This is a genomic window from Sphingomonas sp. S-NIH.Pt3_0716 (genome assembly GCF_003950715.1).
Taxonomy (GTDB): Bacteria; Pseudomonadota; Alphaproteobacteria; order Sphingomonadales; family Sphingomonadaceae; genus Sphingobium; species Sphingobium yanoikuyae_A.
The window spans coordinates 1-115343 of record NZ_QLJK01000005.1 but is presented as its reverse complement, the minus strand read 5'-3'; the positions used below and the strand labels follow the sequence as shown (position 1 = coordinate 115343).

Below are 115343 nucleotides of genomic sequence, written 5' to 3'. Positions count from 1 at the left end.
GCAATCAATATCCGCGTCAATGGCTTGCTCATCCCTTACCTCTGTCCACTCCCGATGGCGCCCATGATGAGCCCGCCTATCTTTGCGGCCCGTCCGCCTGAAACAATGGGGGTTTTCCCCCGCATCGGCCAATATTGCCCCGACAGCGCGCAAAGCCGCCAATATCCGCCTTTCCGTCGTGGCAAGCACGGGGCCTGGCAGCGGAAAATCTGCCATGTCCCGCTTTGCTTGGCGAGAGGAAAGCATGGTTATCGTGCATTTTCCTGACCTTAGCATCGATCACAGGGTTTTCTGCGATGCGAGCGTCCCCCAACCGGGTCGGGGATTATCCCGATGGCCCCACCCGCCGCGCCGATGGATGATGGCACCGGGCTTCATGGCCTTCAGGGAAAATGGGGACAGATGATGCGCAATGTGAAGACCTGCCTGCTGGGCGCTATCCTGCCGCTGGCGGGTGCGATCAACACCCCGGCGAAGGCCGTCGAGGGCGCCGCCAGCCTCTATGTTCCCGGCACCGGCGGCCCCGCGACCGCCGTGATGCCGCCGCTGGAGGGTGTCTATTTCGACGACACCATCTACATCTACAATGGCAGTGCGAACGCCAGCAAGGAATTCGTCGTCGGCGGCAATGTCGTCGCCGGCCTCGATGCAACGATCGTCGCCGACTTCCTGACCACGCTGGTCGTTCCCTCCACCAACATCCTGGGCGGCACCCTGTCCATGGGCGTGACCGTGCCGGTCGGTGCGCCAATGATCGATGCCAATGCCGTCGTCACCGGCCCGTTTGGCAATCTGCGCAGCCTCAACGTCCATGATTCCGCGCTGGTGGTCGGCGATCCGGTGTTCAACACCATGCTCGGCTGGAAGGCGGGCAAGCTCCACATCCAGGCCAGTAGCATGGTCAACATCCCGGTCGGCCATTATCGCGAGGACCAACTGGCCAATCTGGCGCTGCATCGCTGGGCGGTCGACACCTCGCTCGCGCTCAGCCTGCATGATGATGAAAGCGGCTGGGATCTGACCGGCAAGGCCGGCGTCACCTTCAACGGCAAGAATGACTATACGGAATATGACAGCGGCAACGAGTTCCACCTCGAAGGATCGGTGGAAAAGGCGCTGTCGAAGAAATTCTCCATCGGTGCCCAGGGCTATTGGCTGAAGCAGATCAGCGATGACAAGAGCAGCGGCGCCCTGCTCGGCGCCTTCCGGGGCGAGGTGGTCGGCGTCGGCGGCACCGCCGCGCTCAATGTCACCATGGGCCGCTCGCCCGCAACCTTCCGCCTGCGCGCCTTCAAGGAACTCGACGCCACCAACCGGCTGAAGGGCGAGGCCTTCTTCCTCAGCCTCAGCCTGCCGCTCTACATGAAGATGCCCCCGCAATAGCGCCGGGGCATCCCCTCTATAGCTGCCGCAGCGCCCTTGCGGGCCGCACCGACATCAGCGGGATCGATCCGGCAAGGCCAATCCCCAGCGTCAGCACCGCCCCGCCCGCCAGCGTCGCCAGCACCACGCCCCAGTCCGGCGCCCAGCCGAAACTGAACAGCTGCACCACAACATACCAGGCGGCCGCCCCGCCCAGCAGCAGCGCGACCAGCGCCAACAGGCCGGCCAAAACGCCATATTCCAGCGCCTGCGCACCCAATATCTGGCCACGCGTCGCGCCCAGCAGTTTCAGCACGACACTGTCATAGCTGCGGCTCTGCCGCCCGGCCGCGATCGCGCCGATCAGCACAGCGACACCCGCCAGCACCGTCACCGATGCCGCCGCCAGGATCGCGCCGGACATCTGATCCAGCAGGCCCGACACCTGGCTGATCACCTGGCCCACCTCGATCACCAACGCGCCGGGAAAACTCGCCAGCAGCGCGCTCGTCACCGCCTGCTCCTGGCGCTTGTCGGGCAGGCTGATCGTCGCGGTCAGGCTGTGCGGCGCCGACGCCAGCGTGCTCGGCGAAAAGACCATCACATAGTTGAAGCCCATCGTGTCCCAGTTGATCTTGCGCAGCGACGCGACCCGCGCCTCGATCTCGCGGCCCAGGATCGACACGGTGATGCGATCGCCGACCCAGATGCCGAGCGCCCTGGCCTGGTCGGCATCGAGCGACACCAATGGCGGCCCGACATAATCGCGCGACCACCAGCGTCCCTCCACGATCTCGCTCCCCTCCGGCAGGGTCGCGCTATAGGTGACGCCGCGCTCGCCGCGCAGGATCCACGCCCCTTCCGGTTTTTCCTTCAGGTCCGCGACGCGCTTGCCCGAATAGCCGGTCACCGTGCCACGCAGGATCGGCACGACATTCAGCTTCGCCGCCGGCACGCGCCTGGCCATCAGCGCACGAAACTGCGCCTCCGCCCCGGCCGGCATGTCGAGTATGAACAGGTTTGGCGCCTGTTTCGGCACGGTCCGGCCGATCTCCGCCTGGATGCTGGTCTGGATCGCCGCCAGCGTGACGAACAGGGTCAGCGCCAGCCCCAATGCCACGGTCAGCGCCGCGGTCTGCGCGCCGGGCCGATGCAGGTTGGCGAGTGCCAGCCGCAGCAGCGGCCGCCGCGCATGGGGCATGCGCCGCGCCAGCCATCGTATCCCCTGCCCCATCGCCAGCAGCAGCAACAGGGTCGCTATGATCGCGCCCAGCATGGCCGCGGCGAACATCGGCGTGCGCGCCGTCAGCAGCACGACCGCGACCAGCAGCGCGATCGCCCCGCCGACCAGTGCCAGCGTCCGTCGGTCGATCCGCCGCCGCCCGTCGACCAGGGTGCGCAGGATCGCCGCCACCGGCTCGGTGCGCGCGCGGGCCAGCGGCGGCAGGGTGAAGATCAGCGCGATCAGCAGGCCATAGGCGGCGCTCGTCACCAGCGGCAGCGGATAGAGGTGGAAGCCCGGCGCCACCGGCAGCATGTCGCCCGCCGCCCAGACCAGCAAGGGCGGCGACAGCGCGCCCGCCACCAGCCCGGCCAATATGGCCAGCCCCGCAACCACCCCGATCTGCAGCAGATAGATGCGCTGGATATCGGCCGATGTCGCCCCCAGCACCTTGAAGGTCGCCAGCGCACCGCGCTTGATCGCCAGATAGGACGCGACGCCATTGCTGACGCCGATGCCGGCGATCACCAGTGCAGCCAGGCCGATCAGCGACAGGAACTGGCCCATATTCTCGATGAAGCGGTTGGTGCCCGGCGCCGCCCGCTCGCGATCCTTATACTCCCAGCCCTGCTCGACATAGCGCTTCTCCAGCCGCTCGCGCAGCGCCTGCGCATCCGCCCCGACGGGCAGGCGCAGCCGATATTTGGCGCGGTAGAGGCTGCCCGGCTGGATCAGCCCGGTGCGGTCCAGCCCGTCCATCGACACGATCGCCACCGGCCCCAGGGTAAAGCCCTCGCCCACCCGGTCCGGCTCGTCGGCGATGATCGCCGCCACAGTAAAATCGGCCGTGCCGTAGCGCAGCCTGCCACCGACGCCGATCGCCATCCGCTCCGCCAGGGCCGGGCTGATCAGGATGTGGTCGGCGGCCAGCGGCACATAGCGTCCATGCCGCAACGCCAGCGTGCCATAGAGCGGATAGGCATCGTCCACGCCTTTCAGCTCGGTCAGCAACGGCGCCGCCGCGCCCCCACCGCCCTTATGGACCATGGCGCGCAGCCGCACCGTCTCGCTCATCCGGCCCAGCCGTGCGATCGCCTGCTGGTCGCGCGCGTCCATCACCCGCTGGGTCATGGCGATCTCGACATCGCCGCCCAGGATCATCTGCCCCCGCGCCGAAATCTCGCCGGTGATCGCGCTGGTCAGGCTGCCGATCGCCGCCAGCGTCATCACGCCCAGAAACAGGCAGACGAACAGCAGCCGCAAACCGCGGAATCCGGCATGCAGGTCGCGCCGCGCGATCCGCCAGCTTGCCCCCCATCCCAATGTCGTCACGCGGCGACCTCGCCGCTCAACTGGCCGTCCCGCATCTCGACGGTCCGGTCGCACCGCGCCGCCAGCGCCGGATCATGGGTGATGATCAGCAGGGTCGCGCCGCTCGCCTGTTGCCGGGCGAACAGCAGGTCGATGATCGCCGTGCCGGTCGCCTGATCCAGATTGCCGGTGGGTTCGTCCGCGAACAATATCGCCGGATCGGGCGCCATGGCCCGCGCGATCGCCACGCGCTGCTGCTCGCCGCCCGACAGCTGGGCGGGATAATGGGACAGGCGATGGCCCAGGCCCACCGCCTTCAATTCCTGCGCCGCCCGCGCGAACGGATCGGCCAGCCCCGCCAGTTCCAGCGGCACGGCGACATTTTCCAGCGCCGTCATCGTCGGCAACAGATGGAAGGATTGCAGGATGATGCCGATCCGCCCGCGCCGCGCCCGCGCCAGCCCATCCTCGTCGAGCGCGCGATAATTGACGCCGGCCACGCTGACCGTGCCGCCGCTCGCCTGTTCCAGCCCCGACAGGATCGCCATCAGCGATGACTTGCCCGATCCCGATGCGCCCAATATCGCCAGGCTCTCGCCCCGGCGAATATCCAGGTCGATGCCCTTCAATATCTGCGTATTGCCGAGCGAGAGGGTGACATTGCGCGCCTGGATCGCGATATGGGGGGCATCGATGGTCGCATGCATGAAGAAGGAAGGCTCCTTGGCGAACGGTTTCCGGCTATATGGGTTCTCGCTGCTGCTTGTCCAACTGCTCGCCGCCTGTTCCCCAACGAAGCAAGAGGCGCTTCCCGCCGCTGACGATGGCGCCTCGAACATGACAGCGAAGGCGACACAGCCAATCGCCGATGGCAAGCTGGTCGTCGTGTTCGGCGACAGCCTCTATGCCGGCTATAATCTTCAGCAGGATCAGGGCTTTGCACCCATTCTTGAACAAACCCTGTCAAAACAGGGGATCAAGGCCCATGTCGTCAATGCCGGCGTGTCGGGCGACACCAGCGCCGACGGCCTCGCCCGCCTCGCCTTTGGTCTCGACGGCCTGCCGCGCAAGCCCGATCTGGTCCTCGTGGGCCTGGGCGGCAACGACATGCTGCGTGGCCTCAGTCCGCAGGCGACACGGACCAATATCGACGCCATCCTGACCGAGCTCGCCAAGCGCGGCATTCCCGCGATGCTGACCGGCATGATGGCTTCGCCCAATATGGGACCGGACTATGCCGCCGCCTTCAACCCCATCTACCCCGATCTGGCGAAGAAGCATGGCGTGCCGCTCTACCCCTTCTTCCTCGACGGCGTGATCGGCCAGCGCAGCCTGCTGCTGCCCGACGGCATCCACCCCAACCCGCAAGGCGTCCAGCGCATCACCGCCAAGGTCGCGCCATTGGTGGCCGGGCAGTTGGGGGACTAGGCGGCGGGAGAAAATCGGGTGTCCGTCAAAATGGCTAAAATGGGTGTGAACAAGACATTCCTCCCCGGCACGGGGAGGGGGACCGCTCGCGTAGCGAGTGGTGGAGGGGCACAGGCCGGATAGCGCAGCGCTAAGAGGCACCTGCCCCTCCGTCAGCGCTTCGCGCTGCCACCTCCCCGTTCCGGGGAGGAATGTCCACTTCTGGTCGCTTCCTGCCCGCCCAAATTTGCGCTCGCAGTCCAGACACGCTCGTCACCCGCTAGATCAACCCCCGCACGATCCAGCCCGGCAGCGTCGCAATCGCCAGCAAAGTCCCCAATGGCACCCGGCTCTGCCCCTGCACCGCCCGGCCCAGCGCCAGCGCGACCAGCGCCCCCGCCAGCCCCAGCGAGGCGGCGATCAGCAGGATGAAGGGCAGCGCCTGCCAGCCCAGCCAGGCGCCGATCGCGCCGAGCAGCTTGGCGTCGCCCAGCCCCAGCCCTTCGCGTCCACGCAGCGCGCGATAGCCGAGCGCAATCGCCAGCAGCCCCAGATAGCCCGCCGCCGCGCCGATCACCCGGTCGACCAGCGCGACGTCGGTGGTCCAAAGCCCCAGGGTGAAGCCCAGAAAGGCCAGCGGCAGGGTCAGCGCATCAGGCAGCCAGAAATGGCGCCAGTCCAGTAGCGCCAGGGTCAGCAGCAGCCAGCCGAGCAGCGCCCAGCCGATCCCGCCCAGATCCGGCACGAAACCCAGCGCCAGCGCGCCGATGATGGCGCAGCCCGCCTCCACCCGGCCATGGAGCGGATCGATCGCCGCGCCGCAGGTCCGGCACCGGCCGCGCTGCACCAGCGCGCTCAGCATCGGCACCAGGTCGATCGGCCCCAGTAGCCGGCCACAGCCATCGCAGGCCGATCGGCCGTGCATCACGCCGCGGCCCTGCGGCCAGCGCAGGATCAGGGTGGCGAGGAAGCTGCCCGCGATCGCACCCGCGACCGCGCCGACCAGGGCCGCCCAGGGATGGATCACAACGTCCCTTCGACCTTCAGAACATAGGCGTTACCGACCGTGGCGAAGCCCGCCTGCCCCAGCGTCCCGGCCAGCGCCGGGTCGGCCGTTTCCACCCGCATTTCGGCGATATAGCGGCCCGATCGCCAGATGCGCAGGTTGATCTTTTCCATTCCCGACTGGCTGACCAGCGGCAGCAGCAGTGCATCACCATCGCAGGAGACCGTGCCCGACAGCCCCTGCGACAGGTTCAGCCCGGCAATCTGCGTCGCCATCCGCGCCCGCACCCGGCCTTCGGCATGGCCACAGACATCACCGCGATAATAGCCGCTGACATCCTCCATCATCAGCCCGCTGACCGGCAGCGGCGCGAAGGTGCGGCCCAGCGGCACCGAACCGGTCACGTCATCTATGCCGATCCGGTCGAACCCGACGGTCAGCGCCCCTTGGACGTCGTCGGGCTGGCCGCGATGCCGGGCGATGTCGAACCGCGCCCGGCCGACCAGCAACGATAGCGGCGACAGGCCGGCGCGCACCGACCCCATCGGCATTTCACCCAGCATCAACTGGTCGATCCGCCCGCTCCACACGCTGCCGCGTATCTCGCGCGCGGCCAGGCCCAGCCCGTCAAGCTGCGCCAGCCCCAACGCCACCCGCATCGGAATGAAGAGGATCAGGCCGAATATGAACAGCGCGATCAGGATGATGCGCATCCGGCGCGACAGGATCAGCCCCTTCATTGGCCGCCTCCCCGCACCAGCACCGCCTGCACCGACACGCTGCCCGCCGTCGGCGAGGGCCGCGCGCTTATCGTCTCGACGCGCAGCCCCTGCGCCTCCAGCCCCGCGATCCAGCTCATCATCGCCACCGGTCGGACCGAGGCGATGGCGATTTCCATCCGGTCATTGCCCTGCGGCTGCGCCCGTTCCAGCGTCAGCCCGGCCTCGCCCGCGCTCTGGCCGACAAATTGTTCGATCGGAATGGCCGGGCCGGTCGGCGCGGGCCTGCGCGGCAGATGCTTCAGCAGCTTCACCTTGGCGCGGATCGCCGCGTTGCGATCGGTTGCTTCGCGCAGGGCTTCGCGGGCGGAACGCTGCGCGTGGGTCAGCGGCCGGGCCACGCCCAGCCACAATATCACCACCGCCAGCAGCGCGAACATCACGCCCAGCATCCATTGCTCGCGCGGCGACCGCTCGATCCAATAGGCTTTCATCCTGTCCATCATGACCGCACCGTAATATCTGCCAGCGTGCGCCCGCCCGGATCCTGGGACGGGGTCGCCGTGATCGTGTAACCGGCCGCCTGCAGCGCCAGCAGCACGATGTTGATGTCATCCGCCTTGGCGGCGGCCAGCGTCGCGCGCAGCATGCCGTCGGGATCGCGCGACAGCGACGTCAGCGACACGCCCGGTGCATCCTGCATCGCGCTCATCAGGCCCGCGACCGGCGCGGTGAAGGCATAGGCGCCGGCTCCGCGCGCGGCGAGTTGCCGGTCCATCTCCGCCTCGACCTGCATCACGTCGCTCGCCTCGGGCAACACCTGCCGCGCCAGCGCCAGGCTCTCGCCATCAACCTGGCTGGCGGCGACATTCTGCCGCACCAGGGTCACCAGGCTGATGAGCAGGCTCGCCAGCAGGATCAGGCCGCACCAGATCGCGATCCGGCCCAGCGCCCGCGTATCGATCTGCCGCCGCACCCGCTTGGCGAAATCACCCTGGCGCAGGTCGATCGGCGGCGCATCGAGTGCGGCAACCAGCCGCGCTTCGATCTCGTCCGCCCCAACCTCCCGCACCGGCGCATCGCTGATCAGTTCAGGCAGCGCCATATCGGCGGTCAGCGCCATGTCAGGGCCGCGCAATACGGACACCCCACAAATCATTCCGGATACGAAACTATCATCACTTTCCGGCAACAGCAGCGCCGCCGGCACGATGATGTCGGGGTCCAGCCCATGATGCTGCGCCCAGAGCAGCCAATGCTGCATGTCACTGCGCGCCGCGACCGCCACGATATGCGGGCGGGCGGGATCGTCATTCTCGTCCGCGGCGGCAAACAGCTGGTCGGACGGCAAGATGGCGCCGGCCAGCGCGCCCAGCCGCGCCGCCGCCCGCCCCTGCCGCGCTGGCAGGTCGGGATGCGACACCCAGTGCAGCGCCACCAGCGCGGCCGGCGGCACCAGCATCACCCGCGCCTTGTCGGGCAGCGCGACAAGACCACAGGCGGCCAGCCAGTTGGCGCCTGCGCCGGTCTGGACGATCGCGCCATCCACCACCCGCATCCAGGTCGGCGCGTCCTCCGCCCCCTCGGGCAGCGCAATGATCAGGGCATCGGCCGAACTCATGCGCCCACCCCCCAATCGCGCCGCACCAGCCGGATCGGCGGTTGCCGGGCATCGATCAGCCCGCGCTCCACCACTTGCGTTCCCCCTACATTCACCGACACGTCCACTCTGAAAAATCCCGTCGTCAACTTGACCTGCTCGGCCACCTCGGTGAGCGGACTGAGCCCGACCAGAGAGGGTGCCTGCCAGAATTGCGGTATGCTGCCGTAGCCTTCCGCCGGCCGTTGCGCCAGCAATTGCCGTGCCTGCGCCACGCTCAACTGCCCCGGCAGCAGCATCGCGAACAAGGGCGCCTGATCGGGCAGCAAGGTATTGATATTGATCGGCGACATGTCCGACACCGGCAGCGCGCAGACCCAGGGCCGGACCAGATCATAGACCGCCGGCGTGATGCCGTTTACCGCCCGCAATTCGCTGGCGTCGACCATGAAGCGGTTGGCAGTGCGATAGGGCCGCGCCGCACGGGCATAGGTCTCGTCCTCGGCGCCGCCCGGCTGGGGCACGCTGTCGGTATCGATCCAGTCGGCGAGCGAGGCGGCCGCGACCTGCGCCTGGCGCACATCGACGCCCAGCGCCTGCAACAGCGCCTGGAATTGCGAAACCGCCACCGGGCGCACCTTCAGGCTGTTCTCGTTGTTGCCGGCGACCACGCTGTTGAGGTTGAAGCAGTTGCTGCCATCGGTCACCCGCGCCGTCGCCATGCCGCCGGGCACCGGGATCGCCTGCGGCGTGCCCATCCAGTTGCCCGCCAGCGTCGTCTTGCCGGGGCTGGCCGCGACCAGATCGCCGATCTTGAGGCGCGCGATCACCATGCCGGCATCGGCAAAGGCCCGCCCCTGATCGACCGCGCCGCCATTGCCGGTCATCCGCGTCGCCAGCGCCACCCGCTCCAGCGCCGTGGCCGCCACCACCGCCATCACCGCGACCAGCAGCAAGACGGTCAGCAGCGCGGCGCCGCGCTCCTCAGGACGGTTGGGATCAGGCCGCCGCATTGGCCGCCTCCTGATCGTCAAGCGGCGCTTCCTTGGGACCGGGCGCCACCAGGAAGCGCAGCGTGACCGGCGGCTCGCCGTTGCGTTTGACCACCATTTCCACCGCGCGCGGCATCAGGTCGGGCTGGCCCGGCGTCCACTCCTCGCGCCACTCGCCCTCCCCATCGCGGAAGCGCAGCGTCACCTCCTCGACATGGTCGAGCAGCGCCGCCGGCTCGTCGCCCGCCGCCCCGTCGATCTGGGCATAGCCGCGCCGTTCCAACCGGCCCTGCCGCACCCAATATTCGACCTTCTGCAAGGACGGCCGGGGCAGGTCGCCCAGATTATCCCATCCGCCGCGCACGAACTGCATCACCGGCTGTTCTTCGCCATCGCGATGCGCCCAGAAGGCCGGGGCCAGCGTCCCCGCCTCGGTGCGGCTGATGCGCGGCACCGCTTGGCCAAGATCGGCCGACAGCGCGCCCGCCGCCCGCTGGATCGCCGCCATGTCGTCCAGCCGCGCCTTGACCTGCGCCTGCGCCGACACGCTGTTGCCCAGCAGCAGCACGCCCGCCGCCGCCAGCATCGCAAAAATCATCAGCGCGACGAGCAGCTCGATCAGCGTGAAGCCGTGTTCGGCGGAACGCCTCAAAGACGTGAAGCCTTGTTCACCCTGTGGCTTCTCCGGCCTCATCACTCCACCTCCCGCAGGAAGCTGAGCACCACAGGCGAGGCGCCCGGCTGGCCATCGACCACCAGATCGACCTGCAACAGGCGCTTGTCCTCGGTCGCCTTGACGGTGCGGGTCCAGTGCCAGCGGCGACCGCCATTCTCGACCTCGCCATCCTCCTCGCCGACCGAGGGCGGGGCGACATCGCTCTGCACCTCGACCATCAGGTTGCGAGCGACGATCTGGCCCAGCGCCTTGCTGTCGAGATCCGCGGCGGTGCGCAGCGTCACCCCCTGCAACCGCACCAGCGCCAAAGCCGCCAGGCTGAACACCGCCAGCGCAACCAGCATTTCGAGCAGCGTGAAGCCGTGTTCGGCGGAACGCCTCAAAGACGTGAAGCCCTGTTGGGCGGAACGGCTCCCCCTCTCACTGCCGTCATCCCGGACTTGATCCGGGATCCATTCGGCGTTCTCTCGCCCGGCGTGGAGCCCTGTTGGGCGGAACGCTTCAAAGCGCAGCGCCGAATGGATCCTGACTTTCGTCAGAATGACGGAAGAAAAGGACCGCCGATCAGCCACCGACCGCGACCTTTCCGGCCATGTCGACGCTCACCTGCACCCGCTCCGCCTCGCGCGCCAGGGTGATGGTCAGCGGATCGGTGGGCAGGCCGGTGCCGTCGAAGGCGATCTGCTGGCGGCCGTCCTGGCCAACCAGCGCCCGCGTACCGGTCTTCCAATTGGCGCTGACGAAGGGCTTTTCCTCCATCGGCACCCATTGGCCGCCCTCGCGACGCTGGAACCCATAGCCGGAGGCGGAGACCCACACGCCCATTGGGCGCGCGGTGACGACCGCTTCGTCGCGCGCGGCGGCAACGCGCGCGGCAAAGCGATCGGCATCATCGACGATCCGGCCGCGCGGATCGGGAATGGCGATCACCACCGCAGCCGAAATGAAGCCGATGATCGTCAGCACGACCATCAGCTCTATGAGGGTAAAGCCGTTGCGTGGCGGAACCGATCCCCCATCGCCGTTCGGGCTGAGCCTGTCGAAGCCCGCTGCCGAGCGGAGCGAGGCAGCTCGCTCCGCTCGACGTGCGGCATCACATTTCGCTGGAATAGATGTCCGCATTCTCATTCTCGCCGCCCGGCTGGCCATCAGCGCCCAGCGAGCTGATGTCGAACGCGCCCTTCTTGCCCGGCACGGTGTAGATATAGGCGCGGCCCCACGGGTCCTGCGGCAGCTTCTTGATATAGCCGCCACGGCGGTAGCGCTGCGGCTGCGCCAGCGACGCGGGCGGATTGAGCAGCGCCTGCAGCCCGTCCGACGCGGCCGGATAGGTCAGGTTGTCGAGGCGATATTGCTCCAGCGCCTGCTCGATGGTCGAGATATCGGCCTTGGCCTTTTCGACGCGGGCGGTGTCGGTCGCGGGAATGACGTTGATCGCCACGATCGTCGCCAGCAGGCCGATGATGACGATCACGACCATCAGCTCGACCAGCGTGAAACCGTGTTCGGCGGAACGCCCCACTTCCTTTTCGTCATCCCCGCGCAGGCGGGGATCCATCTCCCCAGCTTGCGCTTTCGGCTCGACGTTGAGAGATGGATTCCCGCCTTCGCGGGAATGACGGAGGGAGAGGATCTTTCGCATATTCTACTCCTTCAAGCCCCGGTCAGGCTTTGCAGCTGCAGGATCGGCAGCAGGATGGACAGGATGATGACGGCGACGATGCCGCCCATCAATATGATGATGATCGGCTCCAGCATGGCGAGCGCGGCCGAGGTGAAGGCGTCGAACTCGCGCTCCAGATAATCGGCCGCGCGCTCCAGCATCGTGTCGAGCCGCCCGGCACTCTCGCCGCTCGCCGCCAGATAGACCAGCAGCGGGGGAAACACCCCTGCCCGCTTCAACGCCGCCGACAGGCTGCCACCGCCCCGGATCGCCTCGACAATCTCGTCCGACGCCTTGCGCAGCACCCGATTATGCACCGTGTTGGCGGTCAGCGACAGCCCCTCCATCAGCGGCAGCCGGCTCGCCACCATGGTCGAGAGCGTGCGCGCCATCCGCGCGGCGTGCAGGTCGCGGATCAGCCGGCCGAGCACCGGCAGCCCCAGCAGCATCGCATCGAAGCGATAACGGAAACTGTCGATCTTGAGCGCGCGCCAGAAGCCGAAGGCGCCAAGCCCGATCAGGATCAGCAACAACCACCAATAGCCCGCGAGGAAGGCGGAAATGCCCATCACCATCCGCGTGAGCAGCGGCAATTGCTGGCCCACCGTGTCGAACTGCTCGACCACCTTGGGCACGACGAAGATCATCAGCGCCGCGACCACGAACACGGCGAAGGTCGCCAGCACCGAGGGATAGGCGATCGCGGTCAGCACCTTGGACCGCATCACCGCCTGCCGCTCCATCAGTTCGGACAGACGCTCCATGATGGTCGGCAGGCTGCCGGAGCTTTCGCCGGCCGAGATCATCGCACGGTAGAGGGCGGGAAAGCTTTTCGGCTCCGCGCCCAGCGCATCCGCCAGCCGCCGTCCCTCCAGCACGCCCGAATGGACCTTGCCGACGATCGCGCGGACATGATCCTGCTCACTCTGCCGGCTGATCGTGCGCAGCGACTCCTCCAGCGGGCTCACCTGGATCAGGGTCGACAATTGCCGGGTAAAGAGCGTCAGTTCCTTGGCCGACAGCTTGGGCGCGCGCAGCGACAGGCCGGCCCGCTTGCGCGCGACCGATACGGCGCCCGGCTCCAGCCGGACGACGAACAGCTTGCGCGCATCCAGCTTTACCCGCGCCTCGTCCAGGCTGTCCGCCTTGACGCTGCCCTTGCGTTCCTTGCCCGCCGGGTCGATCGCGACATAGTCGAAATCAGCCATCGGCAATGGTTTCCACCTCGGTCGCGTCGCGGCGCGACACGCGGATCGCTTCCTCGGCCGTGGTCTGGCCGTCGCGCACCAGCGCGCGCGCGGCCGATCCCAGGTTCGGCGCGTTCAGGAAGGCATGGCGGGCGATCAGCGACTCGTCGCCGCCATCGTTGATCAGGCGGCGGATCGTGTCGTCGACGCGGATCGCCTCGAACACGCCGATCCGGCCCTTGTAGCCGGTGCCGTTGCATTCGTCGCACCCGCGCGCCCGGTAGATGATGGTGCCGGGGTCAAAGCCCAGCAGCGCGCTTGCCGACTTGTCGGCCTGCACCGGCTCGCGGCAATGCTGGCACAGCCGCCGCACCAGCCGCTGAGCGACGACGGCGCGCAGCGTGGAGGCGAGCAGGAAGGGTTCGACCCGCATGTCGCGCATACGGGTGATCGCGCCGACCGCGTCATTGGTATGGACGGTCGACAGCACGAGATGGCCGGTCAGCGACGCCTGCACCGCAATCTCGGCGGTCTCGCGGTCGCGGATTTCGCCGACCATCACGACATCGGGGTCCTGGCGCAGGATCGCGCGCAGCCCGGCGGCAAAGGTCAGGCCGACCTTGGCATTGACCTGGGTCTGGCCGACGCCCTCCATCGCATATTCGACCGGGTCTTCGACCGTCAGGATATTGCGGCTGCCATCGTTCAGGTTGCGCAGGCCGGCATAGAGCGTGGTGGTCTTGCCCGAACCGGTCGGCCCGGTGACCAGGATGATGCCGTTGGGCTCGCTCAGCCCCTCGCGGAAGATGCGGTCGGGTGCCCCGGTCATGCCCAGCAGGTCGAGCGTGATGCCGGCATTTTCCTTGTCCAGGATACGAAGCACCACCCGTTCGCCCGCCCGGCTCGGCAGGGTCGACACGCGCACGTCGAGCAGCTTGCCGCCCAGGGTCAGGCCGATACGGCCATCCTGCGGCACGCGCCGTTCGGCAATGTCGAGCCGCGCCATCACCTTGATGCGACTGACCACCACCGGCGCGACATGCGGCGGCATGCGCAGCGTCTCGCGCAGCACGCCATCCACGCGCATCCGCACGATCAGGCCCGTCTCATAGGGTTCGATATGAATGTCCGACACGCCCTGGCGCGCGGCCTCGGCAATGATGCCGTTGATCAGGCGGATCGCCGGCGCATCGTCCGCGCTGTCGAGCAGGTCGTCGGCGGTCGGGATATCGGCGGCCAATATGTCCAGCTCGTCCGCGCCGACGTCGATCGACCCGGCCATGGCGGCGGCGCTGCCCTCCATCGCATAATGATCGGACAGATGCCGGTCGAACTGCGGCGCCTCGACAAAGCGCACATCAAAGCTGCGCGCGAGATGACGGCGCACCTCCAACAGCACGCGCGGATCGCTGCCCTCGCGCACCGCGATCGACAATCGCTCGCCATCCTGCGGCAACATCACCACGCCATGCTTGCGGGCAAAGCCATAGGGAATGTCGACGGGCCGTGGCGGAAGAACCGACGGCATTACCGTCACATGCTCCTGTTCGCTCACTTCTGCTCTCCGCTTGGCGGCAGGTCGACCGGGCGGACGACGCCGCTCGACTGCCGCACCGTGGGTTCGATGCCCTGCACCTGTCCCGGTACCGGCGACGTTGCCGGCGCGGCGGCACCGGCCTGTGGCTCGACCAGCATGTCGCCGGGCTGCGGCGCGATCGGCGGCTGCGCGCCCATATAGTCGCGCACCAGCTCGTCGATGGTCGGCTCGCTGTCGGGGCTGCGCTGCAACTGCATGCCGCGCACATAGCCATAGCGCTGCTGGGTCAGGCGCTGCGCATCTTCCTTGGTGCGCAGGATGGTCGGCCGGATGAAGACCATGAGGTTGGTCTTCGTCCGGCTCTTGCTGCGCGACTTGAACAGCTCGCCAATGCCCGGAATGTCGGACAGCAGCGGGATGCGCTCGATCGTCTTGCGCTCATTATCGTCCAGCAGGCCGCCCAGCGCCAGGATTTCGCCGTCATCGACCGTGACCGTGGTCTCGATCTCGCGCTTGTTGATGATCAGGTCGCTGCTTGAATTGCTGACCGGCCCCGCCACGCTCGACACTTCCTGCTTCAGGAACAGCTTGATCGCGCCGCCGGTGTTGATCTGCGGCTTCACCTCCAGCTTGATGCCGACATCCTGGCGCTGGACGGTGCGGAACTGGTTGTCGAAATTCTGGCTCAGCGCCTCGCCGGTGGTCACCGGCACCTGCTGGCCGACCAGGATCGACGCCTTCTGATTGTCCAGCGTCATCACCGACGGCGTGGACAGCAGGTTGCTCTCGGTATCCGACTTCACCGCATTGATGATCGCCCCGAAAATGCCGTTCTTGCCGATCTGCGTGCCCAGGCCGCCGACGATGCCGGTCGCGCTGGCCAGGCTGTCGACCGCCGCCTGGGTCAGGCTGCTGGCCAGGTCGCTGTTGGTCTGCGTCTCGGTCGTCGTGGTCGTCCCGTCGGCCGCCACCACCGTCGTCTTGGTGGTGCCCAGCTTGGTCGCGCCATAGGCACCGGCAATGGTGATCAGGCTGGGCGACGCATTGCTGTAATTGGTCGCGGCAAAGCCGGTCGATGTGCTGCCCAGCAGGAACTGCACGCCCAGCTTCTTGGCCGCCGCATCGCTGATCTCGACGATGATCGCCTCCACCAGCACCTGCTCGCGGCGGGTGTCGATCTGGCGGATGGTCTCGCCCAGCATGCGCTGCACGTCGCTGTTGGCGGCAACGATGATCGCATTGGCGCCTTCATAGCGGGTGACGATCGCCGGGCCGCGGGTCGAAATGCCACTGCCGCTCGATCCGCTGGAGGCCGCCGCGACCGGTGCCGCCGCCGCGCTGGCCGGAGCCGCGCCGCCGCCAGCGCCGCCGCTGGCGCCCGCCGCCGGCACCGACGAGGTAACGGGCGAACTGCTCGACTGGCCGATCAACTGCTGCAACACCGGCAACAGCTTCTCCGCATCGGCATGCTCCAGCCAATAGACGCGGATTTCCGTGCCGCTCGCCGCCTGCCGGTCCAGCTCGCGCGCCATATTGGCCAGGCGGGTCACGGTATTCACATCACCGCGGATCGCGATTGCGTTGCTGCTGTCGATCGGCACCACGCTGGCGGCCGCCGGCGCGCCATTCTCGCCCCCGCCACTTTGCACCAGCGCCTGCAGCGATGTCGCGATCTCGCGCGCGCCGGCATTTTTCAGCATCACCATCTGGGTCGAGCTGGTATCGCGGTCGACCCGCGCAATCACCTGGCGGATGCGCGCGACATTGTCGGCATAGTCGGCGACGACGATGCTGTTGCCGGCGCGATTGGCGGTGACCGTGCCTTCCTTGCTGATCAGCGGGCGCAGCGTTTCCAGCACGCTTGCCGCATCGACCGACCGCAGGCGGAAGACTTCGGTGACGAAGCTGTTGCGGGTCGCCGCCCGGCCCACCGCGCTGGGCTGGCCGGCCGCGCCGTCCGCCGGCTGGATGCGATAGGCTCCACCGGGCGCCGGCACCGCGACCAGGCCATTGGCGCGCAGCGTCGACAGCACGATCTCGAAATATTCCGACTTGGACAGCGGCCGGTCGGTCACCACCGACACCTTGCCCTGCACCCGGTTGTCGATGATGAAGGTGCGGCCGGTGACGCGCGCGGCATCCTGGATGAAGGCGCGGATATCGGCATCGCGCACATTCAGCGTCTGCTGCGCATGGCCGGGGACCGGGGCAGCCAGGACCAGCGCGAGGGCGGCGGAATATTTGAGGATATGTCTGGTCATTGGCCTTGCAATATCAGGTTGATCGGCACGGTGACGGCGCCGCGCTCCACGGTCAGGGACAGGCGTGCGCCGGGCACGATCTGGTTCTGCAATGATGCCAGGTCACCGGCCGATCCGATCGGCTGGCCGTTGATCTGGGTCACGATGTCGCCGGCCTGGAAACCGGCATTCTGAAAGCCCGGCCCCTTGGGGCTCAGCACCAGCCCGGTCACCCGGCCATTCTGGGTGCGCGGGGAAAAGCCGATGTCGCGCTTCACCGCATCGGCGCTTGGCGCATCGCGGCCCGGCACCGGCGAGGGCGCGCCCTCGCCCGGCGCCATATCCCCCTCGGGCGCGCCGCCCGGCCCACCAGCCGGTCCGCCGGCCGCCGACGCCGGCTGCGACTGGTCGAGGAACACCTGCTCCTCCGCCCCGCCGCGATCGATGGTCACATGGTCGAAGAACACTGCCTTCAGCACCACGCCCGGCATGATCTCGTCGCCCACGGCATAGCTGTTCTGGATGCCGTCGGGCGTCGCCAGGATAGCCGATCCCTGCCCCGTCCCCTCGTTCAGCCGCACGCCATAGAGCGTCAGCGCCAGCGAGGTGACGACGCCATTGCCCGCCTGCGGCGCGCCGGTGCGGAAAAAAGGATCGAAACTGGCGAACAGCGCCTGCCGCGCACTGGCCGACAGCAGCTGCGCCTGGCGCCCTTCCCAGGGGCCGAAGGCGCCGACCGGCGTCAGCAACACCCATACCAGCCGGGCAAGCTGCAATGCCAGCACTGCCAGCAACAGCTTCTCGACCAGCCCCAGCCAGTCGACCGGCCGCGCATAGCGCCGCCACCCTTGCAACTTGTCGCCGAACGGCACACGCATGAGCCGGAATGTCCCCCTTGGTTCGCCCGCCTGCTATGCAACTCTTCTTACTGCCAGATGACGTTTATGTTACCATAATATGACAGGTAGCAATGGGGCCGCGACGATGCTTGCATTTCGCAGGGTCAACGATAGCTAGGGCCACGGAAACCGGCCTGTAGCGCCGTCATTCGCGGAAATGACCATGACCTTGTCCGACCCGATCCTGTCACCGCCCGCCGCACCCGACGCCGATCCGGCCTGGATCGCCAGCCATGCACGAGTCCAACGGGTGCCCAGCAAGGATCTCACCCTCTTCATCCAGCGTGATTTCTTGAGTCTTGACGAATGCGCGCAGGTGATCGCGCGGATCGATGCGGACCGTCGCCCCTCGACCATCGCCGACGCCAATGGCGACGGCTATTTCCGCACCAGCGAGACCTGCGACCTCGACCATGGCGACCCGTTCGTCGCCGCCATCAACGCCCGGCTCGACAGCTTCGCCGGCATCGCCACCCAATATGGCGAACCGATCCAGGGTCAGCGCTACGGCGTCGGCCAGGAATTCAAGGCGCATACCGATTATTTCGAGCCCAAGGGCGCGGACTATGACAGATTCTGTGCGGTCGCGGGCAACCGCACCTGGACCTTGATGGTCTATCTCAACGAACCGGCCGCCGGCGGCGCAACCCGCTTCACGAAGATCGGCAAGACGGTGCAGCCCGAAACCGGCAAGCTGCTCGCCTGGAACAACCGCATCACCCCGGATCGCTTCAACCCCGCCAGCATCCACCACGGCATGAAGGTCCGCAGCGGCGTCAAGCATGTCATCACCAAATGGTATCGCGAACGCCCCTGGGGCTGAAGGCGACGCCCCAGGCGGCGCACATATTTCAGCCGCGCTGGGTGATTTTCCGCCAGCGGGGTGTGCGTTCGCAACGTCCGCCCTGCAAGTCAACTATGACACCGCCCCGCGCCTGTATGACACCGCCCCGCGCCTGGCGCGCAGGGCGGGGCCCTTCTCCCGTCAGAAATCCACGGTGGCCGAGAGCCAGAGGCGGCGCCCTTCCTGGTTGATCGAATAGGCCGGGGTCCAGGCGGTCGTCGTGCCGGTCTGATAGGGCACATAGACCGCATAGTCGGTGTCGAGGATATTATAGAGCGTCGCCGACAGGCGGAAGGCCGGCGCGACCTGGTAGGAACCACCCAGGTGGAAGACTTCATAGCTGCGGAAGTCGCCCACGGACGTCTGCTGCGCATTGGCGCCACGATAACGGCTGGAACGGATTTCGGCGCGGGTCCAGACGCTGGCCTTGTCGCCCAGCTTCCAGCGCAGATTGCCGTTCAGCATATGCTTGGGCATGCCGATCAGCGGCAGCCCCTCTTCCGCGCCGCTGAGCTGCTCGGTCTCGGTATAGGTATAGTTGGCCGTCAGCGACAGGGTGGAGGTCAGGGCAAAACGGGTTGCCACCTCGACGCCGCGGGTGCGGGCCTTGTCGATGTTGATCGATTGGCTGAACAGGTCGACGGTCGGGAACGGGCCGACGTCCAGACAGCCGGGGCGATTGGGATTGCCCGAGAACTGGCAATTGGGGATGCCCGGACCGCTGGCGATCTTGTCGGTGAAGTCATTGTTGAACAGGGTGACATTGCCGCTGAAGAAGCCGTCACCGTCATAATAGAGGCCCGCTTCATAGCTGGTGCTGGTTTCCGGCTTCAGCCCCGGCGTACCGAGCAGCGGGATGCGCCCCTGCCCGCCAAAGCCGATGATGCCTTCGGCAATCTGTTCGACGCGCGGCGTCTTGAAACCGCGGCTGACACCGCCCTTCAATGTCAGCACATCATTGATGTTCCACACCGCATAGGCGCGCGGCGACCATTTGTCGCCGAAGGTCGAGTGATTGTCGTAGCGCGCGCCGCCGGTGATGTTGAAGCCGTCGACGACGGTCAGCGTCGCTTCGGCAAAGCCCGCCCACTGGGTGAACTTGAACGGTTCGGGGGCGACGCCCTCGACCATCCGCGCCTTCCAATATTGGCCGCCGACGGTGAAGGCCAGCGCGCCCGCCTTGCCGGCAAAGCGGGAATCGATGATGTCGTTGCGCGCCTCCAGCGTGCGCGGGCTGCCCGGCACCGCGCCCGGCGTGCCATTGGGGATCAGGCGGCCGATCGTCTCGGTCTCGTTGCGGGTCAGGGTGGTGTCGAGCTGGCCGAACCCCATGCGCCAGCTGTGCGCGATCACATAATTGCTGCGGTTGAACCGCTGTTCGGGGGCATAGCCGCCCGATCCCAGCGTGCCCAATTGGCCCCGGCTATTGTCATAGCGTTGTTCGTTGCGATCATATTCGAACCACAGGTCATGATCGGCATGGGGCGTCAGCGTCAGACGGCCGCCATAATTATAGATGTCGGATTCCACCGGGTTGCGGCCCAAGGTCAGCGCCGGATCGCCGGGGATCTCGATATCGGAGCCGGCGCGGTGGAAGACACTGCCGCGCAGGGTCAGGCCGGCCAGCCCCTTGATGATCGGCCCCTGGGCAAAGCCGTTGACCGACTGGATATTGCCGAAGCGGTCATCGCCCTGGATCGTGCTTTCGGCGCTGGCGGTGCCGACCCAGCGATCGCCGACCTTGCGGGTGATGATGTTCACGACGCCGCCCATCGCGTCCGATCCGTAGAGGGTGGACATCGGGCCACGCACGACCTCGATCCGGTCGATCGCGGAGAAGGGCGGTAGGAAGCTGGTGGAGGTTTCGCCAAAGCCGTTGGGCGTGACGCCGCCGGGCGCATTCTGGCGTCGGCCGTCGATCAGCACCAGCGTATAGTCGCTGGGCATGCCGCGGATCGAGATGTTGAGGCCGCCGGTCTTGCCCGCTTCGCCGCCGACATCGACGCCCTGCACATCCTGCAGCGCCTCGGCCAGGCTGCCGAACCGCTTTTCCTGCAACTCCTCGCGGCCCAGCACGGTGATGCTGGCCGGCGCCTCGATGATATTCTGTTCATAGCCGGCCGCGGTGACGACGATCGCGCTCGACTGCGCATCGGCGTCGGGCGCGGGTGCCTGCGCCTGGGCGGCGACGGGCAGTGCGAGCGCACCGATCAGGGCAGCGCCCCCCAGCAGATGGGCACGCGTCGACAAGATTGCAGGAAATGGCATTTCAGACCCCCATTGAAATAATAGTGCGACTTAGTCGCATTAGAATTTCACGGGCTGATGTGGAGGAAGAAGGTAGTGGTCAATCAATGATGATATGCCCGGCCGCCTGCGCAACAATTTCTCACAATCGCGACACCGGCGGAGCGCAGGCCTCTTCTTTACGGGACATGTTGGAGCCGCCTGGGCAACATAAGAAGGGTTGCAGACATCATGGTGGCACCCAATATCCGCTTCGACACTCGTCCGCCGCTACGGATCGCCGCCGCTCCCCGCGCAGCGAGCGCCGGGGCGATCCGGATCGGTGCATCCGGGCCTATCGGGCAGCTTGCAAGCCGGGCGATCTTGGCCTACGCGCGACCCGTCACCGCCCCAGGTCGGTCCATAAAGCCGTCCGGTGGTGCCACGCCCGGATTCATACACTTTATGGCATTGGATTTATAATGAGCATCTACCTGGATTATCTGGCCGAAATCGACAGCAGGAAAGTCCAGGGGCTCGCACCCAAGCCGATCGACGACGGCGCCCTTGTCGCCGAACTCATCACCCTGATCCAGGACGCCGGCAGCGAACATCGCGCCGACGCGCTCAAATTCTTCATCTATAATACTCTGCCCGGCACCACCAGCGCCGCCGGCGTGAAGGCCGACTTCCTCAAGAAGATCGTGCTGGGCGACGTCACCGTCGCGGAAATCACCCCCGCCTTCGCGCTGGAACTGCTCAGCCACATGAAGGGCGGCCCCTCGATCGCCGTGCTGCTCGACATTGCGCTCGGCGATGACGCCGCGCTGGCGGTTCAGGCGGGTGACGTCCTGAAAACCCAGGTCTTCCTCTATGACGCCGACATGTTCCGACTGCGCGACGCCTTCGCGGCCGGCAATGCCGTCGCCAAGGATGTGCTGGAAAGCTATGCCAAGGCCGAATTCTTCACCAAGCTCCCCGAGGTCGAGGACGAGATCAAGGTCGTGACCTTCATCGCCGGCGAAGGCGATATCTCGACCGACCTTCTCTCGCCGGGCAACCAGGCGCACTCGCGTTCGGACCGCGAACTGCACGGCCTGTGCATGATCTCGCCCGAAGCGCAGCAGGAAATCGTTGCCTTGAAGGCCCAGCATCCCGACGCGCGCGTCATGCTGATCGCCGAGAAGGGCACGATGGGCGTCGGCTCCTCGCGCATGTCGGGCGTCAACAATGTGGCGCTGTGGGCCGGCAAGCAGCAGAGCCCCTATGTCCCCTTCGTCAACTATGCGCCCGTCGTCGCCGGCACCAACGGCATCTCGCCGATCTTCGCGACCACCGTGGACGTCACCGGCGGCATCGGCCTCAACCTCAAGAACTGGGTCAAGATGACCGGCCCGGATGGCAAGGCGATCCTCAACAATGACGGCAATCCGGTGCTGGAGGAGGCCTTCTCGGTCGCGACCGGCACGGTGCTGAAGATCGACGTCAAGAACAAGAAGCTGACCGACGAGACCGGCAAGGAACTGGTCGACGTCGCCGCCGCCTTCACCCCCCAGAAGATGGAATTCATGAAGGCGGGCAGCAGCTACGCCATCGTCTTCGGCAAGAAGCTCCAGACCTTCGCCGCCGAAACGCTGGGCATCGAAGCACCCAAGGTGTTCGCGCCGAACAAGGAAATCACGGTCGACGACCAGGGCCTGACCGCCGTGGAGAAGATCTTCAACCGCAACGCCGTGGGCGTGACGCCGGGCAAGGTGCTGCATGCCGGTTCGGACGTGCGCGTGAAGGTCAACATCGTCGGGTCGCAGGACACGACCGGCCTGATGACCGCGCAGGAACTGGAGGCGATGGCCGCCACAGTCATCTCGCCGCTGGTCGATGGCGCCTACCAGTCGGGCTGCCACACCGCGTCGGTGTGGGACAAGAAGGCCCAGGCCAACATTCCCAAGCTCATGAGCTTCATGAACAATTTCGGCCTGATCACCGCGCGCGACCCCAAGGGCGTCTATCACGCGATGACCGACGTCATCCACAAGGTGCTGAACGACATCACCGTGGACGACTGGGCGATCATCATCGGCGGCGACAGCCACACCCGCATGTCGAAGGGCGTCGCCTTCGGCGCGGACTCGGGCACGGTTGCGCTGGCGCTGGCCACCGGTGAAGCCACCATGCCGATCCCGCAGTCGGTCAAGGTCACCTTCAAGGGCCAGATGGCGCCCTATATGGACTTCCGCGACGTCGTCCACGCCACCCAGGCGCAGATGCTCCACCAGTTCGCTGGCGAGAATGTCTTCCAGGGCCGCATCATCGAAGTCCATATCGGCACGCTGCTGGCCGACCAGGCCTTCACCTTCACCGACTGGACCGCCGAGATGAAGGCGAAGGCGTCGATCTGCATCTCGCAGGACGAAACGCTGATCGAGTCGCTGGAAATCGCCAAGTCGCGCATCCAGATCATGATCGACAAGGGCATGGAAAATACCGCCGGCACGCTCCGTGGCCTGATCGCGCTCGCCGACAAGCGCATCGCCGAGATCCGCTCGGGCGAGAAGCCCGCGCTGTCGCCCGACGCCAACGCAAAATATTATGCCGAAGTCGTCGTCGACCTCGACCAGATCGACGAACCGATGATCGCCGACCCGGACGTCAACAATGCCGATGTGTCGAAGCGCTACACCCATGACACCATCCGCCCGGTTTCCTATTATGGCGGCACCAAGAAGGTGGATCTGGGCTTCATCGGATCGTGCATGGTCCACAAGGGCGACATGAAGATCCTGGCCCAGATGCTCAAGAACATCGAAGCTGCCGAAGGCAAGGTCGAGTTCAAGGCGCCGCTGGTCGTCGCCCCGCCGACCTACAATATCGTCGACGAGCTGAAGGCCGAAGGCGACTGGGACGTGCTCAAGAAGTATGCCGGCTTCGAGTTCGACGACAGCCACCCCAAGAACGCCGCCCGCACCGAATATGAGAATACCCTCTATCTGGAGCGTCCGGGCTGCAACCTGTGCATGGGCAACCAGGAAAAGGCCGCGAAGGGCGACACCGTCCTCGCCACCTCGACCCGCCTGTTCCAGGGCCGCGTGGTGGAAGACACGGCCGAGAAGAAGGGCGAATCCCTCCTCGCCTCGACCCCGCTGGTGGTGCTCTCGACCATCCTCGGCCGCACGCCCAATATGGACGAATATAAGAAGGCCGTGGTCGGCATCGACCTCACCAAGTTCGCCCCGCCCAAGGCGGCCTGATCAAGACCGCCGCCCGATCGCAGGATCGGGAGGCGGCATCAGGACAGCGATGATCAGAAGCGGCGCGGGACAGTATCCCGCGCCGCTTTTTTCATGGTTCAGCTCGCGCCGCCCGCCGCATCGCCCATCGCGTTGATGGCGTCGTCGATGGTGAAGGTGTTGGGCTTCTGGATCGGCGGGAACTCCTTGAAGGTCGCCGCAAATTCGGCCGCCCCCGCCTGCGCGCCATAGAGCAGGAAGGTGTTCTTCAACACCCAGTCATAATAGGTGTTGGACGTGATGTCGGCGAACTCATAGGGATCGATCCGCAGGTTGAAGAGCTTGGGAATGCGCAGCCGGGTGAACGGCTCGCCCCAGACCTTCATCGTACCGGCGCAGCGCTGTTCCAGGAACACGCATTTCCAATTGTCGTAGCGCATGGCCAGGATGTCGCCATCGTCGCTGATGTAGAAGAAGGCATTGCGCGGGCTCTTCTCCTCCTTGCCGGTGATATGGCCGACCAGGCTGACGCCGTCGATATGGTTCTTGTAGGTCCGGCCGATCGCCTTGTAGCCCTTCTTCACCTTCTCGACGATGTCGGGCTCGCCCGCCATTTCCAGGAAGGTCGGCAGCCAGTCATGATGCTGGACGATGCCGTTGGAGACCGATCCGGCCGGCACCTTGCCCGGCCAGCGCACCATCATCGGAATGCGGAAGGCGCCTTCCCAATTGGTGTTCTTTTCGCTGCGGAACGGCGTGGTGCCGCAATCGGGCCAGCTGTTGCGATGCGGGCCGTTGTCGGTCGAATATTGGACCAGCGTATCCTCGGCGATGCCCAGTTCGTCCAGCAGGTCGAGCAGCTGGCCAACATTCTTGTCATGGTCGATCATGGTGTCGTGATAGTCGGACTGCCAGCGGCCGGCCTGGCCCTTGCTGCCCGGCTTGGGGTGCGTGAACATGTGCATATGGGTGGTGTTCACCCATACGAACCACGGCTTTCCATCGGCCTCCGCCTGCTTGATGAACTTTGACGCGCGTTCGACGAATTCATCGTCGCAGGTTTCCATGCGCTTGGCCGTCAGCGGGCCGGTATCCTCGATCTTCTGCTTGCCGACCTTGCCCCAGCGCGGCATTTCGGTGGCGTCGTCGACATCGGTGGCGAAGGAATGGATCACCCCGCGCGGGCCGAAGCGTTCCTTGAAATGCGGCATGTCCGGTTCGTTGAGCGGATAATTTTCCATCTCCGGCTCTTCTTCGGCGTTCAGGTGATAGAGATTGCCGAAAAATTCGTCGAAGCCGTGATTGGTCGGCAGCATATGGTTCAGGTCGCCCAGATGGTTCTTGCCGAACTGGCCGGTGGCATAGCCCTGCTCCTTCAGCAGCGCGGCGATGGTGATGATCTTGTCGCTCATACCCACCGGCGCGCCGGGAATGCCGACCTTGGACAGGCCGGTGCGCAGCACGCTCTGCCCGGTGATGAAGGAGGAACGGCCGGCGGTGCAGCTCTGCTCGCCATAGCTGTCGGTGAACTTCATCCCCTCCCTGGCGATCCGGTCGATATTGGGCGTGCGATAGCCCATCACCCCGTCGGTGTAGCAACTGAGGTTCGATATCCCGATATCGTCGCCCCAGATGACGAGGATATTGGGTTTCTTGTCGGCCATGGTGCTTTCCCTTCGCATGAACAGGAATTGGGTCGCCTTTGTCTGCATCCTGCCTGACCAGCCGGCTATCGGGGAAAACCCTGTGAAGCGTCCGCGATGATGCACGGACAACATGCCTGCCCGGTCGCACGCACCGCCAGCCTCTTTCCTTTCGCACCCGTCATGGCATGATGGAAGAAATGCGCTGGGGGGGGGGCTCGCGTGATTACAGCCTATGACAGGAGCATGGCGCCGTTCGACTGGGCGGCGATCCTCTATCTGATCTTCTTTGCCCTATTGTTCCTGGGCGCCCGCTGGTGGAAGCGATCCGGGCGACGGATGCCGCGCTATACGCCGGCCGCGATCCTGCTTGCCGGTCTGTGGTTCGGCGGCCTGCCGCTATTCGACCAGTTGCGGGTCGGCGCCATGGACATGGACCAGATGAGCGTGACCAAGGGGCGGATAAGCAAATTATGGGACATCCGCACGCGCAGCCGCAATACCGAACCGCTCTCCTTCCAGAAACATCAGACCAATGTCACCCAGGGCTTCGACATCGGCGAGGAGAGTTTTTCCTGGCACGAGGGCAGCCGCTGCCCGGTGGCGACCTTCTGCGGATTTGCCGGCGGTCCGCCCTATCTGCGCGAGGGGCAGAAATTGGAGGTAACCTGGTTCGCCGACCCGCTGCGCTTCGGCAAGCGCCGGATCGTGAAGCTGCTGATGGAGAAATGAGCCTGCGCCGCCGATCCCCCAACGCAAAAGGGCGCCCGATCGGGCGCCCTTTCCGTTTCGGCTGCGCCTGACGTCAGAACGTCGTCGACAGCGAGAAGTTGAAGGTCGTGCCATAATTATAGGCGTTGTAGATGACCTTGTTGGTGCCGTTCGACTGGCTTTCCTCATAGTCGTTGCCCAGGATGTTGCGCACCTCGAACTTGGCGTCGAACTGGCGCCCCGCGACATAGACGCCCTGGCGCGCCACGAAGTCCAGGTTGATGCCGGGATGTTCATAGACGTCCGGCTGGTCCTGGTTGGCCAGGCCACGGCTGGTCACGCGCTTGCTGGCATAGGACAGGATCAGCGTCTGCTGCGACAGCTTGTCCTGGTCTTCCAGGCCGAACTGGAAGTTGACCAGATGGTCCGACTGGCCTGTCAGCGGCGAACCGTTCCGGAAATAGTCGGTCGCCAGCGTCGACGACGCGCCGAACACGGCGGTGGTATCGCCGTCCTTCACCTTCAGCTTCGACTTGGTGTAGGTATAGTTGGCGATCGTCACCAGACGGCGGGTCGAGAAGAACGCGCTGTCCGACATGGACGACAGGTCGAAATATTTCTGCAACTCGACTTCGCCGCCATAGAGGTCGGCCTTGGGCGCGTTGGCGAAGCTGGTGACGAAATTGTCGCCGTTAAGCGTGATGAAGGTTTCGATCGGGTTGTCGATCTTCTTGAAGAAGCCCGACAGCGAGAAGCGCTGATCCCGCGCGAAATACCATTCATAGCGCGCTTCCGCGTTGAACAGCTTGCTGTCCTGCAGATAGGGGTTGCCCTGATAGCGACGGTTGGTGTCCGGGTCGAAATAGAACTGATAGATCAGCTCGCGGAACTGCGGCCGGGCAATGGTCTTCGACGCGTTCAGGCGCACCTGCATGTCGTCGCGCATCTGCCAGGTCAGCGTGCCGCTGGGCAGCCAATAGTCATTGTCGAGCTGGGTCGAGGCCGTGCTGGCGCCCGGCGTGCTGAACACCTGCAGCGGCGACACGGTCAGCTTGGCCGTTTCGTAGCGAACGCCTGCGTCGAGCGACAGATCGTCCAGTATCTGCCAGTTCAGCTTGCCATAGCCAGCATGGTTCTTGAGCGTCGCGCGGAAGGCGGGATTGCCTTCGTTGGTCTCGATCAGGCTGATGTCATAATAGTTGACGATGCCCGGTGCCAGCAGCAGGTCAGGGCGCAGCACGCCCACGCCCTCGGGCATGTCGCTCGACGCGCGGAACTGGAAGTCGCGGCGCGAGCTGGTGCGGTTGGTGTCGACATAGGCATAGCCGGCGGTCAGCGCCATGTCGGCCGACGGCTTCCAGGTCAGGTCCGCGCCGCCCGACCACAGATCCTCGTTGAGGTCGGAGAAGCTGACCGTCGCGGTCTGGCCGGTATTGCCGTTCAGACGGTTGACGAACAGATTGCCATAGGGGTCCGCCGCCGCATTGGTGCGGATATATTCGAACGACAGTTCATAGGGGGCTTCGCGCTGCGAATTGGCGAAGCCGCCGCGCACGTCCAGGCTGAACGCCGGGCTCAGCTTGAACTCGCCCACCACCTGCGTGTCGATCAGCTGGCGTTCATACCAGGCGGTATCCTGCTCCATGATGTCCGACGTCGGCTGGGTCTGGGTGTTGCCCAGGCCCATGCGAGTGTGCTTGAGCGTGTCGCGGATATAGAGGTTGGTCCAGCGGATCTTGTTATCGCCAAACTCCAGGCCCAGGCCCAGCAGGCCGTTCACGACGATGCGATTGTCGGTGGTGACGCGCTGGAAATCCGAATTGAGCGCCGACAGGTCGGGCGTGATCGAATTTTGCTGGCGCTGGTCGCGCGTGGTCCACTTGTTGCTGTAGCCAGCGGTGGCGATCAGGCCCAGGGTCGAACCGCCCAGGTCGAACGAGGTGCCGCCCGAGATGGTCGCCGAATAATTGGGGTCGATATCCTTGATGCGCTGGACGGTGCCCTTGCTGAAGCGCACCATTTCCGCCGCGATCGCGGTGGTGTCGACATTGCCCGAACTGATCCGTTCGCCGCTGGCGAAGAAGGCGGCGAGCGCCGGCGGAATGTCGCGGCTGCCATTGTCGAAGCCGGTCCAGTCGCTCTTGCTGCCATAATAGCTATAGCCCATCTGATAGGTGGTTTCGGTGTTGGCACCGATACCGCCGCTGATCGTCAGGAAGCTTTCCGCCGGCACCGCATTGGTCGTCAGGTTGATGACGCCGCCACCGAATTCGCCGGGATAATTGGCCGAATAGCTCTTCTGCACCATCGAGGACGAGACGATGTTCGTCGGGAACAGGTCCAGCGGCACGACGCGCTTGAGCGGCTCGGGGCTGGGCAGCGGCGAACCGTTCAGCAGCGCGAGCGAATAGCGATCGCCGAGGCCTCGGACATAGACATAGCCGTTGCCGACCACCGACAGGCCGGTGACGCGGCCCAGCGCGCCGGCGATGTTGCCGTCGCCCGTCCGGGCGATATCGGCCGAAGACAGGACCGAAACCACCGCCGGAATATTCTTCTGGACGTTGGCACTGCGGCGGCCGGTGACGATGATGTCGGAACCGGGGACCGAAATGTCGGGCGCCGCCTCCGGATCCTCGGCGGTCGAACGACCGGCAGCGGCAGCAGGATCGGCCGCCTGCGGGTCGGACGTGGTGGCATCGGCGGGCGCGGGCACTTCCTGGGCCAGCGCGGCCGGCGCGACCAGCGCAGTGGAAAGCAGCAGCAGGCCCGCGAACTTGAGCGGCGTCGCCATCGAATATCCCCTAGATAAGGTCATTGCACGTTTCGGGGCGGGATGCGGCCGATCATGGCCGCATCCCGCCCCGCATCAGGTCCGTCCCGTCTTAGAGCGGGATCGAGGTGCAGGCGCGGCGCGCGGTGCTGGTGCTGTCAAACGGCGCGTAGGCCGAGTTGCAGGTCCAGCCGGCGAACCAGGTGTCGTTGGCGTCCTTGACCGCGCCGACATAGGTCGTCGTGTCGAAGAAGCTGTCCAGCGTCTTGGCGTCGATCGCGGTGGCGGCGGTTTCGGCCGCACCGTTGATGAACACCGCGCTCAGCGAGGCCGTGTAGGCATCGTTGTTGTTGTTGCCGCTGAAGATGGCAGCGACATCGGCGGCGGTGTAGGCGGTCGCGCCGCTGCCCGAACCGATATACTTCGTCGCGTTGCACTGCATCAGGACCGAACGGGCGGTCAGCGTGGCGCGGGTCGAAGCGGTGCCGGTGCCATGCAGGCGGACGCACTCGTTGTTCGGCGACACGACGATGCCGTTCACCAGCGACAGATCGCTGTTGCCGCGGTTCAGGATCGAGGCCTGGTCATTGGCTTCGTTGTTGCTGCTGACCTGCGACTGGATCGCGGTGAAGTTGGCAACGATGGTGTTCTGGCGCGGGGTATCGCTTTCCAGACCATTGCTGTCGATTTCCATCAGCGCGTCGCCCTGGCCCGGACGCTGCACGATCAGTACATATTGGAAGCGACCCTGGATGCCGGTGTCGGCGTCGAGGCTGTCGTCATCCGCGCCGGTCGCGATATAATGCTTCATGCGCACGGTGCCGCCGAAGAATTCCGCGCCGTCGTCCGAGCTGTTGAAGCTCTGGATATAGTCCAGCGTGGTGCCGCTGCCGATGCTTTCGCCGGTCAGCGCCTGCAGTTCGGTGTTGGCACCCAGAACATAGCCCGAATAGCGGATCTGGACATATTTCATGGTGCCGGCATTATAGGCGTCGTCACGACCGCCAAAGGTCGCCGGATCGGCCGAACCTTCGGTCTGACGCTCGCAGGTATCGGCGCCGACCGAACCGCTGTTGCAGTCCGTGGTGCGCGCACGGCCCATCAGCACGACGCCGCCCCACTGGCCCATCGACGTTTCGGTCGAGTTGCCGTTGATATTGTCGCGGCTGGTGAAGATGATCGGCGCGCTGGCGGTGCCGACGGCATTGATCTTGTTGCCGCGGTTGACGGCCAGCCAACTCGTGCCGGTGCCGCCATAGACGATGACGCCCGGCTCGATGGTCAGGGTGACGTTGGTGTCGGCAGTCAGCTGGCCACCGGTCAGCGTGAAGCCGTTGGCCGCGGTGCAACCCACGGTCGAGCTGGTGACGGGCGCCGAGGTAGTGGGCGCAGCGAAGCCGCTGTCGCAGCCGACGTCTACACGGCCTTTCATCTGATAGACCAGGCCAGCGATCTTGGGCAGGGTGATGCTCTTGGCGATGATCGAAGGCAGCGTGCAGACGCGCCAGGCATCACCGTTCGAGCTGGAGATGGTGCCTTCGTCGGTCAGACCCTTGGGATCGGCGATCGTCGGGCAGCCCGCAGCCGGGGTAACGGCGGCCGGGGTCGGCGTGGGGGTCGGGGTCGGCGTGGGGGTCGGCGTCGGGTTGATGATCACGTCGCCGCCGGTGCCGGGCGAAGCGATATCGTCCGCGCCGCAGGCAGCCAGCGCCGCGCAGGCGCAGCCCGCCATCAGGATATTATGGATACGGTTGATCTTGGCCATGTCGTCTCCGCTCCGGCTTCTGCCGGGTTTGTTGCGATGCGGAGCGCAAGGGGGAAAAGCGAATCGGACAACGCCCCCTGTCGCCCTCGGAAGCGGCAGGTAGGCGCGGTAAATGACAGCCTCATTTTCCTTTTATGACATATCGGGGTCGATAAAATTACAGTTCAAAGACAGTGGCCCAACCGCCACAGCCAACAGAAAGGGGCGCCGTCCACCGGACGACGCCCCTGCGCGAGCCACTGAAACAGGGCGTTCAGCGCATCGCATAGCTCGTATTCAGGCGGGCCGAGGCGCGCTGCGCGATCGAGCGCGAGGATTCCTCGCTGCCATCGGCCAGCACCAGCGTCATGTCGGGCACGCGTGCCACCGCGGCATAGGCTTCGCGCGCATCACTGGTGCGGCCCATCCCCGCATAGGCATTGCCCAGGTTGATCAGGCGCGCCGGATCGTTGATGGTGTCGGGCCAGACCGCCTGCAGCTTGCGCGCAGCCTTGTCGAAATCATGGGCGAGCAGCGCCGACGCGGCCAGACCCGCATCCGGCACGACGCTGACGATCACGTCATCCGCCGCCGATGCCATGGCCGGCACTGCCGAAGCCAGAAGAAAGCCCGCAACTGCCGCTGCCTTGAACATCGATTTTCTCCGAAAAAAACTTTCCAACATAGCCGGAATTATTTCATCTTGATGACATCGGCACAAGATCAGGCGTGGGCGCCGATTCCATTTTATATAGACGCAATTTCATTGTCTTATGCGTTTTTCACATCAATGTCATAAAAGTGAAATCGAATGTGGCATGCAAATTTCGCCCGATTCGAATCGCATCATGGACGCGCAAAAAGGCCATGCACCGCAAGCGGCGTGGCCTGAAAAAACATCGCTGATGGATTGGGTCCGGAGGCTTCTGTTGCCCGGCGCCTCCGGGGGCCGCTGAATTCCCTTCTGTTGCCCGGTGGGTTCAACCGCGCTATTTTAGAGTAATGTCAGGCCGTGAGGCCCTCAATTACGCTGCAATGGCGAGTGCTTCGTTATCGTTGGCACTTGTGAGTTTTGCACAGTTTAACGGCTTACACGGGCCGGGTAAAAGCATCGCCTTTGAACACACGTCGATCCTAGTTCGGCCCCATCAGACACCCCGCCAGACCAAAGGTCATCCGGGACATGTGGTGGAACCGCCGGGTACTGCCCCCGGGTCCGCTGCGTCTATTATACGACACGATTTATCACCATAGCCGGGCAAGCCCGGCACCCCCTATATGGCGGCGGCCGCGCCATTTATCAAGCCGGTGTTGGTTGACGGAGGCAGCAAATGTGTATCGTGGCACTGGCCTGGCGGGCGCACCCGCGCTGGCAGCTTGTCCTGATCGGCAATCGCGACGAATATCATGCCCGCCCCGCCGCCGCGATGGCGCGCTGGGACGACCGGCCGGGCCTGGTCGCCGGGCGCGACCTGCAATCGGGCGGCACCTGGCTCGGCGCGGACGAGGATGGCCGGGCCGCCGTCATCACCAATTTGCGCGGCTTCGGCGACCCCCTGCCCGACCGCGCCTCACGCGGCGCGCTGGTGACCGACCTGCTCACCGGCACCGGCACCTATGCCGATCCCCATGCGGCGGCGCTCGACGATTTCAACCCGTTCAACCTGCTGCTCGCCGACCGCGACCGGCTCCTCTTCCTCACCAATCGCCCCGAACCCCAGCGCAGCCTGCTCGCACCCGGCCTCTACGGCCTTTCCAACGGCCCGCTCGACCAGCCCTGGCCCAAGACGCTCGCGCTCAAGGAAGCGATGCTGCAATGGCTGGTCGCCGGCGCGACCGATCCGGAAAGCCTGTTCGACGCCCTGCGCCGCGAGACCCTGCCCGCCACCGGCATCGCCCCGGCCACACCGTCCGACGCCCCGCTGGAGCCGCCCCTCTCCCCCATCTTCATCTGCAACCCCGTCTATGGCACACGCTGCAGCAGCGTCGTCGCCATCGCCCCGGACGGCGCCGGCCTCGCCTTGGAACGCCGCTTCGACGCGCAGGGCCACGTCACGGGCGGCAGCCGCATCGTGTTCCATTGGCCGAGTGCCTAATGACAGCGATACTTGCGACAGCCCGAAACGACCAGTTTTGGGGCGTTTAGCTGGTGGGCGAACCTTCCTACTAGCGGACGATGAGCCTGCTCGATAGAGTATCGGATGGCTCCGAAAGATTACGCTCTTCTGTCATTCTTGATACCGATACTCGTCGCTATTTCCTTAGTTAATAGCCGGATGCGATTGGCTGAGCCAAATCGGCGAATATGGATGGGGGTGGCCTTTTTCTGTATCGCACCATTGATATTCATAGCAATGATGTTGATACCGACGCCCGATAGCAGCGAGTCCGATATATCGATCAGAAACATCGTTGTGATGGGGATGGCTTCTGCATTCAGCGGCACCCTACTATTGGCTATTCTTCTTATTTCGGGCGGTCTGTTTCAGACTTTTAAGCGTTGGCGATATTATCGAAAGAAGGGCCGTTAGCGGCTTGGCCTCGCCCAAAGCCGCCCTTCCGCTAACCACCCATTTTTGTCATTCCCGCATAGGCGGGAATCCATCTCCTAACCTTGCATCGGTCCAACGCTGGAGAGATGGATCCCCGCCTCCGCGGGGATGACGTCATGAAACAGGTGGCCAGCTTCCACGCCAATTCAGCCCCCGCCTGGCTAAGCCCCCTTGTCCCCATAGACAAAGGCCCGCCGTCCCGACCGCAGCAGTACTTCGCGCCGGACATAGTCGACCTCATAGGCGTCGGCGCTCGCGACATCCGCTTCCGTCAGGCGAAACAGCAGCCCTTCCACCGCATCCTCGGGATCATCGCTCGGCTCGACCATCGGGTGCCAGCGCGTGCCACTCTTGGCGATCACGTCCGGGTCGCTGATCTCGATCATGCGCTGGCGATAGCCCGACATCGCGTCCGGCTCGCCCTGCACCAGCCGGTCGAACAGCGCCATCTGCACCTCGACCAGCCGCAGCGTGCCATAGGAAAATAGCAGTATTTCGGTCATCTGCGCGCTCCTCCGTTCAGCCCAGGGCCGCGTTGACGATGCGGATCTGGGTGAATTCCTCCACCCCGGCCAGTCCCTGGTGCCGGCCAATGCCCGATTGCTTGGCGCCGCCGATCGGCACGTCGAAGGGCAGATCGAACAGCCGGTTGACCCAGACCAGCCCGCTGTCGATCCGCGCCGCCATCGCCTGCCCGCGCGCCGCATCGGCGGTCCATACCGACGCGCCCAGCCCATAGGGACCGTCATTCACCCGGCGGACCAGTTCCGCCTCATCATCATAGGCGAGCAGCGGGATGATCGGCCCGAACTGCTCCTCGCGCACCAGCCGCGCATCGTCAGGCAGGTCGGTGACGATGGTCGGCGCAATATAATAGCCGCCCCCCTCGATCGCCACGCCGCCATGCAGCACCCGCCCCTGCGCCCGCACCTCCGCCAGCAGGTCGACCAGCCGCGCATATTGCGCCGCATTCTGCACTGGGCCGATCGTCGTGCCGACCGCCCGCCCGTCGCCGACCACCGCCCGCTGCGCACATTCGACCAGCGCCGCGCCCAGCGCCGGCATCAGCGCGCGCGGCGCATAGATGCGCTTGACACCCAGACAGACCTGCCCGGCATTGCCCATCGCCCCGTCGAACAGGATCGGCGCCACCGCCGCGACATCGGCATCGTCCAGCAGGATCGCCGGATCATTGCCGCCCAGTTCCAGCGTGAAGCGCTTCACCGTGTCGGCCGCCGCCGCCATCACTCGCCGCCCGGTCGCGGTCGATCCGGTGAAGCTGACATGGGCGATTCCCGGATGCGCCGTCAGCATCGGCCCGACATCGCCGGCATCGCCCAGCATCTGCACCACCCCGGCGGGGAAGATGTCGGCCGCCAGCGCGCCCAGCATCAATGTCGTCAGCGGCGTCGTCGGCGCGGGCTTGGCGATCACGACATTGCCCGCGATCAGCGCCGGCGCGAGCTTGAGCGCCAACAGCAGCAGCGGATAATTCCACGGCACGATCGCCGCGACAACGCCCAGCGGATGGCGCTGCTCGACCACGCGCTCGGCCGCGCTGTCCTTCAGCACCACCGGCTCCAGCCGCAGCCCGGCATGATAGCGCAGCGCCGCCACCGCCCCCTCTATCTCGCCCCGCGCCTCGGCCAGCGGCTTGCCCTGTTCCTGCGTCAGGAGCGCGGCGAAATCCGCGGCCCGGCCCTCCAGCGCATCGGCCAGCGCCGCAATCCGCGCACCACGTTCGGCAAAGTCCAGCGCGCGCCAGCCGGCAAAGGCCCGCTGCCCGGCCGCCACCGCCCGCTCCACCTGCGCCGCATCGGCACAGGGCGCGGCGGCAAAGACCTGCCCGTCCGCCGGATTGACAAGGTCGATCGCGCGCGCGCCATCGACCAGCTCACCATCGATAAGAAGCTGCATCCCGCCCCTCTACCGCAGCCATGCCATGCTGCAAGCCTGTCCTACAGTGATGCGATCCGCTAGACCCACTTCATAAGCGGCGACGTTCCGCATCGGGGGAGTATATGCACGCAAATCGCATTGGCGGCCTCGCCATCATGGCCATCCTTGCCTCGCTCACCGGGTGCCGGCAGCCAGTTCAGGACACTGCAACCCTGCAAGCGATTGAACGGGAAGCCAAAGCCTTGGCTGCGCGAACGCCCGCCAGCCAACAATTCGTGCCCAAAAGCCGTTGGCCACATCACATTGCGCAGCTCGATCCCATGAGCGTCACGGTTTCGCCTGATGGCGTCGATATTCTGACAAAGCCCTATTTTGACGGCGGCTGGGGCTATTTCATCACGCATGATAGCCGGAAAGGTCCGCCGTCAGGCCCACACTTCTCCAAGATTGGCCATGACATCTACTGGTATCAGCCCGATTGAAGGCCCGCATAGTCCTCGCTGCACGGCCCACAAAGGCGAGCAGGCCGGCGCGCAACAAGATTTCCTACATCTGTTCCAAAATATCAGAATGTGCAGGAAATATGCGAAGTTAAGCGGGGGATTTCCTATTTTTCCGCCGGCGCATCGACCCGGTCGCCATGGCTCTTGGGCGTCGAATTGACCAGGAAATCGACCGGCGCGCTGCTCCTGTTTTGCGCCCGGTGCGGCACACCCGGCGGCACTTCCAGCCCCTGGCCCGCTTTGAGCACATGGGTCACCCCGCCCGCCTCCAGCGTCAGTTCGCCCGACAGGACGTAGAAGAATTGCCGCGCTCGCTGATGATAATGGCGCACTTCCGCCCCGCCCGGCACGATCCGTTCCTGGATCACCGACATCTCGTCCCGCTTCACCAGATGCCAGCCATCATTGCTGCCGCCCCAGACATAATGTTCGGCATTGGTCCGGTCGATCGGCGCGATCGCGGTGTCGGGCGAGGCGCCGGGCGCGGCAGCGAGCAGCAGGGGCAAAAGCAATATCGTCATGCCCGTTCCAACGATCCGTCCTCGCCATCCCGCCATGCCACTGGCGCCCATGCGGCCTGCCCCCTATAGCGGAGCCATGGCATCGACCCAGAAGCAGAAGAAGGCGGCCCCGGCCCGCGCGAAAGTCCGTCCCGCCGGGTTCCCCACCCGGCAGCAGGTGATGGACTTCATCACCGAGTCCGACACCCCGGCGGGCAAGCGCGAAATCGCCAAGGCGTTCGGCCTCAAGGGGCAGGAAAAGATCGCCTTGAAGGCGCTGCTCAAGGACATGGCGGACGAGGGCCTGCTCGACATCGGCCCGGCCCGCGCCTTCCACAAGATGGGCGGCGTGCCCAAGGTGACGGTGCTGCGCATCGTCGATGTCGATGACACCACCCTGATCGCCACCCCCGAACGCTGGGAGGCCGAAGGCCAGCCCGCGCCTCGCATCCGCGTGGTCGAACGGGGCAAGCCCAAGTCTCGTTCAAGCGCGCTGACGATCGGCGACCGCATCCTCGCCCGCACCGAGGAAGCGGGCAAGGGCTGGCTCGCCCATCCGATGAAGAAGCTCGCCAAGGCGACCGAGATGCTGCTCGGCGTGGTCGAGGAAATGGCCGACGGCAAGCTGTGGCTGCGCCCGGTCGACAAGCGCATCCGCAAGGATACGCCGATCAGCGACATCGGCACCGCGAAGAAGGGCGACCTGGTCCTGGCCGAGCCGACCGGCCGCCCGCCGCGGATCAGCGCGCGCGTCACCGACATTCTCGGCGATCCCTTCGCCCCGCGCAGCTTCAGCCTGATCGCGATCCACAAGCATGGCATCCCCCATGTCTTCCCCGAAGCGGTGGAGGAGGAAGCGGTCACCGCATCGAAGCTGCCGCTGCATGAGGACAAGCGCGAGGATCTGCGCCATCTGCCGATCGTCGCGATCGACCCGGTCGATGCCCGCGACCATGACGATGCCGTCTGGGCCGCGCCGGACGAAGACCCGGCCAATGAAGGCGGCTTCAAGGCGATCGTCGCGATCGCCGATGTTAGCTATTATGTCCGCCCCGGCAGCGCACTCGACCGCGAGGCCCGCAAGCGCGGCAACAGCGTCTATTTCCCCGATCTGGTCGTGCCGATGCTGCCGCACCAGCTCTCGTCCGACATGTGCTCGCTGCGCGCCGGGCAGGACCGCGCCGCCATGGCCTGCCATCTGGTGATCGACGCGCAGGGCAAGGTGAAGAGCTTCCGCTTCTCCCGCGCCATCATCCGCGTCGCCGCCGTCCTCGCCTATGAGAATGCGCAGGCGGCGATCGATGCTCTTTCTTCCGTTCGCCCTGAGCCTGTCGAAGGGCAGGGCCGAGCCGAAGGCGAGGCTGCTTCGCCTGCGGCTCAGCAAGCGGCTTCGACTTCGCTCAGCCCGAACGGAGTGGATCTGGTGGAACATGCCCTGAAACCGCTCTGGGCCTGCTGGGCGCTGCTGCGCAAGGCCCGCGAAAAGCGCGATCCGCTTGCGCTCGACCTGCCCGAACGGCGCGTGGTCCTCGACGAATGGGGCAAGATCGTCAGCGTCGCGGTGCGCGAACGGCTCGATGCCCATATGCTGATCGAGGATTATATGATCGCCGCCAACGTCGCCGCCGCCAAGGCGCTGGAGGCGAAGAAGGCGCCGGTCATGTATCGCGTCCATGAAACGCCGGGCCGCGACAAGCTGGTCGCGCTCAAGGAATTTCTCGCCACCTTCGACATCGACTTCGCGCTCGGCCAGGTGATCCGTCCGTCCACCTTCAACCAGCTGATCAAGAAGGTCGGCGAGTCGGAGGAGAAGGAGCAGATCATGACCCAGATCCTGCGCTCCCAGACCCAGGCCTATTATGCGCCGCAGAATATGGGCCATTTCGGCCTGGCGCTCGGCAGCTACGCCCATTTCACCTCACCCATCCGCCGCTATGCCGACCTTCTGGTCCATCGCGCGCTGGTCGGCGCCTATGATCTCGAACTGCCCGCGCCCAAGGACAGGGCGATCCCCGACCGCTCCTCCCTCAGCCAGGAGGATTATGAGAATATGGGCCGGGTCGGCGAGATGATCTCGGGCCACGAACGCCGCGCGATGGAGGCAGAGCGCGAGACGATCGACCGCTATGTCGCCGCCTTCCTGTCGGCCCATGTCGGCGAAGTGGTGAAGGCGCGGATCACCGGGGTCCAGAATTTCGGCTTCTTCGCCACGGTCGAGGGGCTGGGCGGCGACGGCCTCGTGCCCGTCTCGACGCTGGGCGCCGAGCATTTCTTCTTCGACGAAGCGGGCAAGGCGCTGCAGGGCGTCGAAAGCGGCGACCGCTATACGGTGGGCCAGCGGCTTGAACTGCGCCTCGCCGAAGCCGATCCAATCAACGGCGCGCTGCGCTTCGAGCTGCCCGACAATCCGGCCCCGCGCGGCAGCCCGCTGAAACGCGACCGCACCCGCCCGAAGATCCACCGCGGCCGCCCCACCAACATCCGCCACATCGGCAGCAGCCGGGGCAAGCACAAGAAGCGCTAGGGGATGGGCGGCGGAGCGCTGCCGCCTCTGCCTACATCGTCATCCCCGCTTTTTTTTCACCGTCATTCCCGCGAAGGCGGGGATCCATCTCCCACCATAGTCCCGGCCGCGAGGTCCGGGGATGGACTACCGCTGTGCGCTCCGCGTCCCGCCTTCGCGGGAATGATCACCACAATAGATTGCGAACGATCCGGTTTCAGTTAAAGTTTCTGCATGTCGATCAGACTTCTTCGAGTTGACGTCTCCTTACGAGTGATATTCGCCTGGGGAGCGGCATTGCTGTTTCCCGGCCTATTATTTGGTTCGATTCTCATCGTACTCGCCGCCCTATCGATCCCACTATTGTTTCTTGCCGCAATCGTGGCCCTTTGGTTCGGTGGATCGATTGCCCGAAACCCCATGCTATGGTCGGCGGCAGCAATATTCGGCGCGCTAATCGTCGGCTGCGCCATCTATGGACGAGCGGGCCTCTTATCCCTCGTCATCAGTATGCCCGCTGCACTATTTTTCTGGATGTCGCTGCGCCTGTTTCCACTGCAGCAAAGTCAAGCATGAAGCCCAACACCCCGTTCACGCTTTGCGCCTGATCGAAATCCCCCACATCCCCTTCCCCCCATCGTCATCCGCGCCTATAGGCTGTGCCCCATGATCCTCGTCATCGACAATTATGACAGCTTCACCTGGAACCTGGTCCATTATCTGATGGAGCTGGGCGCCAAGGTAGAGGTCGTGCGCAACGACGCCATCTCGGCGGGCCAGGCCCTGTCGAGCGGGGCCAAGGCCTTCCTGCTGTCGCCCGGTCCCTGCACCCCCAATGAGGCGGGTGTCAGCCTGGATCTGGTCGCAGCCTGCGCCGATGCCGGCGCACCGCTGCTGGGCGTGTGCCTGGGCCATCAGGCGATCGGCCAGCATTTCGGCGGCAAGGTGGTGCGCGGCGGGCTGATGCACGGCAAGACCTCGCCTGTGCGTCATGACGGCACCGGCCTGTTCGCCGGCCTCCCCTCGCCCTTCACCGCGACCCGCTATCACTCGCTGATCGTCGAGGATATTCCGGCCGACCTGGTGGTCAACGCAACCAGCGAGGACGGTTCGGTCATGGGCTTCCGCCACGCGACCCTGCCGATCCATTCGGTCCAGTTCCACCCGGAAAGCATCGCGACCGAACATGGCCATGACATGCTGGCCAATTTCATGAAGATCGCCGGCATCCCGGTCCGCGAGCGCGAGGCCGCGTAAGCCTAGCTTCGCCGTTTCACTTCTTCCGTCATCCCGGACTTGATCCGGGATCCATTCAGCGCTCGCTCGCCAGCGTAGCGCCGAATGGATCCTGACTTCCGTCAGGATGACGAAAAGGGAAAAAGGCCGCAGCCGTGTCAGTGCGGCACCGCCCCCGTCTCCACCCCGGTCTTGTCGTGCAGGGCAAAGCGGTCGACGATGTCGGCGCTCGCCCGGTTATAGCCGACCACCTCGACCATGCGCCCTTCGCGCCGCAGCCGGGCGATGATCTTGCCGAGCGCGCCGACACCCGAAATATCCCAGAAATGCGCGCCCGACACGTCGATCAGCACATGGGTCGCGCTTTCCTCGCCGGTGAAGGCGCGGGTGAAGCGATCGACCGAGGCGAAGAAGATCTGGCCAGTGACGCGATAGGTCGCCCGACCATCGACCTCGCTGCGCTCCACCGCGAACATGCGCTGCACCTTCGCGGCAAAGAAGATGCCCGACAGCAGCACGCCGGTCAGCACGCCCAGCGACAGGTCGCGGGTCGCCACCACGACCACCACCGTCGCCAGCATGACGGCCGAGGAGGTCGGCGGATGGCGCCGCAGATTGGCGATCGAGGCCCAGCTGAAGGTGCCGATCGACACCATCACCATCACCGCGACCAGCGCAGGCATCGGGATGCGGCCAACCCACGGCCCCAGCACCGCCAGCAGGAACAGCAGGAAGGCGCCAGCGACGAAGGTCGACAGCCGCCCGCGCCCGCCGGACGTGACGTTGATCACCGACTGGCCGATCATCGCGCAGCCACCCATGCCGCCGAACAGGGACGCGACGATATTCGCCCCGCCCTGCCCCATGCATTCGCGCTGCTTGTCGCTGTCGGTGTCGGTCATGTCGTCGACGATCTGCGCGGTCAGCAGCGATTCGAGCAGGCCGACCGCCGCCATCGTCACCGAATAGGGCAAGATGATGCGCAGCGTCTCCCAGGTCAGCGGCACCTGCGGCAGGGCAAGGCTCGGCAGTCCTTCGGGCAGCCGCCCCATGTCGCCGACCGTATGGACCGGCAGGCCCAGGCCGATCGACAGCGCGCTCAGCAGCAAAATCGCGACCAGCGGCGCCGGCACCGCCTTGGTGATCCGGGGAAAGAGATAGATGATGGCCAGCCCCCCCAGCACCATCGCATAGGTCTGCCAGCCGACATTCGTCAGCTGCGGCAGTTGCGCCATGAAGATCAGGATCGCCAGCGCATTGACGAAGCCGGTGATGACCGATCGCGACACGAACTGCATCAGCAGGTCGAGCCGCAGCAGCCCGGCAATGATCTGCACCACCCCCATCAGGATCGTCGCGGCAAACAGATATTCGACGCCATGCTCGCGCACCAGCGGCCCGACCAGCACCGCGACGGCAGCGGTCGCGGCGGAGATCATTCCCGGTCGCCCGCCGATCAGGGCGATGGTGATGGCGATCGCCACCGAGGCATAGAGGCCGACGCGCGGATCGACCCCGGCGATGATGGAAAAGCCGATCGCTTCGGGGATCAGCGCAAGCGCAACGACGATGCCGGCCATGATGTCATGGCGCGCCGTCCGGGCGTCGCTGAACCATTGGCGGCGATAGCGGCTGAAAAATTGGGTCATGTCGAAAATCCACATCAGGTCACATGGCGCCGACGCGGGCGCAGTCTCGATAAACATGTGTGATGTTGTCCGGCGGATCGGCGGCCGGAATAGCCACCCGGAATTTCACCGGGTCCATGCGAATGGCGGCCTTCTACAGCCCTGCCCCGCCAATGCAACCCCGGCTCGGCCCGCGCCCTCGCCCGGACGCCCTACGGCGATATACTGTGGGAGGCCGGGTGGGGGCGCGGGCCGGTGCGGCACCGAAAATGCGCCCTTCCGCGCATTTTCCAAGAAAGCCCTATCCCTCGCCGAACAGCGCCCGCTGCGAACTCTCGATCTCCTCGAAATAGCGCCGCCGCGCATGTTTCTCGGTCAGCACGCCCAGCACCAGCCCGCTTTCGTCCACCACCGCCAGCTCGTCCGCCGCCGCCTTGTCGAAAAGGGGCAGGATCGCGCGGATATCCGCGTCGGCGCGCAGCGCAATATCGGCCATTATTGCCAGCGGCGCGATCGGTGCATCCTCCGCCAGTTCGGGGCGATAGGCGGCTGCCGTCGGCACGATGCCGCGATAGCCGCCCGCACCGTCGATCATGATCGCCTTGCTCGCCGACCCCAGCGGCACCAGCGCGCGAAACTGGCCGACGCTCATCGTGTCAGGCACCGACACCCAGTCGCGCCGCATCATCCGCCCGGCGGTCAGGTTCATCACCCAGCCAATGTCGCGCGGGCTGCGGATGGTCGATCCGCGCAGATGCAGCCGCCAGGTGGAGAAGGAATAGCCGAACATTTCCCGCGTCACCGCGCTCGACAGCAGCGACGCGGTCAGCACCACGCCCATCAGCTGGAAATCATGGGTCGTCTCCAACATCAGCAGCCCCAGCGTCATCGGCCCGCCGACGATCGCGACGCTCAGCGCCGCCATCCCCACCAGCGCCGCATCATTGGGGTCGAGCGACCAGCCGATCCCGACAAGGTCGACGATCTGCGCGAAAATCTGCCCCGCCAGCGATCCCAGGAACAGCGACGCAAAGAACAGCCCGCCGCGAAAGCCGAAGCTCAGCGAAATCACCGACGCCGCGATCTTGAGGCACAGGATCATCAGCAGCACGGTCCAGTCGGGCTGCAGGATAAGGTTGAGGTGCAACGCGCCATGGCCCGCCGACAAGGTCTGCGGCGTCAACCAGGCGAGCGGCATCAGCAGCACGCCGCCGATCACCGGCCGCCACCGCCCCGGCCAGGCCCAGCCCTGCACCCGCAGCTCGGCAAAGGTCACCATGCGCATGATGAGGATGCCCAGCCCTGCGCAGAGCAGGCCCAGCAGCGCATAAAGAAGATAGTCCGCCGTTCCCAATATCCGGTCCGCCGTGGTCGCGATCAGCCAGGGTTCGACGCCCAGCGCGCGGGTCACGAACGCCGCGCTCAAAGCCGCCGCCACCACCGGCGCAATCGCGGCCGGCGTATAATGGCCGATCACGATCTCGAACGCATAGAAGGCGCCGGCCAGCGGCGCGCCGAAGGCCGCGCCCACGCCTGCCCCCGCGCCCGCGCCGACTAGGGTGCGCAGATCATTGCGCCGCAGCTTCAGCCATTGCCCCAGCAGCGACGCGACGCCGCCGCCCATCTGCGCATAGGCCGCCTCCAGCCCGACCGAGGCGCCCGCTCCGTTCGACAAGACCGTCTGCCCGGCGATCACCAGATTGTCGGCCATCGGGATGCGCCCGCCATGCAGGGCATTGGCCTCCACCACGTCGATCAGCGGCCGTTGCCGCCGGCGCAGCAGCCGCGCCAGCAGCACCAGCGCCAGCCCGCCCAGCGGCAGGCCCAGCAGCCGCCAGGGATGGCGGATCTCGCCCAACGCGCTCAGCCGGTTGATGCTGACGCCATAGAGCAGTCCCTGAATGCCGTGCGCCATCAGCTGCAATAGGTTGGTGATCAGCCCCGCCGCTACGCCCGCCAGCACGGCGAGCAGGATGAAGGCCGCCTCGCTCTCGCGCAACCGGCGGCGCTGGCGGATGGCAAGGCTCCAGAACAGGGTCGACCAGGATCGGCGCATGGCTTTCCCGACAACGCCCCTTTGGCGCCGGCGTCAAGCCAATTGCCGGGTCACGCAACAAAATTCCAATTGGCGGGCAAATAGCATGTCGCCCTCGACTTTCGCGCGCGGCCGGGACTAAAGGCTTGGGCCATGACCCTGTTGCCCGATCCCAGCGCGCCCCTGGCCGCCGACGAAGCCGCCCGCGCCTTCGACCTGCTGTTCGACGCCGACCTGTCGGACGAGGCGATTGCCGGCTTCCTCGTCACCATGGCGCGGCGCGGCGAGACTGCGACGGAAATCGCCGCCGCCGCCCGCGCGATGCGCGCCCGGATGATCCCGGTCGATGCCCCCGAAGGCACGATCGACGTCTGCGGCACCGGCGGCGACGGCCATCATACGCTCAACGTTTCGACCGCCGTCAGCCTGGTGGTTGCGGCCGCCGGCGTACCGGTCGCCAAGCATGGCAATCGCGCCGCCTCGTCCAAGGCGGGGGCCGCCGACACGCTAGAAGCATTGGGCCTTGACCTCGATCGCGCCGCCGCCACGGCCGAATCGACGCTCAAGGATCTCGGCATCTGCTTCCTGTTCGCGCAAAATTATCATCCTGCGCTCAAGCGCCTCGGCCCGATCCGCCGGTCGATCGGCGAACGCACCATCTTCAACCTGATGGGGCCGCTCGCCAATCCCGCCAATGTCCGCCGCCAACTGGTCGGCATCGCCCGCCCTGCCTATGTCCCCATCTATGCCGATGCGCTCGGCCAGCTGGGCGCCACCCATGCGATGATCGTGTCGGGCGACGAGGGGCTCGACGAACTCTCGCTCGCTGGCGGCAACGACATTGCCGAGGTGACGGCCGACGGCGTGGTCGCGATGCGCCGCCTGACCGCCGCGGACCTCGGCCTCTCGACCCATCCCGTCACCGCCATTCGCGGCGGCGACCCGGCCCATAATGCCGCGGCGCTGCGTGCCCTGCTCCAGGGCGAGGCCGGCGCCTATCGCGACGCCGTGCTCCTCAATGCCGCCGCCGCTTTGGTGGTCGCTGACGCCGCCCATGATTTCCAGGAAGGCGTCGAACAGGCCGCCGAAGCGATCGACAACGGCCTTGCCAACGCGCTCCTCAATTGCTGGATTGCCTATCAATGACCAACAAGCTCATCGAAATCTGCGATTTCAAGCGCGAGGATGTCGCCCGCCGCAAGGCTGCGACCACGATCGCATCGCTCCACGCCCGCGCCAGCGAGCAGACCCCGCCGCGCGGTTTCCGCAGGGCGCTGGACGATGCCGCCCGTTCGGGCTTCGGCCTGATCGCCGAGGTTAAGAAGGCCAGCCCGTCCAAGGGGCTGATCCGCGCCGATTTCGATCCGCCGGCCCATGCCGTCGCCTATGCTGCCGGTGGCGCTGCCTGCCTCTCGGTGCTGACTGACGAGCCCTATTTCCAGGGCCATGACGATTATCTGATGGCCGCCCGCTCGGCCTGCGCCCTGCCGGTGCTGCGCAAGGATTTCATCGTCGATCCCTGGCAGATCCTCGAAAGCCGCGCGCTCGGCGCCGACGCGATCCTGATCATCGTCGCCGCGCTGGAAGATAGCCAGATGCAGGAGATCGAGGACGCCGCGCTTGGCCTTGGCATGGACGCCCTGATCGAAGTGCATGACGAGGCCGAACTGGAGCGCGCGCTCAAGCTCCGCTCGCGCCTGATCGGCGTCAACAACCGCGATCTGCGCGATTTCAGCGTCGATTTCGCCCGCACTTATGAGCTGGTCGGCAGGGCGCCGGACGGCTGCACCTTCGTCGCCGAAAGCGGCCTTGGCTCGCATGCCGACCTCAGCTCCATGGCCGATCATGGCGTGCGCTGCTTCCTGGTCGGCGAAACCCTGATGCGCCAGGCCGATGTCGAGGCCGCGACCCGCAACCTGCTGACCGGGGCATGACCGGCCTCACCCATCTTGATGAAGACGGTGCCGCCCGCATGGTCGATGTCTCGGCCAAGGCGGTGACCGCGCGCGAAGCGGTGGCCGCCGGGCGCATCACGATGGCGGCCGACGCCGCCCAGGCGATCGCCGCCGGCCTCGTCAAGAAGGGGGACGTACTGGCCGTCGCCCGCGTCGCCGGCATCATGGCGGCCAAGCGCACCGCCGAACTGATCCCGCTCTGCCATCCAATCCCGCTGAGCGCCGTCACCATCGACTTCGCCCTCCACGACGATGGCGTCACCGTCACCGCGACCGCGCGCACCGCCGGCCAGACCGGGGTAGAAATGGAGGCGCTGACCGCCGCCACCGCCGCCTTGCTCACCGTTTACGACATGGCCAAGGCACTCGATAAGGGCATGATAATCGGCGATGTTCGCCTGCTCGCCAAGCGTGGCGGCAAGTCGGGCGACTGGACCGCGCCGGAGAGCAGCGACCGATGAGCCTGATGCCGGTCGCGGACGCGCAGGCGCGGCTCCTTGCCCTCGCCGATCCGTTGCCGGCCGAACATGTGCCCGTATCCGCCTGCGCCGGTCGCTGGCTCGCCACCGACATCAGCGCGCGCCGCGACCAGCCCTGGGCCGATCTTTCCGCGATGGACGGCTATGCCGTGCGCGCATCCGAAGGCGCCGGGCCGTGGCAGCTGGTCGCGACCAGCAGCGCGGGCGACGCCGATATCCCGGCCCTGCAACCGGGCCAGGCCTGCCGCATCTTCACCGGGGCGCCCTTGCCGGCCGGCGCCGACGCGATCCTGATCCAGGAAAATGCCACGCGCGACGGCGACAAACTGACCGCGCATGACGGCATACTGACGCCCGGCAGGCATGTCCGCCCGCTCGGCTCAGATTTCCGCGCCGGCACGCCGCTGGTCAGCGCCGGTAACCGCCTCACGCCCGGCCAGATCGCGCTCGCCGTGCTGGGCGGCCATGGCAGCCTTCCCGTCGGCGCCCGGCCGCGTGTCGCTTTGCTCTCGACCGGCAATGAACTTGTTCCCCCCGGCGCGCCGACGCCGTCGGGCTATCTCCCCTCGTCCAACGCGCCGATGCTCGCTGCCCTGCTCGCCGCCCTGCCCTGCGACGTGATCGACCTTGGCATCGTGCCCGACGATCTCGCCGCCATGACGCAGGCGCTGGAACAGGCGGCACAGGCCGACATCATCGTCTCGACCGGCGGCGCCTCGGTCGGCGACCATGACTATGTCCGCCCCGCCTTCGCGGCGGCCGGCGGCACGCTCGATTTCTACAAGATCGCGATGCGGCCCGGCAAACCGCTGATGGCCGGGCGTCTCGGCAACGCAATCTTCCTCGGCCTGCCGGGCAATCCGGTCTCCGCTTTCGTCACCGGCACCCTCTTCCTCTGCCCGCTGGTCCGCCATCTCGCCGGATCGCGCGCGCCGCTGCCGCCGGTCGTGCAGGCCCGCCTTGCCGCGTCGCTTGGCGCAACGGCGGAACGCGACGATTATCTGCGCGCCTATCGCGCCGCCGACGGCATCGTCTCGGTCACCGCGCAGGACAGCGCCGCCACCGCCGCCATGGCGCTGGCCGACTGTCTGATCCGCCGGCCGGCCGGCTCAGCCCCCGCCATTGCCGGCGACATGGTCGACATCATTCCGCTGACCGCCTGACTATCTGACTGCCTGGCCGGCAAAAGCGGCGCATGGTTTAACGCGCTTGACTTGCCCCTTTCCGTTTCCTATGCGTTCTTCATTCGTTCCATGGAGGACCGCCGATGTTGACGCCCAAGCAGCAGGAATTGCTGAGCTTCATTCAGACCCGGCTGGAAGAAGGCGGGGTGTCCCCTTCGTTCGAGGAGATGAAGGACGCGCTCGACCTGCGCTCCAAGTCCGGCATCCACCGGCTGATCAACGCGCTGGAGGAACGCGGCTTCATCCGACGCCTGCCCAACCGCGCCCGCGCGCTCGAAGTGCTCAAGCTGCCCGAGGCGATGCATCGCGCGCCTGCACCAGCCGTCCCGACGCCCAAGATATCGGCTCCGGCCGTGCTGCTGCCGACCGCCGCCAATGACGTGATCGAAATCCCGCTGCACGGCCGCATCGCCGCCGGCGTCCCGATCGAGGCGATGGAAAGCCACACCATGCTCTCCGTCCCCGCCGCCTTGCTCGGCTCGGGCGACCATTATGCCCTCGAAGTGTCGGGGGACTCCATGATGGAGGCCGGCATTCTCGACGGCGACTTCGCGCTGATCCAGCGCACCGATGTCGCGCGCGAAGGCCAGATCGTCGTCGCCCTGATCGACGACGCTGAAGCCACGCTCAAATATTTCCGCCGCGAAGGCGCGCGCGTCCGGCTCGATCCCGCCAATGCCGCCTATGAACCGCAGATCTATGATCCGCGCCAGGTCCGCATCCAGGGCAAGCTCGCCGGCCTGCTGCGCCGCTACAACTGACCGGCTGTTCGGGGCCGGCGGCGCACGATCCACGGATGCGCGTCTCCGGGCCGATGGACGGTGTGAACTTTGCCGCTTTCAAGGCCAATCGACAGGCCGCCGGTGCGCGACAGCAGCCGGCGGTCGATCTTCATCCAGCGCGGCCGGCACCACCAGGGCAGCCCCCGATCGCTGATGACGATATCGGCCGCCGCGCAGTCCCGCTCCAATATCGGCCGATCGACCAGCATCGCATTGCGCGTCACCAGCAAATGCCAGTCGCGCCCGTCCCGTGGCAACGTCACCGCACATAGATCAGTCGAACAGCGCGCCTGCTTCATCGTCGCGATCGCCTCCAGCGTCCCGTCATAGCCCGCGCTCTCGCTCAGCACGTCGCGGACATACTCACCCGCCCCCTCGCGCAGCAGCGCCATCGTCCCCGCTGGTGTCAGCACCGCGACATGCCGCCCGTCGCCGGTCACCACGATATCGGGCGGCGCCAGCAGCGCGATGCCGGCCAGGCCGATCGCGACCGGCCCCAGCCCCAGCCAGCGCCAGCGACTGCGCCAGAGCAGGCACCAGAGACCTCCCACCAGGATGACCGCGAACAGCCCGCCCGGCACCGCCGGCGCCAGCATCACCGCCATCGGGCTCGCCGCCACGCCATGCGCCACCGCTAGCAACAGCGCGATCGCCTTGGCCGTGAGCCACCAGAAGGGCGCGCCCAGCCCGACGAGGTCGAAGCACAGCGCCAGCGCCTCCAGCGGCATGATGACGAAGGTGGTGAGCGGGATCGCGACCAGATTGGCCACCGCGCCCAGCAATCCAGCCTTGTGAAAATGGTAAAGCGCGATCGGCGCCAGCACCAGTTCGATGGCAAGGCCCGTCATCAGCATCGCCGCCACCGTCCGCCCGGCCTTGCGCGGCAAAGGCTCGTCCCGCGCCATCGCAAACGCCTTGAACCGCCGATGCTCGCCCAGCGCCACCAGCGCGACCACGGCGGCAAAGCTCATCTGGAAGCTCGGGCCGATCAGCGCCTCTGGCCAGAAGACCAGCACCACCAGCGCCCCGGTCGCCACCAGCCGCAGGGTGATCGCCTCGCGCCCCAGCGCCAGCCCGCCCAGCACCAGCAGCGCCGCGATGCAGGATCGCACCGTCGGCACCTCCGCGCCGGTCAGCAGCGTATAGCCGATCCCCGCCAGCGCGCCGCCCGCCGCCGCGATCAGCATCAGCGGCCAGTCCAGCGCCGCGCGCGGGATCAGCGCCAGCAAGCGCAACAGCAGGAATATCACCGCCCCGATCAGCGCCGTCACATGCAGCCCGCTGATCGACAGAAGATGGGCAAGGCCACTGCGCCGCATCGCCTCCGCATCCGTTTCGGCAATCGCGCCCTGGTCGCCGGTCGCCAGCGCCACCGCAATCCCCGCCGATGCGCCCGCCACCTGTCCGCCGATATGATCGAACAGCCGCGCCCGCAGCGTCGGCCCCTCGCGCGCCTGTTCCACCACCTCGACCGGCGCCAGCGCCCGCCCGGTCGCCCCGATCCCCTGGAAATAGGCGCGTCGCGCGAAGTCGAACGCCCCCGGCACGCTCGGCGGCGCGGGCGGCATCAGCCGCACGCGAAAGCGCAGCACCGCCCCCTTGCCCAGCCCTTCGGGCACATCCGCCTCCGCGATATTCACCCGGATCGCCGCGGGCAGCGCCGGCGCCTCGATCGGCCGCAGCCCCACCCGCACCATCTGCTGTGCCGGCAGCTTGGCCACCGCCGTCACCGTGCCGGTCACCTGTGCGAATATGGGACGGGCCAGCGGCGGCTGACCCAGCCATGTCGCCTTGCCCCAAACCAACAGACAACCAATGCAGGCCAGCAGCCCGCCCGCCACCAGCATGTGCCGCAATCGCGCGCCCACCGGCAGCAACAGCGCCAGACAGGCCAGCCCCAGCGCCCCGCAGCAACAGGCCAGCCATTGTGCCGGCCCCGGCAGCACGAACCAGCCGGCAATGCCCGCGCCCAGCGCCACCGGCACCCACAAGGCGAGCTGTTCGCGCTCCACCTCCAGCCATTGTTCGATCCGCGCAAATCCATTGTGCGCAATACGCACCGTCCTGCGCCCAACGGACGTTTGTCGTGGCTCAAAAGCCATGCTAGGGGGCGTCGCATCCATGGATCAGGCAGGAAGAATGTCAGCGAATATGACGGCAAGTGCAACGGGATTGAACAAGCAGGTGGTGACCCGTTTCGCCCCGTCGCCAACGGGCTTCCTGCATATTGGCGGCGCCCGCACCGCGCTGTTCAACTGGCTGTTCGCGCGCCATCATGGCGGCAAGTTCCTGCTCCGCATCGAGGATACGGATCGCGCCCGCTCCACCGAGGAAGCCGTGGCCGCCATTTTCGACGGTCTGGAATGGCTGAACCTGGGCGGCGATGAGCCCGCCGTGTTCCAGTTCGAGCGCACCCCGCGCCATGCCGAGGTCGCCAACCAGCTGCTCGCCAATGGTCATGCCTATCGCTGCTATGCGACGCAGGAAGAGCTGGCCGAGCTGCGTGAACAGCAGCGCGCCGCCAAGCAGCCGATGCGCTATGACGGCCGCTGGCGCGACCGTTCGCCGGAGGAAGCGCCCGAAGGCGCGCCCTTCGTCATCCGCATCAAGGCCCCTCGGACCGGCGAAACCGTGATCGAGGATGCGGTGCAGGGCCGCGTCGTGGTGCAGAATGCCGAGCTGGACGACATGATCCTGCTCCGGTCGGATGGCACCCCCACTTATATGCTGGCCGTCGTGGTCGACGACCATGACATGGGCGTCACCCATGTCATTCGCGGCGACGACCATCTCAACAACGCTTTCCGCCAACTCGCCATCATCAAGGCGATGGGCTGGGAAGAGCCGGTCTATGGCCATATCCCGCTGATCCACGGGTCGGACGGCGCAAAGCTGTCGAAGCGCCACGGTGCGCTCGGCGTCGACGCCTATCGCGACGAGATGGGGATGCTGCCCGAAGCGGTGCTCAACTATCTGCTGCGCCTGGGCTGGGGCCATGGCGATGAGGAGATCATCTCGATCGAGCGCGCCATCGACCTGTTCGATATCGACGGCGTCGGCCGCTCGCCCTCGCGCTTCGACATCAAGAAGCTGGAAAATCTGAACGGCCATTATCTGCGCGAGGCCGATGAGGCGCGCCTGGCCGCTCTGGTCGCCCCGCGCGTTGAGTCGCGTCTTGATACGCAACTGAATGACGCTCAGCGCGATATTTTGACCCAGGCGATGGTTTCGCTCAAGCCGCGGGCCAAGACGCTTAACGAAATTGCAGAAGGCGCGGAGTTTCTGTTCAAATCTTGCCCGCTCGATTTTGACGAGAAGGCGTCTGCTCTGCTAGATGAACCCGCGCGTGAGCTGCTGAAAAAGACAGCCGACGCTCTCCAGCCCGTCCAGTCCTGGACGGTTGAAGCGATCGATGAAGTGATACGCCGCGTGGCAGAGGATGCGGGGCTTGGCCTGGGCAAGGTGGCACAGCCGCTTCGTGCGGCGCTCACCGGGCGCACGGTCTCGCCGGGTATTTTTGATGTCCTCTTCCTTCTGGGGAAAGAGGAAAGCTTGAAGCGACTGACCGCTGCGGGGCACGTGGTGGCCGGTTGACGGCAGTTAAGGAGAAAAACATGTCGGATAATAATGCCAGTTTGACCGTTGGCGGAGAGGCCAAGGACTATGCCATCATGGATGGTACCGTCGGTCCCCAGGTCATCGACGTTCGCAAGCTCTACGCCAACACCGGCATGTTCACCTACGATCCGGGCTTCACCTCGACCGCCAGCTGCGAGTCGGGCCTGACCTATATCGATGGCGACGCCGGCGTGCTGCTGCATCGTGGCTATCCGATCGGCCAGCTCGCCGAACAGTCCAGCTTCATGGAAGTCTGCTATCTGCTGCTGAACGGCGAACTGCCGTCGGCCAAGGAACTGGCCGAGTTCACCAACACCATCACGCGCCACACCATGGTGCATGAACAGCTGACCGCCTTCTTCCGCGGCTTCCGTCGTGACGCCCACCCGATGGCGATCATGGTCGGCGTCGTCGGCGCCCTGTCGGCCTTCTATCATGATTCGACCGACATCAACGATCCGGAACAGCGCCGCATTGCGAGCCACCGCCTGATCGCCAAGATGCCGACGATCGCTGCGATGGCGTACAAATATTCGGTGGGTCAGCCCTTCGTCTATCCGCGCAACGACCTCAGCTACACCGCCAACTTCCTGAACATGACCTTCTCGGTCCCGGCGGAAGACTATAAGATCGATCCGATCGTCGTCGACGCGATGGACAAGATCTTCACCCTGCATGCCGACCATGAGCAGAACGCGTCGACCTCGACCGTGCGTCTCGCCGGTTCGTCGGGCGCCAATCCCTTCGCCTGCATCGCGGCCGGCATCGCCTGCCTGTGGGGCCCGGCACATGGCGGCGCGAACGAAGCCGCGCTCAACATGCTGCGCGAAATCGGCACCGTCGATCGCATTCCGGAATATATCGCCCGCGCCAAGAACAAGGACGATCCGTTCCGCCTGATGGGCTTTGGCCATCGCGTCTACAAGAATTACGATCCGCGCGCGACCGTGATGCAGAAGACCGCGAAGGACGTGCTGGAGAAGCTGGGCGTCAACGACCCGATCTTCGACGTCGCCAAGGAACTGGAGCAGATCGCCCTCAACGATCCCTACTTCATCGAGAAGAAGCTCTACCCGAATGTCGACTTCTATTCGGGCGTGATCCTCTCGGCGATCGGCTTCCCGACCGAAATGTTCACCGTGCTCTTCGCCCTCGCCCGCACCGTGGGCTGGGTGGCGCAGTGGAACGAAATGATCTCGGACCCAGCACAGAAGATCGGCCGTCCGCGTCAGCTCTACACCGGCCCGACGCAGCGCGACTATGTCGCCGTCGACAAGCGCTAAGACGCGGTCACAGAGACAAGAGGAACGGCGCCCCATCGGGCGCCGTTTTTCGTTGGGGCTCAGCCGGCTACCCCTGCACAGACATAGATCCAGGCCGGCACCCGCCCCTGATCGGTAACAACATCGATCGCGACACGGCGATAGTCCGTCCCCTCAAATGCATCGAGCCGCGCCCAATGCGCCGGCAGGTCGGACGAGCGGAACAGCTGGACCGGCACCGCCGCGCCGCCCTCGTCGGGAATGAAGGCGGGAAAGCCCATCGACGCGGCCCAGCCGTGCGCGACCAGATGGCCGGTCACATGCCCTGCCTGCCAATGGCCCTGCAGTTGCGCCAGTTGATGATGATTGGCCCGTCCGGGCGCCAGCGTGCCATAGGTGGCCAGGCAATGCGATCTGTCCATGCCACCACCCTATCGGGGCAGCATCGGCCGGACAAACAAGCGCTCTTTATCTCATATAAGCGCGATCGCGCGCCCGTCAGTCGTGCACCGGCAGCGTCAGGATGAAGCGCGCGCCCTCGCCCGGCGTGCCGCCAACGCTGATGTCGCCACCCATCGCCCGCGCCAGCTTGCGCGAGATATAGAGGCCCAGCCCGCTACCGCCGGGATCGTCACGTCCCAGCCGCTCGAACTTGTCGAAAATCTTCTCGCGATCCTCCAGCGCCACGCCCGCCCCCTGGTCGATCACCAGCACCCGTGCCTGCCGATGCTCCCGCTCCACGACGATGCGCACCTGCGATCCCTCGGGCGAATAGCGCACCGCATTGCCGACCAGATTGACCAGTATCTGCAGCACGCGGCGGAACTCGCCCCTCGCCATCAATATCTGGTCGGCATCCGGGCAATGGATCTTGATGTGCCTATCCAGCGCCTTGACCGTCAGCAGGCCGCCGGCTCGCCGGCCCAGGTCGGCGAGGTCGACATCCTCGATGATCACGCCGAAATCGGGCCGGTCGATCGCCTGCAGATCCGCCAGATCGTCGACCAGCGCCATCAGGTGACGGCCAGCGGTCGCGATATCATTGGCATAATCGGCATAATCGGGCCGCAGCGGCCCTTCCAGTTGCGCGCCGATCGTGTCCGCATTCGCGATGATCCGCCCCAGCGGCTGGCGCAGCGATCGATCAAGCCGCTTGCCGAACTCACCGGGATAGAGCGACAATTGCGTCGTATCCGCCCGCGCCAGCGCCGGCGGTCGTTCGATCGGACAGGCCTTGCCGCGATAGCCGACCAGATGGCCGGCCAGGTCGAACAGCGGGAAGCCCGCCAGCCGCACATGCTGTTCGGGATCATGCACCAATGTCGCGACCTGATCGCGGAAGGCACGGCGCTGGGTGAAGCCGCGCAGGATCGCCATGTCGCCCTCACCATCGCTCTGCAGCTCGAAATAGCTGGAGAAACGGCTACCCGGCAGGGGCGGCTGCGTCGGCAATGCGCCCTGCCGGTCGGTCCCGGCAATTGCCATCTGGAACTGCAACTGGGTGTCGATCTGCCAGGTCCAGCCATCGGCCAGCGCCGCCAGATCGGCCTCGCGCCGGCTATGATCGCCGGTATTGGCGAGCGGCGGCCGCTCGCTCCAGTCGACCACCGCCAGCGACACGATGCGCCCGTCCGGCCCTTCGTCGCTGCGCGCCCGCACCCACATGTCGATATCGCCTCGCTCGGCGGCCGCGACCACCGGCCGCGATACGGTGACACCCAATCGCGCCGCCAGCCGCACCACGGCGGCCAGTTGCGGAATGGCGAGCGGCCCCAGCAGATCGCTCCCCGCCTCCCGCTGCAAGGCGAGCAGCGGCGCATCGGCACTCAGAAGCGTGCCGTCCGCCGATGCCGTTGCCCGGACGATGGAGGGGTGGAGCGTCATGTTCATCCGGTGACGCGCCGCAAATGATCGAGCTTCGCGCGGAAGGCGGCCGGCGCGCGCAGGGCGCCCACCACGGCTTCCGCCTTCACGTCGCTCAGCAATTGATATTGGTCGGCCTCGGCCACGATCACCGCGTCCGACAGGCCCGGCCGCACCGGCCGCAGCGCCAGCAGCAGATGGCGATAATCCGCCCCGGTTCCGCCCAGCGCCCGGCACAGTGTTGCCACCTGCATCACCGGCCCCATGATCAATATGTCCGTCACCTGTGCGGTGCCAAGGCGCAGCCGTCGACCGGCCAGCGCCGCAAACAACAGGAAACGCCGCTGCCCAAGCGCCGCGCCCAGAAGGTCGGGCGCATCGGCCTGCGGCCCCAGCCGGCGCACCAGCTGGTCGGCCGCCGCGATCGGGCCATTGCTTTCGTCATGACTGGCAAGCAGCGCCCAGCCCGCCCGCTCGAACGCGCCGAGCAATTGATTGTCGGGCTCCAGCGCGGTCCGCTGCACCACCGCCGCCAGACAGGCCGCAGCCGTCCATACCAGTTCGGCGAAATGTTCGGCCGGCAGATCGGGCCGCATCGGCTGATCCTCGCCCCCCATCGCCTGCCACTGCCCCTCAGCCAGCGCCAGCGCGACGATCGCGTCACCAATTTCGGGATCATCCGACGACAGGATCGACTCGGCCTCGGGCTGTTCCGGCGGCTCGCCATCAGGGCGCCCGATCTGCCGCAGCAACAGGCTCACCCCCGCACGCATCTGCATATGGGCCAGCAAGGCCGGTCCCAGCAGGGTCGGCTGCGCACAGATGGTCGGCCAGCACAGCCCATCGGGCCAGCGCCCCAGCGCCGCGGCAATTGCGGGATCACCCGCCAGGCTCAGCCGCAGCGCAGTCTCGATCGCAGTCAGGCATCCGCCCAGATGACGGCGGGTCTCGGCGATCAGCGCATCATGGCGCGCCCGGTCCTCGACGGGAAAGAAAAAGGCGAGATCAATCGCATGGCCGACGGGCACGGCCGACATGCCGGCCATGACATGTGCCATGGGCCAGCTGTCCGCCATGATGGATCCGGCAAGGGACGTGTGGGCGCTCATGCAAGGCAGCATAACCCCACGTCGTTAAAATGCACTAAACCCTGACAGCAAAATCAACGATCTCGATGCGACAAAAATCATCCGCCCCGACGCAACAGGATGATCGCCCCGATCGATCCGATCGCCGCCAGCATGGCAACGTCGAAACCAAATGCCTCCGCCCCCGTCAACAAGGCTGCCAGCAGTACCAGCAACGCGGTGCCCGGCGTGAAGATCATCCAGGGGCGCGCCGCCCCGGTCCGGCGCCAGCGATCGGCAACCGTGATGATGCCCAGCAGCAACGCCAGATAGTTGGGCACCATCCCGCTACCCGACAGCATCACGCCGATCAGCGCCAGCCCCGGCGCCAGAAAGGCGATCCAGCCGCTCGGCGGCCGGCGCAGCGCCATTTCATCGAGCCGATCGGCCAGTTCCGCCAGCAGCAGCGCCAGCAGCAACAGGCTGAGCCCGGTGCCCGGCCAGCCCAGTTCCAGCGGCATCAGCGCAATGCCGGCCAGCGCGATCGAACCGATCCGCACCTGCATCGCGGGCACCTGGCTGCGCATCAATGCGGGGCCGAGCAGCCGGGCGAGCGGCCCGAACAGATAATGTTCGATCCCGCCCCGGCTGGACGATCCCGATCGCGTCCCGGTCGACATCACCGCCTGCGCGGCGAGGTCCGCCTGTTCCTGCCCGTCGACCAGCGCAACTCGGCCTTCCAGCAGATCATCCTGCGGCACGGTGATTCGCACCGCACCGCCCTGCACCGCCGATCGCACCAGCGTCAGCGCCAGATCCCAGTCGCCGATCATGTCCAGCGTGCCGAACAGCAGCGCAGGATTGATCCGCGCCAGCCCGGCCCAGCGCTGGCCCGCATCGATCCGCTCGAACGGCGCACTGGCGCGGCTGTCGTCGGTGACCAGCAAAGCATTGCCCGCCTGCCCCGCCAGCGCGTCATAATGGCCCTGCGCCACCACCGCGCCATCGGCCACCAGCAGCACATCGGCGTCACGCGGCGCATCGCGCACCATCGACACCATGTCGCGGATCAGGGCGACGGCAATGCCGTCCGCGCTCAGCCGGTCGACCGCCTGCGAAATGGCCGGCGTGATGACGCTGACCAGGATCATGATCCGGTCCGCACCGGCCCGGACCGCCTGTCGCGCCTGATATTCGACCAGCGTCTGGCCGGCGAAATGCAGGGTGGCGCGAAGCGCTGCAGGCGAATCACTTGAAGCCCGGCTGGCACTGAGAATGGCCGCGAATGTCATATTGTCTGGAAACCGACCCGTTTTGATTGCGACGATCTTCTTGCAAGCCGAACGACGCAGCGCAAGCAGGCGCTTTCAAATCACCGGTTTCAGCCCTGCTGGAGCAGTGCGATCGTGCTGCGCAAACGCTGCAAGGCGCGCGGATCGCCCGGCGCGGCCTCGACCGCCTCGTCCGCCAGCGCCATCAGGCTGGTCAGGCCGAAACTCGCCGCCAGGCCTTTCAAACGCCAGGCCGCCAATTCCCAATTGGCGTCGCAGCGCGCCCGGCTCATCAGGTCGAGATGGCGCTCCGCGCTTTCAAGGAAAGCCACGCGCAGATCGGCGATCAGCACCGCGTCTTCGCCGACGGCGGCGGCCAATGCCGCATTAAGAGCGCCAGGATCATAGGACATGGGGACGGAAGCTATCGAAATTGCGTTAAGTTTTGGTAACAAGGCATTTGCGCAGACGGAAAAGATGATAGGATCACACCCATGAATGGGGGCAGCACAATCGTCGAATTCTGGCGAGACGAGGGAAACGCGACCGGCAACGCGCCGGCCGCGGATGACATCCTGCTATTGAAGCAGGCAGTACTGGACATTGATGATGCCCCTGACGACGCGCAGGGGGAAGGCGAAAAGCTGGTGCGCAACGCCCGGATCGGCCTTGGCCTGCTGGCGGTCCTCTGGCTTGGATTCGCGCTCTGGGCGACGATCGTGTCGGATCAGTGGCGCGCCGGCCCGGCCGCCTGGCCCTCGCTCGTCGCCACGCTGCTGGTACCGATCAGCCTGCTCGGCATCGCCTATCTGCTGATCGTGCGCAACAGCCGCGCCGAATCGCGCCGCTATCTCGACACCGCCCATGCGCTGCGGACCGAGGCCGAACTGCTCGAACTGCGCCTCGGCCGGATCGCCGACCGGCTCGAATCCGCGCGCCAGACGATGCAGGACCAGGCCGAACTGCTCGACAGCTATGGCGCCGCCGCCAGCAGCAATATGGAGGCATCGGCCGAACTGATCGCCGGCCGCGCCCAGACCACCGCCGACCGCGCCGAAAGCGCCGAGCGCGCCGGCACCGCCCTTGTCGCGCGGATGGACGCGCTGATCGCCGCCATGCCGCAGCTCGAAGAACGGGCCGTGCGCATGGCCGCGCAGATCATGGACAATGGTCATGCGCTCGCCGAACGGATCGACACGCTCGAAGCGCGCCTCCATGCGCTGGGCGAACTGTCCGACGATACCCGCACCCGCACCCTGTCCGCGACCAAGAGCCTGTCGAGCCAGCTAGGCCAGTTGCAGGAGACGACCCGCAGCGCCACCGACGAGGTGAACGGCCTCGCCGACATCGCCGCCGGTCGGATCGAGACATCGACGCAGAGCGCGCGCGCCGCCATGGCCCTGACCCAACGGGATATCGATGCGCAATCCGCCGCGCTCGAGGCGCTGGTCAATCGCGTCGCTGTATCGCTCGGCGAAACCAGCGATGGTGCCGTTCGCGCCCTCACCCAGGATCTCGATCTGGTCGAGGCATCGCTGCGCGGTCGCCTCGAAACCTCGATGGATCAGGTGCGCGACACGATGGAGCGCGCGCAGGAAGGGCTTTCGACCCAGCGCGCCACCCTGGAGGCGCTGGTCGCCCGTGCCCAGGCCAGCATCACCGCCACCAGCCAGAATGCGCTCGCCGCGCTGGGCCAGGATCTCGGCTCGATCGAGGATGATCTGCGCCAGCGGCTCGACGCAACCCTGCTCCAGGCCCGCGAAACGCTCGCCCTGACCGATGCCGGGCTGCGCGATCAGGCCGGTGCGCTCGACAGCCTAATCACCCGTTCGCGCGACAGCATCGCCGCGATCGGCACCGACACCGTCGCCGGCCTTGCCGACGATATTGGCGAGGTCGAAAGCCGCCTGCACCAGATCAACGATCTGGTCGAAGGACAGCGCAGCCTGATGGCCGGGCTGCACGGCACGCTCAACCAGACGATTGATCAGGCCGAGGCGCGCTTTGCCGCGCTGGAGGATAATGCCCTCGCCCGCAGCCAGAAGCTGACCGACGCGCTGACCCGCCTGACCGAGGAAACCCGCCGGATCGACACGGCACTGCATGACGGCGGCACCACCGCCGAAAAGCTGATCGGCAATGCCGAAACGCTGATGGTGGCGCTCGATTCGAGCGTTCGCGAACTGGACGAAACCTATCCCGGCGCGCTCGCCCGCTTCGACGCCCGACTGGAAACCAGCCGCGCCATGCTGGGCGCCGCGACGCCCGAGCTGGAACGGCTCGAAGCCATTTCGGAAGCGCTCGTCGGCCGCACCCAGGAGGCCGAAGAGATGCTGCGCGGCCAGGGTCGCCGTCTCTCCGAATGGCTAGAGAGCACGCAAAGCGGCATCGAATCCAACCGCGAACTGGTGGAGAAGCTGCGCACTGCGCTCGACGCCGCGCATGAGGACACGACCCGCATCACCGAAGGTGCCGGCCCGCTGCTCATCACCGCGCTGCTCCGCGTCAAGGACACCGCCGAACAGGCCGCCGAACGCGCCCGTCAGGCGCTCGGCCGCGCCATCCCCGACGCCGTGCAGAACCTGGCCGAAGCCAGCGAACAGGCGATGCAGCAGGCCGTCGGCGATCAGGTTTCGGCCCAGATCGAGAAGCTGGCCGATGTCGCGGAAGAGGCCGTGCGCGCCGCGCACAATGCTTCGGACCGGCTGACCCGCCAGTTGATGACGATCGCCGATACCAGCGCCGGGCTGGAACAGAGGATCGAGGAAGCCGGCCGCGCGGCCGAGGAACGCGATCGCGACCATTTCTCGCGCCGCTCCGCCCTGCTGATCGAATCGCTCAACAGCACCGCGATCGACGTCGCCAAGATCCTGTCCAACGATGTGACCGACACCAACTGGTCGGCCTATCTCAAGGGCGATCGCGGCGTCTTCACCCGCCGGGCAGTCAAGCTGCTCGACGCCGGCGAGTCCCGCGAAATCGCGCTCCATTACGACAATGACGCCGATTTCCGCGAGCATGTGAACCGCTACATCCACGATTTCGAGGCGATGCTGCGGATCATCCTGTCGGCGCGCGACGGCAACGCCCTGGGCGTCGCGATCCTCTCGTCCGACATGGGCAAGCTCTATGTCGCCCTAGCCCAGGCGATCGAGCGCCTGCGCCAATAAGGATCAGGGGCGGTGCCCGGCCGCCCCATCCCCCTTTCTCAGGGCTGGAACAGCACGCCGCCGGTCATCGGTTCAGGCGCGCCGGTGGTGCCGGGAAAGCTGATCGGCAGGCCATTGAGGTGCCGCACCGCCATATAGGCAAAGCCCTGTGCCTCCAGCGCGTCGCCATCCCAGCCCAGTTCGTCGACCGAGCGGACATCGGCGCCGGTCCGTGCGGCCAGCATCGCCATCAGCGTCGCATTATGACGCCCGCCGCCCGCCACATAGATGCGCGCCGGCCGTTCGGGCAGATGGTCGACACCGCGCGCCACTGCCTGCGCGGAAAAGGCGGTCAGTGTCGCCGCCCCGTCCGCCAGCGACAATCCCTCGACCGGCGCGATGGTGAAGGCTTCGCGGTCGATGCTCTTGGGCGGCGGCGCGGCGAACCAGGGATCGGCCATCATCGCCGCCAGCCGCGCCTCGTCCACCTGGCCCCGCGCGGCGGTCGCGCCGCCCGCATCATAGGCCGCGTCCCCATACGCCTGCATCCAGTTGTCGATCAGGCCGCTCGCCATGCCGGTGTCGAAGGCGACCAGACTGCCGTCCGATCCAATCGCGGTGATGTTCGCCACCCCGCCCAGGTTGAGAATGCCGACCGGCTTTGCCAGCCCGTCGGACAATGCCCGATGATAGACCGGCATCAGCGGCGCGCCCTGCCCGCCCGCGCGCACATCCGCACTACGCAGGTCGGCGACCACGGGAATGCCGAACGCGCCGGCCAGCACCGCGCCGTCACCAATCTGCCAGGTCCAGCGCCGTTCGGGCCGGTGGGCAACGGTATGGCCATGAAAGCCGATCACCCCGATATCCTCCGCCACATGGCCGCTGCGGCCCAGCATGTCGGCGATTGCATCGATATGGAAATTGGTAAGGTCCATCTCCACCGCCCGGATCAGCGGATCCTCGCCCGGCGCGTCCATCGCCATCGCCCGCGCGCAGGCCGCAGCCAGCCGTTCGCGAAAATCATCGCTATAGGGCTGGGCGTGGAAAATGATTGCCTCGGCCTGGCCCTCGCCATCCGTCTCGATCAGCGCGGCGTCGATCCCGTCGCGCGAGGTGCCGGACATCAGACCGATTGCCAACATGATCGAAAACTCCGCCTCTTTTCCAGTTGCTGCCCCAATGCTACAGGCGCGCGTCATGAGCAACTATCAGTCCGATCTCCTCCGCCTGCTCGAAGCACGCGGCTACATCCACCAGCTGACCGACGCGGAAGGGCTTGATGCCATGGCCGCCAAACAGGTGGTGCCGGGCTATATCGGCTTCGACCCGACCGCGCCGTCGCTCCATGTCGGCAGCCTGGTGCAGATCATGATGCTGCGCCGCATGCAGCAGGCCGGTCACAAGCCGATCGTGCTGATGGGCGGTGGCACCGGCAAGATCGGCGACCCCTCGCTGCGCGACGAGGCCCGCTCGCTGCTCACCGTCGACAAGATCAACGACAATGTGAACAGCATCAAGCGCGTCTTCGAACGCTTCCTGACCTTCGGTGACGGCCCGACCGACGCGGTCATGGTCGACAATGCCGACTGGCTCGACAAGCTCGAATATATCCCCTTCCTGCGCGATATCGGCCAGCATTTCTCGGTCAACCGGATGCTCAGCTTCGACAGCGTCAAGCTGCGCCTCGACCGCGAGCAATCGCTCAGCTTCCTCGAATTCAACTACATGATCCTCCAGGCCTATGATTTCCTGGAGCTGTCGCGTCGCAGCGACTGCCGCCTGCAGATGGGTGGATCGGATCAGTGGGGCAATATCGTCAACGGCATCGAACTGTCGCGCCGCGTCGACGGCACCCAGGTGTTCGGCCTCACCTCGCCGCTCATCACCACTGCCGACGGCGGCAAGATGGGCAAGACCGCCAAGGGCGCGGTCTGGCTGAACGCGGATGCACTGTCGCCCTATGATTATTGGCAATTCTGGCGCAACACCCAGGACGCCGATGTCGGCCGCTTCATGCGCCTGTTCACCGACCTGCCGCTGGATGAGATCGCTCGCCTTGAAGCGCTGGAAGGCGCGGAGATCAACGAGGCGAAGAAGATCCTGGCGCATGCCGCCACTGCCATGGCCCATGGCGAGGACGCGGCCACCGCCGCCGCCGAAACCGCGCGCAAGACCTTCGAGGAAGGCGCGTCGGACGCCAATCTGCCGACCGTTGCGCTGGGCGCCGAGGGGCTGACGGTCATCCAGGCGACCACCGGCCTTGGCTTTGCGACCTCCAACAAGGAAGTCCGCCGCAAGCTGGCCGAGGGCGCGATCAAGGTGAATGGTGAAGTCGTCACCGACCCGGCCGTCACCCTCAAGGCCGGCGACAAGCTGAGCTTCGGCGCCAAGAAGCACGGCCTGGTCACCGCCTGAGGACAAACAGGGTTTCAGCCCAGTTAACGCTACCAGGTAGGAAAGCCTCCACTTTCCGCCCGCTAGGCTGAAACCCATGTCCTCCTCGGTTTTCGCCAATCTTGGCCATGTCATGCGGTCGCGCGACCCGTCCGTCGATCAGCGACGGGTGGCGCGCGACCTGGTCGACATGGTCAGCCATATCACAGCGGACGGCCGCACCCATGGCGTGCGGATCATCAACATCTCGCCACTCGGCCTGATGTGCCGCACGGAAGAGTTGCTCACGCTGAGCGGCCGGGTGCTGATCTGGCTGCCGGTGCTCAAGGATCGTCGCGCGCTCGTCCGCTGGAGCGAGGAAGGCCGGATCGGCCTCGAATTTGTCGAGCCGATCCCGACCGCCGGCTATGACGCCATGATGGCGCTCATCCCGCCACGCCGGACCGCCTGGTAAAGGCCTCATCCCTCTCCAGCGTCTGACGCCCGCGCACCAGCGCCTCGGGCATCTCCGTCCGCAGGAAGGTCAGCATCGCCTCGCGCACCTCGCAGCGCAGGTCAAAGGCAATCCCGGCATTGCGCGCCGACAGCAACCCGCGCAGTTCCAGCGCATCGGCGCGGTGATCGGTCACCTGCAATATCGCCACCCGCCCGTCCCAGCGTCCATTCGCCTTCACCGCCTCGACGAAGCGCGCGCGGATCCGCTCGATATCGGCCGTCGGATCGACATAGAGGAAGACCGTGCCCAGCAGGTCCGATGTCTTCGTGGTCCAGTTCTGGAACGGCTTCTCCAGGAAATAGGATACCGGCACCACCATGCGCCTGTCGTCCCAGATGCGCACGATCACATAGGTCAGCCTGATCTCCTCGATCCGCCCCCATTCCCCTTCGATGATGACGACATCGTCCAGCCGGATCGGCTCTGAAAAGGCCATCTGGATGCCGGCAATCAGATTTTTGAGCGCCGGTTGCGCCGCCGCGCCCACCGCCAGCGCGGCGAGGCCCGCCGACGCCATCAGCGACACGCCGATCGTCCGCACGCCCGGAATGGCGATCAGCATCATCGCGATCACGAAGAAGCCGACGATGCACTGGCAGATGCGATAGAGGATGCTGATCTTGGTGCGCTGCCGCCGCGCCTTCAGATTATCCTCGACGCTGATGTCGGCGCGCGCCTCCAGCATCGCCTTGCCCGCCCGCATCGCGCGAAAGATCAACCAGCCCACAAGCAGCGCAAACACCATCCGCGCCCCGATCGACCAGATATCCTCGATCCGCGGCCCCATCTCGATCGACTTGAGCCCCGCCCCCAGAGCCAGCAGCACCACCAGCCAGCGCGTCGGCTGGAAGATGGCCGGCAACAGCAGCGGCTCAATCCGCGCGCGCTTCACCAGCCGCACCGCAATCCAGTAAAGCGCGCCATGAACGGCGAAGGCGACGACCACCGACAGCGCGATCGAAAGCGCGGCCATCGGCGTAATATGGGTCAGGCTGATGTCGGTCATGCCAGGGGCAACGCGACCGCCCCGCATTTTGTTTCGCAGGTGCAGCAAATTTACGCAGGAAGGCCGGGCACTTCTAGCCCTCTCCCGTCTTCACGGGAGAGGGTTGGGTGAGGGTCTTTCTTCCTTTATGATGCGATGAATGTTCCCGGTCCGCCGCCAGATCAGTCCCCACGCTGCACGTCTAAGGCGCGACATGACCGATGCCGAGCGCATGCTATGGAGCATCTTGCGCAACCGCCAGTTGGACGGATTCAAACTTCGTCGTCAGGCAACGATCGATCCATTCGTCGTCGATTTCCTGTGCGTGGAAGCCGCATTGGCCGTGGAGCTTGATGGCGGCCAGCATGATGAAGATCGCGATCACCGTCGCACTGCCTATCTGGAGGCGCGCGGCTTACACATCCTCCGCTTCTGGAATCATGATGTAGTGGAAAATATCGAAGGCGTTGCAGACGCCATTCGATCAGCGCTTTCGAAAAAGAAGCCCCTCACCCAACCCTCTCCCGCGAAAGCGGGAGAGGGCTAAGACGACAAGCCCCCCCCTCACCCCCCGCGCAGCAATCCCACCGCCGCATCCTTCTCGAACAGATAGAGGCAGGTCCGCGCCGCCTGCCCCCGTTCGCTGTCCAGCCCGCCGTCCCGGTCGATCAGCAGATGGGCGTCATCCCGCGCGCTATCCACCAGTGCCGACACATGCTCGGGCGTCGCGATCTTCAGTTCCGCCTCGCCCGACTGGCGCGTGCCCAGCACCTCGCCCGCACCGCGCAGCTTCAGATCCTCCTCGGCGATGCGGAAGCCGTCATTGGTCTCGCGCATCAGCGCCAGCCGCGCCCGCGACGTCTCGCCCAGCGCATTGCCGCGCAGCAACAGGCAGACCGACGGCTTGTCGCCGCGCCCGACCCGACCGCGCAACTGGTGCAGCTGCGCCAGGCCAAAACGCTCCGCCCCCTCGATCACGATCAGGCTGGAATTGGGCACGTCGACGCCGACCTCGATCACCGTGGTCGCCACCAATATCTGGGTGCGGTTGGCGGCAAAGGCCTCCATCGCCGCATCCTTGTCCGGCCCCTTCATCTTGCCATGGACCAGCCCTACCCGGTCGCCGAAGCGCTGGCGCAGCGTCTCGGCCCGCATCTCGGCCGCCGCCTGATCGCTCGTCTCGCTCTCCTCGACCAGCGGGCACACCCAATAGGCCTGCCCGCCCCCTTCGACATGGCGGGCCAGCCCCTCGACCACCTCGTCCAGCCGGTTGGCGGACATCACCAAAGTCTGGATCGGCTGGCGGCCCGGCGGCATCTCGTCCAGCCGCGACACGTCCATCTCGCCATAATAGGTCAGGGTCAGCGTGCGCGGGATCGGCGTGGCCGTCATCACCAGCAGATGCGGCGATCGCTCGGCCTTGCTCGCCAGCATCATCCGCTGCGCCACACCGAACCGATGCTGCTCGTCGATCACGGCCAGGCCCAGCGCCTTATACTGCACCTTCTCCTGGAAAATCGCGTGCGTGCCGACCAGGATGTGGATGCTGCCATCGGCCAGCCCCATCAGCGTCGCCTCGCGCACCTTCCCCTTCTCGCGCCCGGTCAGGATCGCGATCTCGATCGGAAGACCCGACGCCATCTTGCGCAGCGTCTCATAATGTTGCCGCGCCAATATTTCGGTCGGCGCCAGCATCGCGCCCTGCATCCCGGCCTCGACTGCGTTCAGCAGCGCCATCAGCGCCACCAGCGTCTTGCCCGATCCGACATCGCCCTGCAGCAGCCGCAGCATCGGCGTCGCCTGCGCCATGTCGCCCTCGATCTCGCCGATCGCGCGGCGCTGGGCACCGGTCGGGGCGAAAGGCAACTTCAGCATCACCCGCAGTCGCCCGTCGCCGCTGATCGGCACGCCGCGCCGCCGCCGCGACGATTGCCGCACCAGCATCAGCGCCAGTTGCCCGGCGAAAATCTCGTCATAGGCCAGCCGCTCGCGCGCCTGTGCGTCGGTTGGGTCGGCATGGAAGCGTTCCAGCGCCGCGCGCCAGGCCGGCCAGCCCTTGCTCGCCAGCAGGCTCGGCTCGATCCATTCGGGCAGTTCGGGCGCGCGGGCCAGCGCTTGCCCCACCAGGTCGCGCATCCGGTTGTTGGTCAGCCCTTCCGACAGGCCATAGACGCTCTCGCGCGCCGGCACGGTGTCGGCCTCCTCGGGCGGCAGGACATAGTCGGGATGGACCATCTGCAGATTGTCGCCATAGGCTTCCAGCTTGCCCGACACGAATTTCGCTTCGTTGAGCGGCAACAGCTTGCGCGGCCAGGCGCTGTTGCGGCCGAAATAGACGAGGGAGACGGCATTGCCATGGGCGTCCAGCGCCTGCACCCGGAACGGCGCGCGCGCATTGCCGCTGGCGCGATAATCGACCGGGGTCAGCATGATGCCGATCACCTTGCCGGCGTCCGCCATGTCCAGTTCGTCGATCAGTTTCCGATCGACATAATTGACCGGCAGGTGAAAGGCGACATCGACCGCCCGCGCCAGCCCCAGCCGTTCGAGCGGACGGGCCAGCGCCGGGCCAATGCCCTTGAGCGCGGAGATTTCGGCAAAGAGCGGATTGAGAATATCGGGTCGCATGGCTATCTGAGGCTTCTCTAACGCAGCCGGGACGGTCATTCAAATATCCGATCGGCTGTTTCGGCACGTCCGTTAAAGGAACAAATTGTGAACGACAACCCGCTGATGCGTCGCCTGAAATTCCGCGCCTGGCACCGGGGCACGCGCGAGGCGGATTATACGGTCGGCGGCTTCTTCGAACGCTATCATGCGACCTGGAACGACGAGCAGATCGCCTGGTTCGAGCGCTTCATGGACGAGCAGGACGCCGACATCATCGGCTGGGCGCTCGGCACCATCCCCGTGCCGGACGAATGGAAGGGCCCGATGATGGACCAGTTCCTCAAGCTCGATTTCGTCAAGATCGAGAACTGACAAGTCCCCCCTCCCGCAAGCGGGAGGGGGTTAGGGGGTGGGCCTGCGCCACCTCTGTTGCATTTGCCCACCCCTAGCCCCTCCCGCTTGCGGGAGGGGAACAGAGACGACAATGACCGATCTCCAGAAAATCCTGAAGGCGAAGGCGCCGCTCACTCTGTCCGGCGTGCCGGCCGGCTTCCAGCCCTGGCTGCTGGCGGACATTGCCCGCGCTGCCCATGGTTCGGATGCGACCCGCGCCGTCTTCGTCGCCTCCGACGAGCAGTTGATGCGCGCAGTCGCCGACACCGCCCATTATTTCGCGCCAGAGATCGAGCTCATCGAAATTCCCGCCTGGGACTGCCTGCCCTATGACCGGGCCAGCCCCTCGCTGCGCACCGCGTCGGCGCGCCTCGCCGGCCTTCATGCGCTTCAGGCAAAACCAAAGGGACCGCAGCTGGTCCTCACCACCCTCAACGCCCTGACCCAGCGCACCCTCACCCCGTTCCGCGTCCGCCAGCTGGTCGCGCGCCTCGCGCCCAAGGAACGGATCGCGATCACGCGCCTCGCCGACATGCTGCAATCCAACGGCTATGTCCGCACCGACACCGTCCATGATCGCGGCGAATTCGCCATTCGCGGCGGCATTGTCGACCTGTTCCCCGGCGGCGAGGACCAGCCGCTGCGGCTCGACTTCTTCGGCGACGAGATCGAGACGGTGCGCCGCTTCGACCCGACCGACCAGCGCACCACCGGCAGCGTCGACGGCTTCACCCTGCTTCCCGCGTCCGAGGCGCTGCTCGACGAAGACACGATCAAGCGCTTCCGCGGCCGCTATCGCGAAACCTTCGGCGCGACCGCAACCGGCGACCCGCTCTATCAGGCGGTGAGCGAGGGCCGGCGCCTCGCCGGCATGGAACATTGGCTGCCTCTGTTCGAGGAAAAGCTGGTTCCGCTGACCGAGCATCTGGGCGATGACGCGATCATCGTCCGCGACCATGGCGTGGTCGGCGCGGCCGACGCCCGGTTCGAGGCGATCCGGGACTATCATGCCAACCGCATCGCCGCGAAATCGGCCGATCCCGGTGCCTATCGCCCGCTGAAGCCCGAAGCCCTCTATCTCGACGCCGCCGAGTGGGATGCCTCCGCCGCTGTCTGGCCGATGCACGCCACCACCCCCTTCCACGAGCCCGAAAGCGCCACCGTGCTCGACTTCGCGGTCGACGGCCCGCGCGATTTCGCGCCCGAACGCGCGCAGAACGTCAATGTCTATGAGGCGGTCGGCAAGCATATCGACGCCCTGCGCCGCACCAAGAAGAAGGTGGTGATCGCCAGCTATTCGGCAGGCGCGCGCGAGCGCCTCTCCGGCCTGCTCGCCGATCATGGCGTCGTCCGTCTCGCTGCAGCCGACAGCTGGCAGGAGGCTCTGGGCACCGCGGCGGGCGGCAGCGCCGTCCTCACCGTCCTCGGCCTCGACCATGGCTTCACCGCGCCCGACGTCGCCGTCCTCACCGAACAGGATATGCTGGGCGACCGGCTCGTCCGCCGCGCCAAGCGCAAGAAGAGCGCCGACGCCTTCCTCGCCGAACTCGCCACCCTCTCGCCCGGCGACCTCGTCGTCCATATGGACCATGGCATCGGCCGCTATGAGGGGCTGACGCAGATCCCGGTCAGCAAGACCGCGCATGACTGCGTCGCCCTCTCCTATGCCGGCGGCGACAAGCTCTATGTCCCGGTCGAAAATCTCGAAGTCCTCTCGCGCTACGGCTCCGACAGCGAGGGCGTGAGCCTCGACAAGCTCGGCGGCGAGGCCTGGCAGCGGCGCAAGGCGCGGATGAAGGAGCGGATCCGCGAGATTGCGGGCGAACTGCTCAAGACCGCCGCCGAACGCGCCCTGCGCCCGGCCGAGATCGCCGAGCCGGACGCCGCCGGCTATCCCGCCTTCGTCGACCGCTTCCCCTATCAGGAAACCGACGATCAGGACCGCGCGATCGGCGATGTCATCGAGGATCTGGGCGCCGGCCGTCCGATGGACCGCCTCGTCTGCGGCGATGTCGGCTTCGGCAAGACCGAGGTCGCGCTGCGCGCCGCCTTCGTCGCCGCCATGGCCGGGATGCAGGTGGTGGTGATCTGCCCCACCACCCTGCTCGCGCGCCAGCATCACATGAATTTCGTCGAGCGCTTCCGCGGCTTCCCGCTGGAAATCGCCCGCCTCTCCCGTCTCGTCCCCGACAAGGAGGCGAAGGCGACCAAGGCGGGCCTGGCCGACGGCACGATCGACATCGTCGTGGGCACCCACGCCCTCCTCGCCAAGGGGCTGGAGTTCAAGCGCCTCGGCCTCGTCATCGTCGACGAGGAACAGCGGTTCGGCGTCACCCACAAGGAACGGCTGAAGTCCCTGAAGACCGACGTCCATGTCCTCACCCTCACCGCCACGCCGATCCCGCGCACGCTCCAGATGGCGATGTCGGGCCTGCGCGAACTCTCGGTCATCCAGACCCCACCAGTCGATCGCCTGGCAGTGCGCACCTATATCATGCCCTGGGACGGCGTCGTCATCCGCGAGGCGCTGCTGCGCGAACATTATCGCGGCGGCCAGAGCTTCTTCGTCGTGCCGCGCATCTCGGACCTCACAGAGGTCGAGGAATTCCTGCGCACCGAAGTGCCCGAGGTGAAGCCGATCGTCGCCCATGGCCAGATGAGCGCCACCGATGTCGAGGAGCGCATGTCCGCCTTCTACGACAAGCGCTATGATGTGCTGCTCTCCACCACCATCGTCGAATCCGGCCTCGACATCCCCAGCGCCAACACGCTCATCATCCACCGCGCCGACCGCTTCGGCCTTGCCCAGCTCTACCAGCTGCGCGGCCGCGTCGGCCGGTCGAAGACGCGCGCCTATGCCTATTTCACCACGCCCGCCAACCGTATCATCACCGAAACCGCGGAAAAGCGGCTTAAGGTGCTGTCGGATCTCGATACGCTGGGCGCCGGTTTCCAGCTCGCCAGCCATGATCTCGACATTCGCGGAGCCGGCAACCTCGTCGGCGACGAACAGTCGGGCCATATCAAGGAAGTAGGCTTCGAACTCTACCAGTCGATGCTGGAGGACGCGATCATGGACGCCAAGGCCGGCGGCGCCGGCCTCGAAGCGCGCCGCGACAGCTTCTCGCCGCAGATCAGCGTCGACGCGCCGATCATGATCCCGGAAGATTTCGTGCCCGATCTCGACCTGCGCATGGGTCTCTATCGCCGCATCAACGAACTGGAGGATCGCCAGGGGCTGGAGGCCTTCGCCGCCGAGCTGATCGACCGCTTCGGCAAGCTGCCCGCGCCGACCCAGAACCTGCTCAAGATCATCGAGATCAAGCAGAATTGCCTCAAGGCCAATATCGCCAAGATCGATGTCGGGCCAAAGGGCGCGCTAGTCAGCTTCTTCGAGGATCGCTTCCCCAACCCGGCCGGTCTGGTCGCCTATGTCCAGCGCCTCGACGGCGTCGCCCGCCTGCGCCCGGACAGCAAGGTGGTCGTCACCCGCGCCTGGCCCGACCCCGCCGCCCGCCTCAACGGCGCGCTGCAATTGTCGAAGGGGCTGGCCAAGGCAGCGGGGTAAATACGCATCCTGCCCTCACCCTGCGGGGAGAAAGCGACCAATTGCCGTCACCGATCGCTCATGAGATACGAGGTTGATGCAAAGGGCATTTATCAGATACCGCGCCTTTCTTTCGAGCAAGGCAATACCGCTACGTGGATTGGCGTGGGTAAATGAGATGAATTTCCAACTCATCCCATGGATGCTGCTGCCGCTGCTTACCTCGGCAGTCTGCTGGTCTTTTTCGATACCGGATACCATCTGGACATGGGCTTTGCATTCAGCAGTATGCTTCACGACTATCGGTTTCGGGCTCGTAGTATGGACCTTCCTCAAGCCGGTTTGTGACCAAGAAAGCTGACATTCCGCTAACCACCCCTGTTAGATGCTCATCGCGCCGAGCGGCGCCAAGCACACCCGACAGCGGTCGGTCCGCTCCTGGGCGGGGAAGTTGCCGGGCCAGAAACGACCAGTTGCGAGCGGAAAAAAGGAAAAGAAGCCAAGCCAGACGAAATTTCATGTTGACCTTTGTAGATGACAAGAAACTTAAGTTGCCGCCGACAATGCATGGGGAACGGAGAAATTGCAGCTGCGTCTGGAGCCGTGTAATTGATTGAGTGGGCAAATCTTCAATAGATACACACTCGGAATTTTGTCTGTTGAAACTTCAAAAACGTTCTTTCCATTTGTGATAAGATAACTGCATATTTTAATATTCTGCATACGCATTTCCAAGCAAAAATATCTATTTTTGATCAGATACGATGCATTTTCATCTGAATATCCGTGAACTACAGCTTTTCCTCCTTGGAAAAAGCTTATTCCATTATCATGGTTCCAAAAAATTGGATATTTCTTTATATTATTTCCAATTAATATACGTTCCATCTCTTGATCGCTCAACTTTCTGTATTTTGAATTCGGAGTGCGGTTATCTCCCACGTCGTCTTCACAAGAGGATGTCGCGAATACGGCCATTAGGAGAATTGTTGAGAGTGATTTTCGCGCAAGCATTGCATCCCCGCTGATCAATTCTAGCCCACGGTTATCGTCTCTTTTCGACATTGTATATTTCAAAGCAGACCGTCGCCTAACCACCCATCCCGGCCATTGCCAATTACCCTCTCCCGTTCACGGGAGAGGAGGGGCCCGCGCCGCAGGCGTGGGAGGGTGAGGGTGAGGGTCTTTCGGATCAGTCTGTCCTCATCCGATTTCGCTCGCCCGACTTGGCAGGCACTGCGTCATGCCCCGACAGCGGCAAAAGAAATGGCGCATCAAGGAAATGATTTACCCGCCTTGTTCAGCCCGCGACCACCCCGATCGCCAGCGCGTCGCCACCGTCCACGATCGCGATCAGCCGGTCGACATTGGGGTGCGCACCCGGCCGGTTGCGGGCATCGGCCGTATGTTCGGCAAACACCGCCAGCCCATGCTCGGCCGCCGCCGCGTCCAGCGTGCCAAACACCTTCTGCAAATAGGCATAGACCGCCAGCGATCCCTGCTTGCCCGGCTGGTTCTCGATGCTGGCGACGACCGTGCCGCTCGCATCCTTCAGATCGATACGGGCGATGCCGTCGATCGGCGGCAGCAGCTGGAGATTGTCCTTGAACGTCGCACCCGGTTGAATCATCGCTGGTTTCCCGCCTCAAATTTGGAATGAGCCTGTGCCCCTAGGGCCTGATCCCTTGCGGCGGAAGAGTCTGCGCTTTTGCTCGGTCCGACACGCAGCCCTGAGCGCCCACCTCACCCGCCCACAGGCGGCATCGCGGCTTCCGATGCGGTCAGGTCCAGCACTTCGAAACCGGGCGCCGGCACCCGGCGCCGGATGAGCGATCCCACCTTGTTCGTATATTGATATTTGGGTGTTACCCGTTCGATCCGGTAGCTGCCCGGCACATCCGCCTCCCCCGCCTCCCCGCGTGCGGCATAACGCCGCCCCGTGATCTGGCGCAGGATCGCAGGCGCCCAGCCGGACGTGCGCGAACCCCGCAATATTTCAGCATCCTCGGTCCGTCCGTCGGGCCGGATCCAGAAACCGACATCGATCCACTGGATCGCCGCGATATCCGTGCTGCCGCCCGGCCGCACCGCTATGCCATTGAGATCCTGCGCCCGCCCGATGTCGACAGCGTCTGTGCTGGCCGGATAGGGCGGCTGCCAGACCAGGATCGGCACCGCACCCTGCTCCGCGCCGATCGCCTCGGCCAGGCGGGTGATCGCCGCGTCATCCCCATCGCGCACCGCGAGACGCAGCCGCAGCACGCGCAGGGCGGTACGATATCCCGGCTGCTGCGCGATCGGCCGCTGCTCCAGTTCGTCCAGCATCCTTGCCGCCTCGCGCCGCTCACCCTGCGCCGCCGCCAGCCAGGCCCGCTTCATCCCCGCCATGATCGCCGGATGGGCTCGCCCCTGCGCCAGCGCCTGATCCTCGATCCCGCGATAGGTCGCTGCCGCCTGTCGATAATTGCCCAGCTTGATCCACATGTCGCCCAATGCGGTGGAGGCCGCCAGCACCGCCACATCGTCCGCCGGCAGATTGTCGCGCAGCGTCTTCACCTGCCCCGCCACGGCCCGGCGATAGGCATTCTGGTCGCCCTCATGCAGCGCCACCGTCGCCATCGCTTCATAAATGGCCGCGACCGGCCGGGGCGCTTCGCCCCCTTTGTCCTTGTTGCGGCGGATCGCCGCCGCCAGCAGATACTTGGCCTTCAGATAGTCGCCATCGCGAAAGCGCTGCTCGGCCAGCGCGATCGTCGCCTGCGCATCGCGCAGTGGCGTGCAATCGCCATGCACACATTTGGCCTGTTCCTCGACCAGCCGCTGGCCGGTGACGATGATCTCGGGCGATGCGGCCTGCAATAGCAGCAGAAGGGCGAGCATGATGGTTTTCCTCCCTTGTCCCCAACACATAGTGTCGGATCATCATGGGCCTGCCAATCCCCATGCCAGTTCCCGATGGGGAGCCGCGGCTTTCCTATTTGGATTTTCCCTGCTCTATCCTGGCGGATGAAACAGCACGCGCCCATCGTCTTGCCCGCATTACCGACCCGGTTCCGCCACCACCGCAACACGCCAGATCATCGCCCATGATCGTCGCTTTGCTGTCGCCTCATTGTCGCTTCACTGTCGCGTCGCAGCTGCGTTACAGGCGCGCCACTGTCGCTTCATCGCCGCGTGGCTGTCGCCTTCTCGGGCAAAAACGCCCAAATGCGCACGGCATCGACACTATGTACTTTCAACTGTCGCGTCGGCTGCCTCCCCATCCGACCCTCATGTCGCCATTCATCATCAACCGGAAAAGAAGCAGCAACAGTCGAAACCTACATGCCTTCGTGACGACCGGGCAACAAAGCGCGGCGTCACAGCAGGAGAATGAAATGAGTTTGATCCTTATGGCGCTTGCCGCCGCCGCGACCCACAATGTGTCGGTCGAGCATCATGGCAATCAGGTCGGTGCCACCTACACCGCCCGTGCCGACATCCGCACAAAGACCATCGGCGCCAGGACGCCCAACCGCATGGACAATCAGCGCTGCCAGTGGACCGCGACGATCGTGGTCGACCGCAAGCTGGACCATGGCCCGGCGCTCGGCCGCACCGTGTCGAGCGACAAGCGCTTTTCGGGTAGCGAGGCTGGCGCCTGCACCACCGGCCGTCAGTCGGGCGAACGCAACATGGCCCAGTATCAGGACAAGATCGAAGCACATCTGATCGCCGTGGCAGAAGCCGATCGCGCGCCGCTGCTGGCCGAACTGGACTCGGTGCGCAATCTTGCGTCGAACTAATCGGACCATCGGCCTGGCATGGCTGGGCGGGCTTGGCCTCGCCCTCCATGCCGTACCGGCCGCCGCCCAATATGCCAGCGGCCCCAGCGCCACGGTCGAGGTCGCCAGCGACGAGCGTCGCCGGGGCCTGAGCTGGAGCGACGGCGATCCGGTGCTGCGTGGCAGCCTGTCCGTGCCGGTCGCGCAGGGCCTGTCGCTCGATGGCGCCGCGACCAGCCTCTGGGGCAGCGATCGCCATGGCGGCGCCGACGCCGTGATCGACCTTGGCCCTTCCTATGTCCATCAACTGGGCGGCTGGCGGCTGTCGCTCGACGCGCGCTACCATCTCTTCCCCGGCGCCGATCATCAGGGCTATGGCGAATTTGGCGCCGGCGCCGGCTTCCTGATCGGCCCCGCCAGCATCGACATCAGCGCCCAATATGCGCCGCGCCAGTCGGCGATCGGCGGCGACAATCTCTATCTGTCCTCCGCCGCCTCTTTCGCCATTCCCGGCACCCCGCTCACCGCCTCGGCACGGGTCGGCCATAGTTCCGGGTCGGATCGCGATCCGATCGCCTCGCAACGGCTGCGGCCGGGCGGCGATTATTGGGATTATGGCGCGGCCATCGCCTGGTATCGCGGCCGCTGGTCGGCGGAACTGCGCTACAGCGACACCGACATCGACAATCGCGATGCGCGCCACGCCGGCTCGGCCCTCATCGGAAAGGTCGGCCTAACCCTGTAGCACCAGGGATATGAGTTCGGGCGTGGAGACGCCCGCCGAGCGCAGGAAGCCCTGGTAATAATCACAGCCTTCCCGTGCCAGCAGGTCGAGCTGCTGCTCCGTCTCCACCCCTTCGGCGATGACGTTCAGGCCCAGCGACTTCGCCATATGGATCACCCCACGCACGATAATCCGGTCGCGCGCCGACCCGGCGATATCCTGGGCCAGGCTGGAGTCGATCTTCAGATAATCGAGCGGCAGGCCCTTCAAATAGGCCAGGCTCGAATAGCCGGTGCCGAAATCGTCGATCGCCACCGCCAACCCTTCGGACCGCAGCGCCGTCAGCAGCGCCGCCGCCGCGTCGACATCATGGATCAGCCCGCTTTCGGTAATCTCCACCGTCAGCCGCGAGCGGGGAAAGCCGCTGCGGTCCACCTGCCCCAGGAAATCGGCCATGAACCCCGGCTGCGAAATATCCGCCGCCGTGACGTTGATCGACAGGCGCAGATTGGACAGCGCGCTCGGCCATGCCGCCGCCTGCCGCAAGGCCTCGGCCTGGATATGCGCCGACAGCGGCAGCATATAGTCGGACCGTTCCGCCGTGCCGAACAATATGCCGGCCCCCAGCGGGCCATAGATCGGGTGGTTCCACCGCGCCAAAGCCTCGACCCCGCTGATGCGATGGTCATAGACCGGATATTGCGGCTGGAACACGATGCCGATCTCGCCCCGGTGCAGCGCCAGCCGCAGGTCGGTTTCCAGTTGGTCGGCGTCGAGCTGGCGGCTGCGCTTCTCGGCGGAAAAGATGCGAATGCCTTCGCCCCCGCCCTGTCGCGCATCGGCCAGTGCAGCCCCTGCCCGCCGCAGCAACTGGGTCGCATCATCCTCCGCCCGCGCCTGCGCGATACCGCATCGCGCAATCAAACGGATCAGATGGTCGCCCGCACTGAACGGCCGGCTGATCGCCTCGATCAACTGCCGCGCCAGATAGGTTGCCCGCTCCGCCGCCGCTGGCTCGCCAGTCAGGCCGACCAGAAATTCCGTGCCGGCGATCCGCGCGACCATCGCATGGCCTGCCACGCTGTCGACAATCCGTTCGATCCGCCGCGCAATCCGCCCCAGCAGTGCGTCACCCACCACCTGGCCATAGGCCGCATTCATGCGATCGAACTGGCTGATCGACAGCAGCACCACCGTCGTCGGTAGCCCCGACCGGCGATCCAGCCAGTCCAGTGCCGCCTGGCGCGAACGCAGCCCGGTCAGATTGTCGCGGCTCGCCACATCCTGGTCCTGCGCGTCGGACAGCCACTCCACATCGGCCGCCACCGTGCCGTCGACGAAGCGCAGATGATGCACCAGCCGATTGCCCGGCCGGTCCGGCACGGCATGGGCGAATGCCGCCGGACGCCCCGACTGCATCATCCCCTCCAGCGCGTTCAACACCGCCTTGCGTTCATTGCGCGCCAGCCGGTGGATCAAGGTCGATGGCGTCGGCTGCCAAGCCTCTATGCCCAGATTGCGGGCCAGGCTCTCGCTCAGCCGCAGTCCGGCGCCGTCGCGGTCCATCTCCCAATAGAGCGCGTCGCCCCGGCGGATGCGCTGCGCCCGCTGGCTCTGCATCGCGCCACCGCCCAGCCGCTCGACCAGTCGCTGCGCCGATGCCAGCGTCGCCTGCAACAGGGGTTGGGTCACCGGCGCCACCAGAAAATGGGTCGCGCCGGCATCGAACAATTGCGGCAGGGTCGCGACCGCCGCCGCATCGACCAGCACCACCAGCGCGCAGCCACCCGCATCCACCGCCGGCACCAAAGGCGCGATCAGCTTGGCCGCCGTCCCACCGCGCATGTCAACAAGCGCGATCTGGGCATCGCTGCGCAGGAAACGTTGCGGCGCATCGGTGGCACGCCGCGCACCGATCGCACGCCAGCCCGCCTCCTGCGCGGCACGGCACAGGGGGTCGCGGTCGCCGGGCGACAGGATGAAGATGCTGCGCTGCCCGTCCGGGGCGGCCTGCCCGCTCACTCTTTTATCGACTCCCTGACAAGGCGCATGCCGCTCTTGTAACAGCAACCGGTTACCGACCTCTTCACCGCCCCGCAACCGGCCAGCTTGCGCCCGCCATGCCCATGGCTTAGCTAGGGGCATGGCCATGGTCGATCCTGCCGCAACTTCCATGACCGACGGCCTTGGCCGCCGGATCGATTATCTGCGGATTTCCGTTACGGATCGATGCGACTTGCGCTGCCGCTACTGCATGGCGGAACGGATGCAGTTCCTGCCGAAAAATCAGGTTCTGACGCTGGAGGAAATCGCGCTGCTCGCGGATCTCTTCATTGCGCGCGGTGTGCGCCGCATCCGCCTGACCGGCGGCGAACCGCTGGTGCGCCGCGACATCATCGACCTGATCCGTCGAATCGGTCGCCATCTGGATGCCGGCCTTCAGGAACTGACGCTGACAACCAATGGCACGCGCCTGGCCGATCATGCAGAGGCGCTGCACGACGCCGGCGTCCGCCGCATCAATGTCAGCCTCGACAGCCTGCAGGCCGATCGCTTCGCCCATATCACCCGCGGCGGCGACCTGTCGGTGGTGCTGCGGGGGCTGGATGCCGCGCGCGCGGCGGGGCTTGCGGTCAAGATCAACATGGTCGCGCTCAAGGATATCAATGCCGACGAGATCCTGCCGATGCTGCGCTGGTGCGACAGCCAGGGCTTCGACCTGACCCTGATCGAGACCATGCCGCTGGGCGAAACGGGCGAGGATCGCACCGACCATTATCTGCCGCTGTCGCATGTCGCGCAGGAGATTGACGCCCATCATGTCCTCACCCCGATCGCGGCGCGCACGGGTGGCCCGGCGCGCTATCATGATGTCGAGGGGCTGGGTGTTCGGCTTGGCCTCATCACCCCGCTCACCCGCAATTTCTGCGCCGACTGCAATCGCATGCGCATGACCTGCGAGGGCAAGATCTACATGTGCCTGGGCCATGACGACCATGTCGATTTCAAGGCCGCCCTGCGCAGCGGCGGCCTCGCCGCGGTCGAGCCGCTGGTCGATCGCGCACTGCGGCGCAAGCCCGCCGCCCATGATTTCCGGATCGGCGCCGGCGCTCCGACCGCGGCGGTCCAGCGACATATGAGTGTCACCGGCGGATGAACAGTGAACCCCGGCGCGCCCTCGTCGCGTCCCCGACCCAGGCTGCACGGGCAGCGGAAGAGCGGTTGCGCGCCGCCTATGATTTCGTGCCGCTGGAACAGGCGGACACGGTCATCGCGCTGGGCGGCGACGGCTTCATGCTGCAGACGCTGCACGCCATGCTGGAATCCCGCCGTATATTGCCGGTCTTCGGCATGAATCTCGGCACGGTCGGCTTCCTGATGAACGAATGGCGTCTGGAACGGCTGGAACAGCGGCTGGAGAAGGCCAAGAGCTTCAAGGTCAACCCGCTGCGCATGGTGGTCGACACGGTCGATGGCGAGCGTTTCTCCATCCCGGCGATCAACGAAGTCTCGCTGCTGCGCGAAACCCGCCAGACCGCCAAGCTGGAAGTGCAGGTCAACGATCGCCCCGTGCTGCCCGAACTGGTGTGCGACGGCGTGCTGGTAGCCACCCCCGCCGGGTCCACCGCCTATAATCTTTCCGCCCATGGCCCAATCCTGCCGCTGGGGTCCGCCCTGGTCGCCCTGACCCCGATCAGCCCGTTCCGGCCGCGCCGCTGGCGTGGCGCCATCCTGCCGGAAAATACCGCGATTCGCTTTACCGTGCTCGATCCGGTCAAGCGTCCGGTCAGTGCCGTCGCCGACCAGCGCGAAGTCCGCGACGTCGCCCAGGTCGAGGTCAAGATCGACCGCGCCACCCCGCTGACCCTGTTGTTCGACCCCGAACATACGCTGGACGACCGGATCGCGGCCGAACAATTCATCGCATAATTTTCTGCAATTTCACGCTTGCCATTTGGGACAAGCCGCTGCATATGCGCGGCCTGCCCGGCGCAAGCGGGGCTGCTCCCCGATAGCTCAGCGGTAGAGCATTCGACTGTTAATCGAATGGCCGTAGGTTCGAATCCTACTCGGGGAGCCACTATTTCAGCCCTTGGCGAGGCCGGGCTGGCTCCAGACAATCCGAAATTCAGCGCATGGCACGATTGCGGCGCTCGCCAACCATGGCTGGCGAGCGCATGCCTTCAGATTCTGCCGCGCAGCGTCACCAGAATATTGCGCGGATCGCCATAGGCATCGGTCGAGCCCCAGCGGATATCATAGCCGATCGCCTTGTAATAATGCTTGTCGAACAGATTGTTGATGTTGGCCTGAAGATCGAACCGGTCGCTGATCTTGTATCCCAGCATCAGGTCGGCAACGGCATAGCCGCCCTGTTCGACGCGGAAGGCGACATTGTTGAAATTGGCGCCGTTATTGTCGTTGTATATGCGACTCTGCCAGTTAAGTCCGGCGCCGACACGCAGCCGGTCGAGCTTCCCCGGCAGAGTGTAGAAGGTCGACAATTTAGCCATGTGGCGGGGCATGTCGGTGTCGAAATTCTTGCCGCCATTTTCGGGGTTGGTGTCCCGCACAAATTGAATGCTGGTATAGGTATAGCTGAGCGAAATGTTCCAGTCGGGCGTAATCGCGCCCTGAAGCTCGGCATCAATGCCCTTGCTGCGCACCAGGCCAGCAGCCGTCGAGCAACTGCTGGCCGGGAAGCTGGGACAACCGCTCTGATCGGTCGGCACAAATGCCCTATTCCGTTGGTCGATGCGGAAGAGCGCGATCGCCGCATTCAGCGCCCCGTCGAGATATTCGCCCTTGATACCCACCTCGTAGTTCTGGCCGGTGATCGGCTTCAGGATCGTCTGGCTGTCGGCGTCTACGGCAAAGCCCCTGGCCGTCTGCGGCTGGAAAATGTCGGTGAAGCTGGCATAGAAAGAATGATGACGATCGATGTCCAGGATCGCGCCGGCATAGACGGTCTTGTGGGCATCGACCTTGTAATCGCCGGTCGCAGCCGTGCGATTATCATAATCATACCAATCCAGCCGCCCGCCCAAGATGACCTTCAGCCCATCGAACGGATTGAGCCGGGTCGAGGCATAGAGACCGCCCTGGGTGATGACGTTCCGGCTGTAGGTCGTCGGCACGAAATTGGGTCGAGCACCGCTGGCCGGGTCGAAATCGAACATGTCGACATCGCCCGCGAGCAGCCCGCCCCCGCTGTAATTTTGCGTGCCTGTCGAGGTCTCGCGTCGGCTGGCACCGAATGTCAGATCATGGTCACGACCAAACAACGTGACCGGCCCGCTGGCATAGAGGTCGACACTGGCCTGATCCTCGTCATAGGCGGCCTGATAGGCGGAATGGGTGAGCGTCAGGTCGGGCCGGCGATAGACATAGGTGCCGGAGAACATGGCATCCTGCCACACCTTCATGCTCGCCAGCCGGACGCTCCAGTCGTGACCGAACCGATGGGTCAGTTCGCCAAAGACAGTGTTCGACTTCTGGCTTTTGCCTTCCCAGTCATAGCTGGGTCGGGTCGAGCGCGGCAGGTCGAGATGCGCGCCGGTAGCGCTGAGCGGCAAGCCGCCCCAGAAGCTATTGAAGAAATCATCCTGATGGGTGGCGCCCACCATGAGCGTCGTATCAGGGCCGATATCATATTCGCCGATCGCATGGATCAGGCCGCGATGAATGACCTCGCCATCGCGGAAACTGCTGCTGTCCTGATAGGAGCCGATAACCCGCACCCGCAGATTGCCGGCCTGATCGACACCGCCCGACATGTCGATCTGCCCGCGATAATTGTTCCACCTGCCGGCCGATCCTTCGAGATTGAGCTGAAAGTCGCGGGTCGGGCGCTTGCGCACCAGATTGATCGCCGCCGATGGATTGCCGCTGCCGGTTACAAGGCCCGTAGCGCCGCGCACCACCTCCACCCGGTCATAGATGGCCAAATTGGCCTGACTGCCCACCACCCATCCCTGATAGCGGGACGGCAGGCCGTCATACATGATGTTGTCGATATCAAAACCGCGCGCGGTAAAGCTCGGGCGGCCGGGCCCGCTGGAATAGTTGAGGAAAAGGCCTGGCGTATTTTTCACCACGTCGGTGATGTTGGTCATCACCTGATCATCCAGTCGCTGGCGGGTGACGACGGTCACCGACTGCGGTGTCTCGCGGATCGACATGGGCAGCTTCGTCGCGGTCTTCATCGACCGGGTCGTGTAAGAGCCGGTCCCTTCGGTAGATGCGGGATCACTGGTCAGCCCATCATCAACGGCCTCCCCTTCAACCCGGACCGACCCGAGCATGACAGCCTGACCATCCTGACTGGCTTGTTCCTGCCCAAACGCAGGCACCGCCGCGGCAACGATACCGCCCCCAGACAGCAACGCCCCCATCCATCTCATATGTCGCATACCAGCCCCTTTATTGCTATTGATTCGCATATGCGAATTAGGGACTGTGATTTATGCTGTCCAGTACGGGGCATGTTGCGCGTTCGACAAGGACTATTTGCCGGACATGGCAGCCCTTACGACCACAAAAAATCAAATGTCTTTTTTTGCAAATAAATCTCATTTGCGTTAATGGCACCATCCCAACGCGACGAGGTGCCAAGCGAGCCACTCGCCATGGGGTATGCAATTTGTAGGCAACGGGGCGGCTTTCCAATATTTCTCGACGTTTTTCTTTGGAAATCCAGTCACGCCAAACGTCAACCAAACAGGGCATTGATGGGCATTAGCGAACAGCGGGACATGCACGAACACAGGTCATCAGAGGTCGCCGGAGGCAAGACATCATGAAGGCATCGCTGCGCCAGACCATGTCGACGCTGCACACCTGGACCGGGCTGCTGCCTGGCTGGTTGCTGTTCGTCATCTTCCTGTTCGGCACGGTCGCCTTCTTCCAGCAGGAAATATCGCAATGGATGCGCCCCGAACTGACGCCCGCGCCGGTCAGTGATAAGGCAATCGACGCCGCCGACACGATCCTGCGCAAGGAAGGTGCGGGTGCAGACCACTGGACGCTCTCCCTTCCCGGTTCGCGCGGCGGCGACGGCTTCTCCATCAGTTGGACGCCGGCCGGCGGCGACCGCTCAAGTCAGCAGGAACGGACGCTCGATGCCACCAGCGGCACCCTGACCAGCGTGCGCGATACGCGCGGCGGTTTCTTCCTCTATCGCATGCATTTCGACCTTCATTATATGCCGGTCATGTGGGCGCGCCTGCTCGTAAGCCTGGCTGCACTCGCCATGCTGGTCGCGATCCTGAGCGGCGTCGTCACCCACAAGAAAATCTTCACCGACTTCTTCCTGCTACGTTTCGGCAAGGGCCAGCGCTCCTGGCTCGACGCGCATAATGTCACCGCCGTCCTTGCCCTGCCCTTCTATCTGATGATCACCTATACGGGCCTTGTCACCCTGCTCTTCACCCTGATGCCCTGGGCAATCAGCGCCAATTTCCCGTCGACCGACGCCTATTATGAGGCGGCCTTCCCGTCCGGGCCAAAGAGCGAACCGAGCGAGGCGAAGGCCGATCTGCGCCCGATCCCCGAACTGCTGCAGCGTGCGCGTACGCTGCGGCCCGGTTTCGAGCCCAGCTATGTCAGCATCAGCCATCCCGGCAATGCAGCCGCGATCGTCCGCATCTGGCCCCGTACCGAAACGCTGGGTGGCCACCAGCCGATGCTCTACCTCAACGGCGCCACCGGCGAACCGCTGGCTGGCCCGCGCGAAGGCGGCGCGGCGACAGCGATCAAAGGGGTGATGGTCGACCTTCATGCCGGCCGCTATGCCAACCCGGCCTTGCGCTGGCTCTATTTCCTCTCCGGCGTGGGCGGCACGATCATGGTCGGCAGCGGGCTGGTGCTGTGGACGGTCAAGCGTCGCGCCAAGCTGCCCGATCCGGCCCGGCCCCATTTCGGTTTCCGTCTGGTCGAACGGCTGAACATCGGCGTCATCGCCGGCGCATCGGCAGGGATCGCCGTCTATTTCCTCGCCAACCGGTTGCTCGATCCGACCATGGTCGGACGCGCCGATTGGGAGGTCAACGCTCTGTTCATCGCCTGGGGCGCGATTTTCATCTGGAGCCTGGGCCGGCCGGCACGGCAGGCCTGGGTCGAGACGCTGGCCGCCTGCGCCCTGCTCTATGCCGCCATTCCGCTGGTCAACACCGCCACCACGCCCCGCGGCCTGCCCGCCAGCGTGATGGCGGGTGACGCGATCTTCATCCTGTTCGACCTGATGATGATCCTGACCGCCACCGGCTTCGCCTTTGCCGCCCGCAAGGTGGCAACCCACCAGTCCAAGGCCAAGGCGCGCAGCCGCACGCGCCAGCCCAAGCAAGATTTTCAGGAGGTGCCGGCATGACCCATGTCGCAACAGCCCTGCTGTCGCTCGGCGGCTTTGCGCTGCTGTTTCTGGCGATGGCCCGCCACCAGCAGGAGTGGCTTCGTCGCAAGCTACCCGACCCGCAATCGCGCCGATTGCGCCGGGGCGGCTTTGCGCTGCAGAGCATTGCCTTCCTGATCGCAGGCCTTGGCCTTGGCTGGGGTTATGGCAGCGTCGCCTGGTTCGGCTGGCTGAGCGCCGGCGCCGTCACGATCGTGACGCTCAATTGCAATCGCGAGCGCATCCTCGCGCGGGTGCGGCCATGATCGGGTTCAGCTCTGTCGCCCGTGCGCGCTGGGCCAATGCCGGACGGATCACGGCCTGCACGCTGGGTGCCTATGGCCTGACCGCGCTCGTCACTGCGGCCCTTTCCCGCCTGCTCGTTCGCCTTGGCACCGATGCGGTCGAAGCCGTCACCGGCGTTACGCTTGCCAGCTTTGCCTTGTTCGCGGTGATCGCAATGAGCGCCTTTCACGCGCGCAATCCGGCGCGCGCATGGAGCGTCATGATCCTCCTGGCCCTGCCCCCCGCCATGCTGCTGCTCATGCTTTCGGAATAGATATGGCCTCGCCCCCTCGCCCCCGTGCGCCACTGACCGATTATGTCGTGCCGAAATCGGCGCCGACCCTGAGCATCTTTGCCGTGGCTCCGCCGGCTGCGCCACCGGAAGCGGCAAGCGAAGTGCCGCCCGGCCCCGAACAGTTCCGGGCGGAAGAGTCGCAGTCAATGCCCCGGCAGCCTATCCTGGAGCCACCCGAGGATGTGAAGGTCGAAAGCATCGAACGGGTCGTGCCGGTAGAGTTTTTCCTGCGATGATGCTGTTCCATGCGATGATGGCCGGCCTTGCCATGACGGCGGGCGCCATGGCGAGCGAACAGGAAGCAGTTCAGAACAACAGCCCGCCAGCTCATCCGCCGATCGTCCCGGCTGGTCCTGATCCGGTTTATCCGGCCGATTTCTACGCGCCCTTTCAGCCCCAGACCGCGCTCGACATGCTGGAGCGCACCCCCGGCTTCCTGTTGAGCGAGGGTAACAGCCTGCGTGGTTTTGGCGGCGCGGCCGGCAATGTGCTGATCGATGGTCAGCGACCTACGGTGAAGGCCGGCGGCATTACCGAGGTGCTGCTTCGGATCGGTGCCGCACGCGTCGAGCGGGTCGTGCTGTTGCGCGGGACCGACGCGGCCGAGGCACAGGGACAGACATTGGTCGCCAATGTCATCCTGCGCACCGATGGGAGTGGATCGGGCAATGCCTCGCTGAAGCTCAGCCATACCCGCGACGGCCGAATATCGCCCTCTGCCCAGATCAGCCATGCACGCAAGATTGCCGGCTGGCAGAGCAATGTGGAACTGTCGGTCGAGCAGGTCCGCTATCCGATCGACGGCATCTATCATATCAGCGACGGCAATGGCATGCCGACCGAGACCCGGCATGAGCGCATCATCGGCAAGGCACCGGAGATCGGGCTTGCGGCATCGACATCGGGCGCGCTGGCCGGCGGTACGCTGACGCTCAATCTGCGGCTCAATCGGGATGGCTATGAATCCGACCGGGCGATCATGATCTCGCCGACTGACGGTGCAGCGACGATCGAGCGGACCATCGGCTATGACGAAAAGGGGCGCAGTGGCGAGTTGGGGCTCGACTGGACCCGCACCCTTGGCAAGGACTGGTCGGCAAAGCTGGTGGGGCTCGGTCGGGTCGAACGCCTGACCACTAACGAGGACTATGTCGAGCCGGACTATCGTGGCGTTTCGGCGCTGGCGCAGAAGCCGTTGGAGCTGGTCGGTCGCACAACGCTGACGCGGGGTGGCGACCACGTACTCCGCCCCGAACTGGGGATGGAGATCGCCTATAACCGGCTCAACAGTGCCCTCGACTATGCGGAGGATAATGGCAGCGGCCTGACGCCGATCACCCTGGCAAATGCCAATAGCCGTGTATCCGAACTGCGGGGCGAGGCCTTTGCCAATGTCACGTTACGCCTGGGCAAACGCTGGACGCTGGAAAGCGGCATGGCGTTCGAACTGTCGCGTATCCGCGTTACGGGGGATGCCGCGAACGAGCAAAGCCTGTCCTATTGGAAACCGTCTGCCGCTCTGGTGTGGTCGCCGCGCGATACCAGCCAGTTGCGACTGGGCATCCGCCGCACCGTCGATCAGCTCGACTTCGGCGATTTTGCCGCATCGGTAAATCAGGCCGACGGCCGGCCGCTCGGTGGAAATGCGCAATTGCGCCCAGCCCGCGTTACCCGCGCCCTTGCCCGTGCCGACCATCGCTGGGGCAAGGGCGGCGCGCTGGCGGTCGAGGCCTATCATCAATGGCATCAGGGGATGCTTGGCTATCTCCTCCTCCCCACCGGCGACGAAGCGCTGGGGACGATCGGCAATGCCCGGCAATGGGGCATCAGCACGCAAGCAACCCTGCCGCTCGATGCCGCCCTGCGCGGCGCGCGGCTGACGCTCGACGGTACGCTACGGGGATCGCGCATGCGCGATCCTGTAACCGGAGACAACAGGAAGATGGACGATATCGCGCCACGCAGCCTGACCGCCGAGTTCCGCCACGACGTGCCGAAACTGCGTTCATCCTGGGGGATCAGCTATACCGCCGCCGAACAGGGCGATGTCTTCTACACCGGTGAGCGACTGACCTGGCGCGACGATGCCACATTCGATGCCTATGTCGAAACCACGGCGCTGGCAGGGTTCAAGACGACGCTGCGGGCCAGCGCGCTCAACGGTCAGGATTATCATCGGCTGCGCCGCTTCTACAGTCCAAGCCGGGCAGGCAGCTATAGCGGGCAGGAACAGCGCAACCAGTGGGAGGGGGCAGTCGTCTCGCTGACACTGGCGCGTGCGCTGTGAACCGCTCTACCCTGCCCCTCCACCGCCGCACGCGGACCGAGCGCCGGGTGCTCTCAATGCTGCGGGGCGAGGAGCAGCGGATCGGTCTCGCGGCCATCGACAGCTTCGCCCGCCTGCGCAGGATCGCCATCGAATGCGGCCTGCGCATCCAGCCGCCCGGCGCCCGCTATGTCAGTGACGACGAACTGGTCCTGCTTGCCTCGCTGGCCGATGCCCAGCGCCTCAGCTCTGCCCCCACAACAACCCTGGACGAACGGCTGACCGCCGATATCCGCTCCTGCGCGGAGCTGCTGATCCGGAATAATCTGCGGCTATCGCCCCTTACCCTTTATAGCGGGCGCGGAGCACGCCGAAGCTGACCACAGCCGATGATCGGCGCCCCCATCTCTGCCGCACGAATCTATGAGCCATTCTCCCGCCAGATTGCCCGAACTCATTTGCGCAAATTGTCTACAACTTTAGTTGACAGTTAACGCTAAGCCCCGGCTGCGGCGGATCAAGATTGAGTGGGGAACAATGAAAAAAGGGATTTTCCTGGCCGCTGGTTGCAGCGCGATCATGGCCGCGGCAATGGCCGGGTCGTCCTGGGCACAGGCGCCAGCGCCGGCAGAGGATGGCGGCGCCGGCGGCGGCATCATCGTCACCGCCGAGCGGCGCGCCACGGACCTTCAGAAGACCGCGATCGCGATTTCCGCCTTCACGCCGGAAACGCTGGAGCAGCGCAACATCACCAATGTGCGCGACCTGGCCGGCCAGGTGCCCAACCTGTTCGTGGCGCGGACATCGATCAGCCACACCACCCAGACCTTCTCGCTGCGCGGCGTGGGCGAATCCGACCCAATCCAGGAGCCGGTGCTCGCCATCTATGTCGATGACGTCTACATTCCGCGCCAGATCGCCTCGATGAGCGAATTTGTCGATCTGGAACGGATCGAGCTGCTGCGCGGGCCACAGGGGACGCTCTATGGCCGCAACTCGTCGGCCGGTGCGCTGCGCATCATCACCCGCGCCCCCGACGAAACCACCCGTGTCACCGCCGAACTGGGCTATGGCAGCTATAATGACGTACAGGGCCGGGCGCTGGTCAGCGGCAAGATCGCGGGCGACCTGTCGGGCAGCATCGCCTGGATCCATCGTACCCGCGACGGCGTCACCTACGACCCGACGCTGGGCCATGACGTCAACCGGATCGACCTCGACGCCTGGCGCGGCAAGCTGCGCTATACCGGCATCGCCAATCTCGACGCGCTGCTGACCGTCAACATCCTGCGCGACCGCAGCGATACGCGGTCCTATATTCCGGTCAACCAGCCCGGCAGCTTCAGCCGCCGCCGATCCTATTCGGAGGTCGAACCGGACCAGCATCTCAATTCGCGCAGCGCGTCGCTGCGGCTGGTCTATGACCTGTCGCCCAGCCTGTCGATCAAGTCGATCAGCGCCTATACCGGCTTCAACCTCAATCCCGTCAATTACGAGAATGACGGCGAGGCCGCACTGATCCAGAAGAACCTGATCCATTATAATGACCGGGCCTTCAGCCAGGAGGTGCAGCTGAACGGCGACTTTGGCGACCTCAGCTTCACCAGCGGCCTCTTCTACCTGCATGAACGCTTCTTCGTGGAGCGTGACGGCTTCAGCCGTACAGGCACCGCCGCGACCGCGCCGGTCAACCGGCTGCGCGCCCACAACATCACCTATACCGATGCCTATGCCATATTCGGCGAGGGCACCTGGAAGGCGAATGACATATTCAGCCTGACCGCCGGCCTGCGCGGCACGATCGAGAAGAAGCGCTTCGTCTTCGACAACAAGGTGATCGACGATGATCGCAATGTCGTGGCCCAGTCGATCGCCGGCGAGGCGGAAAAGACCTGGAAGGCGCTGACACCGAAATTGTCGGTGCAGGCGCAATGGACGTCCAATCTGCTCAATTACCTCACCTATTCGCGCGGGTTCAAATCCGGCGGGTTCGACAATCGCGCGACCCGGCTGGATCTCGCCACCCTGCCCTTCGATCCGGAAAAGGTCTCGACCTATGAAGGCGGCCTCAAGGCCACCTTGTTCGGCGGCGTGCTGCGCAGCAATCTCGCCATCTTCTACAATGATTACAAGGATCTCCAGGTATCCTTCTACGACCCTGCCTATGTCGGATCACGCCGCGGCAATGCCGGCAAGGCGCATAGCTGGGGCGTGGAGCTGGAAAATGACCTGCGCCTGTCGGATCGCTTCTCGCTTCAGGGGTCGGCTGGTTATCTCAAGGCCATTTATGACGATTATAAGGGTGCGGGGGGCAATGGCGTCGACGCCGATGGCAATCCGCTGCTGAACGCGCCCAAATGGTCCCTGTCGGGCGGCGCCAATTATGCGCTGCCGCTGGGCGCATCCGGCAGCACATTGCGCCTGTCGGCCAACGCCCAATATCAGAGCAGCTTCTATCAGAACGCCCTCGCCCGACCGCAGGACGAAGTGCCGGGCCAGACCTTCATCAACGGCTCGATCACCTGGATATTGCCGGACGACCGTTTCCAGTTCGCCATCCAGGGCAAGAATATCCTGGGCGCGAACAAGCCGGTCAGTTCGACCTACATCCCTTCGACCGGGGTCTATTATAAAAATTATGCCGATCCCGCGACGGTGCTGCTGAGCGCCCGCTTCTCCTACTGACGCCTGCCCTATTGGTCCATTTCATATGCGCTTGAGGAGACCGCGTTGGTCGCGCGGGACAGTCGGGCATAGAGGAAATGGGCTCACCCTCCCCTCCAGCAGAAGGACAAGGCCATGGCCCGTTCTCCGCATATCAAGCTCGGCTTCATCCTGCATGGCGTCGGCCGCACCTGGCATGACTGGCGCCATCCCGATCGTGACGTGAATGCCAGCACCAGCCTTGCCCGCTATCAGGAACAGGCAGCGACCGCCGAACGCGGCAAGTTCGACTTCCTGTTCGTCGCCGACAGCCTGTCGATCACCGAACGATCCAGCCCCCATTATCTCAACCGGTTCGAGCCGATCACCATCCTGTCGGCGCTGGCGGCGACCACCAGCCGGATCGGCCTGGTCGGCACGCTGACGGTCAGTTACTCCGAGCCCTTCAACGTGGCGCGGCAATTCGCCTCGCTCGATCACCTCAGCAGCGGGCGCGCCGGCTGGAATGTCGTCACCTCCTGGCTGGGCGACACCGCCGCCAATTTCAGCAAGAGCGAACATCCGGCCCATGCCGTGCGCTATCGCATCGCCGCCGAATATCTCGATGTCGTCCAGGGGCTGTGGGATAGCTGGGAAGACGGCGCCCATGTCGCCGACAAGGAAAGCGGCCAGTTCGTCGATCCCGACCGGCTGCATGCGCTCGACCATAAGGGCGAGTTTTTCCAGGTGCGCGGACCGCTCAACATCAAGCGCACGCCCCAGGGCCAGCCGGTAATTTTTCAGGCCGGGGCGTCGGACGATGGCCGCAACTTCGCCGCCCGCCGGGCCGAGGTGATCTTCACCCATGCCGAGACGATCGAGGCGGGCCAGACCTATTATGCCGATGTGAAGGCGCGGGCGAAGGGCTTTGGCCGGGATGCCGACCAGTTGTTCATCCTGCCGGGCATCGCTGCGATCGTCGGCGACAGCGACGAGGAGGCCGAGGCGCGCTACCGCGAACTCGCCGCGTTGGAGTCGATCGACACCGGCCTTGGCTTCCTGTCGCGCACCTTCAATGACCATGATTTCCGCCAATATGATCTCGATGCGCCCTTCCCCGATGTCGCGCATCTGGGCCTCAACAGCCAGCAGAGCGGGACGCTGCGCATCCTGGCCGAAGTCGAGGCGGAGGGCCTGACCTTGGGGTGGGTGGGTGACGGGCGGGGGACCGCGGGGGGCGCGTTCGTGGGGTCGGCCGAGACGGTGGCGGATCAGTTGCAGCGCTGGTTCGAAAGTGGCGCGGCCGACGGCTTCGTCCTGTTCGAGCCACTGCCGGGGCAGTTGACGCTGTTCGTCGACAAGGTGATCCCGATCCTGCAGCAGCGCGGCCTGTTCCGCACCGACTATGAAGGGACGACCTTCCGCGAGCATCTGGGCCTGTCGGTGCCGGATAATCGCTACAGCGTTGCGCGCGAGGCCAAGTCGGCCGCCTGATCCTATCGAACAAAAAAGGGGCCCGGCAATGAGATTGCCGGGCCCCTTTTGTTTCTGGCGTTCAGCGCAGCCAGGCGAGGATATCAGCCGCTTCCGGTCGGTCGAGCCAGTCGGGGCTGACATGCAAGCGCTGCACCACCCGACCCGGCCCCAGCAGCAGCGCCGCGGGCTGCGGCAATTCCCAGCTGCCCGTGCCGGTCACCTCGCCGATCCAGCCGGCGGGCGGAGGCGACGGGCGATCATCGGGGACGAAGGCGATGCCGAGCAGGCGGGCGAGCTGATTGTCGCGATCGGTCGCGACGGCGAAGGGCAGATCGTGGCGGCGCTTGATCTCCACCAGCCGATCGGGCTGCTGCGGGCTGAACGCGACCAGCGGGATGCCGCGCGCGCGCAGCACCGGCCAGAGCGTCTCGGCATAATAGGGCAAGGCGATGTTGCAGGCCGGGCAACCCGCAAAGCGGAAGAAGATCAGCAGCGCCGGCCCCTGCGCCGTCAGCGCGTCGAGCGTCAGCGTGGCGCCTTCCACATCGTCGAGTGCCAGATCGGGCAGAACATCGCCGGGCTGCGCCACCGTCGCCGGATCGAAGCGTGCCACCAACTGCTGCCGCTGCGCTGCGTTGCGCGCCAGTTGGGCGGGTGCCCAGTCCCGTTCCCGTTCCGCCTGAAGCGCGGCATAGCGCGCCCTCAAATTGTCGCCAACGATCGTCGCCATCTGCCTGTCTCCTTTGCCGGAGATAGGAAAATGGCGCCGCGGGGCACGCGACGCCAATGAGACTTGGCGGGAAGCCGCCGATTAATGCTTATAGATCAGGCATCATAGCCCGGTGCCTGGCGTGATGCCTTGCGCAGCGCCGCTTCCCAGACCAGGTCATAATGGGTGCGCCGTCCCTCGACCGGCTGGCGCTCGCGCGACATCTGGCGCTTCACTTCCGCCTGCGCCTCCTCCGGCGCGATCAGCACATTGTCGCGCCCGACGCTGAGCGAACGAACCTGTGCGGTGCAGGCGGATTCGAGCTGATAGATTCCGCTCCACGCCTCACCGGGGCTTGCGCCGAGCGCCAGCGTACCATGGTTGCGCAGCAGCATGACCTTGGTATCGCCCAGATCGGCCACCAGCCGTTCGCGCTCGTCCAGGTTCAGCGCCACGCCCTCATAGTCATGATAGGACAGGCGCGGGATCAGGGCCAGCGCGCGCTGGTTCAAGGGCAGCAGCCCTTCGGCATGAGCAGACACCGCCATGCCGTCGGCGCTGTGAAAATGGGCGATGTAATGGGCGTCGTCGCGCGCGCCGTGGATCGCCGAATGGATGACATAGCCGGCATAGTTGATGCCATAGTCGCTCTGCCCGATGACATTGCCGTCGAGATCGACCTTGACCAGGCTGGACGCCGTAATCTCGTCGAACATCAGGCCGAACGGGTTGATCAGGAAATGATGGTCCGGCCCCGGCACGCGGGCCGAGATATGGGTGTAGATGAAGTCATCCCAGCCATAGAGCGCCGAGAGCCGGTAGAAGGCGGCGAGATCGACCCGCACCTTCCATTCGGCTTCGCTGATGCCGGTGCGCGAAAAACGATCATCCTTGAGGATGGTGGCCATGGGGAAAGCTCCTTGCGTCAGGATCCGAAACTGGTGTCGAAGGCCTGCGCCACGTCCCGTTTGGGATCGATCAGGCCGGCGCGGCGATAGCGGTCTACGATCGCCTGTTCATGGGCGATCACCTTGGCATCGACGGGCTGCGAAATGCGGTTGCTGCGCTCGAAACTGGCGCGGGCGATGTCCAGCGGCAGGCCGGTTTCCTTGGCCAGCACGGCGGCAAACTGGTCGGGATGGGCGCGGGCCCAGGCGACCGCCTTCGCCTCGCGCTGAAGGAAGTCGGCCAGCAGCGCACGCTTGGGCGCGATCGAGGCATCATGGGCGATGTCGATATAGAGCGGCAGGCCGTAATCCCTGGCATCGGCAACCGCCCGCGCCCCTTCCTTGACCGCGACATTGGTATAGGGGGTCCAGGTCGACCAGGCGTCGATCGATCCGCTGTCGAACGCAGCCTTGGCATCGCCCGGCGGCAGGAAGGTGATCTTGACCTTGTCGGCCGGGATATGCGCCCGCTCCAGCGCCTGGAGCAGCAGATGATGGCCGATCGATCCGCGCGTGGTGGCGATCGTCCTGCCGACCAGATCCTGCGGCGAACGGATCGGCGATCCATCCTTCACTAGGATCGCCAGCGCCTCGGCCGCCTGGTTGGCTGGCGCCTGCACCGCGATCGCCTTGACCGGGCTGCCGCTCTGATAGGCGAAGATGAAGGGCGCGTCGGCGGCAAGGCCAAGGTCCGCCGCGCCGCCGCCGACCGCTTCCAGCAGCGGCTGGGCGGCGGGAAATTCCGACCATTCGACCTTGTAGGAGGCGCCATCGAGCGCGCCGGAGGCAAGCATCATCGCCTTGACCTGCCCCTTCTGGTTGGCGACGCGCAGCACCGGCACCTGTTCAGTGCGATATTGGGTGACAGCGAAGGCGACACCGGCAGAGGCGATCAACACACCGGCGATCAGGATCGATTTCTTGCTCGCCATATCAGCCTGCGAGCGCGACGTCGACCTTCTCCCGCTCGGCCACCTTGCGGCGGACGACCGGCAGCAGTTCGCGGCCATAGAGGATGGAATCGCCCAGCGGATCGAAGCCGCGGATCAGGAAATGATCGATGCCGATATCATAATAATCGAGCATTGCATCGGCCACCTGTTCGGGCGTGCCGACCAGGCCGGTGGAGTTGCCGGCCGCGCCGGTGAGCGCAGCGACGCCGGTCCACAGCCGCTTGTCCTGCCGATTGGCCTTGGCTGCCTCCAGCAGGCGCAGCGATCCGACATTGGGCGGGCGATGGCCGGTCAGCGGCAGGCCGGCGGCGACGCGGTTTTCGCGCACCTGCTCCTCGATCTCTGCCGCGCGCTTCCAGGCCGCTTCCTCCGTGTCGGCGATCACTGGGCGCAGCGACAGCGAGAAGCCGGGATTGCGGCCATAGCGGGCGGCGGCACGGCGCACCTGACGCACCGTGTCCTGCACCGCTTCAAGCGTTTCGCCCCAGAGCGCATAGACATCGGCATGGCGCCCGGCGACCTCGATCGCCTCGGCCGAGGAACCACCGAAGAAGACCGGCAGATTGTCCGGCTTAATCGCGCTGAAGGCCTGGCGAATGTCGTAAAAGTCACCCTGATGGTCGAAAGGCTGGGCCGCCGTCCATTCCTGGCGCAGGATGGTCAGATATTCGTCGGTGCGCTGATAGCGCTGGGCCTTGACCGTGCCGGTGTCGCCGTCACGCGCCATTTCCTCGTCGGCGCCACCGGTGATGATATGCACCGCGCCCCGTCCCCCTGACAGCTGGTCGAGCGTGGCCAGCTGGCGCGCCGCCACGGTCGGCTGGGTGAAACCGGGCCGATGGGCGACGAGGAAGCCGAGCCTGCTCGTCAGCGCGGCGGCATGGGCCGCGACGATCTGGCTTTCGGGACTGTTGGAGCCGAAGGGGATGAGGACGCGGTCGAAGCCGCCCTCTTCCTGCGCCTTCGCCGCAGCCTCGACATAGTCCTTGTCGAGCACACGGCTGCGCACCGCCGCCTGGGTTTCCGAGCCATTGTTGAAGCCGATATAGCCGATGAACTTGACGCTCATGGGGTCATTCCTTCCCGAAGTTCAGATGACGTAGAAGCCGTGGGTGCCGTCCTTTTCGAGCTGGGCGACAAGGCCATATTCCCAGTCGAGATAGGCCTGCATCTTCTCGGCCTTGTTGTCGGTGCCCTCATAGGGGCGCTTGTAGCGGCCCTCGGGTCCACGCGGGGCCGGCGCGCCGTCACTGCCGCGTTCCAGCACCACCGCCGACCAGTCGACGGACAGGACATAGACTTCCCAGCCAAGCTGGGCGAGCCAGGAGGCGCTCATGTCGGCACGCGGGCCAAGATCGTCGGTGACGACGATGCGGGCGCCGCGCACTGGGGCATTATGGTCGGTTTCCTGCACCAACTGGCCGCCCTGCGCATTGCGGAAGCCGGGCAGATGCCCCGTCTCATATTCGCGCGGCTGGCGGACATCATAGAGATAGAGGGTGCGGGCGGTGTCGGCCTTCAAATGCGCCAGATCGTCCCAGCCGATCCACTTGACCCCGGCGCGATAGGCGACGTCGCGGGCATGGGCACGGGCCGCCTCGATCGCCCTGCCATCGACTTCGGGGGCCGCACGCACCTGGCCGGTTTCAAGCCCCTGCCCGGCCAGCGTCCAGCCGATCGTGCCGTTGCGCAGCGCATAGACCTTGTTCGGCAGGCCGGCATTGACCAGCGACTGGGTGCCGATGATCGACCGGGTGCGCCCGGCGCAGTTGACGATGATGGTGGTGTCGGGATCGGGCGCGATCGTGCCGGCGCGCAGCACCAGTTCGGCGCCCGGCACGCTGGTCCCGGTCGGGATGCTCATCGTATGATATTCGTCATAACGGCGCGCGTCGAGGATCGCGATGTCGGCCTTCTCGTCGATCAGCGCCTGCACATCTTCGGCCGCAAGGCTGGGCGTATGGCGGCGATGCTCGACCAGTTCGCCGAACGCCTTGGAGTAGCTGTTCACATCCTCAAACAGTTCATAGCCGGCATCGCTCCAGGCGCTGAGGCCGCCCTCCAGTTCGCGCACATCGGTATAGCCAAGCCCCTGCAATCGCACGGCGGCACGGCGCGCCAGCCCCTCGCCCGCATCATAGACGATGATCGGCGTGTCCAGCCGGGGGATGCGCCAGCGCGCTTCCTCATCGATGCGGCGTAGCGGGATCTGGGCAGCGAAGAGCGGATGGCCCTGCGCAAACTCATGTTCCTCGCGCACGTCGATCAGGGCGATCTCGTCGCGGGCGATCAGCGCGGTGCGGATATCGGCCGGGGTGGCGACCTCTATGCGGTCCAATATGTCGGTGGTCATGCGTTTCTCGATCTGTCCCAGAGGTTGGGGATGACGCGGTTGGCGTATCCGGAGATGAAGCTTTTGGGTGTGCCGTCAGGGGCGAAGGTCGCGCGCTCGACCGCGCCGATATTGCCGCCATAGACATGGATGCTGACCGACGGCGCATCGGCCCGGCCGTTGGATACGCGGTGGATGTCGCCGATCCGGGGCGACACGGCATCCACCTCGCCCTCGCGCAATATGTCTGTGCCCTGCGCGACCAGTCCGCCGCCGGGCAGGCGATGGAACCGCTCGACCTGCTCGCTGCCGCGCAGCACGCCGACCAGTCCCCAGACGCCATGGTCGTGGATCGGGGTCGACTGGCCCGGTCCCCAGACGAAGCTGACGATGCTGAACCGTTCGCGGCTGTCGCAATGGAGCAGATATTGCTGGTAGCGATCGGGATCGGGCAGGGCATATTCGGGCGGCAGCCAGTCGTCTCGGGCGATCAGCCGGGCAAGCAGGGTGCGGCCACTTTCCAGCAGCGCCTGTTCGTCGCGGGTGCAGGCGATCAGGTCAGCCAATGCCGTGACGAAACCGCGCAGCCGACTGGTATCGACCGGTCGCTCAATGGTGGTGACGGCGTTCATTCCGCCGCCTCCGCCTGGCGGGCGAAGGGCACCACACCCTCGCCATGATGGTCGCCGCCCAGATGGGACAGAAGCTGTTCGCGCAGCCGGCCGGCAAGGCCCGCGCGCTCGCCGCGCGCGGCGTGAATGCGCTCCTCCGCGACGATCCGCCCCTTGTCGAGCACCAGCACCCGGTCGGCCAGCGCAATCGCTTCCTCGACATCATGGGTGACGATCAGCACCGCGGGCCTGTGCGTCCGCCAGAGCGAGAGAACCAGGTCATGCATGCGATAGCGGGTCAGCGCGTCGAGGGCGGCAAAGGGCTCATCAAGCAGCAGCAATTGGGGGTCGCGCACCAGCGCGCGGGCGAGCGCAGCGCGCTGCGCTTCCCCACCGGACAGGGTGAGCGGCCAGGCGTCCAGCCGATGGCCAAGGCCGACTTCCTTCAGCGCAGCTTGCGCACGGTCGCGGATGGCGCCGCCCTTCAGGCCCAGCGCGACATTCTTCCAGACCGGCTTCCATGGCAGCAGCCGCGCATCCTGGAACACGACGGCGCGACTGTCGGGTACCTCCACATCCTGCACGCCAGCATCGTCCAGTCCGGCGAGGGTGCGCAGCAAGGTGGTCTTGCCCGATCCCGATCGCCCCAGCAGGGCGATGAACTCGCCCGGCGCGATTTCCAGGTCCAGCCCGTCGATGATGCGGTTGGCTCCAAAGCTGCGGGTGAAGTGCTGCAGGCGGACGACCGGTTCGGGATGCGGCTGGTGCGCCGCGCTGTCGATGGTGGAAAAGCCGAGGCGCGCGTCCATGATCAATTCTCCACTATGCTGGGGCGCCAGACGAGGGCGCGGGCTTCGAGGGACCGGACCAGCCAGTCGGCACCAAGGCCGAGAATGGCGTAGACCATGAGGCAGACGACGATGATGTCGGTGCGCATGAAGTCGCGGGCGTTGTTGATGAGATAGCCAAGCCCCGCCGAGGCGTTGATCTGCTCCGCCACCACCAGCACCAGGATGGAGATGGACAGGGCGTAGCGCAGCCCGACCAGCAGCGAGGGCAAGGCGGCGGGCAGCACGACGTGCCAGACCTGTTCCCAGCGACTGAGGCCGAAGCTCTTGGCGGCATCGAGCAGGCGCGGATCGACGCCGCGAATGCCGGCATAGAGGTTGAGATAGACCGGGAAGATGGTGCCGAAGGCGATCAGCGCGATCTTGGGCGTCTCACCGATGCCGAACCAGACGATGAACAGCGGCGTCAGCGCCAGCGCGGGAATGGTCCGCTTGATCTGCATCAGCGGGTCGATCGCCAGCTCCGCGCCGCGCGACAGGCCCGCCGCCAGCCCCAGCGCCAGCCCCAGGCCGACGCCGATCAGCAGGCCGACCGCGACGCGGCCGAAGGAGACGAGCAGGTTGGAGGGCAACTCGCCGCTCAACACCATCTGGATCAGGGTGCCGATTACGGCGGATGGCGCGGCCAGCGTGCGTTCGGGGATAAGGCCGGTGCGCGAGCCCAATTCCCACAGCAAAAGTAACAGCAAAGGTGACAGCCATCGGCCGCCGAAGCGAGCGAGGGAGAAGCGGCGTCTGGCGCGCTGTAGCGGCGTGTCGCCCCTTATTGCCAATGCGGTCATGTCCATCCGTCATGCTGGTGAAGTCGCCTTCATCCAACATCAATTCTCTACTCATTCAATTGAGTTTTATCGTGCCGGTCTATTAGGGAAAATCATAAGTCGCCATTCGCCCCTGATTCCGGGCGTTTCGGCGCGCGACGAGCGGGATAGCTTTTCCTGACCCCGGACAAACTCTACTATTTTGATTGATATATTGCCATGGATCATAAGCACAGGCCCGTGCCCGGCATCGGATCGGCCCCCTTTCACCATCAGAAGGATATGCCGTGCCGGTCAATCTGCCGACCAATCTCCTGCGCAGCTTTGTCGCGATCGTCGACACCGGGTCGATGCTCAATGCGTCGGAACAGGTGTTCGTGACCCAGTCCGCCCTCAGCCTGCAGATCAAGCGGCTGGAGGAACTGGTGCAGCAGTCGCTGTTCCTGCGCGAAGGCCGCCGCCTGCACCTGACCGCGGCGGGGGAGGTGCTGCTCGATTATGCGCGCCGGGTGCTGAGTCTGCATGACGAGGCGGTGGCGGCGGTCAGCGCCGGACGCTTCGCCGGCCCGGCGCGGATCGGCATGGTCCAGGATTTCGCCGACAGCCTGCTTTCGGGCCTGCTCTCCCGCTTTGCCGAACTGCATCCCGACGCGCAAATCTATGCGCGGGTCGCGGGCACGGCGGAGTTGCAGGCGCTGCTCGACCGCCGCGAACTGGACATATTGCTGGGCTTTGCCGCGCCCAATGACGGCAGCGCGGTCACGGTGGCGCCGATGAGCTGGTATGGCACGGCCGAACTGGTTGATCGCGACACGATCCCGCTGGCGGTGCTGGAGGAACCGTGCCGTTTCCGCGAGGCGGCGATCCGCGCGCTGGAGGATATGGGGCTGCAATGGCGGATCGCGGTCGAGACGCCCAACCTCGCCACGCTGCGCGCGGCGGTGGCCGCAGGCCTCGGCATCACCGCGCGGACCCATTTATTCCAGGATGACATGACGGTGCTGGAGCATGAGCGGCTGCCTACCCTGCCCCGCGTCGCCGCGATCCTGCGCACCAGCGACAAGCTGGACCGCGCCGCGCATCGACTGGCGGAACTGGCGCGCGAGACAGTGACCGGGCTTTAGATCGGAATGATGTAGACTGATCCACTGCGTCATTGCGAGCGCAGCGAAGCAATCCAACATCGCTCGGGTGGATTGCTTCACTTCGTTCGCAATGACGTTTCAAGGGCAAGCCATCGCTCTTTTACGGCCGTCTTCCAGACCTCAGTAGCCGCGCGCCGGATCGACGATGTCGGACGGCGCCTCGCCCCGGACGAAGCGGGTCAGGTCATCCTGGATCTTTTCCAGCAGGCGATGGCGTACCAGTTGGTAATTGCTGGAAATATGCGGGGTCAGCCGCACCCTGGGATGGGTGTAGAGGACATGGCCCTCGGGCAGCGGTTCGGGGTCGGTGACGTCGAGCGTCGCAAAACCCAGCCGGCCATCGTCCAGCGCCCGCACCAGAGCCGCCTGATCGACCACCGATCCGCGCGCGACATTGATGAGATGCGCGCCCGGCCGCACCCGCGCCAGCAGCGCATCATCGACCAGATGGCGGGTCTGGGCGGTGGCCGGCACGGCGAGCAGGATATGATCCGCCTCCTCCACCAAAGTGCCGACATCGCCGACCAGTTGCACGCCCGGCACGCTGGGCTGCGCGCCGGATCGCCGCACGCCGATTACTTGCGCGCCCAGCGCCAGGCCGCGCCGCGCGACCGCCGCGCCGATCGCGCCCATGCCAATGATGCCGATGGTCGTTCCCGATACCCGGCCCAGCTGCGCCGGCCCCCATTGCGCCCGCGAACGGACAGTGACGGCATCGAGATTCTTGGCATGGGCATAAATGGCGGCGATCGCATAATCGGCGATCTCCTCCGACGCGACGCCCCGGCCACAGGTCACGAGCGGCGCGTCAAGCAGCCAGTCGGGATAGAAATCGACCCCGACCGAGGCGCTGTAGACCCATTTCAGGCGCCCCGGCCAGGGTGCGGGCCGGCGCACCTCCGGCGCGCGCCAGGCCGGCGACGGGCGGATCAGCAATATGTCGGCCTCGTCGGCAGCGCTCCAGGGCGCGTCCTCGGCAACGTCGATCAGCACGGGGGCGGACGGGTGGCGGGCAAGGCTCCGGTTGAAATCCGGCTCCATCTGGCTGGCGATGATCAGGGACATGGGCTCAATTCTCCAGCGCCGCGCGACCGGCGGCAATCAGGATGGTGTCGGTCTGCGGCGAATGGATACGGCTGCACAGCACGTCGCGATAATGGCGTTCCAGCGGGTTATGGCGGCTGATGCCGGGATTGCCGGTCAGTTCCAGCCCGATCTCGACCGCGCGGATGGCGTTGGCGGTGGCGACATATTTGATCGCATTGGCCTCGACCGCCGGCGGCGGATCGCCCGCGTCGATCCGCGCCGCAGCGTCGCGCACCAGCGTGCGGTTGACCTGCAGCAAAGCCTCGATCTCGCCGAACTTCTCCTGCACGCGCGGCAGGGTGGCGAGCGATGCGCCCAGGTTGCTCGGCACCCGATCGTTGAGATAGGCGCGCAGCCAGTCGCGCGCGGCGCGCGCCACCCCGTCATAGATGACCGAGATGGAGAGCGCATTCCATAGCGTCTGGACCGGATCGGGCGCGCCCCATTCCTCCGGCCGGCGAATGTCGACCGCATGGTCGGCCGGCGTCGGCGTATCGGTGAAATGAACGGCATGGCTGACCGTCGCGCGCATCCCCAGATGATCCCAGGCCGGCTCGATATCCACCCCCGGACTACCGGCGCGGACCAGGAAATTGCCGACGCGTGGAGCATCCTCGTCGGTCTTGGCCCAGACCGAATACCAGTCGAGCCCGGTCGATCCGGTCGAGTAGATCTTCGTGCCGCTGATCGCCCAGCCATGGGCAGTGCGCCGCGCGATCGTAGCAGGCAGGCCGCCGCGCACGGGCGTCCCCAGTTCCGGCTCAACCCGCAGCCCGCCGATCAGTCCCCGGCCCGCCACCGCATCGCGCGCCAGCGTCTCGTAGATGTCCGCCGGCCAGCCCCGCGCCCGGTTCGGCGTGGCATGATAATGATAGGTCATGAACAGGATCAGCGCGGTCGAGGGATCCCCCTTCGCCACCGCCGCCAGCACCCGCAGCGCTTCGGAAACCGACGCGCCCCGCCCGCCATGTGCGCGTGGCACGGTCAGCGCGATCAGCTCCTGTTGCGCCAATATGTCGAAATTGGCGCGGGGAAATTCGCCGCTGCGGTCATATTGCTCCGCATTGGCCGCCAGCAGGCGGGTCAGCCGATCGAGCTGGTCGGCGGGCACCGGCCCTTCGGGCGGCTGCGGCTGCACGGAAATTGCCTGGGTCGCCATGATATCAGCCTCTCTTGGGAATGGCGTCATTGAAGCGGGCATCCCACAGCGGGCGGACGTCCACCCGCTTGGGAACCAGCCCGGCCTTGAAGAAGACATCGGCGACCTGCTGCTGCGATCCGATCGCCTCGGGCGTGACCGAGCGCAGTTCATAGGTCGCGCTCTTGCGACGGAACTGGTCGAGCACATAGTCGCGCGGCACGCCGATATCCTGGGCGACGATGCCGGCCCACTCGTCCTGATGTGCCGCCGCCCAGCCGAACCCCTGTTGCACCAGCGCCAGATATTCGCGGATGATCGCCGCCTTGCCGGGATCGGCCAGCGCATCGACATGAGCGGAGACGAGATAATTGCCCGACAGGATGCCATCGGCCGTGCGCAATATCCGCGCACCCTCGGTCGCGATCGCGCGCTGGATCGGGAAGCCATAGATCGCCCAGGCATCGAGCGCCCCTTGCGAGAAGGCCGCTGCGCCATCGGACACGCCCATCGCGACCGGGATGATGTCGTCCCAGTTCAGGCCAACCTCCTCCAGCATCCGGATCAGGAAATATTGGGCGGTGGTGGCGCGGACATAGCCGACGCGCTTGCCCTTGAGGTCGGCGATGGAGCGCGCCTTCGACCCCCTGGGCACCAGCACCACCTGATTATTGACGTCGCCATGGGCGACCGCAATCTGGCGGAAGCTCTGGATGGTCGAAGCGGCGGCGAAGATCGGCGGGATCTCGCTCATCCCGCCATAGTCGAGCGATCCGCCATTGAGCGCCTCGACCACGAGGTGGCCAGACTGGAACTCGCTATAAACGAGATCGAAGCCGGTTGGCTGGATGCCCGCCGCCTTGAACAGCAGCCGCGTATCCCCGTCGCCCTTGCCGGTGATTGACACCCGCAGTTTCGGCCGGCTCTTGCCAGCGGTGCCGCAGGCGGTGAGCAGCAGGCTGCCCGCTGCAGCGCCGAGCAGATTGCGCCTAGACAACATCTCAGCGACCGCCGGCCACTTCCCGTCCGCGCGCGGCGCTATCGTCGCGTTCGAACAGGATCACCGTGGAATCGCGCAGCAATTCGCGCCGGGCCGCCGCCCTGAACCGGGCCAGCCTATCCGTCCACCGCTGCGTCCACGCCATGATATCCAAGTCCTCGTCTGATATGAGAGGACTTTATCTGCCAATTAAGTAGAGATATGTCTGTCAAGCTTTGCTGGGCCGCTTATTAGAAACGCTTGACCTTCATCGAGCGGCGCCGGCCGCCTCAATTCGCGATATAATAGTCCTTCGGGAAATCCTGCCCGGCATAGGCCTTGCGCATGGTCCAGTGCTGGGCCGGCGCAGTCCAGTAGCTGTCGGAGGCGGGCAGGCCGAGCGCCAGCAGGCTTTCCGAAGTGATATACATGCTGCCGGCGTTGGAATAGACGTCGCCAAGGCTCGGCTGATGCCGGGCAAAGCCGATCGTCAGGAAGCCATCGGCATCGAAATTGCTGGGATTCGCAAAAATGCGGCGCTGCGTCGCCATGGTCGCCGCGCGCACCTGGCCCTCGGGCAGCTTGGCATGGAGCAGCTTGCGCCAGGCAAGATAGGCGAGCGGCTGATGGACGGCGGCGCGATAGGTGAGCGAACGACCGACCGGCGGAAAGGCGCCGTCCGGGCCGATCATCCGCTCCAGCGCCTCGCCAAAGCGCTGCATCCGCTGGATCTGGATGGCAAGCCGCTCCTTGGGATCGAGCGCGTTGAAGCGCGCATTGCAGCGCACCAGCACGTCCCAAATCTGGGTCAGCATCGGGTGGATGACATAGCTGTTATACATGTCGAAATGAAAATGCTCGCCGTCGGCATACCAGCCGTCGCCGACATACCATTCGCTGAACTTGCGCAGCGCCAGGTCGACCCGGATCGGATCCCATTGCGCCCCAACCGACAGCAGGAACACCTCGTTCATCGCCGCAAACAGCAGCCAGTTGGTATAGGGCGGCGCGACCCGGCGCAGCCCCTGTATCTCCTTGATGATCCGGTCCTTGGTTGTCCGGTCGAGCGGCTCCCACAATGTCTGCGGCGCGCGCAGCAGGGCGCTGGTAAAATAGGCGGAATCGACCAACGGCTGCCCCTCCGCCTGCCAGAGCAGATAGTCGGGGCTCTTGGGATCGACGCTGTGAACATAGCTCGCCAGCGCCTGCTCACGTAGTCGGGCGCGCAGCCGCCCTTCCGCGCCATCGGTATCGGGCAGCGCAAACCAGGGCGCAATGCCGTCGATCAGCCGGCCAAAGGCTTCCAGAAAGGCGACCTTGGGATTGCGGCCATCCCAGGTCGGGCTGAGTTCGGGCTTCCACTGCGCCTGCAACTGCCCCCTGGCCATGCGCGACAGCACGGGGCTGGCCATGCGTTCGAGCAGCGCCAGGGCATAGCTGCGGTCGTCCGCATCGGCGGCGACCGGCGCTGCCTCCCCGGCGTTGGCAAGCGAGGGCATGGCGGCGAAAGCGGCAGTGCCGGTCGCCATGCCGGTCAGGATCGCGCGACGGTCGATATGGCTGGTCATGATCAATCCTTGGGCGGGGTGAAGTCGAGGGTCTGGCCGGCGGCATAGGCATCCCAGGCGGCACGGGTGGTGAAACCGCCCTCCCCCTTGTTCCAGGCACTGCCGGAATAATAGACGAAGGGCTGCCCCGGCTTGACCGTCAGCAATATGAGTTGATTGTCGGCATCAGCGCGGATGTCGGCGATCTGTGTCGGATCGACCCGCAATGCCAGCGCCATGCGGCCATGCGCGCCATCTTCCGGGCCCCACCAACTGATCAGCCCGCGGGCACGATCGACGGTCAGGTCGCCCGCCCCCTGCCCCGTGGTGCGCTTGCCGATACCGATGCCGACCGTCAGCGGCGTCGCCTTGTCCGATCCTATGGTCGAGACCAGCCGGGTGAAATGGGTACCAAGCGGAAGGGTAAAGCGGCGCGTTTCCCAGACCTTGCGATCGACATCGACTGGCCAGGGGGCATAGTCGACGCTGAAGTCGGCGACCTGTCCGCCCGATTTCAGGATATGGGCGCGGACATAGTTGCGCGAGGTCCACAGCTTGTTGTCATGCCAGATGCCAAGCCCACCCGCGCCGCGCGTGGTGCCGACATTGTAGAAGTCCATTCCTTCGCCATGATAGCCATGCTGGTCGCCACTGCGCAGCTGCCGATCGGCGAAGGGCCAGACGACATTCTTGCCCCAACTATCGATGCCCGATCCCGACGGCGGTTCGGCCGCCTCCAGCGCATGACCGTAGATGCGATGCGCCGTCTTGTCATTTTCCCACAGCAGATCGTCATAGCGATAGGGCGCGACCATCGCGACGGCGGCCGCCGCCTGGCTGGGGGGAGGCGGCAGGCGCTTCTCGACCGGCAGTCGGTCACCCGTCGCATTGCCCTGCGCCATCACCGTACCCGCGCCCAGGGCGATGGCCAGCAGCCCTAAAGGTCGGAGGTGCCTGCGCAGGCGCCAGGACGATGCTGTTGGCTGGGGGCGGTTCACCACAGGCTCCTCTCGATTATTTGTATGATAAGCTGATAAATCATCGAATCAGACTTGCCAAGCCCTTGCTCACATTGCCGCAGGCTGGCAGGCTCGAAAAAGAATATTCACTGGAACGACATCATGGCTAAAGCCGCCTCACTCGCCGACATGCTCTACACCAAACTGGAAGAGGACATATTGTCCGGCCGCATCCCGCCCGGATCGCGCCTGCCCGCGCAAAAAGACATTGCCGAGCAGGAAAATGTCAGCCGCACCGTGGTCCGCGAAGCGGTCGCCCGACTGGAGGCACAGGGCTTTGCCGTCGCCCGCCAGGGATCGGGCGTGTTCGTGTCGGATGCCGCGCGCTACCGCGCCTTTCAGGTCACCAAGGATGAATTGTCCGAGCTATCGGACGTGATCAAATTGCTGGAAATGCGCCTGGCGATCGAGACCGAAATGGCCGGCCTTGCGGCGGCCCGCCGCACGAACGAAGATATTTCGGCGATGCGCGACGCGCTACGCCGCATCCGCGAGGCCGAGGATCCGGCCGTGGCCGCCACAGCCGACAGCCAGTTCCACATGGCGATCGCCCGCGCGACCCGGAATGACTATTACGCCCGCTTCGTCGAATTTCTGGGCGTCCGCCTGGTGCCGCCGAGCAGCCTCTACCTCAAATATCAGCCAGAAAGATCGCACGACGCCTATACCCACAAGGTCAGCGACGAACATGACGCGGTGCTTGACGCCATCGTCCGCATGGACATCGAAAAGGCGCGCCATGCCGGCCGCCACCATATGCAGGAAAGCCTTTTGCGCCATTCCGAACTCAACGACCTGATCAGCCGGGACGAATGATTGCATGACTAAAGTCTGACAATTGACATCCCCCTCAAAGTTGTATGATAACCTGATCAACACGATCAGAGTCGTGATGAGGGAGGATGGATATGAACAAGGCGTTTCCGTGCGTCGCCATGTCGGTGAGCATGCTGGCCATGATTGCGGCCTCGGCCCCCGCACTGGCCCAGGCAGACCCCCAACCGGCACCCCAGTCCGATGCAGCACAGGGCGAAGCCACCACCGCCGACATCGTCGTCACCGGCTTTCGCGGCAGCCTGCAAAAGGGGATCGAACTGAAGCGCGAAGCCGTGGGCGTACGCGACTCCATCGTTGCCGAGGACATCGGCAAATTCCCGGAGGCCAATGTCGCGGATTCCCTGCAGCGTATTCCGGGCGTGTTCCTCAGCCGCGACGGCGCATCGAACGAGGGCCAGCGCATCAGCATCCGCGGCTTGGGTTCGGAATTCACCGTCACCACCATCAACGGCGCACCGGTGCGCACGACATCCTCACAGAATGTCGGCAGTTCGACCCGCGACTTCAATTATGACGTCTTCCCATCCGAATTGTTCGGTCGCGTCGATGTCTACAAGACCCCGCTCGCCAATCTGGAAGAAGGCGGCATCGGCGGCAATGTCGACCTGCAGACGCCCCGCCCCTTCGACAGCAAGGACCGGGTCATCCGCTATACCGCCCAGGCCAATTACAATACCCAGTCGAAGAAGTGGCAGCCGCGCGGATCGCTGCTGCTGAGCGACACCTGGGGCGATTTCGGTGTGCTGCTGGGCGCGGCCTATGCCAAGAATGTCAATGAACGGTCCGGCTTCCAGTCGACCGGCGGCTATAATAGCTCGGTTATCGGTTCGCGTGCCTATGCCGGCCCGACCACGACCGGCGGCCCGTTCCAGTTCCAGCTCGACCTCGACAATCCGCTGGCCAATTATGGGTCGCTGACCCGCGACCAGGTGGCCAACGCCTATATGCCCCGTTTCTACCGCGTCTTCACCTCGAACAATGAGCGCGAGCGGCTGGGCCTGGTCGGGTCGCTGCAATATAAGTCGGATCGGCTGGAACTGAGCGCTGACGGCATCTTCTCGCAGCTCAAGGATCAGGCGGACGAGTTCACGTTTGGCGTCGCGGTGCGCAACTCCCGCACTGTGCCGGGGTCGACCAGCGCGCCGGGCACCGGCACCAATTCCGGCCTGATCCCGCTCGACGTGAAGATCGACGAATATAATAATCTTTACGGCACGTTCGGGAACAGCAGCTTCATCAACGAGAATTTCTTCCGCAACGCCCGCACCCGGTTCAAATATGGCATCATCCGGGGCGTCTATGACTTCACCGACAATCTGAAATTGTCGGCCCAGGCCAATCTGAGCGAGAGCAACGCCCGCTACACCGCCAACCGGATCGTCAGCAACATCTATGGCGTGACCAGCACCTTCGACCCGACCGGCAATGTCACCTATCCGACCATCAGTTCGCCGGTCGATTTCACCGATCCGTCAAACTACACCACGCCGACGCTGGGCTTCTCGCTCAACCGCGAGATCGACAAGCAGAAGACGGCACGCGCCGTCCTCGACTGGTCGCTGCTGGACGATGGCGAACGCAGGTTCGCGCTCAAGATCGGCGGCAGCTATGTGAACACGGGCAAGCGCATCTCGACACAGGACGGCAGCAGCATCGCGGCCGGCAAGCTGGTAGGCCTCGACGTCTTTTCTTACATGGATCCCTATATCCAATATGGCGCGATCCGCGACGGCGGCAATTCGGGCTATCCGTCCCAATTTGCGAGCTTCCCGCGCTCCTTCGTGATGGACTATCTCGACGCCAACGCGGCGAACGAGGCGGCCAACGTAAATCTCAACGCTGCCTTCAACGCGAAGGAAATCGTCAAGACGGCCTTCTTCGAGAGCAATTTCGCCCTGCCGCTGTTCGGCAAGGAACTGCGCGGCTATGCCGGCCTGCGCTATTCCGACACCCGCACCATCATCAACAATTATCAGAGCGCGGGCGCCGGCGTCTTCCTGCCGCAGCGACGCGAGGGCGGCTATGAAAACTGGCTGCCATCGGCCAGTCTGGCCTATGACCTGACGTCCAATCTGCTGCTGCGTGCGTCAGCCGGCAAGACAATCACCCGTGCGGCGCTGACCGCCATTGCCGGCGGCACCATCGTGCCCAATGTCTTCAATCCCGACGTCACAGTCGGCAATCCCAATTTGCGGCCCCAGGTCGCGACCCAATATGACGCCGGCGTCGAATGGTATTTCGCCCCCGGCGCGCTGCTGAGCGTCGGTGCCTTCAAGAAGGACATTACCGATCGCGCAACCGCGGTGCAGGACTTCGTCACCTTCGGTTCGCTCGGCCTGCCGTCGAGCGCGTTCAACACGACCTCGCTGGGCTTCCCCAGCGGCACCATCCCGGATGATTTCCTGATCCGCCGGACCCAATATGTCAATCAGGGCCAGTTGAAGCTGAAGGGGCTGGAATTTGCCTATCAGCAGAATTTCACTTTCCTGCCCAAGCCGTTCGACGGGCTTGGCTTCACCGGCAGCCTGACGCTGATCGACCAGAAGGGCGATGATTTCGTCACCACCGAAGGGACGCGCGTGCCGATCTCCTTCGTACCGGAATATAGCTACAGCGCGACGCTCTTCTACGAAAAGGGCCCGTTCGCGATCCGCGGTTCCTATAATTACCGTGCCAAGACCGGCATCACCTCGCAAAATACCGGCAACGACCAGATTCCTTATACCGCGCCGCAGGGCTTCCTCGACGGAACGATCAGTTACCGGTTCAGCGACGCGCTGGAGGTGCGCGTCGATGCGCTGAACATCACCAACGAGAATGTCTACATCTATTATCAGGATCCGGACGGACCGAAGGGCAATGGCCAGTCGCGGCGCGACAACAGCTTCTTCAACGGCACCACCATTTCGCTCGGCATTCGCGGCAAATTCTGACCCCTCCCCCCTTGGGCACCGGGGACTGCACGCCCCGGTGCCCATCTTTTCGTGAGACGATCATGACCATGCCGCATCCCGCCCCGGATATCGTCGATGATGCCGTTGCCGGCGCCAGCGATCGGGCCAGCCGCTATCGCTGGATGATCTGCGGGCTGCTGTTCGCGGCGACCGCGATCAACTATGTCGACCGACAGATGATCGGCGTGCTCAAGCCCGTGTTGCAGGCCGAGCTGGGCTGGCGCGAGAGCGACTATGCCAATATCGTCTTCTGGTTCCAGTGCGCCTATGCGCTGGGTTTCCTGGCGATGGGCCGCTTCATGGACCGGGTCGGCGCGCGGATCGGCTATGCCGCCGCCTTCACCTTCTGGACGCTCGCCCATGCTGCCCATGGCCTGGTCAGCGGCATCGCCCAGTTCATCGCCGTCCGCTTTGCCCTGGGCGTTGGCGAGGCCGGCAATTTCCCGGCCGGCCTGAAGGTCGTGGCCGAATGGTTTCCCCAGAAAGAACGGGCGCTGGCGATCGGCCTGTTCAACGCCGGCGCCAATGTCGGCGCGATCGCCACGCCGCTGATCGTGCCCGCCATCACCATCGCCTATGGCTGGCGCGCCGCCTTCATCGTCACCGGTGTTGCCAGCCTGGTCTGGGTGGCGGCCTGGCTGCTCCTCTATCGTCGGCCAGAGGACCACAGGCGCGTCACGCCCTGCGAACTCGCCTATATCCGCAGCGATCCGGTGCGCGCCAGCGCGCCCATCCCCTGGTCGCGCCTGTTCACCATTCGCCAGACCTGGGCCTATGCGCTGCCCAAATTCTGCATCGATCCGATCTGGTGGATGTTCCTCTTCTGGCTGCCCGATTTCCTCGGCAAGCGCTACGGCCTCGACCTCAAGAGCTTCGGCCCGCCGCTGGTCGTCATCTATCTGATGTCGGACGCCGGCAGCGTGCTGGGCGGATGGGCATCGTCGCGGCTGATCGCGCGCGGCTGGAGCGTCAATGCAGCACGCAAGGCGACGTTGCTGGCGTGCGCGCTGGCGGTGCTGCCGGTGGTGACCGTCCAGTCGATCGATAATCTCTGGGCGGCGGTGCTGCTGATCGGCCTTGCGACCGCCGGACACCAGGCCTTTTCCGCCAATATCCTGACTTTGCCGTCCGACCTGTTCCCGCGCGCCGCCGTGGGATCGGTGGTCGGCATCGGCGGCACGGCCGGCGCGATCGGCGGCATGCTGATCGCCCAGTTCGTCGGTTATGTGCTGGACATGACCGGCAGCTATGCCCTGATCTTCGCCGTCGCCGGCAGCGCCTATCTGGTGGCGCTGGCGCTGCTCCACATCATCAGTCCCCGTCTCTTGCCTACTGGAGAGCTTGCATCATGACCTTCCGCTCCTTCGCGCCGATCATGCTGGCCTGCGCCATCGCCGCGCCGGTCCATGCCGCCCAGCCCGCACGCACGCCAATCGAGGCGGCGGTGAAGCTGGCCGACTGGCAATTGGCGCGGCTCGACGATCTGTCGCACATTCCCAGCGCTACCGACGAGACGCGCAAGACGCGCGGCTGGGAACAGGCGGTGTTCTGGGTCGGCATGACCGCACTCGCGGATGCCGGTGCCCCGCCCCGGATCAAGGAGGCGATCCTGGCGATGGGCCAGCGAAATGGCTGGAAACCCGGCGATAATCTCTATTTCGCCGACGATCAGGCGATCGCCCAAGCCTATCTCTGGGCCGCGGCCCATGGCGCCGGCAAGGATGCGCGGGCGCCGACCCGCGCCGCGTTCGACATGGTGGTCGACAAGCCGGCGGTCACCACCCTCGCCTTCGCCATCCCACCACAAGGCTATGGCGCGACCGAATGCCTCAAGCGCTGGTGCTGGTGTGACGCCCTGTTCATGGCGCCGCCCGCCTTTGTCGAACTGTCGCGCCAGACCGGCGATGATCGCTATATGCGCTTTGCGATGAAGGAATTCTGGGCAACCACCGACTTCCTCTTCGACCCTGCCGAGCATCTCTATTATCGCGACAGCCGCTTTTTCGAGCGGCGCGACGACAAGGGGCGCAAGCAGTTCTGGAGCCGGGGCAATGGCTGGGTGTTCGGCGGGATCGCCCGCGTCCTCCCTCTGCTGGCGCAAGGCAGCCCCGACCGCAGCCGGATGGAAGCGCTGTTCAAGGAGATGGCGGCGAAGATCAAGACGCTGCAGAAGCCGGACGGCTATTGGGCACCCTCGCTGCTGGCGCCGGAAAATGCGCCGCCCGAAACCAGCGGCACGGCCTTTTATACTTATGGCCTTGCCTGGGGGATCAAGGCCGGGCTGCTGCCCCGCGCCGAATATGAGCCGGTGGTGCGCAAGGGCTGGTCCGCGCTGCAAAAGGCGATCCAGCCCGACGGCCGACTGGGCTGGGTCCAGCAGGTTGGCGACCGGCCCGACAAGGTGGCCGCCAGCGACACCCAATATTATGGCGTCGGCGCCTTCCTGATGGCGGCGACGACGGTGGCCGCGCTCGACGTGCAACGCTGACGCGCGGGAGGACGAGCGGCATGTTCGAAAAAACCTATTACGCCACCCATCCCGCGATGATGGACGGCGCCAGCAATGAGGATCTGCGCGACCGGCATCTGGTATCCGGCCTGTTCCGCGCGGGTGAAATCACCCTCACCTACTCCCATGGCGAGCGGTTCATCATTGGCGGCGCGGTGCCGGGCGCCGGAACGCTGGACCTGCCATGCCAGAGCGAACCGGAAAGTGTGGCCGGCCATCCGCTGCTGGAACGGCGCGAGATGAGCGTCGTCAATATCGGCAAGGGCGACGGCACGGTCCGCGTCGATGGCACCGACCACAGGCTCGCCCGCTATGAGGCCCTCTACATCCCGATGGGGTCACAGGCGATCAGCTTCAGCGGCGAAGGCGCGCGTTTCTATCTGCTCAGCGTCCCGGCTCATGCTGCCTTTCCGCTACGCAAATTGTCGCAGGCGGATAGCAACCCGATGCAGCGGGGCAGCCTGGAAACGTCCAACGAGCGAACCATCTATCAGTTGATCCTGCCCCATCTGTGCCAGAGCGCGTCGCTGTGCCTGGGCCTCACCCGGCTGGAGCCCGGTAGCGTCTGGAATACGATGCCGCCCCATGTCCATGAGCGGCGATCGGAAATCTATCTCTATTTCGATCTGGAAGAGGAAGATAGAATCTTCCACTATATGGGCCAGCCGCACGCATTGCGGCACATTGTGATGGAGAATGAGGACGTTGTGATCTCGCCGCCCTGGTCAGTTCATATGGGCGCGGGCACCCGCAACTACAGCTTCATCTGGGCCATGGCCGGCGAAAATCTCGATTATGAGGACATGGACGTCCTCGATATCTGCCAGTTGAAATAAGGGGATGGCAATGCACGGACGGATCTGGACCCTGGCGGCGGTCAGCACAGTGGCGCTGGCGGGCGGCGCGTTGGCGCAGGGTGGCCCGCCGCAGGTGCAGCCCGTACAGGTCGATCCCACCCGGCCCGACTGGGAAAACCCGGCCGTCTTCGCGATCGGCAAGCTGCCCGCCCGCGCCACCGCCTTTCCGTTCGAAAGCCGGGACCGCGCGCTGGCCGGCCATCGCACCCAATCGGACCGCTTCCTGTCGCTGAACGGGGAATGGAAGTTCGCCTTCTCGCCCGATGCCGACACATTGCCGGCCGGGTTCGAGCAGCCGGATTTCGACGTGTCGGGCTGGAAATCGATCAAGGTGCCGGCCGACTGGCAGGCGGAGGGCTATGATCAAGCCCGCTACAATAATATCACCTACCCCTTCCCCGCCAACCGGCCGCTGATCCCCCATGCGACCAATCCGGTGGGTTCCTATCGCCGCGACATCGATCTGCCAGCGGGCTGGAACGGACAGGATGTCGTGCTGCATATCGGGGCGGCAGGCTCGGCTTATTATGTCTGGGTCAACGGCCAGAAGGTCGGCTATTCCGAAGACAGCAAGCTGCCGTCGGAATTCGACGTCACCCGCTTCGTCCGTCCCGGCCGCAACAGCATCGCCATTCAGATATTCCGCTGGTCGGACGGCTCCTATCTGGAGGATCAGGATTTCTGGCGCGTGTCGGGCATTGAGCGCGAGGTGTTCCTGATGGCCGCGCCCAGGACGCGCATCCGCGACTTCTTCGCCCATGCCGGCTTCGACAATGTGACGGGCGCAGGCAAGCTGGCGGTCGATGTCGCGGTGACGCCGGGGGCCGCGACCAATGCCCGCTATGTACTGATGGACGGCGATCGCACCGTGATCGAAGGCCGCCAGCCCGTTGCGGCGGGCCAGGCCGAACGCGCCGTGACGCTGACCGGCCTGGTCGACAAGGTGAAGCCATGGACGGCCGAGACGCCCAATCTCTACATGCTGCTGGTCGAACTCTATGATGCGCAGGGGCGGATCATCCAGTCCAGCTATGCGCGGATCGGCTTCCGTACCGTGGCGATGCAGAATGGCGTCGTCACGGTGAACGGCAAGCCGATCACCATTCGCGGCGTCAACCGCCACGAGCATGATCCCGAAACCTTCCACGTCATTTCACTGGAGTCGATGGAACGCGACATCAAGTTGATGAAGCGCAACAATATCAATGCGATCCGCACGTCGCATTACCCCAATGATCCGCGCCTTTACGAGCTTGCCGATCGCTATGGCCTCTATGTCATGGACGAGGCGAATATCGAGAGCCACGCCTATATGGACTATGCCAACAAGCATGGTGACCGGCGCGCCGAATTCCAGATCGGCTTCGACCCGGCCTGGAAGGATGCCCATGTCAGCCGTGTCGCCAACATGGTGGAGCGCGACAAGAACCATCCCTCGATCCTCTTCTGGTCGCTGGGCAATGAAGCCGGGATCGGCCCCAATTTCGCCGCCGCCGCAGCCGCCACCAAGGCGCGCGATCCCGATCGGCTGATCAGCTATCTGGGCTGGGGCACATGGGACGGGATCGGCGATCACCGCCCCAATGACTATGCCGACATCTATGCGCCCATGTATGATCCGGTCGCCAAGCTGGTCGACTATGCCACCAACTGGAATTTCCGGCAGCCGATGATCCAGTGCGAATATGCCCATATGATGGGCAATTCGGGTGGCAATCTGAAGGATTATTGGGACGCGATCTACGCCTATCCCGACAAGCTGCAAGGCGGCTTCATCTGGGACTGGGTCGACCAGTCCATGTATCGCTACACCAAGGACGGACAGCGCTATTGGGGTGATGGCGGCGAATATGGCCCCAATCCGGGCGGCGACATCGAATTTGGCGACGGCCTGCTCCAGTCCGATCGCACCCCCAATCCCGCCCTCTACGAACTGCGCAAGGTCTATGCGCCGATCCAGTTCGACGGATTCGATCCGGCAAGCGGCCGCCTGACCGTGCGCAACCGGCATGACTTCATCGACCTGTCGGGCTTCAGCTTTGACTGGGCACTGCTGGAGGATGGCGTGGAGGTTGCGCGTGGGTTGCTTAGCGCGCCCAATGTTCCCGCCCATGGCGCGGCTGCAATGACGCTGCCGATCGCAACCATGCCGCGCCGGGCCGGGTCGGAATATTTCGTGACGATCAGCGCCCGAGCCAAAGCCGGCTCAATCCCCGCCGTGGAAGCTAATACGCTGGTCGGGTGGGAACAGTTCGCCCTGCAGCAGGACACACCTGCCCTGCCCGCCGCCGCCAGCGGTACCGTCGCGATCAGCGACAAGGGCGGCGCGATCAACCTCAGTGCCGCTGACGCTGCGCTGGTGATCGACCGGGCGAGCGGCCTGGTCCGTTCCTACAGCAAGGACGGCCGGATGCTGGCACAGGGTGGCGCGCCCCATTTCTGGCGCGCGGTGACCGACAATGACATCGGCATCGGCACCGACAGGCAATTCGCGATCTGGAAGGGCATGAGCGAGCAGCGCAAGGTCAGCGCGATCCGCCTGACGCCCCAGACCGATGGTAGCCGCGCCGTCGAGGTCGACTATCAACTGGGCAATGGCGCGGCCAGCTTCACCAGCATCTACCGCATGGCCGGCGACGGCTCGGTGACCATCTCCGGCAGCTTCACCCCCATCAAACCCGACCTGCCGCCGCCCTTCCGCATCGGGCTGGCCTTCAGCCTGCCGGCCGATCTCGATACGGTCGAATGGTATGGCCGCGGCCCGCATGAAAGCTATGTCGATCGCAAGACATCGGCGCCGATCGGCCTGTGGCGCGGCGCACTGGCGGACCAGAATCATGATTATATCCGGCCGCAGGAAACCGGCAATAAGGTCGATGTCCGCTGGATGGAACTGTCAGGAGGCAATGCAGGCCTGCGCGTGCAGGGCGACCAACCGATGATGATGAACGCCCTCGCCTTCCCCTATGCCGATCTCGACCGGCACAAGCCGGGCACATGGAAATCGTCGGACATCCGGCCGCGCGACCAGGGCACGCTGCTGATCGACGCGGCGCAATGGGGCGTGGGCGGCGACACCCAGTGGAGCGAGTTCGGCAAGCCCATGGCGGCCTATCGCACCACCAGCGCGCCGACGCGCTTCAGCTTCCGCCTGAGTTCCGTAAGCGCTAAAACACTCCCACAGGGGAGCGCTCAGGCGGCCTGATCGATGACGGGGCTGGCGGTGACGCGACTATCTACCCAGTTGTAGGGGAGCAGATCATCGATGGGATCTGTGTCGCCGCACAGGACGATGCGTGCGAGGACATCGGCGAGGTAGGCCTGCGGGTTGATACCGCCCAGTTTGCATGTTTCGATGAGGCTGGC

At 65.4% G+C, this 115343-nt stretch carries 99 protein-coding genes, 1 tRNA gene, 1 other RNA gene, 1 pseudogene and 1 other annotated feature (1 of these 103 running past the window's edge); of the genes and pseudogenes, 44 read left to right on the top strand and 58 right to left on the bottom strand.

The genetic code is table 11. The features are described from left to right. Positions 1-32: the 5' end (the start) of a response regulator gene (locus BRX37_RS05435; RefSeq protein WP_004207433.1), read on the bottom strand. 619 nt of this gene lie to the left of the window's left edge; only the first 32 of its 651 coding nucleotides appear in the window; it begins with the start codon at positions 30-32; its stop codon lies off the left edge, out of view. 301 nt (positions 33-333) lie between these two features. On the opposite strand from BRX37_RS05435, the gene BRX37_RS05430 reads away from it, so the two are divergent. Then, a complete protein-coding gene (locus tag BRX37_RS05430) occupies positions 334-1383 on the top strand; it encodes a SphA family protein (RefSeq protein ID WP_125985832.1) in 1050 nt (349 codons plus the stop codon). A 16-nt stretch (positions 1384-1399) separates the two neighbouring features. On the opposite strand, the gene BRX37_RS05425 is transcribed toward BRX37_RS05430, so the two are convergent. Both BRX37_RS05425 and BRX37_RS05420 read right to left on the bottom strand, forming a co-directional pair. Continuing rightward, positions 1400-3916 carry an ABC transporter permease gene (locus BRX37_RS05425; RefSeq protein WP_125985831.1) on the bottom strand — a complete coding sequence of 839 codons (2517 nt, stop codon included), beginning with the start codon at positions 3914-3916 and terminating at the stop codon, positions 1400-1402. Then, a complete protein-coding gene (locus BRX37_RS05420; RefSeq protein WP_125985830.1) occupies positions 3913-4602 on the bottom strand; it encodes an ABC transporter ATP-binding protein in 690 nt (229 codons plus the stop codon). The genes BRX37_RS05425 and BRX37_RS05420 overlap by 4 nt, the downstream gene beginning before the upstream one ends. On the opposite strand from BRX37_RS05420, the gene BRX37_RS05415 reads away from it, so the two are divergent. After that, positions 4601-5323 (top strand): arylesterase, encoded by a 723-nt coding sequence (locus tag BRX37_RS05415; protein ID WP_125985894.1) that lies wholly within the window; start codon positions 4601-4603, stop codon positions 5321-5323. The two genes, BRX37_RS05420 and BRX37_RS05415, sit on opposite strands and share 2 nt — an antisense overlap. A gap of 259 nt (positions 5324-5582) precedes the next feature. Here BRX37_RS05415 and BRX37_RS05410 read toward each other — a convergent pair whose 3' ends face one another. From BRX37_RS05410 to BRX37_RS05350, 13 genes and pseudogenes are all read right to left on the bottom strand, one after another. After that, on the bottom strand, positions 5583-6329 hold the full coding sequence (locus BRX37_RS05410; RefSeq protein ID WP_125985829.1) for a prepilin peptidase: 747 nt from the start codon (positions 6327-6329) through the stop codon (positions 5583-5585). Continuing rightward, positions 6326-7048 carry a type II secretion system protein N gene (locus BRX37_RS05405; protein ID WP_125985828.1) on the bottom strand — a complete coding sequence of 241 codons (723 nt, stop codon included), beginning with the start codon at positions 7046-7048 and terminating at the stop codon, positions 6326-6328. The genes BRX37_RS05410 and BRX37_RS05405 overlap by 4 nt, the downstream gene beginning before the upstream one ends. After that, positions 7045-7533 (bottom strand): type II secretion system protein GspM, encoded by a 489-nt coding sequence (gspM, locus tag BRX37_RS05400; protein ID WP_125985827.1) that lies wholly within the window; start codon positions 7531-7533, stop codon positions 7045-7047. The genes BRX37_RS05405 and gspM overlap by 4 nt, the downstream gene beginning before the upstream one ends. Beyond that, the gene (gspL, locus tag BRX37_RS05395) at positions 7530-8648 is read right to left on the bottom strand and encodes a type II secretion system protein GspL (RefSeq protein WP_125985826.1); all 1119 of its coding nucleotides are present in this window, start codon (positions 8646-8648) and stop codon (positions 7530-7532) included. Before gspL ends, gspM begins: the two co-directional genes overlap by 4 nt. Then, a complete protein-coding gene (gene gspK / locus BRX37_RS05390; protein WP_037520364.1) occupies positions 8645-9640 on the bottom strand; it encodes a type II secretion system minor pseudopilin GspK in 996 nt (331 codons plus the stop codon). The genes gspL and gspK overlap by 4 nt, the downstream gene beginning before the upstream one ends. Continuing rightward, complete coding sequence (gspJ, locus tag BRX37_RS05385; RefSeq protein ID WP_125985825.1) at positions 9627-10313, bottom strand: type II secretion system minor pseudopilin GspJ; 687 nt, start codon at positions 10311-10313, stop codon at positions 9627-9629. Before gspJ ends, gspK begins: the two co-directional genes overlap by 14 nt. Next, on the bottom strand, positions 10313-10678 hold the full coding sequence (gene gspI / locus BRX37_RS05380; protein WP_318276613.1) for a type II secretion system minor pseudopilin GspI: 366 nt from the start codon (positions 10676-10678) through the stop codon (positions 10313-10315). The genes gspJ and gspI overlap by 1 nt, the downstream gene beginning before the upstream one ends. Positions 10679-10859: 181 nt before the next feature. Continuing rightward, a pseudogene (locus BRX37_RS05375) lies at positions 10860-11306 on the bottom strand (GspH/FimT family pseudopilin); the annotation flags it as partial. 82 nt (positions 11307-11388) lie between these two features. Further along, positions 11389-11853 carry a type II secretion system major pseudopilin GspG gene (gene gspG / locus BRX37_RS05370; protein ID WP_017500625.1) on the bottom strand — a complete coding sequence of 155 codons (465 nt, stop codon included), beginning with the start codon at positions 11851-11853 and terminating at the stop codon, positions 11389-11391. Positions 11854-11948: 95 nt separating this feature from the next. After that, positions 11949-13166, bottom strand: a complete 1218-nt coding sequence (gspF, locus tag BRX37_RS05365; protein WP_004207447.1) for a type II secretion system inner membrane protein GspF — start codon at positions 13164-13166, stop codon at positions 11949-11951. Beyond that, positions 13159-14673 carry a type II secretion system ATPase GspE gene (gene gspE, locus BRX37_RS05360; RefSeq protein WP_010336568.1) on the bottom strand — a complete coding sequence of 505 codons (1515 nt, stop codon included), beginning with the start codon at positions 14671-14673 and terminating at the stop codon, positions 13159-13161. Before gspE ends, gspF begins: the two co-directional genes overlap by 8 nt. Positions 14674-14696: 23 nt before the next feature. Continuing rightward, positions 14697-16943 carry a type II secretion system secretin GspD gene (gspD, locus tag BRX37_RS05355; RefSeq protein ID WP_125985823.1) on the bottom strand — a complete coding sequence of 749 codons (2247 nt, stop codon included), beginning with the start codon at positions 16941-16943 and terminating at the stop codon, positions 14697-14699. Continuing rightward, a complete protein-coding gene (locus BRX37_RS05350; RefSeq protein WP_125985822.1) occupies positions 16940-17800 on the bottom strand; it encodes a type II secretion system protein N in 861 nt (286 codons plus the stop codon). Before BRX37_RS05350 ends, gspD begins: the two co-directional genes overlap by 4 nt. A 184-nt stretch (positions 17801-17984) precedes the next feature. Here BRX37_RS05350 and BRX37_RS05345 point away from each other — a divergent pair, with 184 nt between their 5' ends. Continuing rightward, positions 17985-18644 carry a prolyl hydroxylase family protein gene (locus BRX37_RS05345; RefSeq protein ID WP_097383488.1) on the top strand — a complete coding sequence of 220 codons (660 nt, stop codon included), beginning with the start codon at positions 17985-17987 and terminating at the stop codon, positions 18642-18644. 162 nt (positions 18645-18806) lie between these two features. On the opposite strand, the gene BRX37_RS05340 is transcribed toward BRX37_RS05345, so the two are convergent. Next, positions 18807-20933, bottom strand: a complete 2127-nt coding sequence (locus BRX37_RS05340; RefSeq protein WP_125985821.1) for a TonB-dependent receptor domain-containing protein — start codon at positions 20931-20933, stop codon at positions 18807-18809. Between the two features lie 440 nt (positions 20934-21373). Here BRX37_RS05340 and BRX37_RS05335 point away from each other — a divergent pair, with 440 nt between their 5' ends. Next, positions 21374-24139, top strand: a complete 2766-nt coding sequence (locus BRX37_RS05335; protein WP_125985820.1) for a bifunctional aconitate hydratase 2/2-methylisocitrate dehydratase — start codon at positions 21374-21376, stop codon at positions 24137-24139. Between the two features lie 98 nt (positions 24140-24237). Here the strand turns inward: BRX37_RS05335 and BRX37_RS05330 are convergent, their stop codons facing one another. Next, positions 24238-25782, bottom strand: coding sequence for an arylsulfatase (locus tag BRX37_RS05330; RefSeq protein ID WP_125985819.1), 1545 nt, complete (start codon positions 25780-25782; stop codon positions 24238-24240). Between the two features lie 201 nt (positions 25783-25983). Here BRX37_RS05330 and BRX37_RS05325 point away from each other — a divergent pair, with 201 nt between their 5' ends. Beyond that, positions 25984-26493 carry a hypothetical protein gene (locus tag BRX37_RS05325; RefSeq protein WP_318276612.1) on the top strand — a complete coding sequence of 170 codons (510 nt, stop codon included), beginning with the start codon at positions 25984-25986 and terminating at the stop codon, positions 26491-26493. A 73-nt stretch (positions 26494-26566) separates the two neighbouring features. Here the strand turns inward: BRX37_RS05325 and BRX37_RS05320 are convergent, their stop codons facing one another. From BRX37_RS05320 to ssrA, 4 genes are all read right to left on the bottom strand, one after another. After that, a complete protein-coding gene (locus tag BRX37_RS05320; RefSeq protein ID WP_125985818.1) occupies positions 26567-29266 on the bottom strand; it encodes a TonB-dependent receptor domain-containing protein in 2700 nt (899 codons plus the stop codon). Positions 29267-29357: 91 nt separating this feature from the next. After that, positions 29358-31010 (bottom strand): hypothetical protein, encoded by a 1653-nt coding sequence (locus BRX37_RS05315; protein ID WP_125985817.1) that lies wholly within the window; start codon positions 31008-31010, stop codon positions 29358-29360. A 253-nt stretch (positions 31011-31263) separates the two neighbouring features. Beyond that, the gene (locus BRX37_RS05310) at positions 31264-31644 is read right to left on the bottom strand and encodes a hypothetical protein (protein ID WP_004207460.1); all 381 of its coding nucleotides are present in this window, start codon (positions 31642-31644) and stop codon (positions 31264-31266) included. Positions 31645-31942: 298 nt separating this feature from the next. Then, positions 31943-32297, bottom strand: a transfer-messenger RNA (tmRNA) gene (gene ssrA / locus BRX37_RS05305). Positions 32298-32320: 23 nt separating this feature from the next. On the opposite strand from ssrA, the gene BRX37_RS05300 reads away from it, so the two are divergent. Next, entirely contained in the window at positions 32321-33085 is a 765-nt protein-coding gene (locus tag BRX37_RS05300) for an NRDE family protein (RefSeq protein ID WP_125985816.1), read from the top strand. Between the two features lie 119 nt (positions 33086-33204). On the opposite strand, the gene BRX37_RS26640 is transcribed toward BRX37_RS05300, so the two are convergent. The 3 genes from BRX37_RS26640 to BRX37_RS05290 form a co-directional block, all read right to left on the bottom strand. After that, on the bottom strand, positions 33205-33399 hold the full coding sequence (locus BRX37_RS26640) for a hypothetical protein (protein ID WP_097383496.1): 195 nt from the start codon (positions 33397-33399) through the stop codon (positions 33205-33207). Between the two features lie 303 nt (positions 33400-33702). After that, the gene (locus BRX37_RS05295; protein ID WP_125985815.1) at positions 33703-34044 is read right to left on the bottom strand and encodes a gamma-glutamylcyclotransferase family protein; all 342 of its coding nucleotides are present in this window, start codon (positions 34042-34044) and stop codon (positions 33703-33705) included. A gap of 16 nt (positions 34045-34060) precedes the next feature. After that, positions 34061-35458 (bottom strand): aldehyde dehydrogenase family protein, encoded by a 1398-nt coding sequence (locus BRX37_RS05290; protein ID WP_125985814.1) that lies wholly within the window; start codon positions 35456-35458, stop codon positions 34061-34063. Positions 35459-35595: 137 nt separating this feature from the next. Here BRX37_RS05290 and BRX37_RS05285 point away from each other — a divergent pair, with 137 nt between their 5' ends. Then, positions 35596-35922: a hypothetical protein gene (locus tag BRX37_RS05285; RefSeq protein WP_164522417.1), complete on the top strand. Its 327-nt coding sequence runs from the start codon at positions 35596-35598 to the stop codon at positions 35920-35922. A 125-nt stretch (positions 35923-36047) separates the two neighbouring features. Here BRX37_RS05285 and BRX37_RS05280 read toward each other — a convergent pair whose 3' ends face one another. After that, positions 36048-36515 carry a cupin domain-containing protein gene (locus BRX37_RS05280; protein WP_125985812.1) on the bottom strand — a complete coding sequence of 156 codons (468 nt, stop codon included), beginning with the start codon at positions 36513-36515 and terminating at the stop codon, positions 36048-36050. 25 nt (positions 36516-36540) lie between these two features. On the opposite strand from BRX37_RS05280, the gene BRX37_RS05275 reads away from it, so the two are divergent. The 3 genes from BRX37_RS05275 to BRX37_RS05265 all read left to right on the top strand — a co-directional run bounded on the left by BRX37_RS05275 (position 36541) and on the right by BRX37_RS05265 (position 40203). Beyond that, positions 36541-38967 (top strand): ribonuclease R family protein, encoded by a 2427-nt coding sequence (locus BRX37_RS05275; RefSeq protein ID WP_125985811.1) that lies wholly within the window; start codon positions 36541-36543, stop codon positions 38965-38967. A 213-nt stretch (positions 38968-39180) separates the two neighbouring features. Beyond that, entirely contained in the window at positions 39181-39522 is a 342-nt protein-coding gene (locus tag BRX37_RS05270; protein WP_125985810.1) for a hypothetical protein, read from the top strand. 90 nt (positions 39523-39612) lie between these two features. Beyond that, positions 39613-40203 carry an anthranilate synthase component II gene (locus tag BRX37_RS05265; RefSeq protein WP_007708936.1) on the top strand — a complete coding sequence of 197 codons (591 nt, stop codon included), beginning with the start codon at positions 39613-39615 and terminating at the stop codon, positions 40201-40203. Between the two features lie 137 nt (positions 40204-40340). On the opposite strand, the gene BRX37_RS05260 is transcribed toward BRX37_RS05265, so the two are convergent. Then, positions 40341-41831, bottom strand: coding sequence for a SulP family inorganic anion transporter (locus BRX37_RS05260; RefSeq protein WP_125985809.1), 1491 nt, complete (start codon positions 41829-41831; stop codon positions 40341-40343). Between the two features lie 63 nt (positions 41832-41894). Then, positions 41895-41950 (bottom strand) — a sequence feature (sul1 is cis-regulatory element that is thought to sense ions involved in sulfur or methionine metabolism; They are found in Alphaproteobacteria). A gap of 161 nt (positions 41951-42111) precedes the next feature. Beyond that, positions 42112-43866: a chloride channel protein gene (locus tag BRX37_RS05255; protein WP_125985808.1), complete on the bottom strand. Its 1755-nt coding sequence runs from the start codon at positions 43864-43866 to the stop codon at positions 42112-42114. 132 nt (positions 43867-43998) lie between these two features. Between BRX37_RS05255 and trpD the strand changes: the two genes are divergently transcribed. The 5 genes from trpD to lexA all read left to right on the top strand — a co-directional run bounded on the left by trpD (position 43999) and on the right by lexA (position 48224). Next, entirely contained in the window at positions 43999-44991 is a 993-nt protein-coding gene (gene trpD / locus BRX37_RS05250; protein WP_125985807.1) for an anthranilate phosphoribosyltransferase, read from the top strand. Then, a complete protein-coding gene (gene trpC, locus BRX37_RS05245; protein ID WP_125985806.1) occupies positions 44988-45779 on the top strand; it encodes an indole-3-glycerol phosphate synthase TrpC in 792 nt (263 codons plus the stop codon). The genes trpD and trpC overlap by 4 nt, the downstream gene beginning before the upstream one ends. Then, positions 45776-46261, top strand: coding sequence for a cyclic pyranopterin monophosphate synthase MoaC (moaC, locus tag BRX37_RS05240; protein ID WP_125985805.1), 486 nt, complete (start codon positions 45776-45778; stop codon positions 46259-46261). Before trpC ends, moaC begins: the two co-directional genes overlap by 4 nt. Next, positions 46258-47442, top strand: coding sequence for a molybdopterin molybdotransferase MoeA (locus BRX37_RS05235; protein WP_125985804.1), 1185 nt, complete (start codon positions 46258-46260; stop codon positions 47440-47442). The genes moaC and BRX37_RS05235 overlap by 4 nt, the downstream gene beginning before the upstream one ends. Positions 47443-47546: 104 nt before the next feature. Beyond that, positions 47547-48224 (top strand): transcriptional repressor LexA, encoded by a 678-nt coding sequence (gene lexA / locus BRX37_RS05230; RefSeq protein ID WP_125985803.1) that lies wholly within the window; start codon positions 47547-47549, stop codon positions 48222-48224. Here lexA and BRX37_RS05225 read toward each other — a convergent pair. Continuing rightward, the gene (locus tag BRX37_RS05225; protein WP_206434121.1) at positions 48215-50347 is read right to left on the bottom strand and encodes a ComEC/Rec2 family competence protein; all 2133 of its coding nucleotides are present in this window, start codon (positions 50345-50347) and stop codon (positions 48215-48217) included. The two genes, lexA and BRX37_RS05225, sit on opposite strands and share 10 nt — an antisense overlap. Positions 50348-50396: 49 nt before the next feature. Between BRX37_RS05225 and gltX the strand changes: the two genes are divergently transcribed. Then, on the top strand, positions 50397-51839 hold the full coding sequence (gltX, locus tag BRX37_RS05220) for a glutamate--tRNA ligase (protein WP_318276611.1): 1443 nt from the start codon (positions 50397-50399) through the stop codon (positions 51837-51839). A gap of 20 nt (positions 51840-51859) precedes the next feature. Then, positions 51860-53146 (top strand): citrate synthase, encoded by a 1287-nt coding sequence (gltA, locus tag BRX37_RS05215; protein ID WP_125985801.1) that lies wholly within the window; start codon positions 51860-51862, stop codon positions 53144-53146. Between the two features lie 59 nt (positions 53147-53205). Here the strand turns inward: gltA and BRX37_RS05210 are convergent, their stop codons facing one another. The 5 genes from BRX37_RS05210 to BRX37_RS05190 all read right to left on the bottom strand — a co-directional run bounded on the left by BRX37_RS05210 (position 53206) and on the right by BRX37_RS05190 (position 57739). Beyond that, positions 53206-53547: a gamma-glutamylcyclotransferase family protein gene (locus tag BRX37_RS05210; RefSeq protein WP_125985800.1), complete on the bottom strand. Its 342-nt coding sequence runs from the start codon at positions 53545-53547 to the stop codon at positions 53206-53208. Between the two features lie 76 nt (positions 53548-53623). After that, positions 53624-55015, bottom strand: coding sequence for a sensor histidine kinase (locus tag BRX37_RS05205; RefSeq protein WP_125985799.1), 1392 nt, complete (start codon positions 55013-55015; stop codon positions 53624-53626). Beyond that, on the bottom strand, positions 55012-56097 hold the full coding sequence (locus tag BRX37_RS05200; RefSeq protein ID WP_017500594.1) for a DUF2336 domain-containing protein: 1086 nt from the start codon (positions 56095-56097) through the stop codon (positions 55012-55014). Before BRX37_RS05200 ends, BRX37_RS05205 begins: the two co-directional genes overlap by 4 nt. A 77-nt stretch (positions 56098-56174) precedes the next feature. After that, entirely contained in the window at positions 56175-57347 is a 1173-nt protein-coding gene (locus BRX37_RS05195) for a hypothetical protein (RefSeq protein WP_125985798.1), read from the bottom strand. Positions 57348-57436: 89 nt separating this feature from the next. Continuing rightward, positions 57437-57739: an Hpt domain-containing protein gene (locus tag BRX37_RS05190; protein ID WP_037511783.1), complete on the bottom strand. Its 303-nt coding sequence runs from the start codon at positions 57737-57739 to the stop codon at positions 57437-57439. An 81-nt stretch (positions 57740-57820) separates the two neighbouring features. Here BRX37_RS05190 and BRX37_RS05185 point away from each other — a divergent pair, with 81 nt between their 5' ends. Then, positions 57821-60496: a coiled-coil domain-containing protein gene (locus tag BRX37_RS05185; RefSeq protein WP_125985797.1), complete on the top strand. Its 2676-nt coding sequence runs from the start codon at positions 57821-57823 to the stop codon at positions 60494-60496. Positions 60497-60534: 38 nt separating this feature from the next. Here BRX37_RS05185 and BRX37_RS05180 read toward each other — a convergent pair whose 3' ends face one another. Beyond that, a complete protein-coding gene (locus BRX37_RS05180; protein WP_125985796.1) occupies positions 60535-61620 on the bottom strand; it encodes an anhydro-N-acetylmuramic acid kinase in 1086 nt (361 codons plus the stop codon). A gap of 55 nt (positions 61621-61675) precedes the next feature. Here BRX37_RS05180 and tyrS point away from each other — a divergent pair, with 55 nt between their 5' ends. Together tyrS and BRX37_RS05170 are read left to right on the top strand one after the other, a co-directional pair. Continuing rightward, entirely contained in the window at positions 61676-62893 is a 1218-nt protein-coding gene (gene tyrS, locus BRX37_RS05175) for a tyrosine--tRNA ligase (RefSeq protein WP_125985795.1), read from the top strand. Between the two features lie 76 nt (positions 62894-62969). Continuing rightward, the gene (locus tag BRX37_RS05170; RefSeq protein ID WP_004207490.1) at positions 62970-63326 is read left to right on the top strand and encodes a PilZ domain-containing protein; all 357 of its coding nucleotides are present in this window, start codon (positions 62970-62972) and stop codon (positions 63324-63326) included. On the opposite strand, the gene BRX37_RS05165 is transcribed toward BRX37_RS05170, so the two are convergent. Then, the gene (locus tag BRX37_RS05165) at positions 63298-64374 is read right to left on the bottom strand and encodes a mechanosensitive ion channel family protein (protein ID WP_486056222.1); all 1077 of its coding nucleotides are present in this window, start codon (positions 64372-64374) and stop codon (positions 63298-63300) included. The two genes, BRX37_RS05170 and BRX37_RS05165, sit on opposite strands and share 29 nt — an antisense overlap. Before the next feature lie 139 nt (positions 64375-64513). On the opposite strand from BRX37_RS05165, the gene BRX37_RS05160 reads away from it, so the two are divergent. Then, complete coding sequence (locus BRX37_RS05160) at positions 64514-64900, top strand: endonuclease domain-containing protein (protein ID WP_125985793.1); 387 nt, start codon at positions 64514-64516, stop codon at positions 64898-64900. A 17-nt stretch (positions 64901-64917) separates the two neighbouring features. Here the strand turns inward: BRX37_RS05160 and recG are convergent, their stop codons facing one another. Then, positions 64918-66981, bottom strand: a complete 2064-nt coding sequence (gene recG / locus BRX37_RS05155; protein ID WP_125985792.1) for an ATP-dependent DNA helicase RecG — start codon at positions 66979-66981, stop codon at positions 64918-64920. A gap of 87 nt (positions 66982-67068) precedes the next feature. On the opposite strand from recG, the gene BRX37_RS05150 reads away from it, so the two are divergent. Together BRX37_RS05150 and mfd are read left to right on the top strand one after the other, a co-directional pair. Beyond that, positions 67069-67335 carry an FAD assembly factor SdhE gene (locus BRX37_RS05150; RefSeq protein ID WP_125985791.1) on the top strand — a complete coding sequence of 89 codons (267 nt, stop codon included), beginning with the start codon at positions 67069-67071 and terminating at the stop codon, positions 67333-67335. Between the two features lie 112 nt (positions 67336-67447). Continuing rightward, on the top strand, positions 67448-70924 hold the full coding sequence (gene mfd / locus BRX37_RS05145; protein WP_125985790.1) for a transcription-repair coupling factor: 3477 nt from the start codon (positions 67448-67450) through the stop codon (positions 70922-70924). Positions 70925-70939: 15 nt separating this feature from the next. Here mfd and BRX37_RS05140 read toward each other — a convergent pair whose 3' ends face one another. From BRX37_RS05140 to BRX37_RS05125, 4 genes are all read right to left on the bottom strand, one after another. Continuing rightward, complete coding sequence (locus tag BRX37_RS05140) at positions 70940-71200, bottom strand: hypothetical protein (RefSeq protein ID WP_125985789.1); 261 nt, start codon at positions 71198-71200, stop codon at positions 70940-70942. 249 nt (positions 71201-71449) lie between these two features. Then, the gene (locus BRX37_RS05135; RefSeq protein WP_206434119.1) at positions 71450-71881 is read right to left on the bottom strand and encodes a hypothetical protein; all 432 of its coding nucleotides are present in this window, start codon (positions 71879-71881) and stop codon (positions 71450-71452) included. A gap of 322 nt (positions 71882-72203) precedes the next feature. Next, positions 72204-72533 (bottom strand): DUF2322 family protein, encoded by a 330-nt coding sequence (locus tag BRX37_RS05130; RefSeq protein ID WP_125985787.1) that lies wholly within the window; start codon positions 72531-72533, stop codon positions 72204-72206. Between the two features lie 113 nt (positions 72534-72646). After that, positions 72647-73783 (bottom strand): tetratricopeptide repeat protein, encoded by a 1137-nt coding sequence (locus BRX37_RS05125; protein ID WP_125985786.1) that lies wholly within the window; start codon positions 73781-73783, stop codon positions 72647-72649. Between the two features lie 497 nt (positions 73784-74280). Here BRX37_RS05125 and BRX37_RS05120 point away from each other — a divergent pair, with 497 nt between their 5' ends. Then, positions 74281-74688 carry a hypothetical protein gene (locus tag BRX37_RS05120; protein WP_206434118.1) on the top strand — a complete coding sequence of 136 codons (408 nt, stop codon included), beginning with the start codon at positions 74281-74283 and terminating at the stop codon, positions 74686-74688. After that, positions 74675-75412, top strand: a complete 738-nt coding sequence (locus BRX37_RS05115) for a TorF family putative porin (protein ID WP_125985785.1) — start codon at positions 74675-74677, stop codon at positions 75410-75412. Before BRX37_RS05120 ends, BRX37_RS05115 begins: the two co-directional genes overlap by 14 nt. Here the strand turns inward: BRX37_RS05115 and BRX37_RS05110 are convergent. Continuing rightward, positions 75401-77413 carry a putative bifunctional diguanylate cyclase/phosphodiesterase gene (locus BRX37_RS05110; RefSeq protein WP_125985784.1) on the bottom strand — a complete coding sequence of 671 codons (2013 nt, stop codon included), beginning with the start codon at positions 77411-77413 and terminating at the stop codon, positions 75401-75403. The two genes, BRX37_RS05115 and BRX37_RS05110, sit on opposite strands and share 12 nt — an antisense overlap. 121 nt (positions 77414-77534) lie before the next feature. On the opposite strand from BRX37_RS05110, the gene moaA reads away from it, so the two are divergent. The 3 genes from moaA (at position 77535) to BRX37_RS05095 (ending at position 79472) form a co-directional block, all read left to right on the top strand. After that, on the top strand, positions 77535-78548 hold the full coding sequence (moaA, locus tag BRX37_RS05105) for a GTP 3',8-cyclase MoaA (RefSeq protein WP_125985783.1): 1014 nt from the start codon (positions 77535-77537) through the stop codon (positions 78546-78548). Continuing rightward, positions 78545-79321, top strand: a complete 777-nt coding sequence (locus BRX37_RS05100; protein ID WP_004207502.1) for an NAD kinase — start codon at positions 78545-78547, stop codon at positions 79319-79321. Before moaA ends, BRX37_RS05100 begins: the two co-directional genes overlap by 4 nt. Before the next feature lie 76 nt (positions 79322-79397). Next, positions 79398-79472 (top strand) — tRNA-Asn (locus tag BRX37_RS05095). A 103-nt stretch (positions 79473-79575) separates the two neighbouring features. On the opposite strand, the gene BRX37_RS05090 is transcribed toward BRX37_RS05095, so the two are convergent. After that, positions 79576-81696: a TonB-dependent siderophore receptor gene (locus BRX37_RS05090; protein WP_125985782.1), complete on the bottom strand. Its 2121-nt coding sequence runs from the start codon at positions 81694-81696 to the stop codon at positions 79576-79578. A gap of 494 nt (positions 81697-82190) precedes the next feature. Between BRX37_RS05090 and BRX37_RS05085 the strand changes: the two genes are divergently transcribed. The 8 genes from BRX37_RS05085 (at position 82191) to BRX37_RS05050 (ending at position 90763) form a co-directional block, all read left to right on the top strand. Beyond that, positions 82191-83759 (top strand): PepSY-associated TM helix domain-containing protein, encoded by a 1569-nt coding sequence (locus BRX37_RS05085; protein ID WP_125985781.1) that lies wholly within the window; start codon positions 82191-82193, stop codon positions 83757-83759. Further along, on the top strand, positions 83756-84046 hold the full coding sequence (locus BRX37_RS05080) for a DUF3325 domain-containing protein (protein WP_125985780.1): 291 nt from the start codon (positions 83756-83758) through the stop codon (positions 84044-84046). The genes BRX37_RS05085 and BRX37_RS05080 overlap by 4 nt, the downstream gene beginning before the upstream one ends. Beyond that, positions 84043-84339, top strand: coding sequence for a hypothetical protein (locus BRX37_RS05075; RefSeq protein ID WP_125985779.1), 297 nt, complete (start codon positions 84043-84045; stop codon positions 84337-84339). Before BRX37_RS05080 ends, BRX37_RS05075 begins: the two co-directional genes overlap by 4 nt. A gap of 2 nt (positions 84340-84341) precedes the next feature. Beyond that, positions 84342-84596, top strand: a complete 255-nt coding sequence (locus BRX37_RS27230) for a hypothetical protein (RefSeq protein ID WP_318276610.1) — start codon at positions 84342-84344, stop codon at positions 84594-84596. Beyond that, positions 84593-86647 carry a TonB-dependent receptor plug domain-containing protein gene (locus BRX37_RS05065; protein WP_125985778.1) on the top strand — a complete coding sequence of 685 codons (2055 nt, stop codon included), beginning with the start codon at positions 84593-84595 and terminating at the stop codon, positions 86645-86647. Before BRX37_RS27230 ends, BRX37_RS05065 begins: the two co-directional genes overlap by 4 nt. 56 nt (positions 86648-86703) lie before the next feature. Further along, on the top strand, positions 86704-87006 hold the full coding sequence (locus tag BRX37_RS05060) for a hypothetical protein (RefSeq protein WP_125985777.1): 303 nt from the start codon (positions 86704-86706) through the stop codon (positions 87004-87006). 157 nt (positions 87007-87163) lie between these two features. Continuing rightward, complete coding sequence (locus BRX37_RS05055) at positions 87164-89311, top strand: TonB-dependent receptor (protein ID WP_125985776.1); 2148 nt, start codon at positions 87164-87166, stop codon at positions 89309-89311. A gap of 114 nt (positions 89312-89425) precedes the next feature. Then, on the top strand, positions 89426-90763 hold the full coding sequence (locus BRX37_RS05050) for an LLM class flavin-dependent oxidoreductase (protein ID WP_125985775.1): 1338 nt from the start codon (positions 89426-89428) through the stop codon (positions 90761-90763). Positions 90764-90824: 61 nt separating this feature from the next. Here BRX37_RS05050 and BRX37_RS05045 read toward each other — a convergent pair whose 3' ends face one another. The 8 genes from BRX37_RS05045 to BRX37_RS05010 form a co-directional block, all read right to left on the bottom strand. Then, positions 90825-91475: a peroxiredoxin-like family protein gene (locus BRX37_RS05045; protein WP_125985774.1), complete on the bottom strand. Its 651-nt coding sequence runs from the start codon at positions 91473-91475 to the stop codon at positions 90825-90827. Between the two features lie 95 nt (positions 91476-91570). Continuing rightward, positions 91571-92362 (bottom strand): class II aldolase/adducin family protein, encoded by a 792-nt coding sequence (locus BRX37_RS05040; RefSeq protein ID WP_125985773.1) that lies wholly within the window; start codon positions 92360-92362, stop codon positions 91571-91573. 17 nt (positions 92363-92379) lie between these two features. Then, a complete protein-coding gene (locus BRX37_RS05035) occupies positions 92380-93333 on the bottom strand; it encodes an ABC transporter substrate-binding protein (protein ID WP_125985772.1) in 954 nt (317 codons plus the stop codon). 1 nt (position 93334) lies between these two features. Further along, on the bottom strand, positions 93335-94423 hold the full coding sequence (locus BRX37_RS05030; protein ID WP_125985771.1) for an LLM class flavin-dependent oxidoreductase: 1089 nt from the start codon (positions 94421-94423) through the stop codon (positions 93335-93337). Between the two features lie 21 nt (positions 94424-94444). After that, a complete protein-coding gene (locus BRX37_RS05025) occupies positions 94445-95707 on the bottom strand; it encodes a rhodanese-like domain-containing protein (protein ID WP_125985770.1) in 1263 nt (420 codons plus the stop codon). Next, positions 95704-96318 carry a cysteine dioxygenase family protein gene (locus tag BRX37_RS05020; RefSeq protein ID WP_125985769.1) on the bottom strand — a complete coding sequence of 205 codons (615 nt, stop codon included), beginning with the start codon at positions 96316-96318 and terminating at the stop codon, positions 95704-95706. The genes BRX37_RS05025 and BRX37_RS05020 overlap by 4 nt, the downstream gene beginning before the upstream one ends. Further along, positions 96315-97106: an ABC transporter ATP-binding protein gene (locus BRX37_RS05015; RefSeq protein WP_125985768.1), complete on the bottom strand. Its 792-nt coding sequence runs from the start codon at positions 97104-97106 to the stop codon at positions 96315-96317. Before BRX37_RS05015 ends, BRX37_RS05020 begins: the two co-directional genes overlap by 4 nt. A gap of 2 nt (positions 97107-97108) precedes the next feature. Then, entirely contained in the window at positions 97109-97927 is an 819-nt protein-coding gene (locus BRX37_RS05010) for an ABC transporter permease (RefSeq protein WP_125985767.1), read from the bottom strand. On the opposite strand from BRX37_RS05010, the gene BRX37_RS26635 reads away from it, so the two are divergent. Next, positions 97926-98087 carry a hypothetical protein gene (locus tag BRX37_RS26635; RefSeq protein ID WP_164522415.1) on the top strand — a complete coding sequence of 54 codons (162 nt, stop codon included), beginning with the start codon at positions 97926-97928 and terminating at the stop codon, positions 98085-98087. The two genes, BRX37_RS05010 and BRX37_RS26635, sit on opposite strands and share 2 nt — an antisense overlap. Before the next feature lie 106 nt (positions 98088-98193). Continuing rightward, positions 98194-99030 carry a LysR substrate-binding domain-containing protein gene (locus BRX37_RS05005; RefSeq protein WP_004207521.1) on the top strand — a complete coding sequence of 279 codons (837 nt, stop codon included), beginning with the start codon at positions 98194-98196 and terminating at the stop codon, positions 99028-99030. Between the two features lie 141 nt (positions 99031-99171). Here BRX37_RS05005 and BRX37_RS05000 read toward each other — a convergent pair whose 3' ends face one another. The 6 genes from BRX37_RS05000 to BRX37_RS04980 all read right to left on the bottom strand — a co-directional run bounded on the left by BRX37_RS05000 (position 99172) and on the right by BRX37_RS04980 (position 104799). Next, positions 99172-100116 carry an NAD(P)-dependent oxidoreductase gene (locus BRX37_RS05000; RefSeq protein WP_004207522.1) on the bottom strand — a complete coding sequence of 315 codons (945 nt, stop codon included), beginning with the start codon at positions 100114-100116 and terminating at the stop codon, positions 99172-99174. Positions 100117-100120: 4 nt separating this feature from the next. Beyond that, positions 100121-101296 (bottom strand): acyl-CoA dehydrogenase family protein, encoded by a 1176-nt coding sequence (locus tag BRX37_RS04995; protein WP_125985766.1) that lies wholly within the window; start codon positions 101294-101296, stop codon positions 100121-100123. Positions 101297-101300: 4 nt separating this feature from the next. Then, entirely contained in the window at positions 101301-102275 is a 975-nt protein-coding gene (locus BRX37_RS04990) for an ABC transporter substrate-binding protein (protein WP_125985765.1), read from the bottom strand. A gap of 1 nt (position 102276) precedes the next feature. Beyond that, positions 102277-102420: a hypothetical protein gene (locus BRX37_RS26630; RefSeq protein ID WP_164522414.1), complete on the bottom strand. Its 144-nt coding sequence runs from the start codon at positions 102418-102420 to the stop codon at positions 102277-102279. A 124-nt stretch (positions 102421-102544) separates the two neighbouring features. Beyond that, positions 102545-103822, bottom strand: a complete 1278-nt coding sequence (locus BRX37_RS04985) for a DUF2264 domain-containing protein (RefSeq protein ID WP_125985764.1) — start codon at positions 103820-103822, stop codon at positions 102545-102547. 2 nt (positions 103823-103824) lie between these two features. Further along, positions 103825-104799, bottom strand: a complete 975-nt coding sequence (locus BRX37_RS04980) for a DUF4861 family protein (RefSeq protein ID WP_206434117.1) — start codon at positions 104797-104799, stop codon at positions 103825-103827. 123 nt (positions 104800-104922) lie between these two features. Between BRX37_RS04980 and BRX37_RS04975 the strand changes: the two genes are divergently transcribed. The 6 genes from BRX37_RS04975 (at position 104923) to BRX37_RS04950 (ending at position 115182) form a co-directional block, all read left to right on the top strand. Beyond that, positions 104923-105636 (top strand): FadR/GntR family transcriptional regulator, encoded by a 714-nt coding sequence (locus BRX37_RS04975; RefSeq protein WP_125985763.1) that lies wholly within the window; start codon positions 104923-104925, stop codon positions 105634-105636. Positions 105637-105728: 92 nt separating this feature from the next. Further along, a complete protein-coding gene (locus BRX37_RS04970; protein ID WP_206434116.1) occupies positions 105729-108590 on the top strand; it encodes a TonB-dependent receptor in 2862 nt (953 codons plus the stop codon). A gap of 62 nt (positions 108591-108652) precedes the next feature. Further along, a complete protein-coding gene (locus BRX37_RS04965) occupies positions 108653-109963 on the top strand; it encodes an MFS transporter (RefSeq protein WP_125985761.1) in 1311 nt (436 codons plus the stop codon). After that, on the top strand, positions 109960-111099 hold the full coding sequence (locus BRX37_RS04960) for a glycoside hydrolase family 88/105 protein (RefSeq protein WP_125985760.1): 1140 nt from the start codon (positions 109960-109962) through the stop codon (positions 111097-111099). Before BRX37_RS04965 ends, BRX37_RS04960 begins: the two co-directional genes overlap by 4 nt. Positions 111100-111119: 20 nt before the next feature. Next, positions 111120-111956 (top strand): 5-dehydro-4-deoxy-D-glucuronate isomerase, encoded by an 837-nt coding sequence (gene kduI / locus BRX37_RS04955; RefSeq protein WP_125985759.1) that lies wholly within the window; start codon positions 111120-111122, stop codon positions 111954-111956. 10 nt (positions 111957-111966) lie between these two features. Next, positions 111967-115182, top strand: a complete 3216-nt coding sequence (locus BRX37_RS04950) for a glycoside hydrolase family 2 TIM barrel-domain containing protein (RefSeq protein WP_125985758.1) — start codon at positions 111967-111969, stop codon at positions 115180-115182. Here the strand turns inward: BRX37_RS04950 and BRX37_RS04945 are convergent. Further along, positions 115170-115343 (bottom strand): transposase domain-containing protein (locus BRX37_RS04945; RefSeq protein ID WP_164522413.1); only part of this gene is annotated, 174 nt, incomplete at its 5' end. The two genes, BRX37_RS04950 and BRX37_RS04945, sit on opposite strands and share 13 nt — an antisense overlap.

Coding starts and splice junctions, on each gene's coding strand:
- BRX37_RS05430 (WP_125985832.1), top strand. CDS start 334: ATGGCCCCACCCGCCGCGCCGATGGATGATGGCACCGGGCTTCATGGC.
- BRX37_RS05415 (WP_125985894.1), top strand. CDS start 4,601: ATGAAGAAGGAAGGCTCCTTGGCGAACGGTTTCCGGCTATATGGGTTC.
- BRX37_RS05420 (WP_125985830.1), bottom strand. CDS start 4,602: ATGCATGCGACCATCGATGCCCCCCATATCGCGATCCAGGCGCGCAAT.
- BRX37_RS05405 (WP_125985828.1), bottom strand. CDS start 7,048: ATGAAGGGGCTGATCCTGTCGCGCCGGATGCGCATCATCCTGATCGCG.
- gspM (WP_125985827.1), bottom strand. CDS start 7,533: ATGATGGACAGGATGAAAGCCTATTGGATCGAGCGGTCGCCGCGCGAG.
- gspL (WP_125985826.1), bottom strand. CDS start 8,648: ATGAGTTCGGCCGATGCCCTGATCATTGCGCTGCCCGAGGGGGCGGAG.
- gspK (WP_037520364.1), bottom strand. CDS start 9,640: ATGCGGCGGCCTGATCCCAACCGTCCTGAGGAGCGCGGCGCCGCGCTG.
- gspJ (WP_125985825.1), bottom strand. CDS start 10,313: ATGAGGCCGGAGAAGCCACAGGGTGAACAAGGCTTCACGTCTTTGAGG.
- gspG (WP_017500625.1), bottom strand. CDS start 11,853: ATGGATCCCCGCCTGCGCGGGGATGACGAAAAGGAAGTGGGGCGTTCC.
- gspF (WP_004207447.1), bottom strand. CDS start 13,166: ATGGCTGATTTCGACTATGTCGCGATCGACCCGGCGGGCAAGGAACGC.
- gspE (WP_010336568.1), bottom strand. CDS start 14,673: ATGCCGTCGGTTCTTCCGCCACGGCCCGTCGACATTCCCTATGGCTTT.
- gspD (WP_125985823.1), bottom strand. CDS start 16,943: ATGACCAGACATATCCTCAAATATTCCGCCGCCCTCGCGCTGGTCCTG.
- BRX37_RS05350 (WP_125985822.1), bottom strand. CDS start 17,800: ATGCGTGTGCCGTTCGGCGACAAGTTGCAAGGGTGGCGGCGCTATGCG.
- BRX37_RS05345 (WP_097383488.1), top strand. CDS start 17,985: ATGACCTTGTCCGACCCGATCCTGTCACCGCCCGCCGCACCCGACGCC.
- BRX37_RS05340 (WP_125985821.1), bottom strand. CDS start 20,933: ATGCCATTTCCTGCAATCTTGTCGACGCGTGCCCATCTGCTGGGGGGC.
- BRX37_RS05335 (WP_125985820.1), top strand. CDS start 21,374: ATGAGCATCTACCTGGATTATCTGGCCGAAATCGACAGCAGGAAAGTC.
- BRX37_RS05330 (WP_125985819.1), bottom strand. CDS start 25,782: ATGGCCGACAAGAAACCCAATATCCTCGTCATCTGGGGCGACGATATC.
- BRX37_RS05320 (WP_125985818.1), bottom strand. CDS start 29,266: ATGGCGACGCCGCTCAAGTTCGCGGGCCTGCTGCTGCTTTCCACTGCG.
- BRX37_RS05315 (WP_125985817.1), bottom strand. CDS start 31,010: ATGGCCAAGATCAACCGTATCCATAATATCCTGATGGCGGGCTGCGCC.
- BRX37_RS05310 (WP_004207460.1), bottom strand. CDS start 31,644: ATGTTCAAGGCAGCGGCAGTTGCGGGCTTTCTTCTGGCTTCGGCAGTG.
- BRX37_RS05300 (WP_125985816.1), top strand. CDS start 32,321: ATGTGTATCGTGGCACTGGCCTGGCGGGCGCACCCGCGCTGGCAGCTT.
- BRX37_RS26640 (WP_097383496.1), bottom strand. CDS start 33,399: ATGTTTCTGATCGATATATCGGACTCGCTGCTATCGGGCGTCGGTATC.
- BRX37_RS05295 (WP_125985815.1), bottom strand. CDS start 34,044: ATGACCGAAATACTGCTATTTTCCTATGGCACGCTGCGGCTGGTCGAG.
- BRX37_RS05290 (WP_125985814.1), bottom strand. CDS start 35,458: ATGCAGCTTCTTATCGATGGTGAGCTGGTCGATGGCGCGCGCGCGATC.
- BRX37_RS05285 (WP_164522417.1), top strand. CDS start 35,596: ATGGCCATCCTTGCCTCGCTCACCGGGTGCCGGCAGCCAGTTCAGGAC.
- BRX37_RS05280 (WP_125985812.1), bottom strand. CDS start 36,515: ATGGGCGCCAGTGGCATGGCGGGATGGCGAGGACGGATCGTTGGAACG.
- BRX37_RS05275 (WP_125985811.1), top strand. CDS start 36,541: ATGGCATCGACCCAGAAGCAGAAGAAGGCGGCCCCGGCCCGCGCGAAA.
- BRX37_RS05270 (WP_125985810.1), top strand. CDS start 39,181: ATGTCGATCAGACTTCTTCGAGTTGACGTCTCCTTACGAGTGATATTC.
- BRX37_RS05265 (WP_007708936.1), top strand. CDS start 39,613: ATGATCCTCGTCATCGACAATTATGACAGCTTCACCTGGAACCTGGTC.
- BRX37_RS05260 (WP_125985809.1), bottom strand. CDS start 41,831: ATGACCCAATTTTTCAGCCGCTATCGCCGCCAATGGTTCAGCGACGCC.
- BRX37_RS05255 (WP_125985808.1), bottom strand. CDS start 43,866: ATGCGCCGATCCTGGTCGACCCTGTTCTGGAGCCTTGCCATCCGCCAG.
- trpD (WP_125985807.1), top strand. CDS start 43,999: ATGACCCTGTTGCCCGATCCCAGCGCGCCCCTGGCCGCCGACGAAGCC.
- trpC (WP_125985806.1), top strand. CDS start 44,988: ATGACCAACAAGCTCATCGAAATCTGCGATTTCAAGCGCGAGGATGTC.
- moaC (WP_125985805.1), top strand. CDS start 45,776: ATGACCGGCCTCACCCATCTTGATGAAGACGGTGCCGCCCGCATGGTC.
- BRX37_RS05235 (WP_125985804.1), top strand. CDS start 46,258: ATGAGCCTGATGCCGGTCGCGGACGCGCAGGCGCGGCTCCTTGCCCTC.
- lexA (WP_125985803.1), top strand. CDS start 47,547: ATGTTGACGCCCAAGCAGCAGGAATTGCTGAGCTTCATTCAGACCCGG.
- BRX37_RS05225 (WP_206434121.1), bottom strand. CDS start 50,347: ATGGCTTTTGAGCCACGACAAACGTCCGTTGGGCGCAGGACGGTGCGT.
- gltX (WP_318276611.1), top strand. CDS start 50,397: ATGACGGCAAGTGCAACGGGATTGAACAAGCAGGTGGTGACCCGTTTC.
- gltA (WP_125985801.1), top strand. CDS start 51,860: ATGTCGGATAATAATGCCAGTTTGACCGTTGGCGGAGAGGCCAAGGAC.
- BRX37_RS05210 (WP_125985800.1), bottom strand. CDS start 53,547: ATGGACAGATCGCATTGCCTGGCCACCTATGGCACGCTGGCGCCCGGA.
- BRX37_RS05205 (WP_125985799.1), bottom strand. CDS start 55,015: ATGAACATGACGCTCCACCCCTCCATCGTCCGGGCAACGGCATCGGCG.
- BRX37_RS05200 (WP_017500594.1), bottom strand. CDS start 56,097: ATGAGCGCCCACACGTCCCTTGCCGGATCCATCATGGCGGACAGCTGG.
- BRX37_RS05195 (WP_125985798.1), bottom strand. CDS start 57,347: ATGACATTCGCGGCCATTCTCAGTGCCAGCCGGGCTTCAAGTGATTCG.
- BRX37_RS05190 (WP_037511783.1), bottom strand. CDS start 57,739: ATGTCCTATGATCCTGGCGCTCTTAATGCGGCATTGGCCGCCGCCGTC.
- BRX37_RS05185 (WP_125985797.1), top strand. CDS start 57,821: ATGAATGGGGGCAGCACAATCGTCGAATTCTGGCGAGACGAGGGAAAC.
- BRX37_RS05180 (WP_125985796.1), bottom strand. CDS start 61,620: ATGTTGGCAATCGGTCTGATGTCCGGCACCTCGCGCGACGGGATCGAC.
- tyrS (WP_125985795.1), top strand. CDS start 61,676: ATGAGCAACTATCAGTCCGATCTCCTCCGCCTGCTCGAAGCACGCGGC.
- BRX37_RS05170 (WP_004207490.1), top strand. CDS start 62,970: ATGTCCTCCTCGGTTTTCGCCAATCTTGGCCATGTCATGCGGTCGCGC.
- BRX37_RS05165 (WP_486056222.1), bottom strand. CDS start 64,374: ATGACCGACATCAGCCTGACCCATATTACGCCGATGGCCGCGCTTTCG.
- BRX37_RS05160 (WP_125985793.1), top strand. CDS start 64,514: ATGTTCCCGGTCCGCCGCCAGATCAGTCCCCACGCTGCACGTCTAAGG.
- recG (WP_125985792.1), bottom strand. CDS start 66,981: ATGCGACCCGATATTCTCAATCCGCTCTTTGCCGAAATCTCCGCGCTC.
- mfd (WP_125985790.1), top strand. CDS start 67,448: ATGACCGATCTCCAGAAAATCCTGAAGGCGAAGGCGCCGCTCACTCTG.
- BRX37_RS05135 (WP_206434119.1), bottom strand. CDS start 71,881: ATGGCCGTATTCGCGACATCCTCTTGTGAAGACGACGTGGGAGATAAC.
- BRX37_RS05130 (WP_125985787.1), bottom strand. CDS start 72,533: ATGATTCAACCGGGTGCGACGTTCAAGGACAATCTCCAGCTGCTGCCG.
- BRX37_RS05125 (WP_125985786.1), bottom strand. CDS start 73,783: ATGCTCGCCCTTCTGCTGCTATTGCAGGCCGCATCGCCCGAGATCATC.
- BRX37_RS05120 (WP_206434118.1), top strand. CDS start 74,281: ATGAGTTTGATCCTTATGGCGCTTGCCGCCGCCGCGACCCACAATGTG.
- moaA (WP_125985783.1), top strand. CDS start 77,535: ATGGCCATGGTCGATCCTGCCGCAACTTCCATGACCGACGGCCTTGGC.
- BRX37_RS05100 (WP_004207502.1), top strand. CDS start 78,545: ATGAACAGTGAACCCCGGCGCGCCCTCGTCGCGTCCCCGACCCAGGCT.
- BRX37_RS05090 (WP_125985782.1), bottom strand. CDS start 81,696: ATGCTCGGGTCGGTCCGGGTTGAAGGGGAGGCCGTTGATGATGGGCTG.
- BRX37_RS05085 (WP_125985781.1), top strand. CDS start 82,191: ATGAAGGCATCGCTGCGCCAGACCATGTCGACGCTGCACACCTGGACC.
- BRX37_RS05080 (WP_125985780.1), top strand. CDS start 83,756: ATGACCCATGTCGCAACAGCCCTGCTGTCGCTCGGCGGCTTTGCGCTG.
- BRX37_RS05075 (WP_125985779.1), top strand. CDS start 84,043: ATGATCGGGTTCAGCTCTGTCGCCCGTGCGCGCTGGGCCAATGCCGGA.
- BRX37_RS27230 (WP_318276610.1), top strand. CDS start 84,342: ATGGCCTCGCCCCCTCGCCCCCGTGCGCCACTGACCGATTATGTCGTG.
- BRX37_RS05065 (WP_125985778.1), top strand. CDS start 84,593: ATGATGCTGTTCCATGCGATGATGGCCGGCCTTGCCATGACGGCGGGC.
- BRX37_RS05060 (WP_125985777.1), top strand. CDS start 86,704: ATGCTGCGGGGCGAGGAGCAGCGGATCGGTCTCGCGGCCATCGACAGC.
- BRX37_RS05055 (WP_125985776.1), top strand. CDS start 87,164: ATGAAAAAAGGGATTTTCCTGGCCGCTGGTTGCAGCGCGATCATGGCC.
- BRX37_RS05050 (WP_125985775.1), top strand. CDS start 89,426: ATGGCCCGTTCTCCGCATATCAAGCTCGGCTTCATCCTGCATGGCGTC.
- BRX37_RS05045 (WP_125985774.1), bottom strand. CDS start 91,475: ATGGCGACGATCGTTGGCGACAATTTGAGGGCGCGCTATGCCGCGCTT.
- BRX37_RS05040 (WP_125985773.1), bottom strand. CDS start 92,362: ATGGCCACCATCCTCAAGGATGATCGTTTTTCGCGCACCGGCATCAGC.
- BRX37_RS05035 (WP_125985772.1), bottom strand. CDS start 93,333: ATGGCGAGCAAGAAATCGATCCTGATCGCCGGTGTGTTGATCGCCTCT.
- BRX37_RS05030 (WP_125985771.1), bottom strand. CDS start 94,423: ATGAGCGTCAAGTTCATCGGCTATATCGGCTTCAACAATGGCTCGGAA.
- BRX37_RS05025 (WP_125985770.1), bottom strand. CDS start 95,707: ATGACCACCGACATATTGGACCGCATAGAGGTCGCCACCCCGGCCGAT.
- BRX37_RS05020 (WP_125985769.1), bottom strand. CDS start 96,318: ATGAACGCCGTCACCACCATTGAGCGACCGGTCGATACCAGTCGGCTG.
- BRX37_RS05015 (WP_125985768.1), bottom strand. CDS start 97,106: ATGGACGCGCGCCTCGGCTTTTCCACCATCGACAGCGCGGCGCACCAG.
- BRX37_RS26635 (WP_164522415.1), top strand. CDS start 97,926: ATGTCCATCCGTCATGCTGGTGAAGTCGCCTTCATCCAACATCAATTC.
- BRX37_RS05010 (WP_125985767.1), bottom strand. CDS start 97,927: ATGACCGCATTGGCAATAAGGGGCGACACGCCGCTACAGCGCGCCAGA.
- BRX37_RS05000 (WP_004207522.1), bottom strand. CDS start 100,116: ATGTCCCTGATCATCGCCAGCCAGATGGAGCCGGATTTCAACCGGAGC.
- BRX37_RS04995 (WP_125985766.1), bottom strand. CDS start 101,296: ATGGCGACCCAGGCAATTTCCGTGCAGCCGCAGCCGCCCGAAGGGCCG.
- BRX37_RS04990 (WP_125985765.1), bottom strand. CDS start 102,275: ATGTTGTCTAGGCGCAATCTGCTCGGCGCTGCAGCGGGCAGCCTGCTG.
- BRX37_RS26630 (WP_164522414.1), bottom strand. CDS start 102,420: ATGGCGTGGACGCAGCGGTGGACGGATAGGCTGGCCCGGTTCAGGGCG.
- BRX37_RS04985 (WP_125985764.1), bottom strand. CDS start 103,822: ATGACCAGCCATATCGACCGTCGCGCGATCCTGACCGGCATGGCGACC.
- BRX37_RS04975 (WP_125985763.1), top strand. CDS start 104,923: ATGGCTAAAGCCGCCTCACTCGCCGACATGCTCTACACCAAACTGGAA.
- BRX37_RS04970 (WP_206434116.1), top strand. CDS start 105,729: ATGAACAAGGCGTTTCCGTGCGTCGCCATGTCGGTGAGCATGCTGGCC.
- BRX37_RS04965 (WP_125985761.1), top strand. CDS start 108,653: ATGACCATGCCGCATCCCGCCCCGGATATCGTCGATGATGCCGTTGCC.
- BRX37_RS04960 (WP_125985760.1), top strand. CDS start 109,960: ATGACCTTCCGCTCCTTCGCGCCGATCATGCTGGCCTGCGCCATCGCC.
- kduI (WP_125985759.1), top strand. CDS start 111,120: ATGTTCGAAAAAACCTATTACGCCACCCATCCCGCGATGATGGACGGC.
- BRX37_RS04950 (WP_125985758.1), top strand. CDS start 111,967: ATGCACGGACGGATCTGGACCCTGGCGGCGGTCAGCACAGTGGCGCTG.